Below are 83467 nucleotides of genomic sequence, written 5' to 3' on the forward strand. Positions count from 1 at the left end.
ACCGCGTTCCGACACCATCGTATCAAGCTGTCGGAAGAGTTCTGCCGGGAGGCTCATGCTGAGTCTGGCCAAGCTTGCAGATTCGGAGCTCATGAGCATCCTCTCTCAATTATTACCAAGTTCGTCAATGGTAATACTAACCTGTTCCAGGGCAGCGCGGCTGATTTTTTTCTCGAGAGGCAGGTCGTAGACGGCGGTGGCGCCAAAACGATGGGGCGCGTGCGGATCGTGACGGCGCTTGTCGAGCGCCAGCACACGGGTGCCGAGCGAGAAGGCTTCCCCGATGTCGTGGGTCACCATGATGATCGTGAGCGTGTAGTCCCGCCACAGACGCGTGATGAGCGCGTGCATGTCGGCCCGGATGCCGGGATCGAGCGCGCCGAACGGTTCATCGAGAAGCAGGATGCGCGGGCGTTTCACCAGAGCCTGGGCAATGGCGAGCCTCTGCTGCATGCCGCCGGACATCTGCGCGGGGTAGAGGTGCAGGCTGTCGCCCAGGCCGACAGCGGTCAGCATCTCGATCGCTTCCGCTTCGGCAGCACGGCGGGCCGAGCCGAAGAGGCGGCCCGAAATCGGGGCCTGCGCGCATTCCATGCCGAAGATCGTGTTGCGCAACACGGACAGGTGCGGAAAGACGGAGTAGCGCTGGAATACCACGCCGCGATCGGGGCCGCATTCGGGTATGAGCGGGGTTCCGTCGAGCAGGATTTTTCCGTGCGTCGGCGCTTCCTGCCCGAGAATGAGGCGAAGGAAGGTGCTTTTGCCCGCACCGGAGGGGCCTACGACCGATACGAAGGAGCCGGCATCGATATCGAGGTTGAGATTCTCGATGATGATCCTGTCGCCATATTCGACCCAGACATCGCGAAGGTTAAGGAGAGCGCTCAATGGCTTGCCTCGTGTGCCCAGGGGAACAGCCGCCGGCTCAGGTAGGCCAGCGTCATGTCGATGATGATTGCGAGAATGGCGATCCAGGCGACGTAAGGCAGGATGACGTCCATCGAGAGGTAGCGCCGGACAAGGAAGATGCGGTAGCCGAGGCCGACGTCGGACGCGATCGCCTCTGCCGAGATCAGGAAGACCCAGGCCGGGCCGAGCGCTAGGCGCATCGCGTGGATGAGGCGCGGCATGGCCTGTGGCAGTGCGACCCGGATCATCACCTGCCAGCTGCTTGCGCCCAGTGTCTGCGCCTTGATGATCTGTTCTCTCGGCAGTTCGACGACATGTGCCGCGATATCGCGGATCATGACCGGGGCGATGCCCACCACGATCAGCGCGACCTTGGCCGTTTCACCAAGGCCCAGGGCGATGAACAGAATGGGCAGCAGGGCGATCGGCGGAATGACGGCGATGCCGGTGACCAGCGGTCCCAGGGTCGCGCGGACGGGCGGCAGAACGCCGATCACAAGCCCGACCATGATGGCCATGAGCGTCGAGATCCCGAGACCGATGCCCAGTCGTTGCAGGCTTGCGAACGTGTCCGCCCAGAAGACCAGCTGGCCCGAAAGCTTGTCCGGCTCGAAGATGAGCGCGTACATGCTCTCCGCCATGGTCCCCGGCAGCGGCAGGATCTTGTCCGCCGGATTGGCTGCGTGGCGACTCACTGCCATGACGAGATAGATCACGACCAGAAGCAGGATCGGCAGCGAACCAAGCAACAGACGATCGGTTCGCCGAACTTGACGATTTACCCAGCGCATTTTCGGCACATCACCTTAATGAAGCGGACCCGGAACGATCAGAGCTTGCCGTCGGCCGCGAGCTTCATGAAGCTTTCGTCAAAGCGTAGCGTCACATGCTGGGGGTCTCCGAGCGTCTTGCCGCCCGGGAAGGACATTCCCACCGCATCGGCGGAACGCGCGCCACCGAACAGGCCCTTGGAGTAGCTGAAGTCGCGGACGCGCTTCATGGTGGTGATCAGCGCGGGATCCGATGTCGCGGCCACGGCGGCATTGGGATCGAAGTAGAGATGGGTGGTGGACAGCTGGCCATCGAACTCTGCCGGATCCGCGCCGGCCAGCTTTGCCATGGCCGCGCGGGCTTCCTTGCCCTTGGTATCCTGGCGTTGCATGAGCGCGACGGTTTCGTACCAGATGCCGGCAAGCGCCTTGCCCAGTTTCGGGTTGGCCTTGAGCGTGTCGGTATCGACCACCAGCAGGTCCAGGATTTCCCCGGGGATGTCGGCGGAGCTGAACACCAGGTTCGCGCCGGGCTGGGCTTTCATGGAGGAAAGCTGGGGGTTCCACGTAACCGCGGCCTTGACGTCGGGGCTGGCGAAGGCGCCGACGATGTCCGCGTCCGAGGTGTTGATGGTCTTGACGTCGGTCAGTGCCATGCCGACCGAATTGAGCGCGCGTGCGAGCAGGTAGTGCGATACCGAAAGCTCGACGAGATTGACCTGCTTGCCCTTGATTGCCTTGAGGTCGTTCGTGCCTTTCAGCAGCACGCCGTCATTTCCGTTCGAATAGTCGCCGACGATGATGGCGCTGGTGTCCTTGCCACCGGCGGCGGGGATCGTCAGGGCATCCATGTTGGCGACAGTTACGCCGTCCAGCTTGCCGGCGGTGTACTGATTGACCGATTCGACGTAGTCGTTCACCTGAACGATGTTGATCTTGATGCCGTACTTGTCGGCCCATTTTTTCACGATCCCCGCCTGCTGCGCGTAGGGCCAGGGCATCCACCCGGCATAGATCGACCATCCGATACTGAATTCCTGGCGCGGTTCGGGCGCGTCGCTGGATGGCTTGGAGCAGGACACGGCGAGAAGCGTGCCGGCAATGATTGCGACCTTGGCTGCCTTACGGATGGATAGGATCATGAATCGGTCCCCTTTCGCAGTGCAGCATTGCTGCATTTGCATGCCTTGTCCATCGGAAAATATTACTCATAACTATCTGGGTAATACCAGTGATGGAAGTGAAGGGGAGGCGAGTGAAGCCGGCAAGGGCCGGTTCACCCCCAATTTTCGCGTGGAATTGTGGTGACGCCAACCGACGGTCGGCCTGCTTCGGCGTCGGCGATATCCTGTGTGGCTGCGGAAATGATCCGGTAGCCGCGCCCGGTCGATCGGGGGGGGGCGGCAGCCTAATGTCTTGGCGGAATCGGCGCGGCGGCCTGTCAGTCCGCCAATTCCTTGCTTGCCTGGGTCTTGCGGGACCGCGGCGCGGATTCCCTGGTGTCCGTGCCGTCCTGTTCATGGAGCGGCGGGAGCAGGGCGGTGGTCGTGACCAGCTGCAACTGCTTAACGCCGCGAATGGCGCGCAGCGAGTCGCACAGTTCCTTCAGGCGGATCGCCGGCCCCTGAACCAGAAGCACCTCGAGCGACTGGTCGTCCTCGAGAAAGACATGCTGCGAAGAGATGACTTCCTTCAGATACTCCGCCTGGCTTTCCGCCAGCTGCTGCCGCACGCGGCCGCCCCGGTAGACGAGCGTGATCGTACCGGCGAGCATGTCTTCAGGGCGGGTCATGGCCTCATGTTCCGCGAGGGCGTGGCGGATCAATTCCGCGATCAGCTGCGACCGGGACGGCAGGCCACGTTCTTCGACCATCACGTCCAGCTGACGAAACAGTTCGGCCGGAAGGCTCATGCTGAGACGTGCGAGGCTGCCGGGATCGGTGCTCATGCTGCGGTTCTCTCCACCATCGTTGAATCCTCGGGCCCAGGCCTTCCTTCGCGCGAGGCACAGGCGCATCAGGAAGGCGCCGGATTTGCAGCATTACCGCAAATCGGGATCATGTCCATGTTACATTATTATCATCACCCTTGTCGGTAATATCAACCTCGGGGCGTCAATGCCGGGTTTCGCGCCGCGATCCGCGTCCAGCATTGCGGCGACTGATCGCCACGAAGGCGAGGGGCGTTCACCGAACGGAAAAAGCGGGCGAGGCGACGTCCCGTTATCAATGATTCGGTGGCGAAGTTGCCACTGCCGGCATGGCGCCGACCGTGATTTTGCATACGGTGCGGGCGCAAGCGGGGTTTCGGCTTTTTGCTAAAATGACGGTTTTGCGGGATTTTTTCCGCATTGTGACCAAAATGGGCGGATGTGCAATTAATACTCTTGACGCAATACGTAATATCAATACCGTGTGCCTTATCGCCACAAAGAGCGGTGTCACCAGGAGAGAGGATCTTTGCATTGAGCCGGTTTCCGGCTCGATAGGGGAGATTTTCTATGGATGAACAGCCGGTTAGTAGCGCTGCTCACTCTAATGAAATGCAATCTGTCTCCGGTGACGGCCTTTCCAGCGGCAATCCGGAGCTGGAGACCGGCCTTTCGGCTACGCGCAATACTGAAAGTGCGGCCGGCAAGGACGGGAAGTCTGTTAAGAACACTCTCGTGAACCTGCTGCCGCCTGCGACCGTCGCGGGGGTCATCTTGTTCTGGGCGTTCGGTCCGGAAGCATGGACCGGCAATCCCTGGTCGATCGTCGTTGCGGGCGGCCTTATCACGGCTTTCGTACAGGCGCTGGAATGGGTGGTCGAGCGGCATGCCGGCTGGCGTCTGAACAAGCGCGAATTCGCCACCGACTTCTTCTACGTCATCCTCGGCTACACGGTAATTTCCTGGGTTTCGGAAGCGCTTGCCGAAGCGCCGCTGCGGTCGATCAAGGAGTCGTACGGCATCACCACCGGGTGGGTGACGCAGCTGCCGTTCCTCGTGCAGGTGGCCATGGTGATCTTCCTGATCGAGTTCGGCCAGTACTGGATGCACAGGATCATGCACAACTGGCATCCGTTCTGGCTGACCCACGCCCCGCATCACCACATCACCCAGCTCAATGCGATGAAGGGCTACGTGGGCAATCCCATCGAACTGTTCCTCATCAGCCTCAGCGTGGTGGCCCTGTTCGATTTCGAGCAGACGGCATTGTTCTGCGCTTTCAACGTCCTGGGCGTGGTGTCCACTTACGCGCATGCCAATGTGCGCTCCGACCCGCCGCTGTTCTACTCGTTCTTCTTCACGACGATCCGTCATCACAGTCTGCACCATTCGACGGATTATGAAAGCACCCGCTGCAACTACGCCAATTCGCTGATCGTGATCGATCGCGCACTGGGAACGTATCGCGAGGGTGAAGCGTCCGTCGTCGGCCAGGATGAACGCAAGCGCCTGTCGATCTGGGAACAGTTCATGTTTCCGTTTCAGCCCATGATCGACTGGCTCAAATCCAAACGGCACAACACGGGACATACGGCCAACTGACCTTGCAGTGCAGAGCTGCAACACCATCGGATCGCACGGTTCGACGAACAACAGAAACTTCGAACAACGCGCGCGTAAGCCAAGCACCCGGCAAGCGGTGGGCGGAATGTCGCGCAGGACCTTCAACGAAGCAAATGCTCAAGCTCTGGCGCAGCACGGCCAGGGCACGGGAAACCTTATCCAAAAAAGGGGGGTAGCAAAATGACATACCAGAAAAAGATGAGAGCCGGACTTCTCTGCGCCACGATCTTCACGAACGTCGCACTTGCGATGCCCGCACTGGCGCAGGCCGGGCCGGATGACGGTTACGGGGATGGCGGAGCGATCATCGTTTCGGCGACCCGCCGCGACACCACGCTGATCGAAACGCCGATCAACATCTCCGCGATCGGTTCGGAACAGCTGGCCAACGAACACATCGACGACATGCGCGATCTGGGCGCCTTTACCCCGGGTCTGACTGTCCTCGACAATGGCCCTCGTTCTTCGGGTACGGTCGTCATGCGCGGCCTGTCGGCCGACGACACCGAAGCCGACGGCGGCGACAACAGCAACACCGCGATCGGGATGTATCTCGGCGAAGTGCCGATGTACTACGACTTCAAGCTGATCGACGTCAGCCGCGTCGAAGTGCTGCTTGGCCCGCAAGGCACGCTCTATGGGCTCGGCACGCTTGCCGGCGCCATGCGCTACATGCCCAATCGGCCCGATCCGACGCAGTTCACGGTAGAAGCCAGCGGCCGCGTTTTTGACATGGCCCACTCCGGCGACGTCGGCTACTCCGGTTATGCCACGCTCAACATTCCTCTGGCCGAGAAGATCGCATTCCGCACGACGACCGGCTACTACGACACTCCGGGCTTCATCGACTATCCCTACCTCCTGCAGACGCCGGGCGTCTCGCTGCCGCAGCCCGGCACGCTCGACAATCCGCTGGGGACCGACCAGGACAAGGCCGACAACTTCAAGTCCGCCAAGGACGTGAACTACGACCGCACGTTCACCAGCCGCAACCAGCTCGGCTTCGTCGACGACGACTTCCAGATCTTCGTGACCTATGCCTACCAGAAGACCAAGACCGGAGGCCGTCAGGCCAACGGTGGCGGCGTGGTCGGTGAAGGCAAGTACGAGGCGCCGTGGCGCTATCTGGAGCCCGCGACGCGTGAAGGACAGCTGCTGTCGCTCGAAGCCACCGGTAACGTGGCGGACTTCATGGATGTCGTCTTCGTCTCAGCCTACACCCAGCGCAAGACTTCCTACCGCGGCGACAACACCGACCTGCTGATCGATCTGGACTACGACTACGAGCTGTTCCCGGCCTTCTCGAGCTTCAACCAGTCGCACCAGAAGGAACACGAATACACCAACGAGCTGCGTCTGGTTTCCACGTTCGAGAGCCCGCTCAGCTTCGTGGCCGGTGCGTTCTGGAACCGCATGAACTACCGTTCAGACTACGATGAATACGTGCCCGGCTTCCCTGAATGGGCCAATGAGCCGGAAAACTGGGGCACGGACTTCATTACCGACCACAGCAATCCGGAATACGCCCACGAGTATTCGTCGTACGTGATAAACAAGAACGATGAAAAGGGCCTTTACGGCGAAGCCACCTGGCATTTCACGGACGACATCCAGCTTACCGGTGGTCTGCGCTACTATAAGTACAGTGCCTATGTAGACGGTGGTTCCTTCCTTCCGTTGTACGGTGGGACCTACAGCACGCGATCGGGTTCCACTTCCGACGATGGGCTTGTCTACAAGATCAACGCCTCGTGGAACATTACGCCTGATTTCATGGTCTACGGTACGTACTCAACCGGCTACCGCATCGGCGGCGTGAACCGTGTGGCACCTTGTAGCCAGCCCGTCATTGACAAGTACAATGCTGGGCAGCCTCAAGACGGCCAGACATTGTGCGCGCTACCCCACGAGCTCTTTTACGGTCCGGACAAGGTCAAGAACGCTGAAATCGGCTTTCGCGGGCAGCTGTTCGACAAGAAGTTGTCTTTCAGCCTGTCAGCCTATCATGTCGACTGGAACGGTATCCAGCTTTCTGGCCAGACGGTCTATGGCGCGATGGGTATTACCGTGAACGGCGGTAAGGCAGTCTCGAAAGGTATCGACTTCTCGTTCAACGCCAACCCGTTCCCGGGTTTCAACCTGCGCGGCAACTATTCGTACCTGGATGCTCACCTGACCGAGGATGTGCCCATGTTGCTTTCCGTGGCTGGTGGCGATCTTGTCGACGTCTATTCAGACGGCCGCCTGCCCGGTTCGGCCAAGAATTCCGGTGCATTGGGCGCGACCTACGAATTCCCGGTCGGCCTGAATTCGGTCATGCTGGGCTGGACCTCCACCTACACTGGCGGCATCTATACCCGCGTGGGGCTGCTCGGCGGCGGCGAACGCCTGCCGTCCTACACGATGCATCGCGCCACCGTGACCTACAAGGCCGAGAACTACGAAGTATCGTTGTTCGCGAACAACATCTTCGACAAATACGCGGTCACCGGCGTCGGCAGCGACCTCACCCGCAAGGGGCTCGTCAACGACGGCGTCATCTCGCGCTATTACGCACGTAGCGTTGCCACTCCGCGCGTGATCGGTCTGGAAGCGCGCATCAAGTACTGAAGGCTCTGAGGGTCGCACCCAGTTGCCAACGCTGGAAGGGCGGCATCGCGCAAGCGGTGCCGCCCTTTTGCTTGCTCACCGGTGGCGCAGCGCAACGAGGTGAACGCCTCTTCACGGAAACTTCAGTCCTCTCGTGCATAGGCCTGCTTACCCGATGCACCGAGGTCTCTATGAAGTACCTGATACCGATCGCCTGCGCCGTGCTTCTGAGCGGTTGCGGCGTCGATCCGCGCCAGCAGTACAACCGCGCTAAAGACGCCTACGCGGCGCACGACTATCTGAGCGCCAAGCTCGACCTGGTCGACTTGCTCGAAAAGGACACCGGCAACCGGGATGCCCGTGAGCTGCTGGTGCGCTCGTACCTGGCACTGGGGGATGGCGAGGCTGCTGCGGCGGCGCTCCTGAAGTTGGATCCTGCGCAACGCCCTGCGGACTACAAGGTCATGCTCGGCGAGGCTGCCCTCCTGCGCAGCCGGCCGGATGAAGCACTGGAGGCAGTCGGGCAGGTGAAGGGGGCTGGGGCCGAACGGATCCGGGCGCTGGCCTATCTCGGCAAGGACAACCGCGAAGCTGCTGCCGCCGCTTTCGCCAAGGGCATGATCAGCGGGCAGCGCGATCCGCGCCTGCTGGCGGACTATGCGCGTTTCACGTTGCAGCAGGGCGATGTGAAAAAGGCCAGGTCACTGGTCGACGCCGCGCTTCAGGCCGATCCGAACTCGCTCGATGCCCTGCTGGTGAACGGGAGGACGGCAACCGCCGAAGGGCAGCTGTCCCTGGCGCTGGATTCCTATTCCAGGGCGCTCGACAGCTATCCCGGAAACCTCGCGGCGATCGTTGGCAAGGCGAGCGTGCTGGGCGATCTCGGGCGGACCGATGAAATGGAACAGCTCCTCGACAGCGCGCGCTCTAAGGTGGGGGGCTCCGACGCACTGACCTACCTGCAGGCGCGGGCGGCGGCGGCGCGCAACGACTGGAAGTCGGTCCGCAATATTCTGCAGGCCAATGAAACCTTCGTGCGCGACCGTGACGACGCTTCGATCCTCTACGCCCAGGCACTCGACAGGCTGGGGCAGGAAGAGCAGGCGCGTTCGCGGCTAATGCCGGTTCTCACGCGCAGCCCCAACAATGCCATCGCTCGCCGCCTGCTGGCGACGGTCCAGCTGAAGCTGGGCGATGCCAATGGGGCATTGAAGACGCTCGAGCCGCTGGTCGGTCAACCCTCGGCACTGGCGGAGGACCTGAGGCTCTATGCAAAGGCGGCCAAGGCCGCAGGCCGGCCCGACGCCGACCGGATCGCGCGCGAAGCCCTGTTTCCCACGCCGCAGTCGCTCGCGGCGGAACTGGCGAATGCGGACACCGCGCTCAGGGCCCGGAACTGGGCCAATGCGGTTGTCATCTATGAACGGATTATCGCCGTTACCGATGGCACCAACCCGCTCGTCCTCAACAATCTGGCTTATGCCAAGGGCCAGTTGGGCGACAAGGCGGACGCGCTCAAATATGCCCTTGAGGCATTGAAATATGCGCCGACGAACGCGTCGATCATGGATACTGCCGGCTGGTTGCTGTTCGAAACCGGAACCGACCGCGATCGCGCCGTAAAGTTGTTGCGCGAAGCTGCCGCAAAGGCGCCGGACAACGCGACGATCCGGCAGCACCTAGAGAAGGCGCAAGCGGCCGGCTGAATCAACAAGGGGCCCCGTTAGGAGCCCCTTGCACAGGAAACGATCTGACCTGTGGTTCAGGCAAAGGCGGGGCGCAGCGCCCGGCGCGCGGGGATGAACCGCTTGCGGCCCAGGACCAGGCTCAGGATGCCGAGGCCGAACAGCGCCATCATGCCCGGTTCGGGAACCGAAGTGCCGCCGCTCGAAGTGGAAGTCGAAGTGAGCGTGCCGGTGCCGCTCGCCGAGGTGATGCCGTTTACGCCGGTGATCGACTGATAGCGAACGTAGAAATCGCTGAGGGTCAGCGAGGAAACAGGCTGCGAAAAGCTCAGCGTGAACGAGCCGGTGCCGGTCTCGCCCATGGCAAGGCCGCCGCTGCCACCGCCGGCGCACGAACCCGTCGAAGCGTCCTTGAAGCACACGTCCACGGTGCCGATCCCGTTGGGATAGGTCGAGGAAAGTGTCGTGTAGCTGTAGGCCCCGGTGCTGGTTGCGCTGGCGATGTCCGGATTGGTGTTGAAAGCAAAGCTCGAGATGCGCGAACCGGTAACCGGCGAAGAGCTGGTGTTGGTGACGCTGTAGTCGAAGGTGTAATCGTTGCCCGAAACGCCGGTGAGGACAAACTGCGTCGAACCGGTCAGGCCGCTGATGCTGGTTCCGCTGGAATAGCCATCATAGTTGAGGGTGAAGCTGGTGCCGATGTCACCCGACCCCAACGTGATCTCGTCGGCCAGTGCCGGCGATGCAAAGGCAACGGCTGACAGGGCTGCCAGGCCGATTGCCAGGTTCTTCTTCATGATCATTCCCCGCTCTCCACTTGGAAGTTAGTTGACATCAAACAAAGCAAGGGATGTGCCACGTACGTATTTTCGCATAGTCTGGTGGTTAATACGTTAGCTGGTTGTAAAACAAATCGACGCTTTCGGGCTGATTTCGGCGTTTTGCCGAGGCAGTTTGCGGGCGGTTCTTGCCGTTGCCGGAGCGCGGAGGCAAAGTGCGGGAGCTTTCGGATTCGCGGGATGCCCAGCGGGTTCGGCGGCGCTTTCTCTCCCAATCCTCCCCCGACAATGGAAGTACGCGATGCGGTCTCGAACGCTTTTCCCGATCACACTTGGTGCGGCTCTGCTGGCTTCCGCCGCAGTCCAGGCAAAGACTTATCCCGAGGCCGAGAAGGCGACGCTCGAACTGTCCAGGCAAGCCATTGCCTTGCGGTCCGTGCGAGGCGAGGGGAACGAGACGCCCAAGGTGGCGGAGCTGTTCCGCGATGCGCTGATCGAGGGCGGGTGGGACCCGAAGGACATCGAGATCGTGCCGCATGAGGACACGGCCTACCTCATCGCCACATGGCGCGGCAGCGATCCTTCGCTCGGACCTGTCGTGGTCTCCGCGCACATGGACGTGGTCGAGGCCAAGCCCGAGGACTGGGAGCGGGATCCCTTCACGCCCGTGGTCGAGAACGGCTATCTCTACGGTCGCGGCGCGAGCGATACCAAGTTCGACGCAGTCCTCGCGATGGAGGCGATGATCGAACTGCGCCGGCAGGGCTTCCAGCCGAAGCGTAGCCTCGTGATTGCCCTTTCCGGCGACGAGGAAACGACGATGGACACCTCGAAGCTGATCGCAGAGCGGCTGCGCGATGCGCGCATCGTGCTCAATGTCGATGGCGCTTCGGGCACGCTGTCCGAGGAAACCGGCAAGCCGCTCTACTGGAGCTGGCAGGGCGGCGAAAAGACCTACATCGACTACAAGATCGAGATCACCAACCCGGGCGGCCACAGCTCCATGCCGCGCCCGGACAATGCCATCGTCCAGATGTCGCAAGTGCTCGACCGGATCGGGCACTACAACTTCAAGCCGGAACTCAACGACATCACGCGCGAGTACTGGATAGAGGCGTCGAAGCTTGAACCCGATGCCGAACTGGCCGCCGCGATGAAGGCCTTCGTGGCCGATCCCGACGATGCTGCGGCGCTCAGGGTGCTGCGTGCGAATCCATCCATGGTCGGACGTATCGGCACCACCTGCGTGCCGACGTTGATCTCCGGCGGACATGCCCAGAATGCTCTGCCGCAGAATGTGACGGCCAATATCAACTGTCGCATTTTCCCGGGCCATTCGCGCACCGAGATCATGGCCGAACTGGAAAAGGTGGCGGCGGAACCCGCAGCGACGTTCAGCGACGTAACCGGTGACGATTCGGTGATGGCGCCGGCCTCGCCGATGGACCCCGAGTTCGTGAAGGCCGTGCGCAAGGCGGTGACCGCGGCCTGGGGCCCGGTGCCGATCATTCCCATGCAGTCTTCCGGCGCGTCGGATTCGATGTGGTACCGCGCGCTGGGCGTGCCCAGCTACGGCGCGAGCGCGACGATGCTCAAGGAATCGGACGAGTTCGCCCATGGCCTCAACGAGCGCGAACCGCTGGTCAATATCCGGCCCGGGATCGTCTATTACCTGAGCCTCTACCGCGATCTCGCGGGCAAGTAGACGGCATGCTTCCGAGGGCGCGCCAGGGCTGGCAGCTCAGGCGCGCCTTGCGGCCCTTCATGCTCAGCCGCCAGTCTGGCGGAAACGGGCTGGCGATGGGCATCTGTTCTCCTCTCCTGTAGGCGAAGTGCCGCTTTCTCCCGGGCGTGCTTAGGGCGGGAAGGGCCGGCTGGGCGACACGGCAGGCTAGGACAAACCGACGCAGTATTCTTGCGGGACTGTGGCTGCCGATCGGGGCTTGCTGATTTGACGGGTTTATGACAGCTTCCCGCCCGGCTTGATCGCCATCGTCGGCACCAGTAGCCGGGCCTTGAGGTTCGGTAGGTTATCCGGGGGGTGTTTCTGTCATGCGCAAGGGGCTGTTCCGGACCACTTTGCCTGGTCTCGGCGAGTGTGCGAGAGTTGACATGAGCGCGGGCGACGCCGCGCCCTACCTTGAGCGGGACATGTACGTTCTTCTCGGTTTCGAGCCCCGGTTCGACCAGCTTCCCGTGAAGTCCAGCGCGCAGAATCCCGCAGCCCGGCCGCTCTGGTCGGAATGGCGCTGACGCTCATTTCACCACTTGCAAGGCGAGTCGTTCGGGGCGTGTCGCCTCAGGCTGCCTGACGCGATGTTGCCGTCGTGGCCGCATAGGCCGCGAAGAGATCCTCGAAATGCTCGTTCATGGTGCGTGCTCCGGCCTGCGGGCGCGGGCGGGTGACCGCAACGTCGAGAACCGCGTTGGCGGCTGCTGCAGGATCGCAGGCGGCATAGGTTCGACCCGCGCCGCCCTGGGCGTGATCCACGGCGCCGCCCGCATCGGGCACGATCACCGGTATTCCGCTCGCCCGGGCTTCTGCCGCGACCATGCAGAACGTCTCTGCCTCGCACCCGTGGAGGAGCGCATCGGCACTGGCGAGGATTCGCGCGAAAACGCGGCGATCGCGTTCGGGCGCGAGAAGGCGGATATGCGGGTTGCCCGCGATGTGGCGCAGGATGGTGCGCTGCTCGCGCCCTTCGCCGAGCATGACGAGACCGATCGGCATTTCACGGCTCGCCGCGTTCACGGCATCGACCACCATCGGCCAGCGCTTTTCCGGCGCGAGGCGGCCAATGGCGAGCAGGAGGGTAGCGCTCTCGGCAAGCTCGCAGGCGTCGAGCAGGCGCGCGCGCAGGGCCGGGTCGCGCAGGCTGGGCGAGAAGCATCCCGGTTCGACCCCCATCGGGATCGTTACGGTATTGGCGACGCCACCCTCGCGCAGGCGACGTGAGAGATCGCCGTTGGCGCACACGACGTGATTGAAGCGGCGGCTATTGTTGCGCAGGTGCTCCCAGTACATCGAGAACTGCCGGTCGATCGTCTCGCGCGAGAAGATCGGGCCGAACCAGCGGTAGGCATAGGCCGACAGGGGATCGGCATGCATCACCAGGCTGCGCGGTGCGGCGCCGGGCCATTCGGCGACCAGACTGGCGCTGCGCCAGGGTGAGGTTGCCTCCACGAAGTCGGGCGCCTCGGCATCGAGCACGGCATGTAGGCGTTCGGCCTCGTTGAAGTACCAGTACTTGCGATCGAGCGGAAAGCGGGGGCTGCGGATGAAGACGATGCGTGCGCCGGGGCCACGCTCGACCACGGCATCCTCGTCGCCGGGGGCGACGATCACGATCTCGTGACCGAGTTGCGGGCCGATCCGGAGCTTCTGCTCGACATATGTGCGCACGCCGCCGCCGCGGGGCGAATAGAATGCGCAGACATCGACAATCTTCATCACTTGGTCCTGTCGTGAAGCGGCGCAACGCCGAGACCGTGCTGGTAATTGAGCACGATGGTTATCCGCGTAAGTCCGTTGCCCGCGACGGCGCTCGCCTTGCTTGCCTTTGGCTTGCCCCAGCCCAAGCGGGGATTGCCGGCAAAGCCGATTCCGTCGCGCGTCCAGTTGAACTTGCGGTCTTCATTGCGATCGTGGAGCAGGCTGACGGCGTAGGTTCCCGGTGCGGGCAGGCGGATGCACAGTTCCGGCGTGCCCGTGGCGGGGACCGGTACCTCGACGCGGCGAAACGTCTTGCCCGCGCTGATGAGGATGTTGTCGTCCTCGAGGAAATCCTTGTTGTTGTCCGGATAGACCTCGAGCTTGAGGTTGCCCGTACGGTCCTTGAGACCTTCGACATCGACGAGGAAGGCGGGCCCCTTTTCGCCCGGACGGCATTGCCCCTCGGCCTTGCCGAGGTCGGGCGTGGACGGGATCGTTGCTGCCGCCAGCAGCGGCAGGGCCGCGGTTGCGAAAGGTGCTAGCGTCACCGTGCTCATGCCCGCTTCTCGGGGTTGGTCAGGTCGTTGATGGCGATCACGCTGCCCAGCACGAGGTGCGTGGCAAGGATCAGTCCCGCCATCAGGGTCATGAGCGCGCCGATGTCGCGTTCGTGGCCGAGCATCATCACGGCAATGCCGGCGAAGAGCAGGTCCTTGTTGGGCATCAGCGGCAGGCGCGAGACGAGCAGGCGTAGCGTCGAGAGATACAGCCACCAGGTCAGCGGGACGGCGGGGAGCACGAGGTGCCAGACGACCGCGAGAAGAACGGTCGAAAGGACGATGCGCGCCAGGTGCGTCCTGGTGATCATCATCAGGTCGCTGCGTGTCAGCGTGAATACCCGCTTGCGGAAGATCATCGCTGCCATCGAGATCGCCAGGATGACGCCGAGGGAGAGGGCGAACATGCGCGTGTCGATGCCGAGCCCGGTGTCGCCCAGCATCGGCAGCATGATCACCAGCAGCGCGATGGTAACGGCATTGCCGGTTATGGCGGACAGGATTGCCACGTCCTTCACCGCGCCGAAAGGCGCCGCTTCGAGCGCTACCCGCCGGCGGGCCCAGGTGTAGAAATAGGCTTCGCCAAGGTAGCCGAGCAGCAGCTCGTTGTAGACCTTCTTGCGCAGCAGGGCGACGAACCCGGCCGGCGGGATGCGCCACAGGCGATGGAAGATCAGCCATTCGCTGGCGGGCGTGATCAGGTAGGAGGCGGCGAAGAACAGCCAGAATGCTGCGCTCCTGGGGACCATCGCCAGCAGGCTGGTCACGTTCAGGCCGTCCATCTCGTGGATGACGGCGACAATCACGCCGATCGAGAGAAGGACCGAAAAGATCGCTTTGCGGCCGGGATGGGCGTTGCGATCCTGCGGCGTCAGCTCGATCGCCGGCGGGGCGTCGAGGTTCGGCATGTTGGGGGCCAGTGCGGCAGATGGATCGGACACGAATTTCTCCGGGGCTTCGCAGCTCAGTGCAAACGTTGACGGGTGGTGTGCGGCGACAGGAGGCTGAGATCGCGTCGACGCTCGGTTTCGCGGCGGTGGCTGCGGCTGAGTTCTGTCATCATGTCGAGGTAGCGGCGCGCGGCGCCTTCGACTTCGTAAGTCGCGGCGATGGTGCGCGCCCGTTTGGGATCGGTCTTGAACTGGCGGATGCGCACGAGCCCCTCCGCGAACGCGTTCTCGTCGTCGCGGCGTACCAGAAGGCCCGTGCGGCCCTGATCGAGGAGGCAGGGCATGCTCACGCAGCAGTCGGTGGCGAGCACCGGAAGGCCTGCCGCGAGCGCCTCGACGACGACCCCGGGCAAGCCCTCGTAGTCCGAGCTGAGTACGAATGCATCGGCTTCGGCCAGCAACGGGTCGATGCTCGCGAGATGGCCGGAGAAGTGCACCTGCTCGGCAATGCCGAGACTTCCGGCAAGCTGTTCCAGCGCACCGCGTTCAGGGCCGTCACCCGCGATCGTCAGCGTGTCGTGCGGACGCGCAGCCCGGGCGAAGGCGCGCAGCATGAGCGAAAAGTTCTTCTGTGGCACCAGACGTCCCGCCGCGAGATAATCGGTATTCCAGACCGAACCCGAGGTCCGTTCGATCTTGGCAAGGTGTTGCAGCCGCTTGCGGGTAATGACGGGATTGGCGATCACCGGTACCTGGTCGCCCGATACGCGCGTGGCCTCGCAGATCTCGCGCTGCATCGGTTCCGAGAGGCTGACGAGCCGATCGAACACTTTGCCCTGGACGCGCAGCCAGCTGGCATAGCCGCGCCGCATGATCGGGGACATGTCAGGACGGTTCAGGGCATTACTGACCTTGAGCACCATCGGCGGGGCATGTTCACCGAGCAGGACCTTCATGGCCGCGGCGACCACCGCATACGTGTTTCCGGGACAGAAGAGCACGTCGCTGCGGTGCGTGAGCAGGTAGGTGAACAGGCAATGCACCATCCACGGCGTTTCCCAGGATGCGGTGGGAAACCGCGTGGGAATGCGCCAGTAGTCGAGAGGCGGAGCCGTGCACAGGTTGGGACTGCCCGATCGTCCGAGCACGACCGTTACGTCGTGTCCGGCCCGTTGCCATTCCACCGCAAGACCAAGCGCAACGCGTTCTACTCCGCCCGGATCGAGGCTGTGGATCGGAATTGTGATCCTGAGTGGTCCTTGCATATCCGATCAGACGCCGCCGCAACCTGCCATCCGCAGTTCGCGGAGGGTCTCCCCAAAAAGAAGTTGTGGTGGCCTCTATGGCCGGACGATTTCGAGTTTGTGACGCTTGCACGTCCCGTCATCGGGTCGACGTGGTTCCGTCTCCAAAACGCCATAGTGGCGTTAAGTCATTGAATATCGGCGTAGGCCGAGGGGCGGTGCGTTCTGGCAAAGCGCTTCAGCGTCGAATCGATGCTGGCGAGGAGTGCATCCTTTGTGACATCGCCGGGGTGGACGGCGATTCGGACGGTGGCCGTGAGCGGCAAGGCCTGCCGTGCCAGCGCCGCGAAAGCCAGCGAAGATGCCGTGCGCATGCGTGATCGGCTCGCCCAGGTGATGACCGGCCCCTTCGCCAGTACGGCATCCGATTGTGCATTCCAGACGCGCCAGTGGTCTTCGGCCAGCGCAAAGCCGGCCTCCCGCAAGGCTGTTCGCGCACCGTCGCCGTAAAGCCAGGCGGGCGCGATGAAGCCTGCGGTCTCCCGTCCGATCACGTCTTCGATCAACGCCTTGCCGTCGCGCATGCGCCGGAGCGCGGTGGCGTGATCCAGGCCGAGAAATTCGCCTTCGCCGGCGGTCATGTGCTGCGCCTTGAAGCGCGCCGCCCCGCTGTGTTCAGCGGCATCGCGGTGGAACCATCCGTGGACGAACATTTCGATGCCGGCATTGGACCATGCACGCAGTTTCGACTGGAACGGCCGGTCCGCGCTCAACGGATGGTTTCCCCAGTGGTCAGGCACCACCAGCATGGCGAAACGCGGCCCGCCGAGCCGCCGCGACAGCAGGGCATGGAGCTGTTCGACCTGCCGTTCGGAGCCGGGCCCGACATCGTGGATCGAGGCAAGAAGGCGTTTTTCGTCGCGAGACTGGGACATGGTTCGGCTGTAGTTTCAATCCATGACGACGCCGCGACAAGGCCGTGTCATCAGTTGCCCATCACCGCTTCCATCGCCTCGCTCGCTTCGAGCCAGACCATTTCGGCTTCTTCCAGTTCGGCCGCGACACGAGTGTGCCGCTTGCCGAGTTCACCGATAGCGAGCCCCTTGAGTTCGCCTGCCGCCGAGGCCGGATCGACCAGCGCCGCATCGAGCGCTTCAAGCTGTCGCTGCAGCCTGGACATCCGTGTTTCCGCCTCGGTGACCTTGCGGCGCAGCGCCTTGAGTTCGTTGTGGGAGATCGTGCTGGCCTTGCGGGCGGGTTTGTCCTCGGCCGTGGCTGGCTTCGCTTCGCTCTTGGGCTGGTTTCGGCCGAGCACGAAGTCGATGTAGTCTTCCATCGATCCGTCGTAGTTCCTCGCCGTGCCCTGATCGACGAGCACGAGCCGGTCGGCCGCCAGTTCCACCATGTGCCGGTCGTGACTGATCAGGATAACCGCGCCCTCGAATGCGTTGAGCGCCTGCACCAGCGCTTCGCGGGCGTCGACGTCGAGGTGGTTGGTCGGCTCGTCGAGGATGAGCAGGTGCGGCGCGTCGCGTGTCACGAGGGCGAGGGCGAGCCGAGCACGTTCGCCGCCCGAGAGCGTCCGGGTCTCGGCGGTGGCCCGGTCTCCCGAGAAGCCGAAGCGGCCGAGCTGGCCGCGCACCGCCAGCGGCGGCTTGTCCGCCATCGCGCGGGTCATCAGTTCCAGCGGCGTCGAATCCGCGGGCAGTTCCTCTACCTGATATTGCGTGAAATAGCCGATGCGGATCTTGGGCGAGTAACTGAGCGAGCCTTCCATCGGTTCGAGCTGACGGGCCAGCAGGCGCGCCAGCGTGGTCTTGCCGTTGCCGTTGCGGCCGAGCAGTGCCAGACGGTCCTCGGGATCGATGCGCAGGTTGAGCCGGCGCAGCACCGGCTCGCCGGGCGCGTAGCCCACGGCGGCAAGGTCCATCGTGACCAGCGGCGGGCGCAGTTCGTCGGGGCTCGGGAAGTCGAAGCTCATGGACGGATCATCGACCATCGTCGCGATCGGCTGCATCTTTGCGAGCATCTTGGCGCGCGACTGTGCCTGCTTGGCCGTCGAGGCGCGGGCCGAATTGCGCGCCACGTAGTCCGCAAGCTTCTTGCGCTGCGCTTCCTGATTGGCGCGTGCTGCGGCAGCCTGTGCGGCGCGTTCGGCCCGCAGACGCTCGAAACTGTCGTAGGTCCCGGGATAGAGCGTCAGCCTGCCGTGCTGCAGGTGCAGGATGTGGTCGACCACGGTGTTGAGCAGGTCACGCTCGTGGCTGATGACGAGCAGTGTTCCCGGATAGCTCTGCAGGAAGCTTTCCAGCCATAGCGTCGCTTCCAGGTCGAGGTGGTTGGAAGGCTCGTCGAGCAGCAGCACGTCGGGGGCTGAAAACAGCAACGCCGCCAGTGCCACGCGCATTTTCCACCCGCCTGAAAAGCTGTCCAGCGGGCGCGCCTGCATGTCCTCGTCGAAGCCAAGGCCGACGAGAATGCGCGCGGCGCGGGCAGGGGCGGCATAGGCGTCGATGGCGAGCAGGCGTTCGTGCACGTCGCCCAGCCGGTCGGGGTCGGTGCAGGTTTCGGATTCGGCCAGCAGTTCCGTACGCTCGCTATCCGCTTCCAGAACGGCCTCGAACGGCGTACGCGTGCCGCTTGGCGCTTCCTGCGCGATATAGCCCAAGCGCGCCCGGCGCGGCATGGCGATCGCGCCGCCATCAGGCTCGAGTTCGCCGATGATCGTCTTGACCAGCGTCGACTTCCCAGCGCCGTTGCGTCCGATCAAACCGATCTTGCCGCACTGCGGCAGTGTGGCACTTGCGCCGTCTAGAATAGTGCGGCCACCGAGGCGCACGGTGATATCTCGGATCGTCAGCATCTTGGCGCGCCTAGCAGGACACGGGCAAAAGCAAAACCGTGATGCGCTTGACTTTGATCTGCTGCAATGCAGTGACATGATGGTGTAAGCAGATGCGCTAAGGTGTTGCTGAAGCCTGGCCAGGGAGTCCCGATGAAGAAATCCGTGATCGGTGCCGCCGCGCTGGCGCTGCTCGTTGCCGCAGTTCTGATCTGGTGGCTGTCGCAGAATGGCAAGGACGCCAATGCCATCGTCCTCCATGGCAATGTCGACGTGCGGCAGGTCTCGCTGGCGTTCGAAGGCAGTGGGCGCGTCGAGGCGCTCAAGGTCGAGGAAGGTGATCGTATCAAGGCCGGGGATCTGCTGGCCGTACTCGACACGCAGACGCTTGCCCTCGAAGCCGATCAGGCCGTGGCCCGGGTGGCAGCGGATCGGCAGACCGTGCTGCGAATGCAGAACGGCTCGCGTCCCGAGGAAATCCAGCAGGCTCGCGACAGCCTTGCCGCGGCCCAGGCCGACGCGGTGCGCGCGGCGGCGGATCTGACCCGCATGAAGAACGTCGCGGCTGCGACCGACGGACGTGGTGTAAGCGGCCAGGAAATCGACCGTGCGGCGAGCATTGCCAAGGCCTCGAAAGCACAGGCCCGGCAGGCGCAGGAGGCCCTGACCCTCGCCTTGAAGGGGCCACGCGCGGAAGACGTGGCGGCAGCGCAGGCCCAGCTCAAGGGTTCCGAAGCGGCCGTGGCGCTGATTCGCCATCGCATTGCCCAGGGTGAACTGCGCGCGCCCGAGGACGCCGTCGTGCGTTCGCGTTTGCTGGAAGTGGGCGACATGGCATCCCCGCAGCGGCCGGTCTACGAGCTGGCGCTGACAAGCCCCAAGTGGATTCGCGTCTATGTGAACGAGGCGGACCTGGGGCGAGTGAAGCCGGGCATGGATGCCCAGGTGATGACCGACAGTGCACCCGACAAGCCGGTGCCGGGCAAGGTCGGGTATATCTCCTCCGTTGCCGAATTCACGCCGAAGTCGGTCGAGACCGAGGACCTGCGCACCGCTCTCGTCTACGAAGTCAGGGTACTGGTGGACGACAAGACAGGGCTGCTGCGGCTCGGCCAGCCGGTCACGGTGACGCTGAAGCTTGGGGCCGCGCAGTGACCGACACGCCGCCAAGCGTTGTCATCGAAGGCTTGAGCAAGAAGTTCGACGGCCCCGATGGCAAACCGTTCGCGGCGATCGATGATATTACCCTTTCCATCCGGCCGGGCACGCTGACGGCTTTCGTGGGGCCCGACGGCGCGGGTAAGACCACGCTCATGCGCATGATGGCGGGACTGCTGCGGCCCGATACGGGTACCTTGCGCGTTCTGGACACGGACCTCAGGACCGATCCGCAATCGGTGCAGAACCGCATCAGCTACATGCCCCAGCGCTTCGGCCTATACGAGGACCTGTCGATCCAGGAAAACCTCGATCTCTATGCCGACCTGCACGGCGTGCCGCTCGACGTGCGGAAAGAGCGCTTTGCGCGCCTTCTGGCGATGACCGATCTTGCCGGCTTCACCACGAGACCCGCTGGCAAGCTGTCGGGCGGGATGAAGCAGAAGCTCGGGCTTGCCTGCACATTGGTGCGCGTTCCCGATCTTCTCCTGCTCGACGAGCCCAGCGTGGGCGTCGATCCGCTCTCGCGGCGGGACTTGTGGCAGATCATCGAGCAACTGATCGAGGAGGAGGGGCTCAGCGTCATCGTGAGCACCGCCTACATGGACGAGGCGGAACGCTGCGATCAGGTCTTCGTGCTCAACCGCGGGATGAAGCTGGCTGAAGGCACGCCGGCCGAACTCACGAAACGGGCGCAGGGGCTGACCTACGTGGTGACGCCTGACGCCGGGGTTCCCGCGCGCGATCTTCAGGCGCGGCTGATCGATGCGCCCGACCTTGTCGTCGATGCGGTCCCGAGCGGCGGACAGGTGCGTTTCATCCGCCGGCCCGACTGCGATGAAGCCGGCTTCGCGCAATTGCTGCACGATTGTGCCCCCGAGCCGCGCGAGGAAGAGCTTGAGGACGCCTTCATGCTGCTGCTCCGCCAGCACGACGAGGCGGTGCAGGGCAGTGCGATCACACCGCTGGCCGCCGGAACGGTGGCACCGCCATCGAACGGGAACGGTAACGGGCCGGTGATCCTGGTGCGCGATCTGGTGCGTCGGTTCGGTGATTTCACGGCTGTCGCGAATACCAGCTTCGATGTCCGGCGGGGCGAGATATTCGGGCTGCTGGGCCCCAATGGAGCGGGCAAGACCACGACGTTCCGCATGCTGTGCGGACTGCTGCCCGCGACCAGCGGCGAACTGCAGGTCGCCGGCGTCAACTTGCGCAAGGCGCGAGCGGCGGCCCGTGCACGCATCGGCTATGTTGCGCAAAAATTCTCGCTCTATTCGAACATCAGCGTCTACGAGAACCTGGACTTCTTCGGCGGTGCCTACGGTCTGCGCGGCAGCCGCAGGCGTGATCGTGTTCGCGAGATCATTCGCCAGTTCGATCTCGATCCCGATGCACAGAGCGGCAACCTGCCCTTGGGGTACAAGCAGCGTCTGGCCATGGCGGCGGGACTGCTGCACGAACCCGAAATCCTGTTTCTGGACGAGCCCACCAGCGGCATCGACCCGCTCGCTCGCCGCGCTTTCTGGCGGACCATCACGTCGCTTTCTCAGTCGGGGGTCACCATCGTGGTGACGACGCACTTCATGGAGGAAGCGGAATACTGCGATCGCATTGCGATCCAGGATGCCGGGCACCTGCTGGCGCTGGGCACGCCGCGCGAAGTGCGCGAGCGTTCGGGCCTCAGGGCCGGGCACATGAACGAGGCCTTCATCGCCATCGTTGAACAGGCCCGCGCGGCGGAGCGTGAGGGGCAGGAAGCCGCGTGACCCTTTCGCCGTTCCTGACGCGCCTGATCGCCCTGATCCGCAAGGAGAACCGCCAGATGCTGCGCGACCGCAGCAACCTGATGGTTGGTTTCTTCCTGCCGGTCGTGCTGATCCTGCTGTTCGGCTACGGCCTGTCGTTCGACGTCAAGAATGCGCCGATCGCGCTGGTTCTGGAGGACAATTCGTCCGTAGCGCGCGAGGTGGTCTCGGGGATCGAAGGTTCGCGATACCTCGTGCCGGTACGGACCGAATCCATGAAACAGGCCGAGGCCTTGCTTCGTGCGGGCCGGGTCGATGCAATCGTGCGGGTGCCTGTCGATTTCGCGCGAAGCCAGATGCGCGGTGAGGCGAAGGTCCAGCTCATTCTCAATGGCGTGGATTCGACGACTTCGACCACGCTTCAGGCCTATATCAATGGGGCGATCGGCACGGTTATGCTTCGCCGCCTCGACCGGGGAACAGATGGCGCTGCCGGCCCCGGTAGCGTCACGCTGGTGCAGCGCACGTGGTTCAACGAAGCAGGGATCAGCACCTGGTATCTGGTTCCCGGCCTCGTGGTCCTGATTATGACACTGGTCGGAGCCTTCCTTACCTCGATGCTGATCGCGCGCGAATGGGAACGCGGGACGCTGGAGGCGCTGTTCGTCACGCCGGTGCGCCCGCTCGAACTGATACTCGCGAAGCTGGCGCCCTATCTGGTGGTGGGGCTGATAGACCTCGCGGTGTGCGTCCTGACCGCCCGTATCCTGTTCCAGGTGCCGATCCGCGGCTCCTTGCTGGCGATTCTGGTGACGTCGATTGCCTATCTCGTCGTGTCGCTGCTGATGGGCCTGTTCATCTCCGGGGTCACGCGCAACCAGTTTGCGGCGAGCCAGATGGCCTTGCTGACCAGTTTCATGCCGGCACTGATGTTGTCGGGCTTCGTGTTCGATCTGCGCAACGTGCCGCTGGCCGTATGGGTTGCCAGCCAGATCGTGCCGGCCACGCATTTCATGGGCGTGATCAAGACGCTGTTCCTCGCCGGAACCAATTGGCCGATGGTGCTGCAAAGCTGCGCGATCATGTTCGGCTATTCGCTGGTGCTGCTCATGCTGACCTGGCGGACCATACGCAAGCGGTTGGACTAGGCCGATGGAAGCTATCATCGATACTCTGGCCAAGATCTTCTCGCTGTGCCGCAAGGAGGTCATTGCGCTGCTCAAGGACCCTGCGAACAGGGTGATCCTGATCGGCCCTGCCTTGGTCCAGTCGCTGCTTTTCGGTTATGCCGCGACGTTCGATCTCAAGCACGTGCCTTATGCCGTGTTCGACCAGAGCCACAGTGCCGCCTCGACCGAATTTCTCGCGCGGCTCGATGGCACGGGGATTTTCGAGAGAGAGGCGACTCTCACGACATCGCAGCAGATCGCGCCAGTCATCAGGGACGGGAGGGCCCTGATGGCGGTGAGTTTCCCGGCCGATTTCGCGTCGGACCTTTCCGCCGGTCGGGAAGCGAAAGTGCAGGTCATTTTCGATGGCCGCAATTCGACGACGGCGGGCGCAGCGGCGGGTTATGTCAACACCGTGATCGCGGCCTACAACAGGGAGCGCGGTGCGGCCGCACCGGTCGTGGTGGAACGCCGCGCCTGGTTCAATCCCAATCTCGATTCCCGCTGGCAGATCCTGCCGGCCATGATCGCGACGCTCAGCATGCTGCAGACGCTTCTGCTTGCGGCGCTTTCGGTCGCGAGGGAGCGGGAGCAGGGCACGTTCGACCAGTTGTTGGTCACGCCCCTGACGCCGCTGCAGATCCTTGTCGGCAAAGCAGTGCCGTCCGTGCTGGTCGGGCTGACGCAATCGACGATAATCCTGATGATTACGCGGTTCTGGTTCCATATCCCGATGGAAGGTTCGGTGTGGCTGCTCTATCTCGGGCTCCTGGGCTTCACCAGCGCATCGGTGGGGATCGGGATGTCGATTTCGGCGCTGGCGTTGAACATGCAGCAGGCGATGCTCTACACGTTCTTCATCATCCTGCCGCTGGCCTTGCTATCCGGGCTGATAACGCCGGTGCGCAACATGCCCGAGGTTCTTCAGATCGCGACTTATGCAAACCCGCTGCGCTTCGGTGTCGACCTCGTGCGCCGGATCTATCTCGAGGGCGCGGGGCTGGGCGACATCGCGCATGATTTCCTGCCGCTCCTCGTGGTGGCGAGCGTCACGATGCCGCTTGCCGCATGGCTGTTCCGCAATCGGCTGGCATGATGAGGGTGGCCCGATGAAAATGGATACCATGTCATGACGTCCGTGCGCACCATTGCGACCATTGCCTTCGGTTTCGCCCTTGTTCCTCTGACGGGGTGCACGGTCGGTCCCGACTTCGTCGCTCCGCAACCGGCGGCCCCCGACGACTGGACCAGCTGGCGCAGCGCGGATCCCTCGCTGGTGTCCGAGGCAGCGACCGACGGCGCGATGCCGCAGGACTGGTGGACGCTTTTCGGCGACCCCGTGCTCGACCGGCTCGAAAAGGACGCGCTCGCCGCCAGCCCCGACATCGAAACGGCCGCGCTGCATTATGCCCAGGCGCGCGTTCAGCTGGAGGGGGCGGGCGCTGCCGGCCTGCCGCAGGTCAATGTTTCGGCGGGCGTGGCCCGCAACCGACTGAGCGAATATGGCGCTTCTACCCGGTTGTTCGATGCTATCGGTTCCGATCGCGATGCGCTCGCCAAGTTCCTGGCCCAGCCCTACACGCTTTATCGCGGCGGTTTCGATGCGGGATGGGAACTGGATCTGTGGGGCAAGGTGCGCCGCACGATCGAGCAGGCCGGAGCAGGGGCAACACAGCAGCAGGCACTGCTCGACCTGACACGCCTCAGCGTTGCCAGCGAGGTCGCGCGCGCCTACTTCGACCTGCGCACGACGCAGCACCAGATCGCGATCTCGCAGGACGACATCGCCCTGCTGCAGGACCGTGTCAGGCTCGTGACCGCGCGCGTGGACGGCGGTCTGGACAATCATGTCGACCTCGAACGCGAAAGCGCCACGCTCAATGCCATGCGTGGCGCACTGCCCGCGCTCAAGGCCGGCGAGGCGCTCCAGATCAACCGGATCGCCGTGCTGCTCGGCAAGCACCCGGGTGAGCTGAATGACGAATTGCGCGCAGGCGGCGCTACGGTCCATTCCGGGTTGCCCGATCTGTCGCTTGGCATGCCTTCCCGTGTCGCGCTCGGCCGCCCCGACGTGCGCGCGTCTCTGGCGCAGTTGCACGCCGCGACGGCAGGGATCGGGATCGCCACTGCGGACCTCTATCCCAGTATTCGTCTGGGCGGCGGGTTCAATCTGGAATCCTACCAGCGCGACAACCTGTTCGACTGGGCCAGCCGGTCATGGTCGATCGGTCCCAGCCTCGACCTGCCGCTGTTCGACGGTGGGCGTCGCCGTACCGTCGTGAAGCTGCGCAAGCTGCAGGCCCGCGAGGCTGCCGTCGGGTACCAGCAGACCGTGCTCAAGGCATGGCAGGAAATCGACGACGCCCTGAGCGGCTACACCTCCGAACGGCAGCAGAACCAGCGGCTGACGGCGAGAGTGCAAAACACCGCCAGCGCGCTGGAACTCGTCGAGGCGCGCTATAAGGCAGGCGCGCTCAACTACCTTCCGGTCATCGACGCGAAACGTGCGCACCTGCAGGCCATGCGTGATCTGGCCGATAACGAGGGGCGTTTGCGGATGCGCTTTGTCGCGCTCAACAAGGCGATCGGAAACGCTCCGCAGGACGAAGAGGCGCGCTAGGCCGGGAGCAGGACTTCGGTCGTGCCGTTCAGGGTTATCAACACTATTCGTGCCATTGGCGCGCCGGACCGAGGGGTGTGCCCATGGTTTCGGGTGGAGCAGGGCGTTAGAAAATAGGCTTGCATCGCCGAATCACTTGTGATTCTATCGAGTTCATGAGGACCATGCGGCAAGAGCCCGGCATCGCTAAGGAACGACTCGTTCAGGGTATGGCGCTTGCTGTACTGCTGCTGATGGCGCTCTATGTCGTTGCTGGTCCCAGCGGTCTGATCGCATGGGGCGAAAACCAGCACCTGCTGGAACAGCGCCGGGCCAAGCTTGTCGAACTCCAGGGCGAGCGCAACCATCTCAGGAACCGCGTCGAATTGCTCGATCCGCGCAAGGCTGATCCGGATCTGGCGGGCGAGTTGCTGCGCAGCAACCTCAATGTCGCGCGGTCTGATGAAATGGTGATGCTGCTGCCCTGAGGTAGGCGCGTCGGCGTTGCGGGGGCATAATATTTTTTGTGTGCGGTGCGTAATTTTCCTGCACGCAGCTTTCTCTTTCCTCGTGCGTTGCTATATCGCGCTTGAAACGATCGCACCAACGATGGGGAGCACCCGTTGCCCAAAGCCCAAAGTGACGCAAAGAGCGGCGCAAACGCTGCCGCTACTCCTGCAGAGGACGAAGATTTCGCCCTGCGCAGCCTCCAGCAGGCCCATGCGGCGGATCGCCGCTACAAGGCCAGCAAGGAGGAGCTTCTGCATTTCTACGAGCAGATGCTGCTTATCCGACGCTTTGAGGAAAAGGCGGGCCAGCTTTACGGCCTGGGGCTGATCGGCGGTTTTTGTCACCTCTACATCGGGCAGGAAGCCGTCGCGGTGGGTTTGCAGTCGGCGCTGAAGGGCGGTGTCGATTCCGTCATCACCGGCTATCGCGACCACGGCCACATGCTGGCTTACGGCATCGATCCCAAGGTCATCATGGCCGAGCTGACCGGCCGCCATTCGGGTATCTCGAAGGGCAAGGGCGGCTCGATGCACATGTTCAGCGTCGACCACAAGTTCTACGGCGGCCACGGCATCGTCGGAGCACAGGTTCCGCTCGGCGCGGGGCTGGCTTTCGCGCACAAGTACAACGAGGACGGCGGCGTGACGCTTGCCTACTTCGGTGACGGCGCGGCTAACCAGGGTCAGGTCTACGAAGCCTTCAACATGGCCGCGCTGTGGAAGCTGCCGATCGTGTTCGTGGTGGAGAACAACCAGTACGCGATGGGCACGGCCGTGACGCGCGGTTCGGCGGAAACGCATTTCTATCGTCGCGGTACCGCGTTCCGCATTCCCGGCATGCAGGTCGACGGCATGGACGTGCTCGAAGTGCACAAGGCCGGGCAGATCGCCATCGACCATGTGCGCGCCGGCAACGGTCCCGTGCTCATGGAACTCAGCACCTATCGTTATCGCGGCCACTCGATGTCGGACCCGGCCAAGTACCGCAGCCGCGAGGAAGTGCAGGGCGTGCGCGAGAAGCGCGATCCGATTGAACATGCGAAGACGGAACTGATGGAAATGGGCGTGAGCGAGGCGAGCCTCAAGGACGTGGACAAGCGCGTGCGCGCGCAGGTCGCCGAAGCGGCGGACTTCGCTGAAAGCTCGCCCGAGCCCGAAATGGCCGAGCTCTATACCGACGTACTGGTGGAGCGTTACTGATGGCGATCGAACTCAAGATGCCCGCGCTCTCGCCGACGATGGAAGAGGGCAAGCTTGCCAAGTGGCTGGTTAAGGAAGGCGACGAGGTTTCCTCCGGCGACATCCTGGCCGAGATCGAGACCGACAAGGCGACGATGGAATTCGAAGCCGTCGATGAAGGCACTGTCGGCAAGATCGTCGTGCCCGAAGGCACCGAAGGTGTGAAGGTCGGCACGGTCATTGCCGTTCTGGCCGGCGAGGGCGAGGATGCTTCCAGCGTCGCCGCTCCCGCGCCGAAGGCCGAGGCGGCTCCGGCTCCTGCCTCCGCTGCAAAGCCTGCTGCCAGGGCGGAAGCGCCTGCTCCGGCGCTGGCCCGCAAGGATCCCGAAATTCCCCACGGCACCAACATGAAGACCTCGACCGTGCGCGAGGCCTTGCGCGATGCCATGGCCGAGGAAATGCGCCGCGATGAACGCGTCTTCGTGATGGGCGAGGAAGTGGCTCAGTACCAGGGCGCCTATAAGGTCACGCAAGGCCTGCTCGAGGAGTTCGGCGACAAGCGCGTGATCGACACGCCGATCACCGAATACGGCTTTGCCGGCATTGGTACCGGCGCCGCCATGGGCGGCCTGCGCCCGATCGTCGAGTTCATGACGTTCAACTTCGCCATGCAGGCGATCGACCACATCATCAACTCGGCGGCCAAGACCAACTACATGTCGGGCGGCCAGATGCGCTGTCCGGTCGTGTTCCGCGGCCCCAACGGCGCGGCCTCGCGCGTAGGCGCGCAGCACTCGCAAAACTACGGTCCGTGGTACGCCCATGTGCCGGGGCTGGTGGTGATCGCGCCTTACGACGCGTCGGATGCCAAGGGCCTGCTCAAGGCGGCGATCCGCTGCGAGGACCCGGTGGTCTTCCTCGAGAACGAGCTGGTCTATGGCCGTAGCTTCGAACTACCCGAGCTGGATGACCATATCCTGCCGATCGGCAAGGCGCGCGTGATGCGCGAGGGCAAGGACGTGACCATCGTGTCCTACTCGATCGGCGTCGGCATTGCGCTCGAAGCGGCGGAGACGCTGGCGGGCGAGGGCATCGATGCCGAAGTGCTGGACCTGCGCACGCTGCGTCCGCTCGACAAGCAGGCGGTGCTCGAAAGCCTGGCCAAGACCAACCGCCTCGTTGTCGCGGAAGAGGGCTTTCCGATCTGCTCGATCGCGTCGGAAATCTCCGCGATCTGCATGGAGGAGGGGTTCGACAACCTCGACGCCCCGGTCGTGCGCGTATGCAACGAGGACGTTCCGCTGCCTTATGCCGCCAATCTCGAAAAGGCTGCACTGATCGATGCGGCGCGCGTGATCGAAGCGGTCAAGAAGGTCTGCTACCGCTGATCCCGGAAATTGCCGGAAGGGTCGGTCCTTCCGGCATGGCTCTGGAGCTGACGCGTGTCCCGGCAGGCATGTACCTGCCGGGAATTCACGCCTAGGAAAGCCGCGTGCCTGACAACCGACAATCCGCAGACGCCCGGTCGCCGTCCTCGCAGTTCGAGGGGCTGATCGAGGTCCTGCCTGCCGTTTCGCGACTGGCGCTGGCCTATGCGCCTGGGCCCGCGCGCGTGCCGACGCTTGCGCTGCTTTCGCTCGATGCCCGGCTCGCCGGTTTGCTGCGGCACTCGCGCGAGCCCATGCTTGCGCAGCTGCGATTGTCGTGGTGGCGAGAATCGCTTGGGCGCGATCAGGATGAATGGCCGGAAGGCGAACCTCTTCTGGCTGCCTTGCGCAGCTGGAACGGCCGGCACAAGGCGCTGACCGCGCTCGTCGACGGATGGGAAGCGCTGACCGGACCTGCGCCGCTGTCGGCCGACGCACTTCAGGTCATGGCGCAGGGACGCGCGGAGGCCTTCGCCGCGCTGGCCCATGCCTTGGGCCGGAAAGGCGAGGCGGAGGCTGCCTATCGCCTGGGGCATCAATGGGGGCTTGCCGACCTTTCCATGCGGCTTGCCAACGAACAGGAACGCACGACAGCCGCGTCGCTCGCAGCAGCCCGAGGCGCGGGTTCCATGCGCGTATCGCGCCAGTTGCGACCGTTGCTGGTGCTTCACGGGCTGGCTCACCGCCGGATGGAGAAGGGGGCTGACGCCGCAGCCATTTCGCCCGCGGCCATGCTCAAGGCCTTGCGGCTCGGCCTGCTGGGTTTCTGATACGGCCGGATGCCGATGAAGGATATGTAATTTCAGCTACCCGCTGCGCGCCCTATTCTGGTGCGCGCAAGGGGGACCCGTATGAATCGCTTCCTGCTCGGAGGCCTCGCCGTTCTCGCGCTGTTCGCAATTGCCCTATTCTGGCTCCAGGGTCGGGCTCAGGTGGAAGCGGGAGCGCCACCGCCCGACGGGCTTGCGTCCTTTGATCCGGAGGATTTGCCGAGCGCCGCCATCGATGACGTGGTTGGCCCGACGCCCCCCGAAGCCACCGACCTCACGCGCGAACAGCGCCGCTTCGGTCGCTACGATCGGGATAGCGACGGAAGGATTACCCGGAACGAGATGCTCTCCACCCGCACTGCGGCCTTCCGCAAGCTCGACCAGGACGGCAACAACCTCCTGACGTTCGAGGAATGGGCGGTGACGACAGTCGACAAGTTCGAGCATGCTGACGTCAATCACGACGACTGGCTTACGCCGGAGGAGTTCGGTCGCACCGCTCCGCCGCGCACCGGGCCGAAGCCCAGGTGCAGTTGCTGATCAGGCTGCGGGTGCCAGCCCGTTGATCCACGGCACGATGTCCTCTTTCGCGCGCGCGGTATAGGCTTCCTTGCGCTGCTTCTTCTTCACGTCGTGCAGCGGCGGGAATAGGCCGAAGTTCACGTTCATCGGCTGATAGCTTTCGGCCTCGGCATCGCCGGTGATGTGCGAGAGCAGGGCGCCCATGGCCGTTGTCCGGGGCGGCGCCTGCCATTCGCGGCCCGCGAGTTCAGCGGCGGTCATCAGGCCCGTCATCAGGCCGACCGCAGAGCTTTCGACATAGCCCTCGCAGCCCGTGATCTGGCCGGCGAAGCGCACGTGCGACGCGCTCTTGAGACGCATCTGGCGATCGAGCAGGACCGGGGAGTTGAGGAACGTGTTGCGGTGCAGGCCGCCGAGGCGGGCGAATTCAGCCTTTTCCAGCCCCGGAATGGTGCGGAACAGGCGGACCTGCTCGGCGTGCTTGAGCTTGGTCTGGAAGCCGACCATGTTCCACAGCGTGCCGAGCTTGTTGTCCTGTCGCAGCTGCACCACCGCATAGGGCCAGCGGCCGTTGGGGTGTTCGGGCGTCGCCCAGTGCGGATTGTCCAGTCCGACCGGCTTCATCGGCCCGAAGCGCAGTGTATCGAGGCCGCGTTCGGCCATGACCTCGATGGGCATGCAGCCGTCGAAATAGGGCGTGCTGGCTTCCCACTCCTTGAACGCGGTCTTCTCGCCTTCGATCAGGCCCCGGTGAAAGGCTAGGTACTGCTCCTTGTTCATTGGGCAGTTGATGTAGTCCTTGGTCTCACCTTTATCCCAGCGCGAGGCCATCCAGCACACGTCCATGTCGATCGTCTCGCGATAGACGATCGGCGCGATGGCATCGAAGAACGCCAGGCTGTCCGCACCCGTTGCCTGGCCGATCGATCCGGCCAAGGCCTCGGCCGTGAGCGGGCCTGTTGCGACGATGGTCAGGCCGCTCTCGGGCAGCGTATCGATCCGCTCGCGCACGATGGTGAGGTTGGGCAGCTCGGAGAGTCGGGCCTCGACCTCTGCGGAAAACACGTCGCGGTCTACGGCGAGGGCCGATCCGGCGGGCACCTGCGCCTTGGCGGCAGCCGCCATGATCAACGAATCGCACTGGCGCATTTCGTGATGGAGCAGGCCGACGGCGTTCTTCTCGTCATCGTCGGAACGGAAGGAATTCGAGCAGACCAGTTCAGCAAGGCCATCGGTCTGGTGGGCAGGGCTGCGCTCTCCGGTGCCGCGCATTTCCGAGAGGCGCACCTTGAAGCCCCGGCGCGCAAGCTGCCATGCGGCTTCGCTGCCGGCCAGCCCGCCGCCGATGATGTGGACGTCGTATGTCATGGTGCGGCGCCTTAGCGGCTTGTCACTTGTTCCGTCGAGGCCAAGTTGACAAAGAAGGGCGGCGAAAGACGGGGAGGAAGGCATGATCGGGCATCTCAAGCGTCGAACCGTGGGCATGGCTGCGCTGCTCTTGCTGTTGCCGTCGTGTGCCGGAACGCAAGTATCGCACCCGGAACCGGCCACGCCGCCTGACAGCTATTCTGCTCGGGACGTGCGCGAAGATCTGGACATGCTCTACAGAACGTTGGGGGAGGCCCAGTACGATCCTTATGCCCGGGTAACGAAGGTGGCCTACGAGCAGCATTTCGAACAGCTTCGCCATGAGATTACAGGGCCGATGAAAAAGCCGCAGGCCCATCTCCTGTTCCAGAAACTGCTGGCCTTCGGGCGTATCGCCCATGCGCATACCGAGGCGCCGTTGATCGATGCCCTGGACGCCGTGCGCGCAGGAGAGCCGGTCTTCCCGCTGGACGTCGTCTATCGCGATGGAAAGGCGGTGCTCGCAAACTGGCCCGACGCAACCGACACCCTCCCGCCCGGATCCCGATTGCTGGCGTTTGATGGACAGGACATGGCAAGCATCGACGCGCAACTTCGGAACTTCGTTTCCGCGGACACGGACGATCTGCTGCACGCACAACTGGTCAAGGGTTTTCCGATCTACCTTGCCCTGCTGTTTCCCGGTCACACGTCCCTTGAGGTGCGCGCGGTCCGTCCCGATGGGCAAGAGGTCACCCATGAGATTCGCGCAATCGCGTTCTCCGAAATCGGGACGCTGCGCAAAAGTCGGCCAGTGCCCAGGCTTGCTACCGATTTCGGGAGCCGCGAATTCCGTATCGACGACGGCATCGGCTATCTGCGTCCGGGGCCCTTCTCCAACCTTCCGGGCGAGAAGGCCGAGGATTCGGCAGGGTACGAACCGGCGCCGTTCGTGGCCTTTCTCGACAAGGCATTCGCGACATTCGAGGCGGCCGGGGTAAAGGACCTCCTGATAGACTTGCGCGGCAATCCCGGCGGCGACAACAGCTTTTCCGATCCCATGATCGCCCGCTTCGCCTACCGCCCGTTCCGGTTTGCCTCGCGCTTCAGCCTTCGCGCCAGCGCCGCCACGAAAGCGCGTTACGCAAAAGGGACGTATGAGCAGGGCACGTTGCTGGCGGCGATGGTGGAAAAGGAGGCGTCCACTCCCAACGGCACTCGCTACGACTTCGAACTGCCCTTCGTTGAACCTGTCGAGGAAGGTCGTTTCGACGGGAAGGTCTGGGCGCTGATCGACCGGCAGAGCTACAGCAACGCCGTTTCCGTGGCCGCCATTCTCAAGGACTACGGCTTCGCGACGCCGCTGGGGGAGGCGACCGCCGACCTTGCAACCACCTATGGATCGGTCGAGCACTTCTCGCTGCCGCACAGCAAGGTGCAGGTTGCCTATCCCAAGAGCTATATCGTCCGTCCCAATGGCGACGAGACGGTCCACGGCGTTCAGCCGGACATAGCGCTTGCGCCGCAGCCGATCGGCGAATCACGCGATGTGGTGCTGGAGCAGGCCTACGCAGCGATCGGCAAGCGCTGATCCTTGCGGGAGGCTGTCAAGGGTGGGGGAGAATGACCTGCCCGTCAGCGTTGCGCTCCACCGGTGCATGGGCCGGCACCGCCGTCAGCGGCAGGTCGGCATAGACATGCGGGAACAGGGCCCCGCCGCGTGACACTTCCCATTTCACGGCATCGCCCAGCACGGTCAGATCGACGACCGCGATATGCAGATCGTCCTGTCCCGCAAAGTGCTTGTCCAGTGTCCCTTGAACTTGTCCTGCGGTGGACAAGTGGATGTAGCCGTCAGCAAGGTCCACCGGAGCGCCGGTGAAAATCCCGGCGGCGAGCAACTGCTGGAGTTGCTCGCCGGTCAGGATCTTGTAGGCGACGGTCTCGTCAGCGCTCACGCTTCACCTTCGGGTGCCTCGGGCGCTTCTGGCGTCTCTGCGGCCGGAGCCTCGGATTCGGCACCTTCGGCCTCTTCCGCTTCCGCCTCTTCGTCGAGGCGAACGGCGCTCACCACGTGTTCGCCCTCGGAGACGTTGAACAGGCGCACGCCGGCCGAACCGCGACCGATCACGCGCAGCGTTTCGAGCGGCAGACGGATCAGCTTGGCCTGATCGGTGACGAGCATGAGCTGCTCGGCCTGCGTGGCCGGGAAGCTGGCGACAACCGGGCCGTTGCGGCCGATGTTGTCGATATTGGTGATGCCCTGGCCGCCGCGGCCGGTGCGGCGGTACTCGTAAGCCGAGGACATTTTGCCATAGCCGTTGGCGCAGACGGTGAGGATGAACTGCTCGCGTTCGACCAGTTCGGCCATGCGTTCGGGGGTGAGCGAAGGCTCGCCTTCCTTCTCACCCTTCCATGGCGCGAACTTGAGGTAGGCCTCGCGCTCTTCCGCCGTGGTGCCAACGCGGTGCAGGATCGAAAGCGAGATGACCTCGTCCATTTCGCCTTTGTCATTGGCCTTCAGGTTCATACCGCGCACGCCGGTGGAAGTGCGACTGGTGAATTCGCGCACGTCGTCACCGGCGAAGCGGATCGCCTTGCCCTGGCGGCTCGCCAGAAGCACGTCGTCGGTCGCTTCCAGAAGAGCCACGCCGATCAGCCTGTCGTCGGACCCTTCGTCGAACTTCATCGCGAATTTGCCGTTGGACGGGATGTTGGCGAAGGCGTCCATGGCGTTGCGGCGCACATTGCCCTTGGCCGTGGCGAACACGACCGACAGCGAACTCCACTCGGCCTCGTCCTCGGGCAGCGCGAGCACGGTCTGGATCGTCTCGTCCTTGTCCAGCGCGGGCAGGAGGTTGACGATCGGGCGGCCGCGCGTGGTCGGGCCGCCTTCGGGCAGCTTGTAGACCTTGAGACGATAGACCTTGCCGGCGGTCGAGAAGAACAGCACCGGATTGTGCGTGGAGGTGACGAACATCGTCGTCACGGCATCCTCTTCCTTCGTCGCCATGCCGGCGCGGCCCTTGCCGCCACGGGCCTGCGCGCGGAAGGTGGAGAGGGCGGTGCGCTTGATGTAGCCGTCCATGGTGACGGTCACCACCATGTCCTCGCGCTCGATCAGGTCTTCGTCCTCGATCCCGTCGAAGGCTGCGGTGATCTCGGAGACACGCGGCGTCGCATAGGCATCGCGGACCGCCTGCAGTTCTTCGCGCATGACGGCGTAGAGCTTCACGCGGTCGGCCAGGATCGCGAGGTATTCCTCGATGGCGATCGCCAGTTCCTTGAGCTCGTCGCCGATCTCGTCGCGGCCGAGCGCGGTCAGACGGTGCAGGCGCAGGTCGAGGATGGCCTTCACCTGCGCTTCGGACAACCGGTAGACACCGCCCGATTCCTCGGCGGTCGGCTCGATCGCCTCGACCAGACGGATATAGGGCGCGATTTCGCCAATCGGCCATTCCTTGCCCAGCAGCTTGGCGCGGGCATCGGCGGGATTTGACGAGCCGCGGATCATCGCCACGACTTCGTCGAGGTTCGACACCGCAACGACGAGGCCGAGCAAGATATGCGCCCGGTCACGCGCCTTGTTCAGTTCGAACTTGGTGCGGCGGGTGATGACCTGCTCGCGGAACTGGATGAAGGACTGGATGATGTCCCTCAGCGCCATGATTTCCGGCCGGCCGCCCCGGATCGCCAGCATGTTGGCGGCGAAGTTCGATTGCGCGGGCGTGTTGCGCCAGAGCTGGTTGAGCACGACTTCGGGCGAGGCATCGCGTTTGAGGTCGATGACCACGCGCACGCCTTCGCGGTTGGATTCATCGCGGATGTCCGAGACGCCCTCGATCCGCTTGTCCTTGGCGGCTTCGGCGATCTTCTCGACAAGGCCGGACTTGCCGACCTGGAAGGGGATCGAGGTCAGCACGATCGAGCGGCGATCGCCCCGGCCTTCCTCGATCTCGTGGCGGCAGCGCTGCACAATCGAGCCGCGTCCGGTCGTATAGGCCGAGCGCGCGCCGCTGGAGCCGAGGATCAGCGGGGCGGTCGGGAAGTCCGGCCCCGGAATGATCTCGAACAGTTCCTCCGAGGTGATCCCCGGATTTTCCATCATCGCGAAGCAGCCGTCGATCACTTCGCCCAGGTTGTGTGGCGGAATGTTCGTGGCCATGCCGACGGCGATGCCGCCCGCGCCATTGACCAGCAGGTTCGGATAGCGGGCCGGTAGGACCGAAGGTTCCGAACGCGAGCCATCGTAGTTGTCGACGAAATCGACGGTATCCTTGTCGAGATCGTCCAGCAGCGAATTGGCGACCTTGGCCAGGCGCGCCTCGGTGTAACGCATCGAGGCTGGCGGGTCGGGGTCCATCGAGCCGAAGTTGCCCTGGCCATCGACCAGCGGCAGTCGCATCGACCAGTCCTGCGTCATGCGCGCCAGGGCATCGTAGATCGCGGCGTCACCATGCGGGTGGTAGTTACCCATGACGTCGCCGACGATCTTCGCCGACTTGCGGTAAGGCCGTCCGGCGACGAAGCCGCCTTCCTGGCTGGCAAAGAGAATGCGGCGGTGAACGGGCTTGAGGCCGTCGCGCACATCGGGGAGTGCGCGGGACACGATCACGCTCATCGCGTAATCGAGGTAGCTCGTCTTCATCTCGTCGACGATGTCGACGCGGGCGTACTCGCCTTCTGGGCCGGTGTGCTCGTTGTTGTTGGTTTCGTCGCTCACGCGGTTCTATCGCTGATTGTTGTAAGAAAAGGTCGGTGAACCGCCCTAGGACAAGCGCCATGGGAATGCCACCTGAAGCGCATCGACAGGGCTGAAACGCCGCGCGTTTTCCACACATATGGGTCGCTGGCGAAAATCTGCGGGGGCACGGCGCGATGCGGAACCTTAATGGCTGAGCCGAATTGCATTCAATCAGCGTTCAGTGGCATGAAACTATCCCGAGCCCGAGGTTGCAAAAAGGCTGTTTGACCGCCACTAACCGCGCCGAACCGTTTTTTGGACTCCCTCTTTCGGGTTAGGGAGTCGTCCGACTTGAGAGGAGTTGCCGTTGATGGCTCGTAAGTTCCTGGGTTCCCGTATTGCTCTTGCAATTGCTCTGTCGAGCGGGCTGGCCGTTGCGGTGGCTCCGCCGGCTATGGCCAAGAAGAAGGAAAAGGCGGCTGCTCCCCAATTCTCGGATGAGTTCCGCAAGGCTGCCGCGCCTATCGAAAAGGCAATGACGGACGCCACGAAGAAGCTTCCCGCCGGCGCCGGTCCGAACGAATATGCGGCGGCCCAGGCAGAGATCGACGCCGCGCTTGGCGGTGACGGCAAGGCCGCCTTCGAGGCCGCCGTGCCGGCCGCGACGACGCCCGACGACAAGCACGCGCTGGGTTCGTTCATGCGCAACTATGGCATTCTCGCCAAGGATCTCGCCTTCAAGCAGAAGGGCAACCTGTTGATGCTCGAGAGCGGCAAGCTGTCGCCGGAGTCGGTTGGGGCGATCAATTTCGATTCGGGCGTGACCGCGTATCAGCTCAAGGACTGGGCCAATGCGGCCAAGTATCTCAGGGCGGCCAAGGCAGTCGGCTATCAGGATCCGAATAACCAGCTCGATATGATCCTGGTCGATGCCTACAAGCGCAGCGGCAATACCGAAGCCGTTCTCCAGATGGCGGACGAGGAAATCGCGGCGGCGCAGGCCAGCGGCACGGCGCCCAGCGAAACCACGCTGCGCAATGCCCTGCAGCAGACCTACAGTGCCAAGCAGGTTGGTCCCTCGGCCAAGTATGCATCCCTGCTGGGTCGGTACTATCCGGCGGCCTGGGGTGTGGCGATCTCGGTCGTGGGACAGATCGCGGCCCTGCCGCGTGAGCAGGACATCGACCTGATGCGCCTGAAGTACCTGACCAAGTCGATGACCGAGAAGGCGGACTATTTCACCTACCTCGAAGACGTCGATCCGCGCGCCTATCCGGGCGAAGCGCTGAAGATCATCAACGACGGCCTTGCCAAGGGCGTTCTCACCGAGAGGGAGATCGAGGCCGACAAGACGAACACCTCGTCGCGCGTCGCGCAGGACAAGGCTTCGCTTCCCTCCGTTGCCAGCGATGCCAACAAGGCGGGCGCCAAGGTCGGCGTCGTGGTCGGTGCCGGCGACGTGTTCCTCAGCTACGATCAGCCTGCCCAGGCGGAGACATTCTACGCCAAGGCGCTCGGCATGCCGGGTGTCGATGTAGACAAGGCGACCCTGCGTCTGGCCATGGCTCAGGCGTTGCAGGGCAAGTACACCGAAGCCGAAGCCAACTTCGCGAAAGTGAAGGGCTCGCGCATTCCGGTTGCGCAGATGTGGACCGGCTATGTCCAGAGCAAGGCCGCCCCGGTGGCTGCCGCGGCGCCGGCGAACTGATCGCGGTCGCCGTCAGGCGAACGTGAAAAAGGGCGGCGGGACATCCCGTCGCCCTTTTTGTTTGACCTGCCGGGACAGGGCTTGTCCGACGGTGGACAGCGGCTCTGTCCTCAGGTCACCGGATCGAAGGTTCCGGTCTTGTCGTCCATCAGGTGGAGGACGCCGTCCGCGATCGCGAAGAACGCGCCGCGCAGGCGCAGATCGCCATCGCGCACTTTCCGGCGGATGCAGGGGAAAGTCATCAGGTTGTCGAGGCTGACCTTGACCGCGGCCTGTTCCATTTGACGCTCGGCGGGGCGTCCCTTGGTGCCGAATTTCGCTGCGACAGGTTCGCGCGCTTCGTCGAGCAGGGCGATCCAGTCGGCGATGAACCCGCCTTCGCCGGGTTCGGTGCCATGCAGCTCCTGGGTCAGGGCCGCCTTGCAGCCGCCGCACATGCCGTGGCCCATGACCACGATCTCTTTCACCTGAAGCACCTGCACGGCGAATTCCAGCGCGGCCGAGACGCCGTGGTGGCCGGGTGTCGTCTCGAACGGAGGTACCAGCGCGGCGACATTGCGCACGACGAAGATCTCTCCCGGGTCGACGTCGAAGATCTGGGTCGGATCGACGCGGCTGTCGGAACAGGCGATGATCATTACCTCCGGTTGCTGGCCTTCGCGCAGGCGGGCCCAGCGTTCGCGGTGCGGAGTCCAGCCGGTGTCACGAAAACGGCGGTAGCCATCAAGGAGATTGCCGAGGGCGTTGTTGCTGGATTCGGTCTCGGATGGGGGCATTGGGGAGCTCCTTGGATATTCGAGATTGCCTTACTCGGGATATTCGCTCTGGCAAGGGCGCGAGCATATGACTATCTGGGCCCCATGAACGATCTTTCGACTGCACCGAACCCGGCTCCCAATCCGGAAAGACAGCGCAAGCCCGACTGGATCCGGGTGAAGGCACCGACCACCAAGGGCTATGGCGAGACGCGCAAGCTGATGCGCGATCTCAAGCTGAACACCGTTTGCGAGGAGGCAGCCTGTCCGAACATCGGCGAGTGCTGGACCAAGAAGCACGCGACGGTGATGATCCTTGGCGATACCTGCACTCGCGCCTGCGCTTTTTGCAACGTCAAGACCGGCATGCCCGGCCGTGTCGACGCGGAAGAGCCCGCCCACGTTGCCGAAGCAGCAGCGAAGATGGGGCTGGAGCACATCGTCATCACCTCGGTCGATCGCGACGATCTGCCCGACGGTGGCGCCAGCCAGTTCGTCAAGGTGATCGAGGAACTGCGTCGCACCACGCCTTCGACCACGATCGAGATTCTCACGCCCGACTTCCGCGGCAAGATGCAGGCCGCGATCGAGGCGATCGTTGCGGCCCGCCCCGACGTCTACAATCACAACCTCGAGACGGTGCCCCGGCTGTACCCGACGATCCGCCCCGGCGCGCGCTATTACGCCTCGCTGCGGTTGCTTGAGGAAGTGAAGCGGCACGATCCCTCGATCTTCACCAAGTCGGGCATCATGCTGGGGCTGGGCGAGGAACGGCTCGAAGTCCATCAGGTGATGGACGACATGCGCTGTGCCGACATCGATTTCCTGACCATGGGACAGTACCTGCGACCCACGCCGAAGCACACCGAGGTCAAGGAATTCGTGACGCCGCAGGCGTTCGACGCCTACGGGGCGATTGCGCGCGCCAAGGGCTTCCTGCAGGTGGCCTCCACGCCCCTGACGCGTTCGAGCTATCACGCCGGCGAGGATTTCGCGGAAATGCGCGCCGCGCGCGAAGCCAGGCTGGCGCGGGGACAGCGCTGATGTCCACCGGTGTACAGACGGGTGCCTGCGTGATCGCGCAAAAGGCCTGAACATGCCCGGAATCCATGAAGTCCACCGCTTGCCGTACAGCGCCGAGCAGATGTTCGACCTCGTTGCCGATGTTGGCCGCTACCAGGAATTCCTGCCCTGGGTGGTGGCAACACGGGTCAAGTCGGACGATGGCAGCGAAATGGTTGCCGACATGCTGGTCGGCTTCAAGGCGCTGCGCGAGAAGTTCACGTCGCGCGTCGAGAAGCGCCGTCCCGACGAGATCCGGGTCCATTACGTCGATGGGCCGATGCGCGACCTCGACAATCGCTGGACCTTCCACCCGGTGGACGAGACATCCTGCGACGTGGAATTCGACGTGCGCTTCTCGTTCCGCAACGCGCTGTTCGAAAAGCTAGCCGGACAATACTTCGACAAGGCTTTCCGCAAGATGGTAGCGGCGTTCGAGATCCGGGCGGCAGAGCTTTATGGCGCTCCCCAGACGCCGTGATTTCGCTGAAGTTACTTTTTGAAACGAATGATGGTTTCTCTTTGTAACTGCGGGCGGGGCTTGCGACTGCACTTGAGTTACGTTTAGTAATTTCAGTTACAAAATGTAACTCAATCTCTTTAGGGCATTGAAAACAAGCGATTCAACCTTCGCCCAGAAGCAACATCTCAAGCGCGAACAGCGCTGCCTGATGCCGGATTTCCGCGCGATTGGCGCCATCGATCAGCTTCTGTTCGGCGTTCACTTCCTCGTCGCCGCGGATCGCGAGTGCGAAGACGACGGTGCCGACAGGCTTCATTTCGGTTCCCCCGTCCGGCCCGGCAATGCCGCTGACAGCAACGGCCACATCGGCATTGCTGTTCTTCAGGGCACCTTGCGCCATGGCCCAGGCCGTGGCGGGAGAAACCGCCCCGAAGGCTTCGAGAATGTCGGACTGGACGCCGAGCAGCTCCTGTTTGGCCTCGTTGGAATAGGTCACGAATCCGCGGTCGAGCACGGCGGACGATCCGGGAATCTCGGTCAGCGCCGCGCACACGAGGCCGCCGGTGCAGCTTTCGGCCAGCGCAACCTTGCGGCCCGCGGCCGTGTTCTCGGCAATCACCCGCTCGGCGAGTTCGACCAGGTCCTGGGGGAAAAGCAACGTCTTGGCCATGTCTGTCCTTTGGGGATCAATCCTTGCACAGGGCGAACTTGCCCATCTTCGGCTCGGCGTTGCTCGCGACTTCCATGGTCAGTGCGATCAGGCCGGCGGTGTTCTCGGGCGGTAGCGGCGACAGCAGGTCTATCGCGAGGTCCAGCTTGTTGCAGGACTTGAGGGCGATCTGCTGCGAAACAAGCCCTTCGACGAAAATGTCCACGATCTGACGCATGCGGTCGTCGGGCAGGTTGCGCACCGTGTTCGCGGAAACATCGCCATCCGGGCCGAGCGTTTTCAGAAAGGCCGGCTTGGCCTGCGGCCAGTACTTGTCCTTCTGCCCGGCATAGCGTGCGGCCAGTTCGCCACCGTGTCGTCGCAGGAAGGCATTGGCGGGAAGCACCTGCGCGCAGCGGGCGGCCGTGCCGTTGATGGCCTGGGGCAGGGCATAGGTCAGCAGCGAGGTCGCCTCGGCATGCGTCAGGCAGACCGGCTGCGCGGCAGCCGCCACGCCGGGAGCGAAGGTGAGCACGAGAGCGATGGCACGGGCGAATCCCTTCTTGCGCATGATGCTAGGTCCTGATGAGGCTCACGGCTGCCTGTGCGGCAATTCCTTCGCGGCGACCGGTGAAGCCCAGTTTCTCGGTGGTCGTTGCCTTCACACTGATTGCCGCGATGTCAACGTCGAGAATCTCTGCAAGCCTGTTGCGCATGGCTTCGCGATGGGGGCCGATCTTCGGCGCCTCGCATACGATGGTCACATCGGCATTGCCAAGCGCATAGCCGGCTTCACGGACCAGTGTCCCGGCATGGGACAGGAACTGGTGCGAGGCGGCGCCCTTCCACTGCGGATCGCTGGGTGGAAAGTGTTGCCCGATATCGCCCGCGCCGATGGCGCCGAGCAGGGCATCGACCAGCGCATGGATGGCCACATCGGCATCGCTGTGTCCCGCCAGGCCATGGGTGTGCGCGATCTTCACGCCGCACAGCCACAGCTCCTCACCTTCGGACAACCGGTGGACATCGTAGCCTGTCCCGACGCGGACAGCGGGAAGGGGGGCTGCGAAGTCGGACGCGAAAGTCAGCTTGTGCAGGGCCTCGTCTCCTTCGGTCATGGCCACGTCCATGCCCCAGGCCTGCGCGACCTGGGCATCGTCGCCGGCGGTCGCGGCGCCGGCCCATTCGCGATGGGCCGCCAGAATATCGGTGAAATGAAATGCCTGCGGGGTCTGTACCCGCCGCAGGTCCTCGCGCTGGGCCTTGGCACCCATGACGTCGCCCCGATCGTCGCGATCGACGTGCGCGAGGCTGTCCACCACGGGCAGGACAGGGATCGCGCCCCGGTAATGGCGCAGCGTCGCCAGCAGACTTTCGATGACCGCGGGCGGGACGATGGGCCGTGCGGCATCATGAATGAGAACCAGATCCGGTGCCGTACCCGCCAGCAGTTCCAGGCCCAACCGGACCGATTCCTGCCTTGTCTCGCCACCGACGGTGAACTGTACGCCGGGAATGTCGCGCAGGGCTTCGCCTGCCAGGGCTTCCGCGCCGTCCGGGATGACCACCAGTATCGGTGAGATGCCGGCGCTGGCGAAAGCCTCGACCGAATGCCTGACCACCGGTTTACCACGCCATGTCGCAAACTGCTTGGGCAGAGGCTGTCCCGCCCGCAGACCCTGGCCAGCCGCGACGACCACGGCGGCGACGGTCGACAAGCCGAGCCCGTCCTGCGCCTGTTCTGATACGATACGCGTCATTGCTCCCGCCGGTAATCGCTTGCCGGAGCGAGGGCAATCCACTATGCGCTGCCTGTTTTTTAGGCAGTGCTGCACAAGATATGACCGAATTGCCCGTACCCCCGGCGTTGAAGCCCATCCATGTCGGTCCCGTGACGATCGACTGTCCGGTCGTGCTCGCGCCGATGACGGGGGTTTCGGACCTGCCATTTCGCAAGATGGTGCGCGGTTTCGGCTCGGGTCTCAACGTGACCGAGATGATCGCCAGCCCGGCCGCGATCCGCGAAACACGCGTGTCGCTTCAAAAGGCGATGTGGGACCAGATCGAGGATCCGGTTTCGATGCAGCTCGTTGGCTGCGAGCCCGAGCAGATGGCGGAGGCGGCGAAGCTCGTCGAGGATCGGGGCGCTGCCATCATCGACATCAACATGGGCTGCCCGGTGCGCAAGGTCGTCAACGGCGATGCCGGCTCGGCGCTGATGCGCGATGTCCCGCTGGCGACAAGGCTGATCGAGGCGACGGTCAAGGCCGTGAAAGTGCCGGTCACCGTCAAGATGCGCATGGGCTGGTGCCACGACAGTCTCAACGCCCCCGAACTCGCCCGCATCGCTGAGGATCTGGGCGCGCGCATGATCACCGTCCATGGCCGCACCCGCAACCAGATGTACAAGGGCGAGGCCGACTGGGGCTTTGTCCGCAAGGTCAAGGATGCAGTCTCGATTCCGGTCATCGTCAACGGTGACATCTGCGGCATAGACGATGCCGCCAGGGCGCTTGAGCAATCCGGCGCGGATGGCCTGATGATCGGGCGCGGCGCCTACGGCAAGCCGTGGATCCTCGCACAGGTCATGCGCTGGTGGCGTAGCGGCGGGCTGATGGCCGAGCCGGACTTCGGTGAGCAGTACGAAATCATCCGCGAGCATTACGAAGCCATGCTTTCGCATTATGGCCACGAAACCGGGGTGAAGATGGCCCGCAAGCATCTGGGCTGGTACGTCAAGGGTATCAGGGGATCGGCCGAGTTCCGCAACCGCGTGAATTTCATGGACGACGGCGGCGAAGTCCTGCGCGCGCTGGCCGAGTTCTATGCGCCCTACCGGTCCACCGGTGGACAGCTTCGGGCGGCATGAGCCTCGCGATCCGATCAGCCCTTCCGGAATCCAACCGGCTGCTTGCCAGCCTTCCGCACGCCGTCGTGCTGCTGGAGCCAGGACAGCTGATCGCTTCCGTCAACCCGGCCGCTGAGCAATTCTTCGGTCAATCGCTGCGCCGCCTCGTGGGCAGTCGTCTGGGTGATGTGCTGACGTTTCCCGACCAGCGCTTGCTTGAGCGGCTCAACGATTACGAAACGCCGGTATCGGCGCGCGAAGTCATGGTCACGCTCAAGGGCAAGGGCTTGCGGCGCATCGATATCAATATTGCGCCGGTGGCCGATACGACGGGCTGGCAGATTCTGACCATTCACGACAACAGTGCCACGGACGCGCTGGGCGATGATTCCGGCGGCGCGGATACCGCGGTACTGCGCGGTCCGGAGATCATGGCCCACGAGATCAAGAACCCGCTGGCCGGCATTCGCGGCGCGGCCCAGCTTCTCGCCCGCAAGGTCGATGAGCGGGACAAGGCCCTGACCGATCTGATTACGTCGGAAGTCGACCGCATCGCAGGGCTGATCGAGCGGATGCAGAAGCTGAGCGGACGCACGGCGCCGCCGGTCGAACCCTGCAACCTGCACGAATCCGCGCGCCGGGCGATCGACGTGATCAAGGCTGCCAGCGGCGAGGACGAAAACGGCGAAGGACGCCGCTACCGTATCATCGAGGAGTTCGACCCCTCGCTGCCGCCGATCCTGGGCAGTCCCGACGGTCTGGTGCAGGTGATCATAAACCTGCTGTCCAACGCGATCGAGGCGAGCCAGGAGGCAGAGGAACCGCGCGTGACGATCCGTACGCGTTTCGCCAGCGGCCTGCAGCTGCACACGACCGATTCCGGTGCGCCCCTGCGCCTGCCCGTCGAGTTGCGCGTCAGCGACAATGGTCCCGGTGTCGATCTGGCCATGCGCGATCACATCTTCGAGCCGTTCGTCACGTCCAAGAAATCGGGCCAGGGGCTGGGACTGCCGCTGGTGCGCAAGCTCGTGCGCGACATGAACGGCCGCATCACGCACGAGCGCGATGATGCAACGGGGCTGACGCACTTTCGCGTCCACCTGCCGCTCGCGCGTGAAATGAGCAGAAGGGAGCTGAGGAGGAAGCTGACACCATGAGCGTTCTGCTTGTCGAAGACGACATGTCCATCGCCATCGTCATCACCGCCGCGCTGGAGGACGAGGGTTTTTCGGTGGAGCATTGCCAGACGATTGCCGATCGCGACCGGCTGCTCAACGAGCGTTGCTTCCAGGCGCTGGTCACCGATGTGATGTTGCCGGATGGCGATGGAATCGAGACGATCGACAGGGTGAGGGCGCTTCACCCGGCCATGCCGATCATCATCCTGTCGGCGCAGAACACGCTCGATACCGCCGTGCGCGCGACCGACACCGGCGCCTTCGAGTATTTTCCCAAGCCTTTCGACATCGATGAACTTGCCCGCACGCTGCGCCAGGCCGTGGGGGCGGCGCAGGGCACCGCCGGGCGGGGCGACGAACCATTGGGCGACGGCTTGCCGCTGGTCGGGCGCAGTCCGGCCATGCAATCGGTCTTCCGCATGATCACGCGCGTCTTGCGCAACGACCTGACCGTGCTGATCCTGGGCGAATCGGGCACCGGCAAGGAGCTGGTAGCCGAGGCAATCCACCAGCTTGGCAACCGGAGGGAAGGGCCTTTCATCGCCGTCAACACTGCCGCCATTCCCGCCGAGCTGATCGAGAGCGAACTGTTCGGCCACGAGAAGGGTGCCTTCACCGGCGCGGTCGCGCGGCATGTCGGCAAGTTCGAGCAGGCGGCGGGCGGAACCCTGTTTCTCGACGAGATCGGCGACATGCCGATGCAGGCGCAGACCCGTCTTCTGCGCGCGCTGCAGTCGGGGACGGTGCGCCGCGTCGGCGGGCGTGAGGAAATCAAGCTCGACACGCGCATCATCGCCGCCACCAACAAGGACCTCGAGCCCGAGATCGCCGCCGGCCGTTTCCGCGAAGACCTGTACTACCGGCTCAATGTCGTGCCGATCCACATGCCGCCCTTGCGCGACCGCAGCGACGACATCGAGGTTCTGGCGCGCCACTTCCTCCAGCACGCCGCGAACGAGGGCCTGCCGCGCCGCCAGCTCACGCACGAGGCGGCCGCGCTGCTGGGACGCCAGCTCTGGCGGGGCAACGTGCGCGAGCTCAAGAACTTCGTGTATCGCATGGCGCTGCTGGCCCGCGAGGACGTGATCGACGTCGACAGCGTCCTGCCGCTCCTCGCGCAGGAGCCCGTCGGAACGGCGGGCGCCGCCCAGGTGGATGCGGGAGACATCGCCGGCGCCGTGTCGCACTGGCTGTCCGCCGAACGGCCTGCCAGCGGCACGATTTACGAGAACGCCCTTGCAGCGTTCGAACGTCCTCTGTTCGCCGAAGTTCTGAAGGAGACCGGGGGCAACCAGTTGCGCGCAGCCCAGGCACTGGGCATCAATCGCAATACCTTGCGCAAGCGCCTCAGCGAACTCGAACTCGACCCTGAGGAATTCGCTCGTCGATGATGTCGATGATTTCGTGGAATCGCTCTTGCAAGTCGGCAACAGCGCTGTTGTAACATGGCAACGATGATTGAAGTTTTGACCCGGAAGCGCGGTTGGCCGCGCTGGTGGCGCCGCATGCAGGTCGCGGCGCGGAGGGCTAACTTCTTTGCCGTCATGGAAGTGCTGTCCGTCGTCGCCTTCCTGATCATGACGGCGACCACATGGTATGCGCTCAGCAGCAGCGGCGGGAAGGGTGAACTGCTGCCTTCCGACCTCACGGCGACGCTGTTGATCGGTACCCTCGTGCCGGCTCTTGCGATCCTCGTTCTGCTGGGTCGCCGTTTCGCGTTGCGCCGCGCGGCGGAGAACATTGGCGGGACCGGACGCATGCATGTGCGCCTGGTGTTCATCTTCTCGCTGATCTCGGCCATCCCGACCCTGCTCGTGGTGGTGTTCGCATCGTGGCTGTTCCAGTCGGGTGTGGAGTTCTGGTTTTCCGACAGCTCGCGCGGGCTGCTGGAAAATGCCAACAAGCTGGCCCGCGGGTACTATGAGCAGACCTTGCGCGACGTGGGGTATGAATCGGTCGCCATGGCGGAGGATTCGCGCACCTGGCTGGGCGAATATCCGGTCGCCAGCCAGGAGTTTCAGGCGTTCCTCGCCGATCAGGTGCTGCGCCGGAACCTGAGCGTGGCCGCGATTATCCAGATCGATTCCGACGGTAATCAACGAACGCCGATCATCGTCGATCCGGACGGCAAGTCCGAGAACAACCGTATCGGCAAGGACGTTCTCGAACATCTGGACAAGGGCGCGCCTTACGACGTTACGTCGCGCAACGACCGCATCGTCGCCGCCGCCCCGATCGAGCGGTCATCCGGGATCTATCTGCTGGTCGCCCGCAGTAACGACCTGCTTTCTCTCAGTCAGGGGCAGAGTGCCGAGAACATCGTGCAGGCCTACGAAGTGCTGACCAGCCGTGCGCGCGTGTATCAGTTGCGCTTCAATGTCGCGTTGTTCGTCGCCTCGCTGGTGCTCGTCGGCTTTTCGGTCTGGTTCGCGCTGCGCTTTGCCGACCGGCAGGTGAAGCCGCTCTATGAACTCGTCGATGCCGCCCGGCGCGTGGGGGCGGGCAATTATGCCATGCGGCTCGAAGGGCGTACCGGCGCGGATGAGATCGGGTTGCTCAACCGCGCCTTCAACCGCATGACGGCGCAGATCGACAAACAGACCCAGGCGCTCCTCGGCGCCAACCGCCAGCTTCACGAGCGTCGCCTGTTCATCGAGGCCGTGCTCGAATCGGTTACCTCGGGCATTATCTCGCTCGACGAACATGGCCGCATCCTGCTGATGAACAGTACTGCGCAAAAGCTGCTGACCGATAGCAACAGCGAGCTTCCCGAGGACCTCACCATCGCCGATCTCGCCCCGCCGATCGCGGCGCTGGTGGAGCAGGGCACGTCGACGGGACTCGTGCAGCACAACCGGGGTGGCGAACTGCTCACGCTGGCGGTCAAGACGAGCCGCGACGCGACCGGCCATGTCATCACCTTCGAGGACATTACCCGCCAGCTTCTCGATCAGCGCACCGCCGCCTGGTCCGACGTCGCGCGGCGTATCGCGCACGAAATCAAGAATCCGCTGACGCCGATCCAGCTTGCGACCGAGCGTCTCAGCCGCCGTTACCGCAAGCAGATCACCGACAATCCCGAGCTGTTCGAGGATCTGACCCGTACCATCATCCGCCAGGTCGGCGATCTTCGGAAGATGGTCGACGAGTTCTCTTCCTTCGCCCGCCTGCCCAAGCCGGTATTCCGCGTAGAGGACCCGGTCGCGCTGACGCGCCAGGCCCTGTTCCTGCAGGAAGTGGCGCGGCCCGAGATCGCTTTCAGCTTCTCCGCCGACACCGACATCACCGCGATCGAGTGCGACCGCCACCAGTTCGGCCAGGCCATGACCAACGTGCTCAAGAACGCGGTCGAAGCCATCGAGAGCAAGGGCAAGGACGCGGGCGACGATTATCACGGCGCCGTGAGCGTGGAACTCGTAGGTGCCGACGATTCGATCCTGGTGCGCATCACCGACAACGGCATCGGCCTGTCGCAGGACCGCGAGCGCATCATCGAACCATACGTGACGACGCGGGAGAAGGGCACGGGCCTGGGCCTCGCCATCGTCAACAAGATCGTAGAGGAACACGGCGGGGAGATGACGTTCATGCCTGCGCAGGGCGGCGGCACTACCGTGACGATGCGTTTCGCCCGCGATCCTCTCGGCCTCGGCCGCAAACCGGAAGCGGCCGAATGATGACCGCTATCCTCCGCTTCCCCCTCTCCCCCCTGACGAAGAAGACACTCCCATGGCACTCGAAATCCTGATCGTAGACGACGAACGCGACATTCGCGAACTGGTCGCCGGGGTCCTGAGCGACGAAGGCTATGAGTGCCGCACCGCCGGAGACAGCGAAGCGGCGCTGCGGGCCATCGACGAGCGCAGGCCATCGCTGGTGCTGCTGGACGTGTGGCTCCACGGCAGCCCGATGGACGGGCTGGAAGTGCTGGACGCGATCAAGGCACGCGAACCGGAACTGCCGGTGATCATCTTTTCCGGGCACGGGAATATCGATACCGCGGTCGCGGCCATCAGCCGGGGGGCGGTGGACTTCATCGAAAAGCCCTTCGAAGCGGAAAAGCTGCTTCATCTCGTCGACCGCGCCACCGAGACCGAGCGGCTGCGGCGCGAGAATGCGCAACTCAGGCAGGACTTCCCGTCCGGCGAGGAGTTTACCGGATCGAGCGGGCTGATCAATCACGTGCGCGCCACGCTCAAGCGCGTCGCCAATACCGGCAGCAGGCTGCTCATCTCCGGTCCCGCGGGATCGGGCAAGGAAGTCGCCGCGCGACTGCTCCATGCCTGGAGCCCGCGTGCCGGCAATGCCTTCGTCAGTGTCAATTCGGCCCGTATCACGCCCGAACGCTTCGAGCAGGAGCTGTTCGGCGAAGAGGCGGAAGGGGCGCTGGTGCGGCCTGGCCTGCTGGAAATGGCCGACGGCGGTACGCTCTACTTCGACGAAGTGGCCGACATGCCGTTGTCCACGCAGGCGCGTATCCTGCGCGTGCTTACCGATCAGGCTTTCGTGCGCGTGGGGGGCTCGCGCCAGATCCGCGTCGACGTGCGCGTGGTCTCGTCGACTTCACGCGATCTGGAGAAGGAAATCGCCGAACGGCGCTTCCGCGAGGACCTGTTCTATCGGCTCAATGTGGTGCCGGTTTCCATTCCCGCCCTGCGCGACCGGCGCGATGACATTCCCGCGCTCGTCGACCATTTCTTCGCGCGCTACGCCAACGAGCAGGGCGTCCCGCCGCCACAGGTCAGCAACGAGGCGATGACCGCGCTGCAGGCCTATGAATGGCCCGGCAATGTCCGCCAGTTGCGCAACGTGGTGGAACGCACGGTGATCATGGCCCCGCGCGAGAAGCTGGGCCGGATCGAGGCGGACATGCTCCCGCCCGAGATCTTCAACAGCCAGAGCGGCAACGACGCCAGCGTTTCGGTGATGATGAGCGCGCCTTTGCGCGAGGCGCGCGAAAGTTTCGAGCGCGAATACCTGCGCGTGCAGATCCGGCGTTTTTCGGGCAACATTTCCAAGACTGCCGCTTTCATCGGCATGGAACGCTCGGCCTTGCACCGCAAGCTCAAGCTTCTGGGCATGTCCGAGCGGCGCGAAAACGAGGACGGCGAAGCGCAGGTGTAAAACGATTGCAATATCAGCGCCTGAATTCTCGTGTTTACCGCAGTGCAGCAAATGGATAGATTCTCGATTCGAGAACGGTCATCGGGAAAAGCCCGCGGCCAGATCGCGGACCGCAATTACGGCCGCCAACAAGAAGAAGGAGAATGACATGGCTGGTCGAACGCTGTCAGCGCGACCGAAACCCACGCCGCCGGCGGCGCCTGAGCCGGAAGCTCCTCCCGTCAGCGCAGGTAGCTCTGCGGGTAAGGGACAGAATCTTCAGGATCAGTTCCTCAATCTCCTGCGCAAGAACAAGACCCCGGTCACGATGTTCCTGGTCAAGGGCGTGAAGCTTCAGGGCATTGTCACCTGGTTCGACAATTTCTCGATTCTCCTTCGCCGGGATGGTCAGTCGCAGCTGGTGTACAAGCACGCGATCTCCACGATCATGCCATCGACCCCCGTCGACGCGCGTCAGTTCGCGAACGGTTCGGAGAATACCAAGAAGACGCGCCTGCTTCAGGACGTCTTCCTCTCCAGCATCCGCAATGCCGGCGTGCAGGTGACGATGTTCCTCATCAACGGCGTCATGCTGCAGGGTCGCGTGGCCGCTTACGACTTGTTCTGTATGCTGCTCGAACGCGAAGGCTACGTGCAGCTTGCCTACAAGCACGCGGTTTCGACGATTCAGCCCGTGACTCCGGTCGACCTGCAGGCGCATGAAGAAGCCGACTGAGTCGAAGCGGAACTGAATTGAGCGAAGAACCGAAGGGCGAGGTCACGCGCGGTGCGCGTGCCCTCGTCGTCTATCCGAACATGCGCGGGAGAGGGGACCTTGATCCCGACGCACGCCTCGAAGAGGCGAAGGGTCTTGCCTTGGCAATCGGTCTGGTGGTGGCAGACGCCATCGCGATACCGATCCGCGAGCCGCGGGCCGGCACGCTTTTCGGCGAAGGTCAGATTCAGAACATCTTGGTTGCCTGCGAACTGAACGAGGCCGAGCTTGTCATCGTCGACGGCTCGCTTTCGGCGATCCAGCAGCGCAACCTGGAAGAGAAGCTGGGGCGCAAGGTCATCGACCGGACCGGCCTGATCCTCGAAATCTTCGGTGAGCGTGCCGCGACCGCGGAAGGCCGCCTGCAGGTCGAACTCGCGCACCTCGACTATCAGGCCGGACGCCTTGTGCGCAGCTGGACTCACCTCGAACGCCAGCGCGGTGGTTTCGGCTTCCTTGGCGGTCCGGGCGAGACGCAGATCGAGGCCGACCGCCGGATGATCCGCGACCGCATGGCCAAGATCCGCCGCGAACTGGAGCAAGTACGGCGTACGCGCGGGCTTCACCGCGAACGGCGCGAGAAGGCGCCCTGGCCCGTGATCGCGCTGGTCGGTTATACAAACGCAGGAAAATCAACGCTTTTCAATCGCCTTACTGGCGCTGAAGTGATGGCGCAGGACCTGCTGTTTGCCACGCTCGATCCGACCATGCGCGCGATCCGCCTTCCCGGCGTGGAAAAGGCGATCCTTTCCGACACGGTGGGCTTCATCTCCGATCTGCCGACGCAGCTGGTCGCAGCGTTCCGCGCGACGCTGGAAGAAGTGACCGCTGCCGATGTCATCGTCCATGTGCGCGACATCGCCAATCCCGACACCGAGGCGCAGAAGCGGCAGGTGCTCGATGTACTGGCCGATCTCGGTGTTCTGACCGGGCAGGAGGATGAGGACGAGGGCGAACGGCTCGCGATTCCGATCATCGAAGTCTGGAACAAGTGGGACCTGCTCGGTCCCGCCCATGCCGAGGAGCTGCGCAAGGCGGCAGAGCAGCGCGAGGGGGAAACCGTTGTCCCGCTGTCGGCGCTGACCGGGATGGGATGCGAGCATCTGCTGGACGTCGTCGGGGCGAAACTCACGGTCGGATCGAAGCTCTACAGCTTCGTGCTGCCGGCCGCCGATGGCCAGCGCATCGCGTTTCTTCACGCGCGTGGCGACGTCGTTTCCGAAGAGGCGGCGGGTGAGGGGCCAGAAGGCCCCGAGCTTCGCTTGCAGGTCCGCCTTACCGAGCGCGAGTTAGGCCGTTTCAACGCGCTCTGATGCCTTGACCGCCTGCCAGTAGCTTTCCTGATCGTCGAGCGGGAGCGCGGCAAAGTCCCTGCCGTCGCACGAGGCGAGCACTTCCATGGCGCGAAAGCGCCGTTCGAACTTGGCGTTCGCGGCGCGTAGCGCATCTTCGGGAGCAATGCCGTTCAGGCGAACGAGGTTGACGGCGGCGAACAGCAGATCGCCCGCTTCCTCCACCTTGTCCGCAGCACTGGCTTCCTCGAGTTCGACCATTTCCTCGCGCACTTTTTCCGCGGCGCCGGACGGATCGGGCCAGTCGAACCCGACACGCGCGGCACGCTTCTGCAGCTTCTCGGCACGCATCAGTGCCGGCAGCGACAACGCCACGCCGTCGATCGCGCTCTTCGCGCCCTTGGCGGCGCGTTCGCGGGCCTTGAGCTTTTCCCAGCGTTCGGTCTGGGCATCGCCGCTGGCATCGTCCCCGAAAATGTGCGGATGGCGGGCCTCCAGCTTGTCGGAAATCGATGCGACGACGTCGGCAAAGTCAAAGCGCCCGAGTTCCTCTGCCATGCGTGCGTGGAACACGACCTGCAGCAGCAGGTCGCCCAGTTCGTCGCGCAGCGAATCGAGATCCTCGCGTTCGATAGCGTCGGCGACTTCGTAGGCTTCCTCGATGGTGTAGGGCGCAATGGTCGCGAAATTCTGCGCGCGGTCCCATTCGCATCCGTCCTGCGGGTCGCGCAGGCGCGCCATGATGGCAAGGAGGCGGTCGATTTGCAGGTGGCGGTGATCGGTCATTGTCATGGCAATCCTGCAGTTAGCGCATGCGGACGTGGCGGCGGAAGGAAAGCGTACGGGGCTGTCAGCTTGCTGTCGGATTCAATGCGCCGCGCGCTGTTTCCTTGTCAGTCTCGCATGACCGGCATCGATCAGGCATCGATCAGTTCGGGATCGATCTCTCCGGCCCGGTTCTGGATGAACTGGAAACGGTGCTCCGGGTTGCGGCCCATGAGGCGATCGACGAGGTCCTTCACGGCGGCACGGTCTTCGTATTCGGGCGGCAGCGTGATACGGATCAGCGAGCGCGAGGCAGGGGCCATCGTCGTTTCGCGCAACTGCTGCGGGTTCATCTCGCCCAAGCCCTTGAAGCGGCCGACTTCGACTTTCTTGCCCTTGAACTGCGTGACTTCCAGCTCCGCGCGGTGGGCATCGTCGCGGGCATAGGCCGATGTCGATCCGGCCGTCAGGCGGTAGAGTGGCGGCTGTGCGAGATAGAGATGCCCGCGCCGCACGATGTCCGGCATTTCCTGGAAGAAGAACGTCATCAGCAGCGTGGCGATGTGGGCGCCGTCGACGTCCGCATCGGTCATGATGATGATCCGGTCGTAGCGCAGGTTGTCGGGGTTGCAGTCCTTGCGCGACCCGCAGCCGAGCGCGAGACCGAGGTCGGCGATTTCCGCGTTGGCGCGGATCTTGTCGGCCGTAGCGCTGGCGACGTTGAGAATCTTGCCGCGAATCGGCAGGATCGCCTGCGTCTTGCGGTCGCGTGCCTGCTTTGCGGAACCACCGGCGCTATCGCCTTCGACGATGAACAGCTCGGTTTCGCCGTCGCCCTCGCCCGAACAGTCGGTGAGCTTGCCCGGCAGGCGCAGCTTCTTGGCGTTGGTGGCGGTCTTGCGCTTGACGTCACGTTCGGCCTTGCGCCGCAGACGGTCGTCCATGCGCTCCATCACCGCGCCCAGCAGCGCCTTGCCGCGATCGAGGTTGTCGGTGAGGAAGTGGTCGAAGTGGTCGCGCACCGCGTTTTCGACCAGGCGCGCGGCCTCGGGGCTGGTGAGGCGGTCCTTGGTCTGGCTCTGGAACTGCGGATCGCGGATGAAGACCGAGAGCATGACCTCGCTGCCGGTCACCACGTCGTCGGGCGTGATGTCCTTGGCCTTCTTCTGGCCGACCAGATCGGCAAAGGCCCGAATGCCCTTGGTCAGCGCGGCGCGCAGGCCCTGTTCATGCGTGCCGCCATCGGGCGTCGGGATGGTGTTGCAGTACCAGGAGTACGAACCGTCCGAATAGAGCGGCCAGGCAATGGCCCACTCGACGCGGCCCTGTTCCGAACCGTCTTCACCGGCCGGAAATTCCTGCGATCCGGCGAAGAACTGGCTGGTCACGCATTCGCGGCTGCCGATCTGCTCGGCGAGGTGATCGGCAAGACCGCCCGGGAACTGGAAGGTGGCTTCGGCGGGAACGTCGTCGCTCGCCAGCGAGGGGGCGCATTTCCAGCGGATTTCGACGCCGGCGAAAAGATAGGCTTTCGAGCGTACCAGCTTGAACAGTCGGGCAGGCTTGAACTTCTGGTCGCCGAAGATTTCGCTGTCGGGCGTGAAGGTGACCGAAGTGCCGCGCCGGTTCGGTGCCGCGCCCACTTTCTGGATCGGGCCCAGCGTGACGCCGCGCGAGAACTCCTGCGCGTAGAGTTCCTTGTTGCGGGCGACTTCGACGCGGGTCTTCACCGAAAGCGCGTTGACCACCGAGATGCCGACGCCGTGCAGGCCGCCCGATGTCGCATAGGCCTTGCCCGAGAACTTGCCGCCCGAGTGCAGCGTCGAAAGGATCACTTCGAGTGCGGACTTGCCCGGATACTTCGGGTGTTCGTCGACCGGGATGCCGCGCCCGTTGTCGACGATCGTCAGCCGCCCGGCCGTGCCCGGTTCCTCTTCGAGCGTAACCTCGATGCGGTTGGCGTGGCCGGCGACCGCCTCGTCCATCGCATTGTCCAGGACCTCGGCGGCGAGGTGGTGCAGTGCGCGCTCGTCGGTACCACCGATGTACATGCCGGGGCGACGCCGAACGGGTTCGAGCCCTTCCAGCACTTCGATCGCGGAACCATCGTAGGATTCCCCACCGGCGGACGGGAGCTTTTCGAACAGGTCATCGGACATGGCGCGGACTATACGCCCCGCGTGAATCCGCGATCAAGCGCGGCCTCACGCTTATCCTCAGCCCATGCGTCTGCCGGCCTAGTTGTCGAACTTGGTCGGCGCCGGGCTGACGACCTTGATCGAACCGCGCTCCACCTCGCGCACTTCCAGCGAGCGTTCGACGATGCCGCCGCGGGTAAAGCGGAACGGACCGTCGAGGCCAAGGAAGCCGCCGCTTTCCAGCATCTGCGCGGTCGGGAAGGTCTTGCCCGGTTTCCAGTCGCGCGCGACGCGTAGCGTCAGCAGGACGGCATCGTAGCCGAGCGTTGCGATCCGGAATGGCTGCCCGCCGAAGCGCGAGCGGTAGCTCTTGGAAAACTGGCCGAAGCGCTGATCCGAAACGGTGGAGAACCATGCACCCGCGAGGGCCGGCGTGGCTGCCAGCTCGTGCTCGCCGCCCCACAGCTCGGTGCCGAGCAGGCGCACGTTGGCATTGCCGTCGCCAGTGCGGAACGCGGTCGCCGCTTTGGCCGAGAGGCTGCCGCCATCGGCGATGAGCAGCGCGCCGTAGCCGGTCTTTGCCTTCATCCGGGTGGCGGCCGCGCTGATCGAGGCCGCAGTGCGGTCGTAAGGTTCCATCGCGATCACGGCGCCGCCGCTGCTGCGGACGGACGAGAGCAGCGCGTCGCTGGCCCGGTCGCCGTATTCACCGCGCGGGACCAGCGCGGCGAAGGCCGAAATGCCGTGGGCATGGGCATATTCGACCGTCCGGGCAATCGACTGGCCCGGAAGGTTGCCCATGATGAACACGTCCCTGGATGCAGCCGCCTCGTCGTTCGAGAACGAAATGAGCGGGATCTTCGCAGGGCGGGCAACGCTGGCGATGGCGGGGATGTTGTCAGCCAGCAGCGGCCCGAGGATGAGCTTGTTGCCATCCGCGATCGCCCGCTGCGCGGCATCGCGCGGATCGGTGGCCGTGTCGTAGGTCGTGACTCGCAGGTTGGTCGCACCGGTGTCGAGCAGCGCCATGTTGGCGGCGTTCGCGATCGACTGCCCGACAGCGCTGTTGCGGCCGGAAATCGGGACGAGCAGGGCGATGCGGTGTCGCTCGGTATCCACGGGAATCACGCTCTCGCTCGGCGTGGGTGCAGGCGTGGTCGGCGCGGGGCCCTTGGGGATCACCGTACAGCCGGCCAATACCGTCATTGCTGCGGCGACAAGAAGGTTGCGCCGATTCACCTGTGAATTCAGGTGTTTGTAGAACATGTCTTGCCGCTCCCTGGGTCCTTGGCCATGAGTCCCGCGATGGAACATTCTCTTTCGCCGGGGCTGTATATAGTGGCTACCCCGATTGGCAACCTGGGGGACATAACACTCCGGGCAGTAGATGTGTTGCGCGGCGTTGGCGTCGTCGCTTGCGAGGACACGCGCGTGACGGGCAAGCTGCTGCACCATCTCGGTTTGAAAAAGCGCCTGATCCGCTACGACGACCACGCCGGGGAAGGCGACCGCGAACGGCTGCTGGCGCTGATGGAAAGCGAGCCGGTCGCGCTGGTAAGCGATGCGGGCACCCCGCTGATTTCCGATCCCGGCTACAGGCTGGTGCGCACGGCGCGGGAGCGCGGCATAGCCGTTACCAGCCTTCCGGGCCCGAATGCGGCTGTTGTGGCCATGACGCTTTCCGGCCTGCCCAACGACCGCTTCCTGTTCGCCGGGTTCCTGCCCAACAAGGCCAAGGCGCGTGAGGAGGCCCTGGCCGAACTCGCACAAGTGCCGGCAACGCTGATATTCTATGAAACCGCCCCGCGCCTCGCGGCAGCGCTCGCGGCGATCGATCAGGTCCTGCCGGGGCGCGAGGTCGCCGTGGGCCGCGAGCTTACCAAGAAATTCGAGGAATGCCGCAGCGGCACGCCCTCCCAGCTGGCCGATCACTATGCTGCGCATCCGCCGAAGGGGGAGATCGTGCTGCTTGTGGCGCCGCCTTCGGATGAACCGGCCGGCGATATCGATGTGGACGCCTTGCTGCGCGCCGAACTCGCGCAGGCAAAGCCCTCGCAGGCCGCGGCCAGGGTGGCGAAGGCGACGGGACTGGATCGCAAAGATCTTTATGCCCGCGCCATGGAGCTGAAATGAACGGTCGTCGTGCGCAATCCGAACGCAACGGGCGACGCGGAGAGACGATGGCCGCGCTCTATCTGCTGCTGACCGGATGGCGCATCCTTGCCCGCCGGGTGCGTTCGTCGCGGGGAGAGGTCGATATCGTTGCACGTCGCGGGCAGACCCTGTGCTTCGTCGAAGTGAAGTGGCGCGCGACGCAGGATGCGCTCGACACGGCGATCACCGTGCCGCGCCTGCGCCGGGTCGCCGCCGCTGCCGAATCCGTGGCCAGACGGTTCGAGAAGCCCGGAGATACGCAGCGCATAGACGTGATCCTGATCGCGCCGCGTTGCTGGCCGCGCCGGGTCGTCAATGCCTGGCAACCGGGCGCCTGATCGCGAGGTCCTTGAAACGCCTCGCACCTTGCACAAATTCCGGGTAGGCCGCGCGCCGTACCCCCTATCCGCAGGACCAGAATTCATGACCCTTCGCATCGCCGTTCAGATGGACCCCCTCGAGAACATCAACGTCGCCGGGGATTCGTCCTTCGCGCTGATGCTGTCCGCGCAGGCGCGGGGGCACACGCTGTTCCACTACGATGTGCGCACGCTGGCCTACGATACGTCGGAAGGCGCGGGCGGAAAGCTGACCTGCTGGGGCGCCCCGGTGACGGTGGAGCGCAAGGAAGGCGCTCACTTCACGCGCGGCGAGTACCGCCTGATCGATCTTGTGGCCGACATCGACGTGGTACTGATGCGCCAGGACCCGCCTTTCGATCTCGGCTACATCACCGCGACCCACCTGCTGGAACGGCTCGAAGGGCAGACGCTGGTGGTCAACGATCCCGCCTCGGTGCGCAATGCGCCCGAGAAGGTCTTCGTGCTCGACTATGCCCGCTTCATGCCGCCGACCTTCATCGCCCGCCGGATCGAGGATGTGCGCCTGTTCCAGCAGCGGATGGTGGACAAGGGGTTGCCGGGCGATCTCGTCGTCAAGCCGCTCCACGGCAATGGCGGCAAGGCGGTGTTCCGCGTGCCGGCCGACGGCAGTAATCTCGGCGCGCTGGTCGAGATGTTCCAGAACGCTTGGGTCGAACCGTTCATGGTCCAGCCTTTCCTTCCCGACGTGTCCGAGGGCGACAAGCGTATCGTTCTGGTCGACGGCGAATTTGCCGGTGCCATCAACCGCAAGCCTGGCGAGGGCGAGTTCCGTTCCAACCTGGCCGTCGGCGGTTCAGCCGAGGCCTGCGGGCTGACCCCGGCCGAAGAGGAAATCTGCGCCGCGCTCGGGCCCGAACTCAAGGCCCGCGGTCTCGTGTTCGTCGGCATCGACGTGATCGGCGGCAAGTGGCTGACCGAAATCAACGTGACCTCGCCCACCGGAATCGTTGCCATCGACAAGTTCAACGGCACCGATACCAGCGCCAGGATCTGGGACGCTATCGAGGCTCGCCACGCAGCGATGTAACGGTGCCTGTGTTGAGCAGAGCGGAACGTACGGCGGTTACAAGATAGTAATCTTCATTCGATTGCACCTCACAAATATTGGGCTAGAGTTTCTCTCCAAGCTTGAGGAGTGGGGTATGTCGAAGAAACTTGCGGCCGAATTGTTCGGAACGTTCTGGCTGGTGTTTGGCGGCTGCGGCTCGGCGGTGCTGGCCGCGGCCTTTCCTGATCTCGGCATCGGCTTTGCCGGGGTGGCGCTGGCCTTCGGGCTTACCGTGCTGACCATGGCCTTTGCCGTCGGCGGCATATCGGGCGGACACTTCAATCCGGCGGTATCGTTCGGTCTCGCCGTGGGCGGACGGTTCGCGTGGAAAGACCTCGTGCCGTACTGGATCGCGCAAGTGATCGGCGCCGTTATCGCCGGTGCGGCGCTGTTTGCCATCGCTTCGGGCAAGGCCGGCTTCACGCCGGGCGGCTTCGCTTCGAACGGCTATGGCGATTTGTCGCCCGGTGGCTATTCGATGCAGGCAGCACTGCTGATCGAGATCATTCTGACGGCAGGCTTCCTGATCGTCATTCTCGGCTCGACCTCGAAGCTGGTTCCGGCGGGCTTTGCGCCCATCGCTATCGGTCTGGCGCTGACGCTGATCCATCTGGTGTCTATCCCGGTCACCAACACCTCGGTGAACCCGGCACGTTCGACCGGCGTTGCGATTTTCGCCGAGACGGCTGCGCTGGGCCAGCTCTGGCTGTTCTGGGTGGCTCCGCTGGTGGGTGGTGCGCTGGGCGGCCTGATCTGGAAATTGCTGCTCGCGACCGATGACGCCGAGGGCTGATTTCGTTCAGTCCTGCCGTTCGCGCGGGTGCGCGTTGCGGTAGACGTCGAGCAGGGTCGCGGCATCGACCTTGGTATAGATCTGCGTCGATCCCAGCGAGGCGTGGCCGAGCAGTTCCTGCAAGGACCGCAAGTCCGCGCCCGCGCCCAGCAGGTGTGTTGCAAAGCTGTGGCGCAGCGCGTGGGGCGTGGCCGATGCCGGCAGCCCCAGCGCTACGCGCGCGCGCGCCGTGGCTTTCTGCACCATCCCTTGCGAAAGTTGCCCGCCCTTGGCGCCCCGGAACAGCGCCTTGTCGCCTTCCAGCGGCCAGGGGCATTTGGCAAGATAATCGGCAACGCCCTCGCGCACGATGGGCAGCAGCGGGACGACGCGCTGCTTGCCGCCCTTGCCGGTCACGGTGAGCGTATCGCCGAGCGGTACCGAGGCACCGGTCAGCGAGAGCGCTTCGGCAATGCGCAGCCCGGCGCCGTAGAGCAGGAGCAGGACAGCCCGATCGCGCGCGCCGATCCATGGCTCGCTGGCATCCTCCTCGACCGCAACGGCGAGGTTCACTGCTTCGTCCGGGGTGATCGGGCGCGGCAGTCCCTTCTTGATGCGCGGGCCGCGCAGGCGCGGCGGCATGGCGTCCGCGACGCCTGCCTGTTCGCGCGCGAAGGCGAGAAATCCCTTGAGTGCCGACAATTCGCGAGCCGCCGAGGCATTGCCGATCCCGTCCTGCCGCCGCGCCGCCAGTTGCCGCCGAAGGTCCGACGCATTCAGGCTGGCGAGTTTCTTCCAGTCGGCTTGCCCCACCGCATCGAGCAGTCGTGCGGCGGTCGCGATATAGGCCCTGACCGTGTGCGGACTGCGCCGCCGCCCTTGGGCGAGATAAGTGCCCCAGGCCTCGAGAATATCCGCGCGGGTCATGTCTCGACGAGCGAGGATGGAACGATTTCGCCCAGCAAGGCGTCGAGTAGCGGCATCCCCGCTTCGGTCACGCCGAGGTGCGGGCCGCGCTGCCACATGAGGCCCTGGCCTTCGTAGAACGCGGCCTTGCGGACATCGTGTAATTCCGCGGGATCGAGACCGAAGCGCGAGGCCATGAGATCGAGGTCCACACCTTCGCGCAGGCGCAGACCCATCAGCATCGCCTCGCTGGCCTGTTCCCTGATGCCGAGAGGGCGTGTCTCGCTGATGCCGGCTCCCGCGCGATCGAGCGCGTCGAGCCAGTTTTCCGGCTTGCGGTGGCGCACTGTCGCCGCGCCCCCGCGCCGTCCATGCGCGCCAGGGCCGATCCCGCAATAGTCCTGATAGCGCCAGTAGGTGAGGTTATGGCGGCTTTCTTCACCCGGCCGGGCATGATTGCTCACCTCGTATGCGGGAAGCCCGCCGGCGGCAGTCAATTCGCGGGTCAGCGCGAACAGGTCCGCGCAGGCATCGTCGCTGAGCGGTTCGAATTCGTGCTTGCGCACCATGGTCTCGAAGCGCGTGCCGGGCTCGATGGTCAGTTGGTAGAGCGAGAGGTGCCCGGTCCCGAACGACAGCGCGCGGGAGAGTTCCGCCTGCCACTGTTCCAGCGTCTGGTCGGGGCGGGCATAGATCAGGTCGAACGAGACGCGCGCGAAATGGCGCTGCGCCACGTCGAGCGCGGCAAGACCTTCACCGGCATCGTGCAACCGGCCGAGGAAGCGCAGAGTCTCGTCGTCGAGCGCCTGCAGGCCGAGCGAGACGCGGTTGACGCCGGCACCGGCCAGCGCTGCGTAGTTGGCCGCTTCGACCGAAGACGGGTTGCCCTCCAGCGTGATCTCGATGTCGGGCGTGAAGCCCCAGAGCTTTTCCGCCTCGTTCAGCAATCGCGCCACGAGGGCGGGGGGCATCAGCGAGGGGGTGCCGCCGCCGAAAAATATGCTTTCAAGCGGCTCGTCGTTCACCGCGTAGCGTTCGTGGCGCATCTCGGTGAGCAGGGCCTGTTCCCAGCGCGAATGGTCCACCCGGTCGCGGACATGGCTGTTGAAGTCGCAGTAGGGACACTTCGCGAGACAGAATGGCCAGTGAATGTAGAGCGCGCGCGCCATTGCGCGATACTAGCTGCCGAACTGCTCCGCGACCAGCTTGGCGAAGGCATCGGCGCGGTGGCTGATCTTGTGTTTCTCTTCGGGGTCGAGCTGGGCGAAGGTCATGTCGCGGCCTTCGGGCACGAAGACGGGATCGTATCCGAAGCCCATCGTCCCGCGCGGCGGCCAGGAAAACGTGCCGTTGACGCGGCCTTCGTAGACGACCTCGTCGCCCTCGGGCCAGGCTATGGCCAGTGTGCAGGAGAACCAGCAGGAACGGTCGACATCGTCGCCCTGTTCGCACAGCAGGCCTTCGACCTTGCCCATGGCCATGTACCAGTCGCGGCCCGGATCGCCTTCGAACCATTGCCGCTCGGCCCAGTCCGCAGTGTAGACGCCGGGGCGTCCGCCGAGCGCGGTTACGGAAAGGCCGCTGTCGTCAGCCAGAGCGGGAAGCTGGGAGGCCTTGGCCGCAGCATGGGCCTTGATCAGCGCGTTTTCGGCAAAGGTCGTGCCGGTTTCTTCCGGTTCGGGCAGCCCAAGCTGGCCGGCGGACAGGCATTCGATTCCGAAGGGCGCAAGCAGGGCGGAGATTTCCCTGAGCTTGCCTGCATTGTGCGTGGCGATGACGAGGCGTTTGCTGTCGAATTTGCGGGCCATCTCATACTCCTGCGCGCCACCCCGATCGTCATCCCCGCGAACCCGAGGCCACCTTTGTTATAACTCGGCCAGCCTCGGGTTGCGAAGTGCCATTCACAAAGTCGAGAATGCCCATCAGCTCGCCGTGAAGCGTGGCATGGACCTGTCCGCGCTTCTCGCCGGGATGAAGGATAATCCTGCCGATGAGCGAACGGATGTCACTTGAAGCATCGAGACGCGTGTCGGGATCGTCGAGCGTCTCGACCAAGCGCGCGACTTTGCGCCGGTAGATTTCGGCAATGCCGGGATGGACATCGGGAATGTCGCGGGGCGTCTCCGCCATGCGCGCGGTGATGTCGGCCTTCTCGCGCTCCAGTTCGGCCATGCGGGCTTTCATGGACGGCTGGTAGAACCCGTCCTCGATCGCAGTGAGAATTCCGGCGATGGCTTTCTTAACCCGCGCAAGCGCCTGCCGGTCCGCTTCGGCCTCAATGCGCCGTTCGCGGTTCTCCCGGTTGATGTGTGCGGCATAAGCCGCAACCGCCGCCTCGACCTTGTCTGCCGAGACCAGCTTCTCCGCGATGCCTGCAAGCGCCCGGCGCTCAAGCTCCGCGCGCCTGATGGTCCGGCTGTTGGTGCAGGTGTGGCTGCGGTAGCGGTTGACGCAGCCGTAACGATCGCCAACGACGATGGCATACGTCCCGCCGCAAACCCCGCATTCGAGCAGGCCGGAAAGAAGATAAGCAGGCCTGCGCAGCGCATGGGCGTGCATGGCTCTGGCCTGAGCTGCCTGCCGGACCGATGCGTAGCGCTCGGCAAGCGCTTTTTGCTGATGCTTGGCCGCCTGCCAGAGATCGTCACTGACGATCCGTAAGGCGGGTACTTCGGCCCTGATCCATTCGGATTCGGGATTGAGCCGGGTGACCCGCCTTCCGGTACCCGGATCCTTGACGTAGCGCTTGTGGTTCCAGACCAGCACGCCAACGTAGAGTTCGTTGTTGATGATACCGGCGCCGCGCCGCTCATCGCCCCGGATCGCCGTGTCGAGCCAGGGACGGCCCGAGGGGCCGGGAATGCTCTCCGCATTGAGATCACGCGCAATTGCGAGCGGGCTCTTGCCGGAGGCGAACTCGCGGAAGATGCGCTGGACGATGAGTGCTTCTGCCGGGTCAATAGAACGCTCACCGCGCACCAGTTCGCCTTCACTGGTGAGGCGCCGCACCGCACGGTAGCCATATCCGACCGGCCCGGCGGAAAAGCCCTTCTCGACGCGCCCGCGCAGGCCCCTGTGGGTTTTCTTCGACAGGTCCTTGAGGAACAGCGCGTTCATCGTGCCCTTGAGGCCCACGTGCAGTTCGCTGATTTCTCCTTCGGCCAGGGTGACCATGGGAATCCCCGAGAACTGGAGATGCTTGAAGAGTGTCGCGACATCAGCCTGATCGCGAGAGACACGGTCAAGCGCCTCAGTCAGCACCAGATCAAACTGGCCCGTCCGCGCATCCTGGATGAGTGCCTGGATACCGGGACGCAGGATCAGGCTGGCACCGGAGATCGCTGCATCCTCGTACGTGTCCACGACCTGCCAGCCTTCACGCTCGGCCCGTTCATGGCAGATACGCAGTTGATCGGCAATCGAGGCCGCGTTCTGCTGGTCCGAGGAATAGCGGGCATAGAGCGCGACACGGGTCATGATTGCTTCCCTTCGGTCCAGGGATTGAAAAGACGAACACCGGCCGCCTCGAAGTCGGAAACATTGCGCGTGACCAGCGTCAACTGATGCTGGAGCGCGTGCGCGGCAAGGAAGGCATCCATCGCACCTATGGGCCGTCCTGCGGATTGCGTCCGGGCCACCACCCGGCCCCATTGATCGGCAGTGCCGGGATCGACCAGCAACAAACGCTCCTCGAAGCGGGGAGCCAGTTGCTCTGTCAGCCAGACGTCGAGCGCGGCCTTTCGGCCGCCGTCATCGAGCCGTTCGATCCCATGCCGCAACTCGGCCAGCGATACGACACTGAGGAACAGTTGCTCCTCGTCCATCGAGGCAAGCCAGTCCATCACTCCCGGATCGGGGCGTGGCCGGGCGCCTTCGGAGATGACATTGGTGTCGAGGAGGAAGCTCACAGATCGACCTCGCGAATCCCGCCTTCGAGCCGATCGATTTCCAGGCCGGAACCGCGAAGGGGCGAGGTCCGCAGGAAGTCGGCAAAGCTACCCCGATGTTCGCGGCGCTTGATGCGTTCCCACAGGGCGGCATCGACCATGACGACGGCACTTTTGCCGTGGCGGGTAATCTCCTGCGGTTCGCGCCGCGCCCTCTCGATGACCTCGCTCAGCCGCGCCTTTGCTTCCGCCACGGTCCAGACATCGGAGTGCGTTTCAACGTTCATAACCAGACCTCCAACAATATGGTCATACTGGTTATTTATTTAGCGCTCGTCAAGAGTCCGCAGGCGGCAACTGCCTGCCCAGGTCATTGTCATTCGCCTCCCGGCGCTTGCGGATATGCTCGCGCGCGATGTGCCTGCCGATGGCCTCGGCAATGCGGGTCAGTGCGGCATCGGCTTCAGTTGGGCTGACATGACCTGCATTGTCGTTGGCAGCGACGCGCGAACGATCGGGCCGGTCTTCATCCTTGGCCATGACCAGCCCTTTTGTCCGGGCCGCGATCATCGTGATCTACCCGCCAGGCTGCCGGGTCGGCAATCCAGCGGTTGATGGCGGACTCATGCCAACCCGCACCATGGACGCTGATCTTCACCTGCCGGGGAAAGGTGCCTTCGGCAATTTTACGGTAGAGGGTGGTACGGGACAGGCCGGTGCGGGAGAGCACGGTCTTGAGGCGGATGATCTTTTCAACGTTGGACATGGGGATGCAATTCCCTTCCCTGTCGGCAGGTTGGCTCCCCTGAGGGCATCATCGGCAGCAGTGACGCGCAGCACAAGAGTGCCGGAATTAGGGCCGGTGCGCTCAGGCGAACTCAGTCGTTCTCAGACGTTCCCTGGCGTGCGCAGGCGTACACTGGCGGAGCGGCAGATTTTTTCCCATGGCGTCCCGCCGCAGGCGGACTGGCACTGGTTGGACTGCCCTGCGTCCTTCCCGAACGGATGGGGAAGTGATTCGCAGAGATGGCTTTCCGTCCGTGGCTTCGACGCGCGAAGTTGAAACATGGCAAACTTTCCTTTCGTTTGCCTGCCCGCCGGATGGCATGTTGCACATCGGTCGTGCCTGCGAACAAGAGGAGAGGCACTGAAGTGCCGATACCGGCACGACAGTGCTGGTCGTGGGCGGCATGTGCGCAAAAGGACGCAACGATGCAGCGCAAGTATTTGACCTTGCCAAAGTCCGCGCAATTCCCGAAGATTCTCATGGATATGCGCACTGACCTCGATCACCTTCCTCCGGCCAAGCAGCGCGAGCTTGAGCGCATCGTCGAGGTTATCTTCGACGAATTCCGCGCTGCGACCGAGAATGCCACCGGCAGCCGCAAGGGTGCCCGCATTCTCAAGATCGTGCTCTTCGGCAGCTACGCGCGCGGCGATTGGGTCGATGCGCCGCTATCGGCAAACCAGTACAAGTCCGACTACGACATCCTGGTCATCGTCAGCCAGAAGGAGATGACCGACCGCGCGACTTACTGGACCAAGTGCGAGGAACGGTTGATCCGGGCCTACACGATCGAGAAGACCCTGCGCACGCCAGTCAACTTCATCGTGCATTCGCTGCATGAGGTGAACGACGGCCTCGCCCATGGCCGCCTGTTCTTCATGGAGATCAAGAAGGACGGGATCGCCCTCTACGAGGCCGACGACACCGAACTGCATACACCCAAGCCCAAGACGCCGCAGCAGGCGTTGCAGGCGGCCAGGGAGTATTTTGACGATGGGTTTCCATCGGCGATGAAACGGTTCGAAATTGCAAAGTTCGACATCGAGCGCGGCTATCTTAAGGACGCCGCGTTCGACATGCACCAGACTGCCGAGCGTCTATACAGTTGCCTCCTGCTCACGCTGACCTTTTACGCGCCTTACAACCACAATATCGCCTTTCTGCGCTCGCTTGCTGAGGGGCTTGACCGGCGCATGTACAGCATCTGGCCTGAAGAGACTCGAAGCGAGCGGGCGATGTTCCAGAAACTCAAGGAAGCTTACACCAAAGCGCGTTACTCGAAGCACTACAAGATTACCGAAGAGGATTTGAACTGGCTTAGCGAACGCGTCGAGGAACTTGGGCGCGTGGTGCATGAAGTCTGCACCGACAAGATCGCTGAATTGGAAATGGCAGCAGCCTAATTCGCAGCAACCATGGCGACCTCGCTCTGACGCCGTGGTTTCCCTACCGATTTGCCCATGGTAGGACGAGGACGAACACCGCCGTGCCCAGGTAGAGGCCGTGGTTTCCCTACCGATTTGCCCATGGTAGGACGAGAATGAAGAACCGGAAGCTTTCAGGTTGGCCGTGGTTTCCCTACCGATTTGCCCATGGTAGGACGGCATCAATCGCACAGGCGCGTTCAAGATGGCCGTGGTTTCCCTACCGATTTGCCCATGGTAGGACGGACCAGACGGCATGTCGCGGCAGGCACACGCCGTGGTTTCCCTACCGATTTGCCCATGGTAGGACGCCGATCGTCACGAGATGCTGAGCGCAGCCGCCGTGGTTTCCCTACCGATTTGCCCATGGTAGGACGTCGGAAGGGTCGCCCTGCAGTGCTAGCGGGCCGTGGTTTCCCTACCGATTTGCCCATGGTAGGACGACTAGAACGGCTACGGTAGCAAGACCGATGCCGTGGTTTCCCTACCGATTTGCCCATGGTAGGACCTGAGCCGTTGGCTTGCCTGCCAGCGCTGCGCCGTGGTTTCCCTACCGATTTGCCCATGGTAGGACTTCCTCCGATCCGCTGCCCGTGACGATCAGGCCGTGGTTTCCCTACCGATTTGCCCATGGTAGGACATGGCATACAGCCGACACGCGTCATCCCCTGCCGTGGTTTCCCTACCGATTTGCCCATGGTAGGACTAACGATTTAACGCTACCGGCTACACCGATGCCGTGGTTTCCCTACCGATTTGCCCATGGTAGGACAAAAGATCTGGACAATAGCGGTATCGGGAGGCCGTGGTTTCCCTACCGATTTGCCCATGGTAGGACCCGATGCGTTCGGCCTCGCGCGTCTCTGCCGCCGTGGTTTCCCTACCGATTTGCCCATGGTAGGACTACCACGATCAGCCGGTTTTCCGCCTGCGGGCCGTGGTTTCCCTACCGATTTGCCCATGGTAGGACACAATCCCTATCCGGTCGCGGCGGCGCGGAGCCGTGGTTTCCCTACCGATTTGCCCATGGTAGGACCTGGTTGAGGTGCCTTCGTTGTCGCTCGTGGCCGTGGTTTCCCTACCGATTTGCCCATGGTAGGACGTCTCGCACTGACGCACCAGATCATCCGACGCCGTGGTTTCCCTACCGATTTGCCCATGGTAGGACTGAAGCGATTCTTGAACTCGTCCAAGCCCAGCCGTGGTTTCCCTACCGATTTGCCCATGGTAGGACTTGGCCTCACCGGCTACGACACCGTGCCGTGCCGTGGTTTCCCTACCGATTTGCCCATGGTAGGACTGCTTTGCGGTAACAGATTGGAACTGTTGTGATTTTCGCGGCTTAAACACCGCCGAAATCACAACAGAACCATCTGGGATGGTCCAATTTTCTCAATTTTTGGCGCTGTTCCCAGCATCAATTCCATCCTGCCATATTGCTTGTCAGTAACCTGGAGCGTCCTCACGCTACCCTCTTTGGGCAAGCTGGAACGCACCCGGCGAATATGCTTGTCCACAGCATCTTGCCCTCGGCAGACCCGCGCGTAAACTGAAAGTTGCAGCATGATATAGCCATCCTTTTTGAGGAATTGGCGAAATCGGCTTGCCCTGCCGCGTTGCGGTTTGGTTTTTACTGGCAGGTCGAAGAAAACCATCAGCCACATGAAGCGAACCTCTTCGGCTTCCATGTTCAGTTGCGCCGAGCCAGCGGCAGCGCTGGCGTATTGAGCAGCCCGGCACTGCCACCGTCGATGGCTCTGACCATGCTCGCCGCGACCGCTTCTGTCGCGGCGAGCATGGTCATGCGTTCTTCACCGATGGAGATGTTCTCGCTCAGAATTCCCGCCATGTGGCGGCGGTCTTCGACATCGAGTTCATCGCGTTCCTCACCGGCCGCACGTGCGCGCGCCATTCGATCGACAACCGGCCGGAATGGCTCGATCAGATCATCGACCAGATTGAATGGGTTGGTTCGGGATCGGTGATGAATACCGAAGGCAGGGAGCAAACCAGAGGCGGCGCAAGCTCGCGCAAGGGCGGCACGGATGACGGCGTAGCCGTAGTTGAGCAGGCCATTGCGCCGATCTTCCTCGTGACGCCGGAATCCTTCGAACAATCTTTGCCAGTAGGCGCGCGCAGCCTGGGCTTCGAGATTGTCAGGGTCGCCGGAACCTACCCGGCCAGCCATCGCTGAAAGAGCAGTGGCATAGTCGCTGCCGATGCCGCGCAGAACGGCGGCCTGATTTTCGATCTTCGCGCACACCAGTTTTTGCCACAGCCGCTTCTTCAAGGGCTGGCTCATCGCAATCTGCGAATGGGCGATAGCGGCTTGAGCATGATGCTGGTGGAATGACATCAACATGCCGGCCGGGCGATGCTTTGCATCCGGCACCACCATGGCAACGCCATTCTCGGCCAAGGCGCTGAGCAAGGAGCCGCTAACAGAGACTTGCGGCGTGTCGAGGATAATCCAGGCGATGTCCTCGACGGGAAAGGTCAGCACCTCACCATCATTTTCTGGATCGACGACAATCTGGCGGCTGCGGTGGCTCAGCCGAGCTGGGTTTGAGATGTGCAGACCACGCCATGCCATGTGCGGACCTCAGATTTCACCTCGGAACGCGCGCCGAAGCGGTCTACGTTGTACTTCTTCATGGTTAACAAGGTCTTTGCACCGATACTTTGCGTGGAATTTCCATCGTCATCGACCAAGGATCGCGAATTTTTGTGATTGGACAAATTGATTGCACCGGTTGATCTATTTAGCCCTTGGAAATATCCAGATAATATCTCTCCTGTAGGTTTTATCACTTCAATGTAGCTTCTTGGATGAAGACTGAACCGGAATGCAAAGCTGCCGTCGACCAACGTCCATTCCTCCTCATCCTTGTAGGCCACTACGGCACGCATAGGCGGCATGGGCCAATCTCGCTTGTTCATCACATGATGGGGGTAGATCGGCACCAGATAGAACTCTTCCTTGCCGCGCTTGTTGGGTTTTGCAAACACATCCACCCGGGCAATCTCGCCGCGATCGGCCGTGCCTCCTCGGACCTGAATCGCCGGTTTTCCTTTTGTGCGTAGCCGGACTTTGCGTATCTCGTCTCCGGCGGGCGAAAGCGGTAGTTTGTCGGCAGGACGTCCATCGGCGATCCACTGCCGAATGGCCTCAACTATATCCTGATTGCGTTCGGGGTCCTTGATATCGGCAAGCCGCTTCTCCGAAAGACCGGCGATCGACTTACGTTCATAGACGACCTGCGCGCCATTACGCTCCTTGATCTGTCTGATAGTTGCGGCATGACCTTCTCCCCGCGCTCGTCGGCGCTCGGGCCGTGCCACGAAAATGTCGTCATTTGCCTCTTTTACTTCCCGCCGGAAGCTGGCCGCGTCGCCCCACGGCGGGTCAACCTGCCGCAACGGGCGGGCCAGTCCCTTCTGTTCCCATTCCTGAAAAGATCGGGTGAGCCGTTGCACCTCCCATTCGCCAATTGCAGCAACGACCAGAGCGTCGAGCGCATGGTGACGTGCATCATCGACGCGCTTGCCATCCACTTTTTTCAGCGATTCAACACCCCAGGCGTGGCGCAGGGCCGCCGTCAGTCCGCCAGGACGAGTGTAAACGCGGCGGGTTCCGCCCTTTTCCTGTCGATCGCCCTCCGGATAGAATAGCTTCACGGCTTCAGCGAGGAGGCGCGATGCATATCTTGTGTCATTGAGGTTTCGCGTCCGGAAGCGTTCCTCCGCCTCCTTCGCGTTTTTCAGGACGTAGTTCCGCTTTTTTGCGCCGCGAAAAGCGGCGTTGCCTTCGATCCTGGCCACGAAGGTGTTCCAGGAATCTTCCCCTTGCGACGCCATGATCCATTCGTGGGGCGTCTGGCCCTTTTTCCGCTGGTTCGCCTCAGCAGTACAAAGCACCTTGTTGGAATAGCTGTCGTCCCCAAACCGCGACCACGGCAGGATATGGTCCACCTGATGGCTATTGTCGGTGGCGTTGATCGCGTTCGGCGGGATCGCTTTGTCGGTATAGGGGCAACGCCCTGCTTGTTCTTTCCAAAGCCGGTATCGCAGCAAGGTATCCCCGCTGACGTCTTCTATCTTCAGAAGCTCGCGGACTTCCTCGCGCTGGCGCTCCCGCTCCGCAGTGTTCTTGTCGATATTACGCTTGATTTCGTTGCGCTTCTCGAGGCTGTTGCCGACATCGCGCGCCATTTCGATATGCACTGCATCCGGCAGCCCCCAGCGGTTGCGCATGGCCCACAGCTGTTTCAGCCCTTCGGTGAGTGATTTGCGGGCAATAGGGTTGGCGATTTCCTTGCCCATGTCTTCCACCAGACGGTTGAACGCCTTCTTGTCCGCAACCTGCTCCCGCTTCGACCATCGAGAGGCAGCATGGTCATAGCCAACTGCTTCGCAAGCTTGATCGTAGCGAAGGCCGCTTTCGAGGTGGGGGATCAACGAACGCGCAGCGAGCGCGGAAATGTGTCCTGCCCCTTTGAAGCGGGAGAATACGCTAAGATCAGCCAGGAGCGCATCGACCGCGCCTTTCGGCAGGCTCAGTTTGCGCAATTCGGCGCCAATCGTATCGGCGGTCTCGTAGAAGCTGATGACATGGGCGATCCGGTCAAGCAGTTCCGGTTGCGCCTGCATTTCCATCCATAGCGCATCCCCCAGAGCATCACGCAGCTTCTTCGTGCCATGCATGGCCTCGCCGGTGCGGGCGGCGATATCTTGCGCTTCATCCTCCGGCTTGATTGCCGTGAAGCGCTGATCGTCGAGCAGGCCGATCCGTTTACGCACTGCCTTTACGGTGAGCTTGGCTGTGCTGCCCAAATCGGCAGTCACAAGTTTGATTTCTTCCGGAGTGAGCGGACGCTCGCCGTCCGGCGTGGTGACGCGCAGATTGACCAGCTTGCCCAAGAGGCGGAATTTCTCGAAGGAAGGCGCGAACCGTGCAGTACGCTTTTCCTTTGGTTCGAACTGGCACATCCCGACGAGCTTTTCGCTGTCCTGCATCTCCAACTGGCGAAAGGCGATGGCGGTGAAGACATCTTCCAGTTCCGTGGTGGCCGCATCATTGCCCAAGCGGCGCTGTGCCTTGAACAGTTCACTGACTTCGTGGATCAGGTCGTCCCGGCTCTGGGTGCGATCGAACAGGCCATCCCGGTTGCGCTTCCGATCGCTGAAGTCGGGATCGCGGCCAAACATTTCACCGACAGTGCGATAACGCCCAAGCCGCTCGCGCGTGGCCTCCAGCGCCTTGAGCATCTTCTGATCATCACCAGCGGTGTTAGCTTCCTTACCCTTCTTGGCCGATCTGAACCCCCGCCGTTTGGCGATGTGGCCAAGCGCGACGGCAAACTCGGCGGGCGATAGAGCTTTGTCGAGACCCCTTGCGCGCAGTTCCCAAGGATCAAGTCCAGCACGCTTCAGCGCATCTGGCTCCTGCCCTGCCAGCAATCCGTGTCTGTGAAACAGGCGGCGGATTTCGGCCATACGCTGCGCCCGGCGGCGGATTACGCGGCGGAGCAGTCGATTGCCGCGCCGAATCTGATTGGTTGGGGTGCGCTCCTTGTCGGTTTCGGGAACGTCGAACATCCACGATCCCATTGCGACGATCTCACCGGTCGGATCACTTGGAGTGGGATGACGCAACACGGCCCACCCGCAAGAGGCAATACCCTGATCGATACCGAAAACGAGGCCGTTCATTACTTTCCCCTTTCTTTCGAAAGAAGCGCCTTGACCGGGCAAGGTCAATCGGCAATCGTGTTTTCGGCAAATCGGTAGGGAAGCCACGGTAACAGAGCTTCACTGTGAAGGATCATCTCTTCGGGGAAATTCCTTATTGAAGCACTGATACAGAGGTTTCTCTGTTCACAGGACCCTCACTGGGAAACCGGTGGGGGTTTTGCTTCTGTTAATCGCCCGAATCCTTCCGTTCTGAAGATAGTCCCAATCTGGTCGTCCGCTGAGATGCATCGCGCAGCCTAGCTTGCTGGAAACTCCCATCTGAGCCATATTGCGTGGCACGGGACGGAACACTGGCGGCCGTCCCGAAGGTTTATCCTGCCAGGCATCATTACGCTCGGCCGCATGCGTCGGGCGGTTGCTGACAGCCGCTGACATGCGGCGACCAGAGAGCACCGCTTGCACCTTCCGTGCCTGACAGCGCGGACCGCCAGTGTGCAGGTCTGTCATGACATCGAAGCCTTCAACGAACCGCGATCGTTCGCCGATCGCCTCGCCCACATCGCGCCGCGCGCTGCTGGGCACCTTGTCCCTTGCGCCGGTCGCGGTTCCAGCCATCGCAACCGCGCCCAATTGGACGGCGGCACTGCGGCAATTCGACTGGGTGGGTGAGCCCGCCACGCTGCACCGGACGCGTGCAGGACGCAGCCTCAGCCGGGCGCGCTACCACAACGCCGAGCAGTTCTTCGCCAGCATCGAGCAAGGGATCATCCGCGAGGGCCCAAACCTGCTCTATCACACCGGCATCGTGATGCAGCTCGGCCTGTCCGCGCATCTTCTCGACGTCGGCTTCGAAGACCAATGGTGCGCGCGCCACGTCGGGCTCCACATCGACCGGTCGCTTGCGCTCGCCAATGCGACGGGCCTCGGCCTCGACGAGCCCGCGATCGACCAGCTTGCCTGCTTTGTATCGCCCTACGGCAAATGGCGGCACGCCGACATCGGCGGCGGGCATTCCTGTCCCTGGTCCGGCGCGGACCTGCAATCACTCACGCGCCAGCTGCTCGACCATGTGCGCGCGGTAACCGGCCACGCACGTCCGACACGCGGGAGGCAGCGCCATGACTGAACCGAGCAACGGTCGCCTCGCCGTCATCCGCTCGCGCTGCCGGGTCCTGGCGATGCGATGGCTGACACGTCGTTTACAGGCACCAATGCCACCGCCCGACAGTGCGTGCCTTGCTCGCATGGAAGAGGCCCTGAAACGCATGCCGGACCTCACCCGCGAGGTGTTCATGATGCACCGTTTCGACGATCTTCCCTATCGCCGGATCGCGGTGCGCGTCGGGATCAGCATCGATGAGGTCGAAGTGCATATGGCTACCGCCATCAAACTTCTCGGCCGGGCAGCGCGGGGCGAGAGCTTGTAGGCCCTTCGCGCTCGGCATCGAGATCGAAGGCCCGCTTGCCGCGCCGCCGCCACAGCACGCGGCGCTGCTCGCCATCGTCACTGCGCAGACGCGCCGCAACGTCGAGAAAGGCGCCGAACAGGATAGCGCGATCATCGCCGGTCAGTTCGATTAGGCCAGCCTTCACGACGAGCCCGCCCAGCTCGATCAGATGGCGGGTGCGTTCGCGGCGCTTGACCTGCCAGCCCCGCATGTCGGTTCGTGCCTTCACGGCCTCAAGCCGATGCCCCGCCGCCACTGAGCGGCAGAGTGCCTTCCGGGTCGCGGTCAGGTCTCGCCGCAGACGTTCCCGCCTTGCCCTGAAAGAAGGCCGCGCCGCGCTTGCGCCAGACCTCCTTCCTCGCCGTGTCCTTCATACCGGCCGCATCGAGCAGCGCGCCCGCCAGCATGTCGGCATCGAGCGCATCGGCACCGGTCGCAACGATCAGTTCGCCAAGCTGGCGCACGCGGCGTTCCTTCAGTTGCTTCGCCTTGTCGGCCAGCGCCTTCAGTTCCGAATCAAAATCGCGTGGCTTGCGCATCACAGTCTCCATTCCTGTCGTGGTGTAGCCATGATAGGTGAGCGCTGACGGCGGCGCAGTAGGGTCGCCGGGATAGTCTGAAACGGCCCGGTCCCTTCCCGGAATTTCTTTGGGAAGGGCGCGCTTATACGTCGTGCCGACGTCGCTCGTGAAGTGTAACTGGATTGCCGTCATGGCAATCTTCCACCTCTCGGTCAAAGTCATCAGCCGCGCCTCGGGCCGCAGCGCCGTCGCGGCGGCGGCCTATCGTGCGGGTGAGCGCCTGCACGACGAGCGCCTCGACCGTGACCATGATTTCACGGGCAAGCCGGGCGTCGTTCACAGCGAAGTGCTGCTCCCCGAGAACGCGCCCGAGGAATGGCGCGACCGGGAGCGGCTGTGGAACGATGTCGAGGCCTTCGAGAAGCGCAAGGATGCCCAGCTGTCGCGCGAAGTGGAATTCGCGATTCCGAGGGAACTGAACCAGCAGCAGGGCATCGGACTGGCGCGCGACTTCGTGCGAGACCAGTTCGTGGACCAGGGCATGATTGCCGATCTCAATGTCCATTGGGATGTCGGTACTGACGGCCAGCCCAAACCCCATGCCCATGTCATGCTCACCATGCGCGAAGTCGGCGAGGACGGTTTCGGCACCAAGGTCCGCGACTGGAACCGCACCGAGATGGTCGAACAGTGGCGCGAACGCTGGGAAGAGCACGCCAACCAGCGTCTCGCCGAGCTGGACATCGACGCCCGCATCGATCACCGCTCTCTGGAAGCGCAAGGCATCGACCTCGCACCGCAGGACAAAATCGGTCCGGCTGCCTCGCGCATGGGGACGCGTGGTCTCGAAGCCGAGCGGATCGAGGACCATCGTGCCATCGCCCGGGAGAATGGCGAGCGTATCATTGCCGAGCCGCGTATTGCGCTGGATGCGATCACGCACCAGCAGGCCACCTTCACCACTCGCGACCTGGCGATGTTCGTTCACCGCCACAGCGACGGCAAGGACCAGTACGATGCCGCCATGAGCGCGGTGCGTGGCTCGCCTGACCTGACTGAGCTGGGCAAGGACGGGCGCGGAGAAGTCCGGTTCACATCGCGCGAGATGATCGAGACCGAACAGCGCTTGCAGCGCGCGGCAGACCTGATGGCCGAGCGCGACCGGCATGACGTATCGGAAAGCGTCCGGGACGGGGCACTGGCGCTTGCGGAGCACGGCGGACTTGTGCTGTCGGGCGAGCAGCGCGCGGCGTTCGACCATGCGACCGGGGGCCACGATCTGAGTGTGGTCGTCGGCTACGCCGGGACCGGCAAGAGCGCGATGCTGGGCGTGGCGCTTAAGGCGTGGGAGGATGCAGGGTTCAATGTGCGCGGCGCTGCCCTGTCGGGCATTGCCGCCGAAGGGCTGGAGAACGGCTCGGGCATCGCTTCGCGCACTATCGCCAGCATGGAACATGGCTGGGCGCAAGGCCGCGATCTTCTATCCTCGCGCGATGTGCTGGTGATCGACGAGGCGGGCATGGTCGGTACGCGCCAGATGGAGCGCGTGCTGTCCCACGCCCAGGAGGCTGGCGCCAAAGTTGTGCTGGTCGGCGATCCGCAGCAATTGCAGGCGATCGAAGCCGGGGCAGCCTTCCGTGCGCTCCACGAACGTCATGGCGGTGTCGAGATCACCGAAGTGCGCCGCCAGCGCGCCGGATGGCAGCAGGACACCACGCGCCACTTGGCCACCGGCCGAACCGGCGAGGCGATCCGGGCCTATAGGGAGCACGGCATGGTTCATGCCGCCGCCACCCGTGAGGCGGCGCGCGGCGAACTGGTCGAGCGCTGGGACCGCGAGCGCATCGCTGCGCCGGATCAAACCCGCATCATCCTCACCCACACCAATGATGAGGTGCGCGAACTCAACCAGGCCGCGCGCGGGCGCCTGCGCGAGGCCGGCGAGCTGGGCGACGACGTGTTGGTGAAGACCGAGCGCGGCGATCGGCACTTCGCAGGCGGCGACCGTGTCATATTCCTGAAGAACGAGCGGAGCCTTGAGGTCAAGAACGGTACGCTGGGCACCATCGAACAGGTCAACCCACAGAGCATGACCGTGCGCACTGACGACGGGCGCAGCGTGACGTTCGACACGAAGGATTATGCGCATCTGGACCATGGCTACGCCGCCACGATCCATAAGGCACAGGGCATGACGGTCGATCGCGGCCATGTGCTGGCGACGCCAGGCATGGATCGCCATGCCGCGTATGTCGGGTTGTCCCGACACCGTGATAGTCTGCAGCTTCATTACGGCCGTGACGATTTCAAGGATGAAACCCGGCTGATCCGCGCCCTCTCGCGCGAGCGGGCCAAGGACATGGCGAGCGACTACGAGCGTCACGATCCGGCGCAGACCTTCGCCGAACGGCGGGGAATCACATTGCGCGAGCGGGTGACAGAGATCATCCATAAGATGCCGGAGAAAGCGCGCGGGATGTTCGACGGTCTGCGCCTTGCCATCGGTGGGCAGGATCGCGCAGCGCCGGTCGCACCCGATCGGCCTCGCTCCATGCCCTCGGCTCCGCTCAAGGGAGCCTTCGCCGATTTCCGTCCTCCCGATGCTGCGAAAGCCGTCCAGGCCGAGCGTGATCCGATGCGGCAGATTGCCGTGGAGCGCCATGCCCGTGCCATCGCCGATGTCAGGAGGATGCAGGACAAAGGTCTGCCTGTCCTGCCGCACCAGACGGCCGAACTGGACAAGGCTCGCGAGGCGCTGAACACCACCGGTAAGCATTCAGCAGCGGACATGGAGCAGGCCTACAGCCGTAATCCCGCGCTGGTATCCGAAGCCGCCGCTGGCCGCACCCGCCAGGCCATCCGCGCCATGCAGCTTGAGGCCGAAGTCCGCACCGATCCGCAGCTACGCGCCGACCGTTTCGTGGAAGGGTGGCGTCAGCTCAACCAGCATCGTGAGGAATTGAAGCGCGATGGGGACTTCCGGGGCGCGCGCAAAGTGTCCGAGCAGATGGCGGGCATGGCCAAGAGCCTCGAACGTGATGCGCAAGTGGAATCCTTGTTGCGTCCCCGCCGCCAGGACCTTGGTATCGACGTCGATACGGGCCGCAAGCTCGCTCACGATCTTACGGCAAGCGTCGGGATCGAGATGGGCCGCAGCCACGGCCTCAGCCGTTAGGAGGAATGATTATGGACAATCTGCCAATGCCATCTCCCGAAATTGATCCGGCGGTTCGGGCCTTCACGCGGCTTGGTGAAAAGGTGGACCTGCTGGAAGCGGCCATTGCTGGGCTTGCCGCCAGGCGCGATGCTGCGCCCGACTACAGCGAAACACTGGGAAAGATCGAAGCCCAACTGGGCAGGATGCGCGAAGCGATCAATACGCTTGGGCGCCGACCGGCGATAGAACTTACGCCCTATGAAATGGCGCGACAGATTTCCGAAGCCGGTGCGAAAGCCCGTGCGGAGGACGGTATCGCCATTGCACAGGCGCGAGGGCGGATGGACGGGGCGGCGGGCCAAATGGAGCGACTGGTGGGCGTAGTCGCGACCGCCCGTGAGCAGCGCCGCCGCTTTGCATGGGCGGCGGGCGGCGGCTTGCTCGCGGGGATGTTGCTGTGGTCGTTCCTTCCCGGGGTGATCCTGCGCACTTTGCCGCAGGGATGGCACATGCCTGAAGCAATGGCTGCACATATCATTGGTGAGCCGACACTTTGGGAAGCGGGTTCTCGCCTCATGCAGGCCGATAGTCCACGGGCATGGAATGCGCTGGCCGAGGCTGTGAATGTGCTGCGCGACAATGACGAAGCGTTGGGAAAATGCCAAGCTGCAGCGAATAAAGTTCACAACTCTGTGCGCTGTACATTCAATGTGGAGCCCCGCAAATAAATTCGGTCCGAAGGGCTTTCGTCTACCCGCGAACGCTGGCGCATCGGTCGTGTCGGTGTTTTCAGTCAGGTTCGAGCTTCACAAGTCCGCCCCTACCGGAAGTCACGGTAACCACCCAAGCCCAGCTAAGTCCTCTCAGGACGCGACCACTGGAATAATATGCCACCGACTGGGTTGAAAAACGTGTCCTCACCTACCGGGAAATCTTATCAACATGCTGATTTCAAAAATTTAATTCCGCCGTTGACCTTCGAGGTGTCTATCGACGCTGTATCGCTCGCTCTTGGGCGTAAGCCTCTGGCTGGGGGAAATTCGAATATGCTGACCATGCACTTTCGTCGTTGTGCATTTGGCGCTGCTCTTTCCGCATTCTGGCTAGGACATTTTTCGAGAGGTCTCGGCCATTCTGTTTCTGACGCGGAACGTTCCAAAGCTTGAGCGGATAGCTGCGCGGGGCTTTGCGGCGAGCCGATATTTCCGAATTTAGAATGGGGTGCGATGTGATGACTTCGCGAGGTGTCGTCGGTCTTTTGATGACGGTTTCGGTTTTGTGCGTTGGTTCTGCTAATGCACAGGAATCATACACTTACAGCTACGATGCGCAGGGTCGTCTGGTCAGGAGTTCTCGTGCCGGCGGGCCGAGCAGTGGCGAGGCGAGGTCGATTTCCTACGATGACGCGAATAACCGGACCAACTACACGGTTGCGGAGCCCATCGCGGCACCTTCGGTTTCCATAGGAAATGCTAGTACCATTGAAGGCGGAAAGCTCGTCTTCCCGGTGAACCTGTCGGGAACCTCTGCCTCTACCATCTCGGTCAATTACGCGACAGCCGGCGGCTCCGCGACCTCAGGGAACGATTTCACGGCGGCGACGGGGACTCTTACGATTCCTGCAGGCCAGACCAGCGGCACCATCAATGTCTCCACCACAAACGATAAGGTTGTCGAGACGTCGGAAACGATGACAGTCACCATCTCGTCCCCATCCGGAGGAGCAACGCTTGGGACTGCAACCGGCACGGGTACGATTAGCGACAACGATTCTAGTCTCGTAATCGGCAACGCTTCGGTGACCGAAGGGGGAACCCTGTCCTTCACTGTGACACGTTCAGGAGACATCACTCGATCGGTGAGTGCCAGTTATGCAACCGCTAACGGATCGGCTGTCGCAGGCAGTGACTATACCGCCAAGTCCGGGACCGTGAGTTTCGCAGTCAACCAGACAAGCGCCACAATCAGCATTGCCACCGTCAATGATCTCGCTGTTGAATCCACTGAGACCATGTCGGTTACACTCTCGAACCCATCGACCTACGCGACCATCACGACAGCGACCGGCACAGGTTCCATCAACGATGACGACATCGCATTCGCCAACCTGGCGATTGGCAATGCTGCGGCCGTTACCGAAGGCGGCACATTGGCATTCACCGTAACGCGTTCGGGCAATACGACATCGGCTGTGAGCGTGGGCTATGCGACGGCCAATGGCACGGCGACCGCAGGAAGCGACTACACCGCCAAGTCCGGAACCCTGAACTTCGCCGCCAATCAGACAAGCGCCACAATCAATGTCGCCACGATTGACGACACTTCGGTGGAATCTGCGGAGACCATGAGCGTGTCGCTGTCCAATCCGTCTACTTATGCAAGCGTTACGACGGCAACCGGCGCAGGCACGATCAACGACAACGATGTCGTGACCGGCCCCTCGATCTCCATCAACGACGCCAGCGCTACAGAAGCCAGCAATCTGGTTTTCACCGTGACCCTCTCGGCTACCAGTTCAAGCAGCATCAGCGTGAACTATGCGACCGCGACTGGCACGGCGGCGGCCAACGATTTCACGGCCACCTCGGGAACCCTCACCTTCTCACCCGGCCAAATATCAAAAACCATCTCTGTTCCGACACATGACGATAACCGCGTTGAGACAGATGAATATATGTACGTCAACCTTTCCGGAGCCACGAACGGATCAGTCATTTCTGACGGTCAGGGCAGGGGCACAATCCAAGACAACGGCCTTGGTGGAGGTTGCAAGATATGTTGAAACTACACGCTTCGACAATGCTGAGCAGGAATAAATTTGAGGGTAAAATGAATACCTTACCGCATAGTAACCTCCGCCTGCATGGTCAGGGAGCTGCGCCATTCAAACCCATGCTTATGCTCGGAGCCTCGCTTATTGCCATGGCTCCACTTCCGGCATTTGCGCAGCTGGCCGATGACGCCACCCCGCCTCAGCGATGGGTTGTCGACGAACGCGGTGTCAATCTGGCCACTGGGCAGGCGAATGTTCTCAATGTCCCGATTTCAATCGGAACCAACGGTCAGGGAATGGCTTTTGGTGGAATGCTAGGTATCCGCCGTGAATTGCAGTATTCCATCGAACAGATCAGTTCGACTGAACTTGCCGCTGTGGTCGGCGGAACGAGGATCAAGTTTACGCTCAGTGGAAGCACGTGGGTCAATGCGCAAGGCGGCGGCGAAACACTGGTTGCAACCGGCAATATCTGGAGCGGTGGCAGCTACACTCTGACAATGCGTGACGGCACAGTTGCCTTCTTCGATCAGTCGCCGATAGCTGGTGTTGCTGTTGATGAGATAAAATATTTCAGCCTCAATGCCGTCGCGCTTGCAAAATACATTATCAAACCAGGTGGAGAGAAGATATCATTTTACTATAAAAATATGATGAGTGGATCTTTGGCTGGAGAAAGGAGTAATATTCGACTAATTTCTGCCGTATCATCGAACGGTTTCATGGCTAAACTTGAATACGCTGGCGCCACACTTTCCGATGGGTACAGCAATTTTTTTCTCCTTACCAAGGCAACACTCATCAATCTGTCGGTAGACTATTGCGACCCGGCAGCTGACAGTTGCACCAGCCTCACGCAACAATGGCCATCTGTAACTTACGCCACATCGTCTGATGGCTCTCAGAAGCAGCAAACAGATCTTCTTGGGCGAACAATCACATATACCACCGTTGGCACCCAGCAGGTAAAAATCCGCAGAGCATCTTCATCAACTGATAATGAAATAATATCGTACGCTTACAGCAGTGGCGCTAATAGAGTTTCGTCTATTACTGTTGATGGAAGTACATGGCAATACGCTTGGTCGTCGGCAGATCCCGTCATGACGGTGACGGTGACCAATCCGGATACGACGCAGCACGTTGTCACTGTCGATACCAATCAGAATCAGGTCCTTACTTACCGTGATGAGTTGAACGCGACCACGACCTACCAGTATGATAGCAACGGCCGTCTGACTTACGCAGTAGGGCCTGGGGGAACAATCACCTCAGGCGTACCAACTGCCGGATATACGAAATACACCTACGATGCGCGCGGCAATGTCAAAGAAACGCGCAAGGTGTCAAAGACGCCCGGCACGCCAGCTGACATTGTCACGACGGCCAGCTATCCATCGACTTGTGCGAACTTGAAAACATGCAACCAGCCTACCTGGACGCGGGACGCCCTCGGTCATCAGACCGACTACACATACAACGCCACTCACGGCGGCCTGTTAACGGTAACGGCTCCGGCAGATGCTTCGGGTGTCCGGCCGCAGACACGCTACAGCTACACGGCGATGCAGGCCTACTATAAGAACAGTTCGGGTTCGATCGTTGCGTCCGGCATCAATCAGTACCAATTGACGGCGACATCGACTTGCCTCTCGGCGACCAGCGCCAATCCGGCCAGTTGCGTCGGCTCGGCCAACGAGAGCAAGAGGACTGTTTCATACGGGCCGCAGACCGCTGGAACGGCAAACAACCTGTTCCCGGTCAGTTCAACCGCTTCCGCGGGCAATGGCTCTGTGACCACTACCGTATCGTCCGTCTATGATAATGTCGGCAATGTCGTTTCGGTTGATGGTCCCTTGAGCGGAACAGGCGATACGACGGTATACCGCTACGATGCCGCGCGCGAGTTGGTCGGCGTCGTCAGCCCGGATCCGGACGGCACGGGATCGCGTATCCCGCTGGCGCAACGCACGACATATAATGTGGACGGTCAGGTGACGATGGTCGAGACCGGCACCGTCGCCGATCAGTCGGATACGGCATGGAACAATTTCAGTTCACTGCAGCAAACATCCACGACTTATGACGGCAATGCGCGCGCCATTAAGATGACCGTAACGGCCGGTGGTACGACGTACGCATTGAGCCAGCAAAGCTACGATAACATGGGGCGGGTGAAATGCACTGTGGTTCGCATGGACCCAACACAGTGGTCAAGTCAGAGCGACGCCTGCACACCGCAAACTAGCGGCGCATACGGCCCGGACCGGGTTGCAAAGCCAACGTATGATGCGGTCGGCCGCGTTTTGACCGTCACTACCGGCCTGGGGACCAGCGCGTCTGCAGTTACGCAGACTGCTATATATACGACCGATGGGTTGCTCGCGAGCGTGAAGGACGCGAATAACAACAAAACCACTTACACGTACGACGGGTTCGACCGGCTTTCGAAAACGAATTACCCATCGAGCACCAAGGGCGCGGGAAGCAGTTCGAGCACGGACTATGAGCAGCTGACCTATGGCGACAATGTTCACGTCACATCGCTGCGGCTGCGTGACGGTTCGAGCATGAGCCTCGCTTACGACAACCTTGATCGCATCGTCACGCGGACGCCGCCGGGCGAAACGGCGATCAGCTATACGTACAACTTGGCGGGGCAGCCGACGCTGGTCACTCAAGGTTCCGTCAACCTCACCAGCAGCTATGATGCCCTTGGCCGCATGACGAGCGAAGCGCAGGCCTTCGGCTCCATGTCCTATCAGTATGACACGGCAGGCAATCCCATCAGGCTTACCTGGGGCGACGGCTTCTACGTCAACTACGATTACGACAACACTGGCCAGATCACCAAGATTCGTGAGAATGGTGCTACCAGTGGGGTCGGAGTGCTCGCGCAGTATGGATACGACAATCTCGGCCGGCGCAGCACGATTACTTTCGGCAACGGTACGACCCGTACCTACGCCTGGGATACCATCAGCCGCTTGTCCGGCCTGCAGGTCAATCTGGCAGGAACCACCAGCGACCTGACCATCGGCAAGGTCGGCAGCACCGGCACCGCGATTGCCTATAACCCGGCTTCGCAAATCATTGGCCTTGCCCGCAGCAACAGCGCTTACGCCTATACGGGCGGCTATGCGGTCAACCGCAATTATACGGCAAACGGTTTGAACCAGTACACGGCTGCCGGAGCGACGAGCTTCGGGTATGATACGCGTGGCAATCTCACCACTTCCGGCTCATCGACTTACAGCTATTCCAAGCTCAATCTGCTGACTAGCGCACCAGGCTGTCGCGCGACATTCAGGTTGAGAAAGCGCGACAAACAAGATGAGAATGCTGCGTTCCGGGATTGGCGAAGGGCGTAGCCCGTAGCCGATCCCGGAACGCAGGAGGCGCCTTTTGAAGGGTGCC

At 63.1% G+C, this 83467-nt stretch carries 73 protein-coding genes and 1 CRISPR repeat array (1 of these 74 running past the window's edge); of the genes, 38 read left to right on the forward strand and 35 right to left on the reverse strand.

Translation table 11 applies throughout. The features are described from left to right. From NZK81_RS08275 to NZK81_RS08295, 5 genes are all read right to left on the reverse strand, one after another. A protein-coding gene (locus tag NZK81_RS08275; RefSeq protein ID WP_260045640.1) for a CopG family ribbon-helix-helix protein crosses the window boundary here: on the reverse strand, positions 1 to 93 show its 5' end (the start). It extends 387 nt beyond the left edge of the window; the window shows 93 of its 480 coding nt (coding positions 1–93); the start codon lies at positions 91 to 93; its stop codon lies off the left edge, out of view. Positions 94 to 105: 12 nt separating this feature from the next. After that, positions 106 to 888, reverse strand: coding sequence for an ATP-binding cassette domain-containing protein (locus NZK81_RS08280; protein WP_260045641.1), 783 nt, complete (start codon positions 886 to 888; stop codon positions 106 to 108). Continuing rightward, complete coding sequence (locus NZK81_RS08285; RefSeq protein ID WP_260045642.1) at positions 885 to 1700, reverse strand: ABC transporter permease; 816 nt, start codon at positions 1698 to 1700, stop codon at positions 885 to 887. Before NZK81_RS08285 ends, NZK81_RS08280 begins: the two co-directional genes overlap by 4 nt. A 38-nt stretch (positions 1701 to 1738) precedes the next feature. Then, positions 1739 to 2821, reverse strand: coding sequence for a putative urea ABC transporter substrate-binding protein (locus NZK81_RS08290; protein ID WP_260045643.1), 1083 nt, complete (start codon positions 2819 to 2821; stop codon positions 1739 to 1741). Between the two features lie 299 nt (positions 2822 to 3120). Next, complete coding sequence (locus tag NZK81_RS08295) at positions 3121 to 3627, reverse strand: CopG family ribbon-helix-helix protein (RefSeq protein WP_260045644.1); 507 nt, start codon at positions 3625 to 3627, stop codon at positions 3121 to 3123. A gap of 311 nt (positions 3628 to 3938) precedes the next feature. On the opposite strand from NZK81_RS08295, the gene NZK81_RS08300 reads away from it, so the two are divergent. The 4 genes from NZK81_RS08300 to NZK81_RS08315 all read left to right on the forward strand — a co-directional run bounded on the left by NZK81_RS08300 (position 3939) and on the right by NZK81_RS08315 (position 9527). Next, positions 3939 to 4187, forward strand: a complete 249-nt coding sequence (locus NZK81_RS08300; protein ID WP_260045645.1) for a hypothetical protein — start codon at positions 3939 to 3941, stop codon at positions 4185 to 4187. Next, positions 4180 to 5211: a sterol desaturase family protein gene (locus tag NZK81_RS08305; protein WP_260045646.1), complete on the forward strand. Its 1032-nt coding sequence runs from the start codon at positions 4180 to 4182 to the stop codon at positions 5209 to 5211. Before NZK81_RS08300 ends, NZK81_RS08305 begins: the two co-directional genes overlap by 8 nt. A gap of 201 nt (positions 5212 to 5412) precedes the next feature. Continuing rightward, positions 5413 to 7842, forward strand: a complete 2430-nt coding sequence (locus NZK81_RS08310; RefSeq protein ID WP_260045647.1) for a TonB-dependent receptor — start codon at positions 5413 to 5415, stop codon at positions 7840 to 7842. Between the two features lie 170 nt (positions 7843 to 8012). Next, complete coding sequence (locus NZK81_RS08315; protein WP_260045648.1) at positions 8013 to 9527, forward strand: tetratricopeptide repeat protein; 1515 nt, start codon at positions 8013 to 8015, stop codon at positions 9525 to 9527. Positions 9528 to 9583: 56 nt separating this feature from the next. Here the strand turns inward: NZK81_RS08315 and NZK81_RS08320 are convergent, their stop codons facing one another. Next, positions 9584 to 10303: a cistern family PEP-CTERM protein gene (locus NZK81_RS08320; protein ID WP_260045649.1), complete on the reverse strand. Its 720-nt coding sequence runs from the start codon at positions 10301 to 10303 to the stop codon at positions 9584 to 9586. A gap of 283 nt (positions 10304 to 10586) precedes the next feature. On the opposite strand from NZK81_RS08320, the gene NZK81_RS08325 reads away from it, so the two are divergent. Together NZK81_RS08325 and NZK81_RS08330 are read left to right on the forward strand one after the other, a co-directional pair. Then, the gene (locus tag NZK81_RS08325; protein WP_260045650.1) at positions 10587 to 11990 is read left to right on the forward strand and encodes a M20/M25/M40 family metallo-hydrolase; all 1404 of its coding nucleotides are present in this window, start codon (positions 10587 to 10589) and stop codon (positions 11988 to 11990) included. 407 nt (positions 11991 to 12397) lie between these two features. Then, complete coding sequence (locus NZK81_RS08330) at positions 12398 to 12538, forward strand: hypothetical protein (RefSeq protein ID WP_260045651.1); 141 nt, start codon at positions 12398 to 12400, stop codon at positions 12536 to 12538. A gap of 46 nt (positions 12539 to 12584) precedes the next feature. Here NZK81_RS08330 and NZK81_RS08335 read toward each other — a convergent pair whose 3' ends face one another. The 6 genes from NZK81_RS08335 to NZK81_RS08360 all read right to left on the reverse strand — a co-directional run bounded on the left by NZK81_RS08335 (position 12585) and on the right by NZK81_RS08360 (position 19272). Further along, a complete protein-coding gene (locus NZK81_RS08335; protein WP_260045652.1) occupies positions 12585 to 13736 on the reverse strand; it encodes a glycosyltransferase in 1152 nt (383 codons plus the stop codon). After that, positions 13736 to 14275 (reverse strand): DUF2141 domain-containing protein, encoded by a 540-nt coding sequence (locus NZK81_RS08340; RefSeq protein WP_260045653.1) that lies wholly within the window; start codon positions 14273 to 14275, stop codon positions 13736 to 13738. Before NZK81_RS08340 ends, NZK81_RS08335 begins: the two co-directional genes overlap by 1 nt. After that, a complete protein-coding gene (locus tag NZK81_RS08345; RefSeq protein WP_260045654.1) occupies positions 14272 to 15216 on the reverse strand; it encodes a hypothetical protein in 945 nt (314 codons plus the stop codon). Before NZK81_RS08345 ends, NZK81_RS08340 begins: the two co-directional genes overlap by 4 nt. Positions 15217 to 15239: 23 nt before the next feature. Then, positions 15240 to 16430 carry a glycosyltransferase gene (locus tag NZK81_RS08350; protein ID WP_260045655.1) on the reverse strand — a complete coding sequence of 397 codons (1191 nt, stop codon included), beginning with the start codon at positions 16428 to 16430 and terminating at the stop codon, positions 15240 to 15242. Positions 16431 to 16597: 167 nt separating this feature from the next. Beyond that, positions 16598 to 17344 (reverse strand): polysaccharide deacetylase family protein, encoded by a 747-nt coding sequence (locus NZK81_RS08355; RefSeq protein ID WP_260045656.1) that lies wholly within the window; start codon positions 17342 to 17344, stop codon positions 16598 to 16600. Positions 17345 to 17394: 50 nt separating this feature from the next. After that, positions 17395 to 19272, reverse strand: a complete 1878-nt coding sequence (locus NZK81_RS08360) for an ABC-F family ATP-binding cassette domain-containing protein (protein WP_260045657.1) — start codon at positions 19270 to 19272, stop codon at positions 17395 to 17397. A gap of 132 nt (positions 19273 to 19404) precedes the next feature. On the opposite strand from NZK81_RS08360, the gene NZK81_RS08365 reads away from it, so the two are divergent. From NZK81_RS08365 to NZK81_RS08410, 10 genes are all read left to right on the forward strand, one after another. Continuing rightward, entirely contained in the window at positions 19405 to 20406 is a 1002-nt protein-coding gene (locus NZK81_RS08365; RefSeq protein ID WP_260045658.1) for an HlyD family secretion protein, read from the forward strand. Beyond that, positions 20403 to 22175 carry an ATP-binding cassette domain-containing protein gene (locus NZK81_RS08370; RefSeq protein ID WP_260045659.1) on the forward strand — a complete coding sequence of 591 codons (1773 nt, stop codon included), beginning with the start codon at positions 20403 to 20405 and terminating at the stop codon, positions 22173 to 22175. The genes NZK81_RS08365 and NZK81_RS08370 overlap by 4 nt, the downstream gene beginning before the upstream one ends. Then, entirely contained in the window at positions 22172 to 23302 is a 1131-nt protein-coding gene (locus NZK81_RS08375) for an ABC transporter permease (RefSeq protein WP_260045660.1), read from the forward strand. Before NZK81_RS08370 ends, NZK81_RS08375 begins: the two co-directional genes overlap by 4 nt. A 4-nt stretch (positions 23303 to 23306) precedes the next feature. Beyond that, positions 23307 to 24419, forward strand: a complete 1113-nt coding sequence (locus NZK81_RS08380) for an ABC transporter permease (protein WP_260045661.1) — start codon at positions 23307 to 23309, stop codon at positions 24417 to 24419. A 33-nt stretch (positions 24420 to 24452) separates the two neighbouring features. Next, the gene (locus NZK81_RS08385; RefSeq protein WP_260045662.1) at positions 24453 to 25943 is read left to right on the forward strand and encodes an efflux transporter outer membrane subunit; all 1491 of its coding nucleotides are present in this window, start codon (positions 24453 to 24455) and stop codon (positions 25941 to 25943) included. Between the two features lie 209 nt (positions 25944 to 26152). After that, entirely contained in the window at positions 26153 to 26410 is a 258-nt protein-coding gene (locus NZK81_RS08390) for an FtsB family cell division protein (protein WP_311202076.1), read from the forward strand. A 135-nt stretch (positions 26411 to 26545) separates the two neighbouring features. Beyond that, positions 26546 to 27631, forward strand: a complete 1086-nt coding sequence (gene pdhA / locus NZK81_RS08395) for a pyruvate dehydrogenase (acetyl-transferring) E1 component subunit alpha (RefSeq protein WP_260045664.1) — start codon at positions 26546 to 26548, stop codon at positions 27629 to 27631. Further along, complete coding sequence (locus NZK81_RS08400) at positions 27631 to 28998, forward strand: pyruvate dehydrogenase complex E1 component subunit beta (protein WP_260045665.1); 1368 nt, start codon at positions 27631 to 27633, stop codon at positions 28996 to 28998. Before pdhA ends, NZK81_RS08400 begins: the two co-directional genes overlap by 1 nt. A 104-nt stretch (positions 28999 to 29102) precedes the next feature. Then, positions 29103 to 29807 (forward strand): hypothetical protein, encoded by a 705-nt coding sequence (locus NZK81_RS08405; RefSeq protein ID WP_260045666.1) that lies wholly within the window; start codon positions 29103 to 29105, stop codon positions 29805 to 29807. Between the two features lie 81 nt (positions 29808 to 29888). Continuing rightward, complete coding sequence (locus NZK81_RS08410; RefSeq protein ID WP_260045667.1) at positions 29889 to 30347, forward strand: EF-hand domain-containing protein; 459 nt, start codon at positions 29889 to 29891, stop codon at positions 30345 to 30347. Here NZK81_RS08410 and trmFO read toward each other — a convergent pair whose 3' ends face one another. Continuing rightward, positions 30348 to 31697, reverse strand: a complete 1350-nt coding sequence (gene trmFO / locus NZK81_RS08415; protein WP_260045668.1) for a methylenetetrahydrofolate--tRNA-(uracil(54)-C(5))-methyltransferase (FADH(2)-oxidizing) TrmFO — start codon at positions 31695 to 31697, stop codon at positions 30348 to 30350. Positions 31698 to 31779: 82 nt separating this feature from the next. Between trmFO and NZK81_RS08420 the strand changes: the two genes are divergently transcribed. Then, positions 31780 to 33267, forward strand: coding sequence for a S41 family peptidase (locus tag NZK81_RS08420; RefSeq protein WP_260045669.1), 1488 nt, complete (start codon positions 31780 to 31782; stop codon positions 33265 to 33267). Between the two features lie 16 nt (positions 33268 to 33283). On the opposite strand, the gene NZK81_RS08425 is transcribed toward NZK81_RS08420, so the two are convergent. Both NZK81_RS08425 and gyrA read right to left on the reverse strand, forming a co-directional pair. Then, positions 33284 to 33634 (reverse strand): DUF952 domain-containing protein, encoded by a 351-nt coding sequence (locus NZK81_RS08425; RefSeq protein ID WP_260045670.1) that lies wholly within the window; start codon positions 33632 to 33634, stop codon positions 33284 to 33286. After that, positions 33631 to 36399, reverse strand: coding sequence for a DNA gyrase subunit A (gyrA, locus tag NZK81_RS08430; RefSeq protein WP_260045671.1), 2769 nt, complete (start codon positions 36397 to 36399; stop codon positions 33631 to 33633). The genes NZK81_RS08425 and gyrA overlap by 4 nt, the downstream gene beginning before the upstream one ends. Positions 36400 to 36730: 331 nt before the next feature. Between gyrA and NZK81_RS08435 the strand changes: the two genes are divergently transcribed. Further along, positions 36731 to 38068 carry a hypothetical protein gene (locus NZK81_RS08435; protein WP_260045672.1) on the forward strand — a complete coding sequence of 446 codons (1338 nt, stop codon included), beginning with the start codon at positions 36731 to 36733 and terminating at the stop codon, positions 38066 to 38068. Between the two features lie 110 nt (positions 38069 to 38178). On the opposite strand, the gene NZK81_RS08440 is transcribed toward NZK81_RS08435, so the two are convergent. Next, complete coding sequence (locus NZK81_RS08440; protein ID WP_260045673.1) at positions 38179 to 38844, reverse strand: carbonic anhydrase; 666 nt, start codon at positions 38842 to 38844, stop codon at positions 38179 to 38181. 84 nt (positions 38845 to 38928) lie between these two features. Here NZK81_RS08440 and lipA point away from each other — a divergent pair, with 84 nt between their 5' ends. Both lipA and NZK81_RS08450 read left to right on the forward strand, forming a co-directional pair. Further along, positions 38929 to 39867, forward strand: a complete 939-nt coding sequence (lipA, locus tag NZK81_RS08445; RefSeq protein ID WP_260045674.1) for a lipoyl synthase — start codon at positions 38929 to 38931, stop codon at positions 39865 to 39867. 52 nt (positions 39868 to 39919) lie between these two features. After that, complete coding sequence (locus NZK81_RS08450; protein WP_260045675.1) at positions 39920 to 40366, forward strand: type II toxin-antitoxin system RatA family toxin; 447 nt, start codon at positions 39920 to 39922, stop codon at positions 40364 to 40366. Positions 40367 to 40508: 142 nt separating this feature from the next. Here NZK81_RS08450 and NZK81_RS08455 read toward each other — a convergent pair whose 3' ends face one another. The 3 genes from NZK81_RS08455 to NZK81_RS08465 are packed head-to-tail and all read right to left on the reverse strand — an operon-like array spanning position 40509 to position 42757. Then, positions 40509 to 41018, reverse strand: a complete 510-nt coding sequence (locus NZK81_RS08455) for a CinA family protein (protein WP_260045676.1) — start codon at positions 41016 to 41018, stop codon at positions 40509 to 40511. A gap of 16 nt (positions 41019 to 41034) precedes the next feature. Further along, on the reverse strand, positions 41035 to 41568 hold the full coding sequence (locus NZK81_RS08460; protein ID WP_260045677.1) for a hypothetical protein: 534 nt from the start codon (positions 41566 to 41568) through the stop codon (positions 41035 to 41037). Positions 41569 to 41572: 4 nt separating this feature from the next. Beyond that, on the reverse strand, positions 41573 to 42757 hold the full coding sequence (locus NZK81_RS08465; RefSeq protein ID WP_260045678.1) for a bifunctional 2-C-methyl-D-erythritol 4-phosphate cytidylyltransferase/2-C-methyl-D-erythritol 2,4-cyclodiphosphate synthase: 1185 nt from the start codon (positions 42755 to 42757) through the stop codon (positions 41573 to 41575). A gap of 80 nt (positions 42758 to 42837) precedes the next feature. Between NZK81_RS08465 and dusB the strand changes: the two genes are divergently transcribed. The 7 genes from dusB to hflX all read left to right on the forward strand — a co-directional run bounded on the left by dusB (position 42838) and on the right by hflX (position 52214). Further along, positions 42838 to 43866: a tRNA dihydrouridine synthase DusB gene (dusB, locus tag NZK81_RS08470; RefSeq protein WP_260045679.1), complete on the forward strand. Its 1029-nt coding sequence runs from the start codon at positions 42838 to 42840 to the stop codon at positions 43864 to 43866. Continuing rightward, entirely contained in the window at positions 43863 to 45002 is a 1140-nt protein-coding gene (locus NZK81_RS08475; RefSeq protein WP_260045680.1) for a two-component system sensor histidine kinase NtrB, read from the forward strand. Before dusB ends, NZK81_RS08475 begins: the two co-directional genes overlap by 4 nt. Further along, positions 44999 to 46414: a sigma-54-dependent transcriptional regulator gene (locus NZK81_RS08480; protein ID WP_260045681.1), complete on the forward strand. Its 1416-nt coding sequence runs from the start codon at positions 44999 to 45001 to the stop codon at positions 46412 to 46414. Before NZK81_RS08475 ends, NZK81_RS08480 begins: the two co-directional genes overlap by 4 nt. 114 nt (positions 46415 to 46528) lie before the next feature. After that, positions 46529 to 48700: a sensor histidine kinase gene (locus NZK81_RS08485; RefSeq protein ID WP_260045719.1), complete on the forward strand. Its 2172-nt coding sequence runs from the start codon at positions 46529 to 46531 to the stop codon at positions 48698 to 48700. A 52-nt stretch (positions 48701 to 48752) separates the two neighbouring features. Next, positions 48753 to 50147: a nitrogen assimilation response regulator NtrX gene (gene ntrX, locus NZK81_RS08490; protein ID WP_260045682.1), complete on the forward strand. Its 1395-nt coding sequence runs from the start codon at positions 48753 to 48755 to the stop codon at positions 50145 to 50147. A gap of 148 nt (positions 50148 to 50295) precedes the next feature. Next, entirely contained in the window at positions 50296 to 50862 is a 567-nt protein-coding gene (gene hfq / locus NZK81_RS08495) for an RNA chaperone Hfq (protein ID WP_260045683.1), read from the forward strand. 17 nt (positions 50863 to 50879) lie between these two features. After that, positions 50880 to 52214, forward strand: coding sequence for a GTPase HflX (hflX, locus tag NZK81_RS08500; protein ID WP_260045684.1), 1335 nt, complete (start codon positions 50880 to 50882; stop codon positions 52212 to 52214). Here hflX and mazG read toward each other — a convergent pair. The 3 genes from mazG to NZK81_RS08515 all read right to left on the reverse strand — a co-directional run bounded on the left by mazG (position 52191) and on the right by NZK81_RS08515 (position 56362). Next, positions 52191 to 52979 (reverse strand): nucleoside triphosphate pyrophosphohydrolase, encoded by a 789-nt coding sequence (gene mazG, locus NZK81_RS08505; RefSeq protein ID WP_260045685.1) that lies wholly within the window; start codon positions 52977 to 52979, stop codon positions 52191 to 52193. The genes hflX and mazG overlap by 24 nt on opposite strands. A 131-nt stretch (positions 52980 to 53110) precedes the next feature. Further along, positions 53111 to 55117, reverse strand: coding sequence for a DNA topoisomerase IV subunit B (parE, locus tag NZK81_RS08510; protein WP_260045686.1), 2007 nt, complete (start codon positions 55115 to 55117; stop codon positions 53111 to 53113). 78 nt (positions 55118 to 55195) lie between these two features. Further along, positions 55196 to 56362, reverse strand: a complete 1167-nt coding sequence (locus NZK81_RS08515; protein ID WP_260045687.1) for a penicillin-binding protein activator — start codon at positions 56360 to 56362, stop codon at positions 55196 to 55198. Positions 56363 to 56401: 39 nt separating this feature from the next. Between NZK81_RS08515 and rsmI the strand changes: the two genes are divergently transcribed. The 4 genes from rsmI (at position 56402) to aqpZ (ending at position 59474) form a co-directional block, all read left to right on the forward strand. Continuing rightward, complete coding sequence (gene rsmI / locus NZK81_RS08520) at positions 56402 to 57229, forward strand: 16S rRNA (cytidine(1402)-2'-O)-methyltransferase (protein WP_260045688.1); 828 nt, start codon at positions 56402 to 56404, stop codon at positions 57227 to 57229. Continuing rightward, a complete protein-coding gene (locus tag NZK81_RS08525; RefSeq protein WP_260045689.1) occupies positions 57226 to 57588 on the forward strand; it encodes a YraN family protein in 363 nt (120 codons plus the stop codon). Before rsmI ends, NZK81_RS08525 begins: the two co-directional genes overlap by 4 nt. A gap of 85 nt (positions 57589 to 57673) precedes the next feature. Beyond that, positions 57674 to 58660, forward strand: a complete 987-nt coding sequence (gene gshB, locus NZK81_RS08530) for a glutathione synthase (RefSeq protein WP_260045690.1) — start codon at positions 57674 to 57676, stop codon at positions 58658 to 58660. Positions 58661 to 58736: 76 nt separating this feature from the next. After that, entirely contained in the window at positions 58737 to 59474 is a 738-nt protein-coding gene (aqpZ, locus tag NZK81_RS08535) for an aquaporin Z (protein ID WP_260045720.1), read from the forward strand. A 6-nt stretch (positions 59475 to 59480) separates the two neighbouring features. Here aqpZ and NZK81_RS08540 read toward each other — a convergent pair whose 3' ends face one another. The 8 genes from NZK81_RS08540 to NZK81_RS08575 are packed head-to-tail and all read right to left on the reverse strand — an operon-like array spanning position 59481 to position 65012. After that, the gene (locus NZK81_RS08540) at positions 59481 to 60380 is read right to left on the reverse strand and encodes a tyrosine recombinase XerC (RefSeq protein ID WP_260045691.1); all 900 of its coding nucleotides are present in this window, start codon (positions 60378 to 60380) and stop codon (positions 59481 to 59483) included. Next, positions 60377 to 61528 (reverse strand): radical SAM family heme chaperone HemW, encoded by a 1152-nt coding sequence (gene hemW, locus NZK81_RS08545; protein ID WP_260045692.1) that lies wholly within the window; start codon positions 61526 to 61528, stop codon positions 60377 to 60379. Before hemW ends, NZK81_RS08540 begins: the two co-directional genes overlap by 4 nt. Before the next feature lie 9 nt (positions 61529 to 61537). Then, positions 61538 to 62167: an RdgB/HAM1 family non-canonical purine NTP pyrophosphatase gene (rdgB, locus tag NZK81_RS08550; RefSeq protein WP_260045693.1), complete on the reverse strand. Its 630-nt coding sequence runs from the start codon at positions 62165 to 62167 to the stop codon at positions 61538 to 61540. Positions 62168 to 62195: 28 nt separating this feature from the next. Then, the gene (locus tag NZK81_RS08555) at positions 62196 to 63836 is read right to left on the reverse strand and encodes a recombinase family protein (protein WP_260045694.1); all 1641 of its coding nucleotides are present in this window, start codon (positions 63834 to 63836) and stop codon (positions 62196 to 62198) included. Further along, on the reverse strand, positions 63833 to 64267 hold the full coding sequence (locus tag NZK81_RS08560) for a type II toxin-antitoxin system VapC family toxin (RefSeq protein WP_260045695.1): 435 nt from the start codon (positions 64265 to 64267) through the stop codon (positions 63833 to 63835). The genes NZK81_RS08555 and NZK81_RS08560 overlap by 4 nt, the downstream gene beginning before the upstream one ends. Next, positions 64264 to 64533 carry a type II toxin-antitoxin system Phd/YefM family antitoxin gene (locus NZK81_RS08565; protein WP_260045696.1) on the reverse strand — a complete coding sequence of 90 codons (270 nt, stop codon included), beginning with the start codon at positions 64531 to 64533 and terminating at the stop codon, positions 64264 to 64266. Before NZK81_RS08565 ends, NZK81_RS08560 begins: the two co-directional genes overlap by 4 nt. 49 nt (positions 64534 to 64582) lie before the next feature. Next, positions 64583 to 64786, reverse strand: a complete 204-nt coding sequence (locus NZK81_RS08570; protein WP_260045697.1) for a hypothetical protein — start codon at positions 64784 to 64786, stop codon at positions 64583 to 64585. Then, on the reverse strand, positions 64773 to 65012 hold the full coding sequence (locus NZK81_RS08575; RefSeq protein ID WP_260045698.1) for a helix-turn-helix transcriptional regulator: 240 nt from the start codon (positions 65010 to 65012) through the stop codon (positions 64773 to 64775). The genes NZK81_RS08570 and NZK81_RS08575 overlap by 14 nt, the downstream gene beginning before the upstream one ends. Before the next feature lie 260 nt (positions 65013 to 65272). On the opposite strand from NZK81_RS08575, the gene NZK81_RS08580 reads away from it, so the two are divergent. Next, the gene (locus NZK81_RS08580) at positions 65273 to 66436 is read left to right on the forward strand and encodes a nucleotidyltransferase and HEPN domain-containing protein (protein WP_311202077.1); all 1164 of its coding nucleotides are present in this window, start codon (positions 65273 to 65275) and stop codon (positions 66434 to 66436) included. 31 nt (positions 66437 to 66467) lie between these two features. Then, positions 66468 to 67757: a CRISPR direct-repeat array (repeat unit 36 nt; unit sequence GCCGTGGTTTCCCTACCGATTTGCCCATGGTAGGAC). Positions 67758 to 67815: 58 nt separating this feature from the next. On the opposite strand, the gene cas2 is transcribed toward NZK81_RS08580, so the two are convergent. Genes cas2 through cas9 form a run of 3 tightly spaced genes read right to left on the reverse strand, consistent with a single transcriptional unit; the run spans position 67816 to position 72169 of the window. After that, complete coding sequence (cas2, locus tag NZK81_RS08585; RefSeq protein ID WP_260045699.1) at positions 67816 to 68145, reverse strand: CRISPR-associated endonuclease Cas2; 330 nt, start codon at positions 68143 to 68145, stop codon at positions 67816 to 67818. 2 nt (positions 68146 to 68147) lie between these two features. After that, entirely contained in the window at positions 68148 to 69050 is a 903-nt protein-coding gene (gene cas1 / locus NZK81_RS08590) for a type II CRISPR-associated endonuclease Cas1 (RefSeq protein ID WP_260045700.1), read from the reverse strand. Beyond that, on the reverse strand, positions 69008 to 72169 hold the full coding sequence (gene cas9, locus NZK81_RS08595; RefSeq protein ID WP_260045701.1) for a type II CRISPR RNA-guided endonuclease Cas9: 3162 nt from the start codon (positions 72167 to 72169) through the stop codon (positions 69008 to 69010). The genes cas1 and cas9 overlap by 43 nt, the downstream gene beginning before the upstream one ends. Before the next feature lie 487 nt (positions 72170 to 72656). On the opposite strand from cas9, the gene NZK81_RS08600 reads away from it, so the two are divergent. Both NZK81_RS08600 and NZK81_RS08605 read left to right on the forward strand, forming a co-directional pair. After that, the gene (locus NZK81_RS08600) at positions 72657 to 73277 is read left to right on the forward strand and encodes a hypothetical protein (RefSeq protein WP_260045702.1); all 621 of its coding nucleotides are present in this window, start codon (positions 72657 to 72659) and stop codon (positions 73275 to 73277) included. Further along, positions 73270 to 73578 carry a sigma factor-like helix-turn-helix DNA-binding protein gene (locus NZK81_RS08605; RefSeq protein ID WP_260045703.1) on the forward strand — a complete coding sequence of 103 codons (309 nt, stop codon included), beginning with the start codon at positions 73270 to 73272 and terminating at the stop codon, positions 73576 to 73578. The genes NZK81_RS08600 and NZK81_RS08605 overlap by 8 nt, the downstream gene beginning before the upstream one ends. On the opposite strand, the gene NZK81_RS08610 is transcribed toward NZK81_RS08605, so the two are convergent. Next, positions 73538 to 73828, reverse strand: a complete 291-nt coding sequence (locus NZK81_RS08610; protein WP_311202078.1) for a conjugal transfer protein TraD — start codon at positions 73826 to 73828, stop codon at positions 73538 to 73540. The genes NZK81_RS08605 and NZK81_RS08610 overlap by 41 nt on opposite strands. Before the next feature lie 4 nt (positions 73829 to 73832). Further along, positions 73833 to 74138, reverse strand: coding sequence for a conjugal transfer protein TraD (locus NZK81_RS08615; protein WP_260045723.1), 306 nt, complete (start codon positions 74136 to 74138; stop codon positions 73833 to 73835). 172 nt (positions 74139 to 74310) lie between these two features. Between NZK81_RS08615 and traA the strand changes: the two genes are divergently transcribed. The 4 genes from traA to NZK81_RS08635 all read left to right on the forward strand — a co-directional run bounded on the left by traA (position 74311) and on the right by NZK81_RS08635 (position 83421). Further along, positions 74311 to 77295: a Ti-type conjugative transfer relaxase TraA gene (traA, locus tag NZK81_RS08620; protein ID WP_260045704.1), complete on the forward strand. Its 2985-nt coding sequence runs from the start codon at positions 74311 to 74313 to the stop codon at positions 77293 to 77295. 11 nt (positions 77296 to 77306) lie between these two features. Next, positions 77307 to 78005, forward strand: a complete 699-nt coding sequence (locus tag NZK81_RS08625; protein WP_260045705.1) for a DUF6118 family protein — start codon at positions 77307 to 77309, stop codon at positions 78003 to 78005. 533 nt (positions 78006 to 78538) lie between these two features. Then, positions 78539 to 80059 (forward strand): Calx-beta domain-containing protein, encoded by a 1521-nt coding sequence (locus tag NZK81_RS08630; protein ID WP_260045706.1) that lies wholly within the window; start codon positions 78539 to 78541, stop codon positions 80057 to 80059. Continuing rightward, positions 80053 to 83421: an RHS repeat domain-containing protein gene (locus tag NZK81_RS08635; RefSeq protein ID WP_260045707.1), complete on the forward strand. Its 3369-nt coding sequence runs from the start codon at positions 80053 to 80055 to the stop codon at positions 83419 to 83421. Before NZK81_RS08630 ends, NZK81_RS08635 begins: the two co-directional genes overlap by 7 nt. Positions 83422 to 83467: the final 46 nt, after the last annotated feature.

Origin of the sequence: Novosphingobium mangrovisedimenti, from assembly GCF_025153475.1 — a bacterium.
Lineage (GTDB): Bacteria > Pseudomonadota > Alphaproteobacteria > Sphingomonadales > Sphingomonadaceae > Novosphingobium > Novosphingobium mangrovi_A.

What these genes read in the sequence shown, in the direction of transcription:
- NZK81_RS08285 (WP_260045642.1), bottom strand. Translation starts at nt 1,700, where the DNA reads ATGCGCTGGGTAAATCGTCAAGTTCGGCGAACCGATCGTCTGTTGCTT.
- NZK81_RS08290 (WP_260045643.1), bottom strand. Translation starts at nt 2,821, where the DNA reads ATGATCCTATCCATCCGTAAGGCAGCCAAGGTCGCAATCATTGCCGGC.
- NZK81_RS08295 (WP_260045644.1), bottom strand. Translation starts at nt 3,627, where the DNA reads ATGAGCACCGATCCCGGCAGCCTCGCACGTCTCAGCATGAGCCTTCCG.
- NZK81_RS08300 (WP_260045645.1), top strand. Translation starts at nt 3,939, where the DNA reads ATGGCGCCGACCGTGATTTTGCATACGGTGCGGGCGCAAGCGGGGTTT.
- NZK81_RS08305 (WP_260045646.1), top strand. Translation starts at nt 4,180, where the DNA reads ATGGATGAACAGCCGGTTAGTAGCGCTGCTCACTCTAATGAAATGCAA.
- NZK81_RS08310 (WP_260045647.1), top strand. Translation starts at nt 5,413, where the DNA reads ATGACATACCAGAAAAAGATGAGAGCCGGACTTCTCTGCGCCACGATC.
- NZK81_RS08315 (WP_260045648.1), top strand. Translation starts at nt 8,013, where the DNA reads ATGAAGTACCTGATACCGATCGCCTGCGCCGTGCTTCTGAGCGGTTGC.
- NZK81_RS08320 (WP_260045649.1), bottom strand. Translation starts at nt 10,303, where the DNA reads ATGAAGAAGAACCTGGCAATCGGCCTGGCAGCCCTGTCAGCCGTTGCC.
- NZK81_RS08325 (WP_260045650.1), top strand. Translation starts at nt 10,587, where the DNA reads ATGCGGTCTCGAACGCTTTTCCCGATCACACTTGGTGCGGCTCTGCTG.
- NZK81_RS08330 (WP_260045651.1), top strand. Translation starts at nt 12,398, where the DNA reads ATGAGCGCGGGCGACGCCGCGCCCTACCTTGAGCGGGACATGTACGTT.
- NZK81_RS08335 (WP_260045652.1), bottom strand. Translation starts at nt 13,736, where the DNA reads ATGAAGATTGTCGATGTCTGCGCATTCTATTCGCCCCGCGGCGGCGGC.
- NZK81_RS08340 (WP_260045653.1), bottom strand. Translation starts at nt 14,275, where the DNA reads ATGAGCACGGTGACGCTAGCACCTTTCGCAACCGCGGCCCTGCCGCTG.
- NZK81_RS08350 (WP_260045655.1), bottom strand. Translation starts at nt 16,430, where the DNA reads ATGCAAGGACCACTCAGGATCACAATTCCGATCCACAGCCTCGATCCG.
- NZK81_RS08355 (WP_260045656.1), bottom strand. Translation starts at nt 17,344, where the DNA reads ATGTCCCAGTCTCGCGACGAAAAACGCCTTCTTGCCTCGATCCACGAT.
- NZK81_RS08360 (WP_260045657.1), bottom strand. Translation starts at nt 19,272, where the DNA reads ATGCTGACGATCCGAGATATCACCGTGCGCCTCGGTGGCCGCACTATT.
- NZK81_RS08365 (WP_260045658.1), top strand. Translation starts at nt 19,405, where the DNA reads ATGAAGAAATCCGTGATCGGTGCCGCCGCGCTGGCGCTGCTCGTTGCC.
- NZK81_RS08380 (WP_260045661.1), top strand. Translation starts at nt 23,307, where the DNA reads ATGGAAGCTATCATCGATACTCTGGCCAAGATCTTCTCGCTGTGCCGC.
- NZK81_RS08385 (WP_260045662.1), top strand. Translation starts at nt 24,453, where the DNA reads ATGACGTCCGTGCGCACCATTGCGACCATTGCCTTCGGTTTCGCCCTT.
- NZK81_RS08390 (WP_311202076.1), top strand. Translation starts at nt 26,153, where the DNA reads ATGGCGCTTGCTGTACTGCTGCTGATGGCGCTCTATGTCGTTGCTGGT.
- NZK81_RS08400 (WP_260045665.1), top strand. Translation starts at nt 27,631, where the DNA reads ATGGCGATCGAACTCAAGATGCCCGCGCTCTCGCCGACGATGGAAGAG.
- NZK81_RS08410 (WP_260045667.1), top strand. Translation starts at nt 29,889, where the DNA reads ATGAATCGCTTCCTGCTCGGAGGCCTCGCCGTTCTCGCGCTGTTCGCA.
- trmFO (WP_260045668.1), bottom strand. Translation starts at nt 31,697, where the DNA reads ATGACATACGACGTCCACATCATCGGCGGCGGGCTGGCCGGCAGCGAA.
- NZK81_RS08420 (WP_260045669.1), top strand. Translation starts at nt 31,780, where the DNA reads ATGATCGGGCATCTCAAGCGTCGAACCGTGGGCATGGCTGCGCTGCTC.
- NZK81_RS08435 (WP_260045672.1), top strand. Translation starts at nt 36,731, where the DNA reads ATGGCTCGTAAGTTCCTGGGTTCCCGTATTGCTCTTGCAATTGCTCTG.
- NZK81_RS08440 (WP_260045673.1), bottom strand. Translation starts at nt 38,844, where the DNA reads ATGCCCCCATCCGAGACCGAATCCAGCAACAACGCCCTCGGCAATCTC.
- lipA (WP_260045674.1), top strand. Translation starts at nt 38,929, where the DNA reads ATGAACGATCTTTCGACTGCACCGAACCCGGCTCCCAATCCGGAAAGA.
- NZK81_RS08450 (WP_260045675.1), top strand. Translation starts at nt 39,920, where the DNA reads ATGCCCGGAATCCATGAAGTCCACCGCTTGCCGTACAGCGCCGAGCAG.
- NZK81_RS08455 (WP_260045676.1), bottom strand. Translation starts at nt 41,018, where the DNA reads ATGGCCAAGACGTTGCTTTTCCCCCAGGACCTGGTCGAACTCGCCGAG.
- NZK81_RS08460 (WP_260045677.1), bottom strand. Translation starts at nt 41,568, where the DNA reads ATGCGCAAGAAGGGATTCGCCCGTGCCATCGCTCTCGTGCTCACCTTC.
- NZK81_RS08465 (WP_260045678.1), bottom strand. Translation starts at nt 42,757, where the DNA reads ATGACGCGTATCGTATCAGAACAGGCGCAGGACGGGCTCGGCTTGTCG.
- dusB (WP_260045679.1), top strand. Translation starts at nt 42,838, where the DNA reads ATGACCGAATTGCCCGTACCCCCGGCGTTGAAGCCCATCCATGTCGGT.
- NZK81_RS08475 (WP_260045680.1), top strand. Translation starts at nt 43,863, where the DNA reads ATGAGCCTCGCGATCCGATCAGCCCTTCCGGAATCCAACCGGCTGCTT.
- NZK81_RS08480 (WP_260045681.1), top strand. Translation starts at nt 44,999, where the DNA reads ATGAGCGTTCTGCTTGTCGAAGACGACATGTCCATCGCCATCGTCATC.
- NZK81_RS08485 (WP_260045719.1), top strand. Translation starts at nt 46,529, where the DNA reads ATGCAGGTCGCGGCGCGGAGGGCTAACTTCTTTGCCGTCATGGAAGTG.
- ntrX (WP_260045682.1), top strand. Translation starts at nt 48,753, where the DNA reads ATGGCACTCGAAATCCTGATCGTAGACGACGAACGCGACATTCGCGAA.
- hfq (WP_260045683.1), top strand. Translation starts at nt 50,296, where the DNA reads ATGGCTGGTCGAACGCTGTCAGCGCGACCGAAACCCACGCCGCCGGCG.
- mazG (WP_260045685.1), bottom strand. Translation starts at nt 52,979, where the DNA reads ATGACCGATCACCGCCACCTGCAAATCGACCGCCTCCTTGCCATCATG.
- parE (WP_260045686.1), bottom strand. Translation starts at nt 55,117, where the DNA reads ATGTCCGATGACCTGTTCGAAAAGCTCCCGTCCGCCGGTGGGGAATCC.
- NZK81_RS08515 (WP_260045687.1), bottom strand. Translation starts at nt 56,362, where the DNA reads ATGTTCTACAAACACCTGAATTCACAGGTGAATCGGCGCAACCTTCTT.
- rsmI (WP_260045688.1), top strand. Translation starts at nt 56,402, where the DNA reads ATGGAACATTCTCTTTCGCCGGGGCTGTATATAGTGGCTACCCCGATT.
- NZK81_RS08525 (WP_260045689.1), top strand. Translation starts at nt 57,226, where the DNA reads ATGAACGGTCGTCGTGCGCAATCCGAACGCAACGGGCGACGCGGAGAG.
- gshB (WP_260045690.1), top strand. Translation starts at nt 57,674, where the DNA reads ATGACCCTTCGCATCGCCGTTCAGATGGACCCCCTCGAGAACATCAAC.
- NZK81_RS08540 (WP_260045691.1), bottom strand. Translation starts at nt 60,380, where the DNA reads ATGACCCGCGCGGATATTCTCGAGGCCTGGGGCACTTATCTCGCCCAA.
- hemW (WP_260045692.1), bottom strand. Translation starts at nt 61,528, where the DNA reads ATGGCGCGCGCGCTCTACATTCACTGGCCATTCTGTCTCGCGAAGTGT.
- rdgB (WP_260045693.1), bottom strand. Translation starts at nt 62,167, where the DNA reads ATGGCCCGCAAATTCGACAGCAAACGCCTCGTCATCGCCACGCACAAT.
- NZK81_RS08555 (WP_260045694.1), bottom strand. Translation starts at nt 63,836, where the DNA reads ATGACCCGTGTCGCGCTCTATGCCCGCTATTCCTCGGACCAGCAGAAC.
- NZK81_RS08565 (WP_260045696.1), bottom strand. Translation starts at nt 64,533, where the DNA reads ATGAACGTTGAAACGCACTCCGATGTCTGGACCGTGGCGGAAGCAAAG.
- NZK81_RS08570 (WP_260045697.1), bottom strand. Translation starts at nt 64,786, where the DNA reads ATGGCCAAGGATGAAGACCGGCCCGATCGTTCGCGCGTCGCTGCCAAC.
- NZK81_RS08575 (WP_260045698.1), bottom strand. Translation starts at nt 65,012, where the DNA reads ATGTCCAACGTTGAAAAGATCATCCGCCTCAAGACCGTGCTCTCCCGC.
- NZK81_RS08580 (WP_311202077.1), top strand. Translation starts at nt 65,273, where the DNA reads ATGGCTTTCCGTCCGTGGCTTCGACGCGCGAAGTTGAAACATGGCAAA.
- cas2 (WP_260045699.1), bottom strand. Translation starts at nt 68,145, where the DNA reads ATGGAAGCCGAAGAGGTTCGCTTCATGTGGCTGATGGTTTTCTTCGAC.
- cas1 (WP_260045700.1), bottom strand. Translation starts at nt 69,050, where the DNA reads ATGGCATGGCGTGGTCTGCACATCTCAAACCCAGCTCGGCTGAGCCAC.
- cas9 (WP_260045701.1), bottom strand. Translation starts at nt 72,169, where the DNA reads ATGAACGGCCTCGTTTTCGGTATCGATCAGGGTATTGCCTCTTGCGGG.
- NZK81_RS08600 (WP_260045702.1), top strand. Translation starts at nt 72,657, where the DNA reads ATGACATCGAAGCCTTCAACGAACCGCGATCGTTCGCCGATCGCCTCG.
- NZK81_RS08605 (WP_260045703.1), top strand. Translation starts at nt 73,270, where the DNA reads ATGACTGAACCGAGCAACGGTCGCCTCGCCGTCATCCGCTCGCGCTGC.
- NZK81_RS08615 (WP_260045723.1), bottom strand. Translation starts at nt 74,138, where the DNA reads ATGCGCAAGCCACGCGATTTTGATTCGGAACTGAAGGCGCTGGCCGAC.
- traA (WP_260045704.1), top strand. Translation starts at nt 74,311, where the DNA reads ATGGCAATCTTCCACCTCTCGGTCAAAGTCATCAGCCGCGCCTCGGGC.
- NZK81_RS08625 (WP_260045705.1), top strand. Translation starts at nt 77,307, where the DNA reads ATGGACAATCTGCCAATGCCATCTCCCGAAATTGATCCGGCGGTTCGG.
- NZK81_RS08630 (WP_260045706.1), top strand. Translation starts at nt 78,539, where the DNA reads ATGACGGTTTCGGTTTTGTGCGTTGGTTCTGCTAATGCACAGGAATCA.
- NZK81_RS08635 (WP_260045707.1), top strand. Translation starts at nt 80,053, where the DNA reads ATGTTGAAACTACACGCTTCGACAATGCTGAGCAGGAATAAATTTGAG.